Source organism: Paenibacillus lactis (assembly GCF_017873605.1).
In the GTDB taxonomy this organism is placed as follows: Bacteria; Bacillota; Bacilli; order Paenibacillales; family Paenibacillaceae; genus Paenibacillus_AQ; species Paenibacillus_AQ lactis.
Genome location: NZ_JAGGKI010000015.1, coordinates 1 through 115,343, shown reverse-complemented (window position 1 = coordinate 115,343; position 115,343 = coordinate 1). Strand labels below are relative to the sequence as shown.

General features: G+C 52.8%; 89 protein-coding genes and 1 pseudogene (1 of these 90 running past the window's edge). 20 read left to right on the top strand and 70 right to left on the bottom strand.

The genetic code is table 11. The annotated features are described in order from the left end of the window. Nucleotides 1–344, bottom strand: the 5' end (the start) of a protein-coding gene (locus J2Z18_RS23255; RefSeq protein WP_210095438.1) for an acyltransferase. 838 nt of this gene lie to the left of the window's left edge; 344 of the gene's 1,182 nt are visible here — the first part of the coding sequence; it begins with the start codon at nt 342–344; its stop codon lies beyond the left edge, outside the window. Nucleotides 345–880: 536 nt separating this feature from the next. Between J2Z18_RS23255 and J2Z18_RS23250 the strand changes: the two genes are divergently transcribed. Beyond that, nucleotides 881–1,630 (top strand): class I SAM-dependent methyltransferase, encoded by a 750-nt coding sequence (locus J2Z18_RS23250; protein ID WP_007131584.1) that lies wholly within the window; start codon nt 881–883, stop codon nt 1,628–1,630. Between the two features lie 187 nt (nt 1,631–1,817). Here J2Z18_RS23250 and J2Z18_RS23245 read toward each other — a convergent pair whose 3' ends face one another. The 12 genes from J2Z18_RS23245 to J2Z18_RS30830 form a co-directional block, all read right to left on the bottom strand. Then, nucleotides 1,818–2,306: a cation:proton antiporter regulatory subunit gene (locus J2Z18_RS23245; protein WP_007131583.1), complete on the bottom strand. Its 489-nt coding sequence runs from the start codon at nt 2,304–2,306 to the stop codon at nt 1,818–1,820. Between the two features lie 84 nt (nt 2,307–2,390). Next, the gene (locus J2Z18_RS23240; protein ID WP_007131582.1) at nt 2,391–3,608 is read right to left on the bottom strand and encodes a cation:proton antiporter; all 1,218 of its coding nucleotides are present in this window, start codon (nt 3,606–3,608) and stop codon (nt 2,391–2,393) included. A 256-nt stretch (nt 3,609–3,864) separates the two neighbouring features. After that, the gene (locus J2Z18_RS23235; RefSeq protein WP_007131581.1) at nt 3,865–4,467 is read right to left on the bottom strand and encodes a response regulator transcription factor; all 603 of its coding nucleotides are present in this window, start codon (nt 4,465–4,467) and stop codon (nt 3,865–3,867) included. After that, nucleotides 4,464–5,597, bottom strand: coding sequence for a sensor histidine kinase (locus J2Z18_RS23230; RefSeq protein ID WP_210095437.1), 1,134 nt, complete (start codon nt 5,595–5,597; stop codon nt 4,464–4,466). The genes J2Z18_RS23235 and J2Z18_RS23230 overlap by 4 nt, the downstream gene beginning before the upstream one ends. A gap of 124 nt (nt 5,598–5,721) precedes the next feature. Next, on the bottom strand, nt 5,722–6,798 hold the full coding sequence (gene desA, locus J2Z18_RS23225; RefSeq protein WP_007131579.1) for a Delta(5) desaturase DesA: 1,077 nt from the start codon (nt 6,796–6,798) through the stop codon (nt 5,722–5,724). A gap of 180 nt (nt 6,799–6,978) precedes the next feature. Beyond that, nucleotides 6,979–7,971, bottom strand: a complete 993-nt coding sequence (locus J2Z18_RS23220; RefSeq protein ID WP_007131578.1) for a Gfo/Idh/MocA family protein — start codon at nt 7,969–7,971, stop codon at nt 6,979–6,981. Between the two features lie 21 nt (nt 7,972–7,992). Beyond that, nucleotides 7,993–8,451 (bottom strand): acyl-CoA thioesterase, encoded by a 459-nt coding sequence (locus J2Z18_RS23215; protein WP_007131577.1) that lies wholly within the window; start codon nt 8,449–8,451, stop codon nt 7,993–7,995. 762 nt (nt 8,452–9,213) lie between these two features. Next, nucleotides 9,214–10,209: an ABC transporter permease gene (locus J2Z18_RS23210; RefSeq protein ID WP_007131576.1), complete on the bottom strand. Its 996-nt coding sequence runs from the start codon at nt 10,207–10,209 to the stop codon at nt 9,214–9,216. Beyond that, entirely contained in the window at nt 10,206–11,696 is a 1,491-nt protein-coding gene (locus tag J2Z18_RS23205; RefSeq protein ID WP_040739782.1) for a sugar ABC transporter ATP-binding protein, read from the bottom strand. Before J2Z18_RS23205 ends, J2Z18_RS23210 begins: the two co-directional genes overlap by 4 nt. A 141-nt stretch (nt 11,697–11,837) precedes the next feature. Next, nucleotides 11,838–12,959, bottom strand: a complete 1,122-nt coding sequence (locus J2Z18_RS23200; RefSeq protein ID WP_007131574.1) for a sugar ABC transporter substrate-binding protein — start codon at nt 12,957–12,959, stop codon at nt 11,838–11,840. A gap of 720 nt (nt 12,960–13,679) precedes the next feature. Further along, a complete protein-coding gene (locus tag J2Z18_RS23195; RefSeq protein ID WP_007131573.1) occupies nt 13,680–14,315 on the bottom strand; it encodes an SGNH/GDSL hydrolase family protein in 636 nt (211 codons plus the stop codon). A 679-nt stretch (nt 14,316–14,994) separates the two neighbouring features. Continuing rightward, on the bottom strand, nt 14,995–16,737 hold the full coding sequence (locus J2Z18_RS30830; protein WP_007131572.1) for an ABC transporter ATP-binding protein: 1,743 nt from the start codon (nt 16,735–16,737) through the stop codon (nt 14,995–14,997). Nucleotides 16,738–16,871: 134 nt separating this feature from the next. On the opposite strand from J2Z18_RS30830, the gene J2Z18_RS23185 reads away from it, so the two are divergent. The 3 genes from J2Z18_RS23185 (at nt 16,872) to J2Z18_RS23175 (ending at nt 21,734) form a co-directional block, all read left to right on the top strand. Continuing rightward, nucleotides 16,872–18,314: an ABC transporter permease gene (locus tag J2Z18_RS23185; RefSeq protein ID WP_007131571.1), complete on the top strand. Its 1,443-nt coding sequence runs from the start codon at nt 16,872–16,874 to the stop codon at nt 18,312–18,314. Nucleotides 18,315–18,327: 13 nt separating this feature from the next. Beyond that, nucleotides 18,328–19,836 (top strand): ABC transporter permease, encoded by a 1,509-nt coding sequence (locus tag J2Z18_RS23180; RefSeq protein ID WP_007131570.1) that lies wholly within the window; start codon nt 18,328–18,330, stop codon nt 19,834–19,836. Between the two features lie 74 nt (nt 19,837–19,910). Further along, nucleotides 19,911–21,734 carry an ABC transporter substrate-binding protein gene (locus J2Z18_RS23175; RefSeq protein ID WP_007131569.1) on the top strand — a complete coding sequence of 608 codons (1,824 nt, stop codon included), beginning with the start codon at nt 19,911–19,913 and terminating at the stop codon, nt 21,732–21,734. 1,460 nt (nt 21,735–23,194) lie between these two features. Here J2Z18_RS23175 and J2Z18_RS23170 read toward each other — a convergent pair. The 5 genes from J2Z18_RS23170 to J2Z18_RS23150 all read right to left on the bottom strand — a co-directional run bounded on the left by J2Z18_RS23170 (nt 23,195) and on the right by J2Z18_RS23150 (nt 27,632). Next, nucleotides 23,195–23,620, bottom strand: a complete 426-nt coding sequence (locus J2Z18_RS23170; protein WP_007131568.1) for a DoxX family protein — start codon at nt 23,618–23,620, stop codon at nt 23,195–23,197. Next, nucleotides 23,617–24,102 carry a DUF8821 family protein gene (locus tag J2Z18_RS23165; RefSeq protein WP_007131567.1) on the bottom strand — a complete coding sequence of 162 codons (486 nt, stop codon included), beginning with the start codon at nt 24,100–24,102 and terminating at the stop codon, nt 23,617–23,619. Before J2Z18_RS23165 ends, J2Z18_RS23170 begins: the two co-directional genes overlap by 4 nt. A gap of 262 nt (nt 24,103–24,364) precedes the next feature. Beyond that, nucleotides 24,365–24,844 (bottom strand): GyrI-like domain-containing protein, encoded by a 480-nt coding sequence (locus tag J2Z18_RS23160; protein WP_040739768.1) that lies wholly within the window; start codon nt 24,842–24,844, stop codon nt 24,365–24,367. 219 nt (nt 24,845–25,063) lie between these two features. Next, on the bottom strand, nt 25,064–26,542 hold the full coding sequence (locus J2Z18_RS23155; protein WP_007131565.1) for an Lsa family ABC-F type ribosomal protection protein: 1,479 nt from the start codon (nt 26,540–26,542) through the stop codon (nt 25,064–25,066). 532 nt (nt 26,543–27,074) lie between these two features. Beyond that, a complete protein-coding gene (locus J2Z18_RS23150; RefSeq protein ID WP_210095436.1) occupies nt 27,075–27,632 on the bottom strand; it encodes a protein-tyrosine phosphatase family protein in 558 nt (185 codons plus the stop codon). 376 nt (nt 27,633–28,008) lie between these two features. Between J2Z18_RS23150 and J2Z18_RS30925 the strand changes: the two genes are divergently transcribed. Together J2Z18_RS30925 and J2Z18_RS23140 are read left to right on the top strand one after the other, a co-directional pair. After that, a complete protein-coding gene (locus J2Z18_RS30925) occupies nt 28,009–28,566 on the top strand; it encodes a matrixin family metalloprotease (RefSeq protein ID WP_007131563.1) in 558 nt (185 codons plus the stop codon). Nucleotides 28,567–28,589: 23 nt separating this feature from the next. After that, the gene (locus J2Z18_RS23140) at nt 28,590–29,174 is read left to right on the top strand and encodes a hypothetical protein (protein WP_210095435.1); all 585 of its coding nucleotides are present in this window, start codon (nt 28,590–28,592) and stop codon (nt 29,172–29,174) included. Between the two features lie 221 nt (nt 29,175–29,395). Here the strand turns inward: J2Z18_RS23140 and J2Z18_RS23135 are convergent, their stop codons facing one another. From J2Z18_RS23135 to J2Z18_RS23075, 13 genes are all read right to left on the bottom strand, one after another. After that, the gene (locus J2Z18_RS23135) at nt 29,396–31,957 is read right to left on the bottom strand and encodes a beta-mannosidase (RefSeq protein ID WP_210095434.1); all 2,562 of its coding nucleotides are present in this window, start codon (nt 31,955–31,957) and stop codon (nt 29,396–29,398) included. Between the two features lie 185 nt (nt 31,958–32,142). After that, nucleotides 32,143–33,159, bottom strand: coding sequence for a glycosyl hydrolase (locus J2Z18_RS23130; RefSeq protein ID WP_007131560.1), 1,017 nt, complete (start codon nt 33,157–33,159; stop codon nt 32,143–32,145). Nucleotides 33,160–33,385: 226 nt separating this feature from the next. Further along, nucleotides 33,386–34,381, bottom strand: a complete 996-nt coding sequence (locus J2Z18_RS23125) for a carbohydrate ABC transporter permease (RefSeq protein ID WP_210095433.1) — start codon at nt 34,379–34,381, stop codon at nt 33,386–33,388. Between the two features lie 53 nt (nt 34,382–34,434). Next, nucleotides 34,435–35,334 (bottom strand): carbohydrate ABC transporter permease, encoded by a 900-nt coding sequence (locus tag J2Z18_RS23120; protein ID WP_007131558.1) that lies wholly within the window; start codon nt 35,332–35,334, stop codon nt 34,435–34,437. Then, on the bottom strand, nt 35,331–37,907 hold the full coding sequence (locus tag J2Z18_RS23115; RefSeq protein ID WP_210095432.1) for a DUF5696 domain-containing protein: 2,577 nt from the start codon (nt 37,905–37,907) through the stop codon (nt 35,331–35,333). The genes J2Z18_RS23120 and J2Z18_RS23115 overlap by 4 nt, the downstream gene beginning before the upstream one ends. 15 nt (nt 37,908–37,922) lie before the next feature. Next, entirely contained in the window at nt 37,923–38,543 is a 621-nt protein-coding gene (locus tag J2Z18_RS23110; RefSeq protein ID WP_007131556.1) for a Yip1 family protein, read from the bottom strand. Further along, nucleotides 38,540–39,985 (bottom strand): NHL repeat-containing protein, encoded by a 1,446-nt coding sequence (locus tag J2Z18_RS23105; RefSeq protein ID WP_007131555.1) that lies wholly within the window; start codon nt 39,983–39,985, stop codon nt 38,540–38,542. Before J2Z18_RS23105 ends, J2Z18_RS23110 begins: the two co-directional genes overlap by 4 nt. Nucleotides 39,986–39,995: 10 nt before the next feature. Further along, nucleotides 39,996–40,907 carry a carbohydrate ABC transporter permease gene (locus J2Z18_RS23100; protein ID WP_007131554.1) on the bottom strand — a complete coding sequence of 304 codons (912 nt, stop codon included), beginning with the start codon at nt 40,905–40,907 and terminating at the stop codon, nt 39,996–39,998. A gap of 5 nt (nt 40,908–40,912) precedes the next feature. After that, complete coding sequence (locus tag J2Z18_RS23095) at nt 40,913–41,881, bottom strand: carbohydrate ABC transporter permease (protein ID WP_007131553.1); 969 nt, start codon at nt 41,879–41,881, stop codon at nt 40,913–40,915. Nucleotides 41,882–41,894: 13 nt separating this feature from the next. After that, nucleotides 41,895–44,846, bottom strand: coding sequence for an extracellular solute-binding protein (locus J2Z18_RS23090; protein WP_007131552.1), 2,952 nt, complete (start codon nt 44,844–44,846; stop codon nt 41,895–41,897). A gap of 66 nt (nt 44,847–44,912) precedes the next feature. After that, nucleotides 44,913–46,286 carry an ABC transporter substrate-binding protein gene (locus J2Z18_RS23085; protein ID WP_007131551.1) on the bottom strand — a complete coding sequence of 458 codons (1,374 nt, stop codon included), beginning with the start codon at nt 46,284–46,286 and terminating at the stop codon, nt 44,913–44,915. Nucleotides 46,287–46,713: 427 nt separating this feature from the next. Then, nucleotides 46,714–47,754 (bottom strand): LacI family DNA-binding transcriptional regulator, encoded by a 1,041-nt coding sequence (locus J2Z18_RS23080; protein WP_007131550.1) that lies wholly within the window; start codon nt 47,752–47,754, stop codon nt 46,714–46,716. A gap of 369 nt (nt 47,755–48,123) precedes the next feature. Beyond that, on the bottom strand, nt 48,124–49,032 hold the full coding sequence (locus J2Z18_RS23075) for a hypothetical protein (protein WP_028405814.1): 909 nt from the start codon (nt 49,030–49,032) through the stop codon (nt 48,124–48,126). Nucleotides 49,033–49,409: 377 nt separating this feature from the next. On the opposite strand from J2Z18_RS23075, the gene J2Z18_RS23070 reads away from it, so the two are divergent. Next, a complete protein-coding gene (locus J2Z18_RS23070) occupies nt 49,410–50,459 on the top strand; it encodes an S-layer homology domain-containing protein (protein WP_210095431.1) in 1,050 nt (349 codons plus the stop codon). 98 nt (nt 50,460–50,557) lie between these two features. Here J2Z18_RS23070 and J2Z18_RS23065 read toward each other — a convergent pair whose 3' ends face one another. Both J2Z18_RS23065 and J2Z18_RS23060 read right to left on the bottom strand, forming a co-directional pair. Further along, a complete protein-coding gene (locus J2Z18_RS23065) occupies nt 50,558–50,977 on the bottom strand; it encodes a VOC family protein (protein WP_210095430.1) in 420 nt (139 codons plus the stop codon). 113 nt (nt 50,978–51,090) lie between these two features. Next, nucleotides 51,091–52,014: a putative RNA methyltransferase gene (locus J2Z18_RS23060; RefSeq protein WP_210095429.1), complete on the bottom strand. Its 924-nt coding sequence runs from the start codon at nt 52,012–52,014 to the stop codon at nt 51,091–51,093. A 450-nt stretch (nt 52,015–52,464) separates the two neighbouring features. On the opposite strand from J2Z18_RS23060, the gene J2Z18_RS23055 reads away from it, so the two are divergent. The 3 genes from J2Z18_RS23055 (at nt 52,465) to J2Z18_RS23045 (ending at nt 54,802) form a co-directional block, all read left to right on the top strand. Continuing rightward, the gene (locus tag J2Z18_RS23055) at nt 52,465–52,974 is read left to right on the top strand and encodes a DUF6773 family protein (RefSeq protein ID WP_007131545.1); all 510 of its coding nucleotides are present in this window, start codon (nt 52,465–52,467) and stop codon (nt 52,972–52,974) included. A gap of 23 nt (nt 52,975–52,997) precedes the next feature. Then, nucleotides 52,998–53,192 (top strand): helix-turn-helix transcriptional regulator, encoded by a 195-nt coding sequence (locus J2Z18_RS23050; protein WP_007131544.1) that lies wholly within the window; start codon nt 52,998–53,000, stop codon nt 53,190–53,192. 161 nt (nt 53,193–53,353) lie between these two features. Continuing rightward, the gene (locus tag J2Z18_RS23045) at nt 53,354–54,802 is read left to right on the top strand and encodes an erythromycin esterase family protein (RefSeq protein WP_007131543.1); all 1,449 of its coding nucleotides are present in this window, start codon (nt 53,354–53,356) and stop codon (nt 54,800–54,802) included. Nucleotides 54,803–54,984: 182 nt separating this feature from the next. Here the strand turns inward: J2Z18_RS23045 and J2Z18_RS23040 are convergent, their stop codons facing one another. Further along, complete coding sequence (locus J2Z18_RS23040; protein ID WP_007131542.1) at nt 54,985–55,473, bottom strand: DinB family protein; 489 nt, start codon at nt 55,471–55,473, stop codon at nt 54,985–54,987. A 242-nt stretch (nt 55,474–55,715) separates the two neighbouring features. On the opposite strand from J2Z18_RS23040, the gene J2Z18_RS23035 reads away from it, so the two are divergent. Then, nucleotides 55,716–56,672: a helix-turn-helix transcriptional regulator gene (locus J2Z18_RS23035; RefSeq protein ID WP_007131541.1), complete on the top strand. Its 957-nt coding sequence runs from the start codon at nt 55,716–55,718 to the stop codon at nt 56,670–56,672. Nucleotides 56,673–56,805: 133 nt separating this feature from the next. After that, nucleotides 56,806–57,495, top strand: a complete 690-nt coding sequence (locus J2Z18_RS23030) for a hypothetical protein (protein WP_138919351.1) — start codon at nt 56,806–56,808, stop codon at nt 57,493–57,495. Nucleotides 57,496–57,587: 92 nt separating this feature from the next. Here J2Z18_RS23030 and J2Z18_RS23025 read toward each other — a convergent pair whose 3' ends face one another. The 8 genes from J2Z18_RS23025 to J2Z18_RS22990 form a co-directional block, all read right to left on the bottom strand. Then, nucleotides 57,588–58,880, bottom strand: coding sequence for an N-acetylglucosamine-6-phosphate deacetylase (locus tag J2Z18_RS23025; RefSeq protein WP_050954067.1), 1,293 nt, complete (start codon nt 58,878–58,880; stop codon nt 57,588–57,590). Continuing rightward, nucleotides 58,873–59,661 (bottom strand): glucosamine-6-phosphate deaminase, encoded by a 789-nt coding sequence (locus J2Z18_RS23020; RefSeq protein ID WP_007131538.1) that lies wholly within the window; start codon nt 59,659–59,661, stop codon nt 58,873–58,875. The genes J2Z18_RS23025 and J2Z18_RS23020 overlap by 8 nt, the downstream gene beginning before the upstream one ends. A gap of 150 nt (nt 59,662–59,811) precedes the next feature. Continuing rightward, nucleotides 59,812–60,834, bottom strand: coding sequence for a Gfo/Idh/MocA family protein (locus J2Z18_RS23015; protein ID WP_007131537.1), 1,023 nt, complete (start codon nt 60,832–60,834; stop codon nt 59,812–59,814). Nucleotides 60,835–60,850: 16 nt separating this feature from the next. Beyond that, nucleotides 60,851–61,888 carry a Gfo/Idh/MocA family protein gene (locus J2Z18_RS23010; RefSeq protein ID WP_007131536.1) on the bottom strand — a complete coding sequence of 346 codons (1,038 nt, stop codon included), beginning with the start codon at nt 61,886–61,888 and terminating at the stop codon, nt 60,851–60,853. A 3-nt stretch (nt 61,889–61,891) separates the two neighbouring features. Next, the gene (locus tag J2Z18_RS23005) at nt 61,892–62,749 is read right to left on the bottom strand and encodes a sugar phosphate isomerase/epimerase family protein (RefSeq protein WP_007131535.1); all 858 of its coding nucleotides are present in this window, start codon (nt 62,747–62,749) and stop codon (nt 61,892–61,894) included. A 56-nt stretch (nt 62,750–62,805) separates the two neighbouring features. Beyond that, nucleotides 62,806–63,630, bottom strand: a complete 825-nt coding sequence (locus J2Z18_RS23000) for a carbohydrate ABC transporter permease (protein ID WP_007131534.1) — start codon at nt 63,628–63,630, stop codon at nt 62,806–62,808. A gap of 178 nt (nt 63,631–63,808) precedes the next feature. Beyond that, on the bottom strand, nt 63,809–64,774 hold the full coding sequence (locus J2Z18_RS22995) for a carbohydrate ABC transporter permease (protein WP_007131533.1): 966 nt from the start codon (nt 64,772–64,774) through the stop codon (nt 63,809–63,811). A gap of 33 nt (nt 64,775–64,807) precedes the next feature. After that, the gene (locus J2Z18_RS22990; protein WP_007131532.1) at nt 64,808–66,169 is read right to left on the bottom strand and encodes an ABC transporter substrate-binding protein; all 1,362 of its coding nucleotides are present in this window, start codon (nt 66,167–66,169) and stop codon (nt 64,808–64,810) included. 199 nt (nt 66,170–66,368) lie between these two features. Here J2Z18_RS22990 and J2Z18_RS22985 point away from each other — a divergent pair, with 199 nt between their 5' ends. Together J2Z18_RS22985 and J2Z18_RS22980 are read left to right on the top strand one after the other, a co-directional pair. Beyond that, complete coding sequence (locus tag J2Z18_RS22985; RefSeq protein WP_007131531.1) at nt 66,369–68,234, top strand: sensor histidine kinase; 1,866 nt, start codon at nt 66,369–66,371, stop codon at nt 68,232–68,234. Then, a complete protein-coding gene (locus tag J2Z18_RS22980) occupies nt 68,222–69,310 on the top strand; it encodes a response regulator transcription factor (RefSeq protein WP_210095428.1) in 1,089 nt (362 codons plus the stop codon). The genes J2Z18_RS22985 and J2Z18_RS22980 overlap by 13 nt, the downstream gene beginning before the upstream one ends. Before the next feature lie 20 nt (nt 69,311–69,330). On the opposite strand, the gene J2Z18_RS22975 is transcribed toward J2Z18_RS22980, so the two are convergent. The 11 genes from J2Z18_RS22975 to J2Z18_RS22925 form a co-directional block, all read right to left on the bottom strand. Continuing rightward, nucleotides 69,331–69,939 carry a GrpB family protein gene (locus J2Z18_RS22975; RefSeq protein ID WP_007131529.1) on the bottom strand — a complete coding sequence of 203 codons (609 nt, stop codon included), beginning with the start codon at nt 69,937–69,939 and terminating at the stop codon, nt 69,331–69,333. Between the two features lie 64 nt (nt 69,940–70,003). After that, nucleotides 70,004–70,543 carry an NAD(P)H-dependent oxidoreductase gene (locus J2Z18_RS22970; RefSeq protein ID WP_210095427.1) on the bottom strand — a complete coding sequence of 180 codons (540 nt, stop codon included), beginning with the start codon at nt 70,541–70,543 and terminating at the stop codon, nt 70,004–70,006. A 314-nt stretch (nt 70,544–70,857) separates the two neighbouring features. Next, nucleotides 70,858–75,213 (bottom strand): S-layer homology domain-containing protein, encoded by a 4,356-nt coding sequence (locus J2Z18_RS22965; RefSeq protein WP_210095426.1) that lies wholly within the window; start codon nt 75,211–75,213, stop codon nt 70,858–70,860. A gap of 33 nt (nt 75,214–75,246) precedes the next feature. Continuing rightward, the gene (locus J2Z18_RS22960; protein WP_210095425.1) at nt 75,247–76,296 is read right to left on the bottom strand and encodes a peptidylprolyl isomerase; all 1,050 of its coding nucleotides are present in this window, start codon (nt 76,294–76,296) and stop codon (nt 75,247–75,249) included. Nucleotides 76,297–76,502: 206 nt separating this feature from the next. Next, nucleotides 76,503–77,627: a glycoside hydrolase family 88 protein gene (locus tag J2Z18_RS22955; RefSeq protein ID WP_007131523.1), complete on the bottom strand. Its 1,125-nt coding sequence runs from the start codon at nt 77,625–77,627 to the stop codon at nt 76,503–76,505. Between the two features lie 20 nt (nt 77,628–77,647). After that, a complete protein-coding gene (locus tag J2Z18_RS22950) occupies nt 77,648–79,513 on the bottom strand; it encodes a DUF2264 domain-containing protein (RefSeq protein ID WP_245256154.1) in 1,866 nt (621 codons plus the stop codon). A 33-nt stretch (nt 79,514–79,546) separates the two neighbouring features. Then, nucleotides 79,547–81,148: a response regulator transcription factor gene (locus J2Z18_RS22945; RefSeq protein WP_210095424.1), complete on the bottom strand. Its 1,602-nt coding sequence runs from the start codon at nt 81,146–81,148 to the stop codon at nt 79,547–79,549. Further along, entirely contained in the window at nt 81,123–82,928 is a 1,806-nt protein-coding gene (locus tag J2Z18_RS22940) for a sensor histidine kinase (protein ID WP_245256155.1), read from the bottom strand. The genes J2Z18_RS22945 and J2Z18_RS22940 overlap by 26 nt, the downstream gene beginning before the upstream one ends. Nucleotides 82,929–83,049: 121 nt before the next feature. Next, nucleotides 83,050–84,411 carry an ABC transporter substrate-binding protein gene (locus tag J2Z18_RS22935; protein WP_210095422.1) on the bottom strand — a complete coding sequence of 454 codons (1,362 nt, stop codon included), beginning with the start codon at nt 84,409–84,411 and terminating at the stop codon, nt 83,050–83,052. Between the two features lie 137 nt (nt 84,412–84,548). Then, nucleotides 84,549–85,370, bottom strand: coding sequence for a carbohydrate ABC transporter permease (locus J2Z18_RS22930; protein WP_210095421.1), 822 nt, complete (start codon nt 85,368–85,370; stop codon nt 84,549–84,551). 27 nt (nt 85,371–85,397) lie between these two features. After that, nucleotides 85,398–86,306 carry a carbohydrate ABC transporter permease gene (locus J2Z18_RS22925; protein ID WP_210095420.1) on the bottom strand — a complete coding sequence of 303 codons (909 nt, stop codon included), beginning with the start codon at nt 86,304–86,306 and terminating at the stop codon, nt 85,398–85,400. A gap of 465 nt (nt 86,307–86,771) precedes the next feature. On the opposite strand from J2Z18_RS22925, the gene J2Z18_RS22920 reads away from it, so the two are divergent. From J2Z18_RS22920 to J2Z18_RS22910, 3 genes and pseudogenes are all read left to right on the top strand, one after another. Next, the gene (locus tag J2Z18_RS22920) at nt 86,772–87,158 is read left to right on the top strand and encodes a winged helix-turn-helix transcriptional regulator (RefSeq protein WP_007131516.1); all 387 of its coding nucleotides are present in this window, start codon (nt 86,772–86,774) and stop codon (nt 87,156–87,158) included. A gap of 264 nt (nt 87,159–87,422) precedes the next feature. Further along, nucleotides 87,423–87,968, top strand: coding sequence for a PadR family transcriptional regulator (locus J2Z18_RS22915; RefSeq protein ID WP_210095419.1), 546 nt, complete (start codon nt 87,423–87,425; stop codon nt 87,966–87,968). Between the two features lie 37 nt (nt 87,969–88,005). Then, nucleotides 88,006–89,186: pseudogene (locus J2Z18_RS22910) on the top strand (MFS transporter). A 174-nt stretch (nt 89,187–89,360) separates the two neighbouring features. On the opposite strand, the gene htpG reads toward J2Z18_RS22910, so the two are convergent. The 12 genes from htpG to J2Z18_RS22850 form a co-directional block, all read right to left on the bottom strand. Beyond that, nucleotides 89,361–91,238, bottom strand: a complete 1,878-nt coding sequence (gene htpG / locus J2Z18_RS22905) for a molecular chaperone HtpG (protein ID WP_210095418.1) — start codon at nt 91,236–91,238, stop codon at nt 89,361–89,363. A 327-nt stretch (nt 91,239–91,565) separates the two neighbouring features. Continuing rightward, nucleotides 91,566–92,807: an MFS transporter gene (locus tag J2Z18_RS22900; protein ID WP_210095417.1), complete on the bottom strand. Its 1,242-nt coding sequence runs from the start codon at nt 92,805–92,807 to the stop codon at nt 91,566–91,568. A 57-nt stretch (nt 92,808–92,864) separates the two neighbouring features. Continuing rightward, entirely contained in the window at nt 92,865–95,963 is a 3,099-nt protein-coding gene (gene lacZ / locus J2Z18_RS22895) for a beta-galactosidase, LacZ type (RefSeq protein WP_210095416.1), read from the bottom strand. A gap of 50 nt (nt 95,964–96,013) precedes the next feature. After that, nucleotides 96,014–96,826: a carbohydrate ABC transporter permease gene (locus J2Z18_RS22890; RefSeq protein ID WP_007131510.1), complete on the bottom strand. Its 813-nt coding sequence runs from the start codon at nt 96,824–96,826 to the stop codon at nt 96,014–96,016. A 3-nt stretch (nt 96,827–96,829) separates the two neighbouring features. Continuing rightward, nucleotides 96,830–97,822 (bottom strand): carbohydrate ABC transporter permease, encoded by a 993-nt coding sequence (locus J2Z18_RS22885; RefSeq protein WP_007131509.1) that lies wholly within the window; start codon nt 97,820–97,822, stop codon nt 96,830–96,832. A 24-nt stretch (nt 97,823–97,846) separates the two neighbouring features. Further along, nucleotides 97,847–99,121 carry an ABC transporter substrate-binding protein gene (locus tag J2Z18_RS22880; RefSeq protein ID WP_210095415.1) on the bottom strand — a complete coding sequence of 425 codons (1,275 nt, stop codon included), beginning with the start codon at nt 99,119–99,121 and terminating at the stop codon, nt 97,847–97,849. A gap of 139 nt (nt 99,122–99,260) precedes the next feature. After that, nucleotides 99,261–100,436, bottom strand: coding sequence for a response regulator transcription factor (locus tag J2Z18_RS22875; RefSeq protein ID WP_210095414.1), 1,176 nt, complete (start codon nt 100,434–100,436; stop codon nt 99,261–99,263). Beyond that, nucleotides 100,396–102,159 carry a cache domain-containing sensor histidine kinase gene (locus J2Z18_RS22870; RefSeq protein ID WP_210095413.1) on the bottom strand — a complete coding sequence of 588 codons (1,764 nt, stop codon included), beginning with the start codon at nt 102,157–102,159 and terminating at the stop codon, nt 100,396–100,398. The genes J2Z18_RS22875 and J2Z18_RS22870 overlap by 41 nt, the downstream gene beginning before the upstream one ends. 213 nt (nt 102,160–102,372) lie before the next feature. After that, nucleotides 102,373–104,079 carry an amylo-alpha-1,6-glucosidase gene (locus J2Z18_RS22865; protein WP_210095412.1) on the bottom strand — a complete coding sequence of 569 codons (1,707 nt, stop codon included), beginning with the start codon at nt 104,077–104,079 and terminating at the stop codon, nt 102,373–102,375. A gap of 207 nt (nt 104,080–104,286) precedes the next feature. Next, complete coding sequence (locus J2Z18_RS22860; protein WP_210095411.1) at nt 104,287–104,979, bottom strand: YqeB family protein; 693 nt, start codon at nt 104,977–104,979, stop codon at nt 104,287–104,289. Next, on the bottom strand, nt 104,972–105,571 hold the full coding sequence (locus J2Z18_RS22855) for a TetR/AcrR family transcriptional regulator (protein WP_210095410.1): 600 nt from the start codon (nt 105,569–105,571) through the stop codon (nt 104,972–104,974). Before J2Z18_RS22855 ends, J2Z18_RS22860 begins: the two co-directional genes overlap by 8 nt. 257 nt (nt 105,572–105,828) lie before the next feature. Continuing rightward, entirely contained in the window at nt 105,829–106,566 is a 738-nt protein-coding gene (locus J2Z18_RS22850; RefSeq protein ID WP_210095409.1) for a FadR/GntR family transcriptional regulator, read from the bottom strand. A gap of 108 nt (nt 106,567–106,674) precedes the next feature. Between J2Z18_RS22850 and J2Z18_RS22845 the strand changes: the two genes are divergently transcribed. Next, nucleotides 106,675–108,090: an FAD-binding oxidoreductase gene (locus J2Z18_RS22845; protein WP_144871215.1), complete on the top strand. Its 1,416-nt coding sequence runs from the start codon at nt 106,675–106,677 to the stop codon at nt 108,088–108,090. After that, complete coding sequence (locus tag J2Z18_RS22840) at nt 108,083–109,450, top strand: (Fe-S)-binding protein (protein ID WP_007131500.1); 1,368 nt, start codon at nt 108,083–108,085, stop codon at nt 109,448–109,450. Before J2Z18_RS22845 ends, J2Z18_RS22840 begins: the two co-directional genes overlap by 8 nt. Before the next feature lie 184 nt (nt 109,451–109,634). Here the strand turns inward: J2Z18_RS22840 and J2Z18_RS22835 are convergent, their stop codons facing one another. The 5 genes from J2Z18_RS22835 to J2Z18_RS22815 all read right to left on the bottom strand — a co-directional run bounded on the left by J2Z18_RS22835 (nt 109,635) and on the right by J2Z18_RS22815 (nt 114,123). After that, the gene (locus tag J2Z18_RS22835; protein WP_007131499.1) at nt 109,635–109,832 is read right to left on the bottom strand and encodes a hypothetical protein; all 198 of its coding nucleotides are present in this window, start codon (nt 109,830–109,832) and stop codon (nt 109,635–109,637) included. A 19-nt stretch (nt 109,833–109,851) separates the two neighbouring features. After that, nucleotides 109,852–111,057, bottom strand: a complete 1,206-nt coding sequence (locus J2Z18_RS22830; protein WP_007131498.1) for a hypothetical protein — start codon at nt 111,055–111,057, stop codon at nt 109,852–109,854. After that, nucleotides 111,054–111,521 (bottom strand): RNA polymerase sigma factor, encoded by a 468-nt coding sequence (locus J2Z18_RS22825; RefSeq protein ID WP_007131497.1) that lies wholly within the window; start codon nt 111,519–111,521, stop codon nt 111,054–111,056. The genes J2Z18_RS22830 and J2Z18_RS22825 overlap by 4 nt, the downstream gene beginning before the upstream one ends. 576 nt (nt 111,522–112,097) lie before the next feature. Then, nucleotides 112,098–113,060: an NAD-dependent epimerase/dehydratase family protein gene (locus tag J2Z18_RS22820; RefSeq protein WP_007131494.1), complete on the bottom strand. Its 963-nt coding sequence runs from the start codon at nt 113,058–113,060 to the stop codon at nt 112,098–112,100. A 547-nt stretch (nt 113,061–113,607) separates the two neighbouring features. Further along, a complete protein-coding gene (locus tag J2Z18_RS22815) occupies nt 113,608–114,123 on the bottom strand; it encodes a TetR/AcrR family transcriptional regulator (protein ID WP_007131493.1) in 516 nt (171 codons plus the stop codon). Nucleotides 114,124–114,481: 358 nt separating this feature from the next. Here J2Z18_RS22815 and J2Z18_RS22810 point away from each other — a divergent pair, with 358 nt between their 5' ends. Next, complete coding sequence (locus J2Z18_RS22810; protein WP_144871204.1) at nt 114,482–114,952, top strand: DinB family protein; 471 nt, start codon at nt 114,482–114,484, stop codon at nt 114,950–114,952. The last annotated feature ends 391 nt before the right edge of the window (nt 114,953–115,343 follow it).

Below are 115,343 nucleotides of genomic sequence, written 5' to 3'. Positions count from 1 at the left end.
TAGTACAGGAAGTGCAGCAGACCGAAATAGAAGATGGAGAACAGCGTGTACGGGATGATGATATACAGCAGTCTTTTCTTATAAAACCCGCCGATCCGCTGCCTGGTCATCGGCTGGCTGTAGTAGTTGTAGAATAGGACCAGGCTGCTCAAAAAGATAAATGTCGGTGTCCCGTATTTCATGAAGATATTCATGAAATTGTAGAGAAAAAAGTACTGGGATTCCTTCATGGCCGATACCGCATACGACGTCGAGTGGACGGACAGCACGCCGATAATCGCGAATGCGCGCACGAGCTGCAGTTCAGGCAGGCGCTCCCTTTGGGTTGCAATGCTTTTGTTCATAACTATACCTCTCATTTTCATCCGGATTTTTCTCTGTGGCCGATTCGGATTCACACAGTATACATGACAGTTCTTAACGCGAGGCTTCCAAGTTCTTAACAATTACTTAAGATTTTGGGTTCGCACCTCTTATGTATTTCGGCTTGTTCCCGGCAAATTCCTTGGCGTACAATGAATATAACCTTTTTTAAAAATCGGGGTGAATGGAATGTCGATCCCAAACGTTCGAAGTAGACGGCATGGGCAGGAGTAGAACCGGGCTTGGCAGCCAAGGGCTGGTCAAGGGTATCTGCCTAATTAAGGCTAAAACAGCTATGCTGGCCTTGCAAGCATATCTTCGCCTATTTCTTATATAGCCGGATGACCCGACTGGTGGATATGCCCTTATTCACTGCTAAAAAAGAAGTCTTCCGCATGCACCCGCCTGCCGGACGATAACAATCCGGGCACGCCATGACCCGGTATCCGCTCCTCCTAAGGCGAATGTGACCAACAGCAAGCGTCCAATATTCTCCTGACGAAAGGTGGAGCTAACCATGAATTCACAATCTTACGAGCATTTTTATGATGCGATCGGGGCCATCAACGGCTGGGACTTCAGCCAAGTCCGATGCATAAGCGAAGGCGCGGCATGGGATTTCTACGATACGGTGCGGCAAGCGTGCCGGAAAACCGATTGTCTGCTGGATATCGGAACCGGGGGCGGGGAGAATGCATTGTCTATCGCGTCCTCCCTCGCCTTCCTGATCGGGATCGATCTTTCCCGCCCCATGATCGAGGCGGCGAGCCGGAACCAGCGCCGGGCTTCGGTGACGAACGCGCGCTTTATCCCGATGAACGCCGATCGGCTGGAATTCCCGGCAGGGCTGTTCAATCTGGTCTCCTGCAGGCATGCACCATTCTCTGCCGCGGAAGCGGCCAGGGTATTAACCGATGACGGCGTACTCATCACCCAGCAAGTGAGAGAATCCGATAAGTCGAACCTGAAGAAGGCCTTCGGCAGAGGGCAAGCCTTAGACCAGGAAGACGGCGCCTTAAGGGATCGCTATATCGCAGAGTTACGGGAAGCAGGCTTTCGCGATGTACAATATGCCGAGTACGATGCTGCCGAATATTATGAACGCGACGAGGATCTGCTCTTTCTGCTGAAGCATACGCCGATCATTCCGGGCTTCGGGGAGGATGAGCAGGATTACCGCATTTTGCAGCAGTTCATCGATGAGTTCCGCGAAGCGCGCGGCATTCGGACGAACGCCGCCCGGTTTATGATCATTGCCAGGAAGTGAGGTGCGGCTCTGGGCAGCATGTCTACTACGGAAGCGCGGTAGATTTGAATTCGAGCATTACGCCAAATTCGCTCCTCGCTTGGTTCACGCCTCTATTTAATAGACGACTTATAACAAAAAAAGTCTGCCTCAAGGTCCATTGCCCTGGGACAGACTTTTTCATAAATAGCAGCACGTATGCTTCTAACTAGCCGTTCACGAGCAGCTCCTTCAGCTGCTTGATCTGCTTCCGCTCGCCGGCCAGAACCAGCGTTGAGCCAGCCGTCAAAATATCGCTCGGCCCCGGATTGATCTTCTGTTCATTCCGCTTCACAATCGCCAGCACGTTGGCGCCGGTTCTCTGGCGAACCTCCAGCTCGGCGATCGTCTTATCGACGCATTTGTAATGCGGCTCGATACGCGCCCACTCGATGATCAGATCCTCGAGCGTAACCTCGATCGTCTCCAGCGCCTTCGGCTTGTAAGTCATGCCGCCGATAATGCCGGCGATTTGACGGGCCTCATCGTCCTCCAGCGTGATTTGGGAAATCGTCTCATCGGGGTTGTCATCTTCAAAATGGTACATTTCTCTGCGGCCGTCATCGTGGATAACGACAACCAATTTATCCCCTGATCTCGCCTGGATCACAAACTTCTTCCCGATACCCGGCAGGTCCGATTCGCGAATAATACTCATCTGTAAATCCTCCGTTCTGGGTTCATTCAATCTCTTGATTATATAGACTCCTTGTCAGAAAGTAAATCGGCTTGGTTCATCTTCTTAGACATTCTTCTTCTCTTTCTTTACGGGGTCGGTCCATTTGAATATTTTATTCATTCCATGGTACATAAGCTTCGATTCTTTTGCAAACAGCGGACCCAGAATCGCCAGAATCAGGACATACAGCGCGGAGAAAGGCTTAAGCACCGCCGCCAAGCCTCCAGCCAGGCCCAGGTTGGCCACGATAATGGTAAACTCCCCGCGGGCCATAATGGTAAGGCCTATGTTCAGAGACGACTTATGCTGCAATCCGGCCTTTCGTCCGGCAATCATGCCGGCCACGATATTGCTGACGATTGTCAAAATCACCGCTCCAAGCGCCAGCCAGATCGCATCTCCCAGTGTGGTCGGATCAATGCTGAGGCCAAAGCTGAAGAAGAAGATTGCTCCAAAGAAATCACGAAACGGAATCACCAGATGCTCAATGCGTTCACTATGCTCCGTCTCCGATAAGGCAAGCCCGAACAGCAAAGCGCCGATCGCTTCGGCCACATGCAGCGTTTCGGAAAATCCGGCAATAAAGAACATCGCCGAGAACACGACGATAATAAAAATCTCACTCGACGTAATATTAAGCAGCCGATTAAGAATCGGAGGCCCTTTTCTCGCGATAACAAAAAACAGCAGCATGTACGCGATGGATATGAGGACCGAAAGGACCGTCCCGCCAACCGTCGTGGATCCGCCAAGCAGCAGCCCGGACATAATCGATAAGAACACCGCCAGGAAAATATCATCAAACAGGATAATCCCGAGAATCAGCTCGGTTTCCGCATTCCCGGTCCGGCGCAAATCCACCAGCACCTTGGCGACGATCGCACTGGAGGACACCGACAGCATCCCTGCAATAATGAGCGTCTCATAGAAAGACATTTGAACCAGAAAGCCGTAAGCCAGGCCCAGAACAAAGTTCAACAGCACATAGATGGAGCCGCCGACGACGATATTGCGGCCGGATTTGATTAGTTTCTGAACGGAAAACTCGAGACCCAAATAAAATAGCAAAAACAATATCCCCATCTGTCCCAGAAAATGAATGATTTCCTGGCTTTCGATAAACCGGAAGTCCAGAATCCCGAGCTTAGGCGCATGCGGTCCGACCAGCATTCCAAGCACAATCAGAAACGGGATGATGGAAAACCTCAGTTTACCTGCAATGATGGAAGCAATCGCTACCAGCAGCAGCGCTGTTCCGACTTCAAATACGATATGGTCCATAGCTGTAGTTCCTTCCTTCTGCCCAATCATAATAACGGATCGAACATCCATTTCAGCTGCTTTCGGCAGATCGTCATTAGCATCTACATTATTTCCAACTAACGAAGCAATATCCAAAATGGTATGGGGAGGCAAACCGAGCAACAGGAATCTGTATGGATCGAGCCTGACCAGACAAGCATCTAGGTTTCATATGCAAAAAAAAAGATGCCCCCCGGCTGTCCGGAAGCGCATCGCTTGAATATCGTTATGTTGTTTATTTGAACCAGCCTTTTTCTTTGAACCGCGTAATGGCTTCGATCCGGTTGCTAACGCCGAGCTTATCCAGAATGACCGAAATATAATTTCGGACGGTGCCCGTCGTAATAAACAGCTGGCTTGCAATCTCCTTCGTGTTCTTGCCGTCGGCGATCAGGCCTAGCACTTCCTTCTCGCGCTCGGTGAGCGGGTTCTCCTCACCGCTATAGGCTTCATCCACAAGCTCCGAAGCATAAATCCGCCTTCCGGCCATAATGCTTCGAATCGACGTGGCCAGCTCCCCGCTTGGCGTATCCTTCAGCAAGTAGGCATTGGCTCCCGCCTTTAATGCCCGTTCGAAATATCCGGGTCTCGCAAAAGTCGTAAGGATCATGATTTTGCAGCCGCTATCCTTGATCGCCTCCGCCGCTTCAAGGCCGTTCATGAGCGGCATTTCGATATCCATAATGCATATATCCGGCTTATGGATCCGGACAAGCTCTACCGCTTCCTTCCCCGTTCCTGCCGTTCCGACCACCTGCATATCCGGTTCAAGATCAAGCAGCGAGGCTAGCGCGCCAAGCAGCAGCCGTTGATCCTCGGCGATGACGATTCGGATCATATCCCCGTCCCCCTTTCCGACATTCTGTGAACGCTCGGGACCCGAATAATGAGCGTTGTCCCTTCGCCCGACACAATCTCCAGGCTTCCATTGACGAATTCCAGACGTTCTCTCATTCCACGAAGCCCGTTGCCGGGATGGACAGCATGCCCCATAATGCCCGTTCCATTATCCTTTACCCTGACGATAAGCTCCGTCTCGGTCTGCTCCATCGAAATGGTGCAGACCGTTGCATTGCTGTGCTTTACAATATTGTTGACCGCCTCTTTCAGGCACATGCTGATGACGTTCTCATTCATTAACGAGATATTGTCCGGCGTGGTTGTACCTTCTAGTGTCAGTTCAATCTGCGCTGCCTTCAATATCTGCTGAATCCGGAACATCTCATCCGCAATTCGGGTGCCTCTCATCCTGGTCACCATCTCGCGGACCTCCGTTAAGGCGGTTCGGGCAGTCTGCTGCACATCGTCGATTTCGGCCTTTGCCCTTTCCGGATCCTGTGCGATCAGCCTGCCCGCCAGATCGCTCTTCAAGCCGATTAACGACAGCTTCTGCCCCAGCGTATCATGCAGATCCCTTGCAATCCGCTGCCGTTCCTCCAGCTTCACCAGCTCCGAAATCCGTTTGTTCGCATCTTCCAGCTGCCCCTGCAGACGGTCGTTCTTGTTGCGGTTATAGTTGGTGACCGGAAGCAGGATGACCCCGACAACGCTGACGAGCACGAACGGCAATTGCGTAATGAAGAGCGGGTTTCTTGTCAGCAGGCCGTAGTTGACAGTAATGAGCGTCGTCAGCAGATGAATGGAATACAGCGTAATGAACCCGACTTTATGTTTAATATTCCCGATAAAAAATGCGAGAAACAGCGAGAAATACACGTAACCGAACAGAAGGGACATCGTGATCGATATGAGAATCTGCAAACTTGTCCAGAAATATACGAGCCAGCCCTTCGACAAGAAGGACAGCACGTAGAATAGAAAGAACATGCCGATCATCAAGATGCCCATAACGATCTGGTAGGTGGAGGTTGACCGGAAGATGAAATAGAACGGCAGAATATAAAAGACGACCCATACATAAGGGCTCAGCCCCGTGCTTCTATGAAAAATCTGATACCATTTTTGCATGAAGTCCCACCTTTTAGTAACCGCCGATTAGGTCAATTTCATCTTCCGTATACCTTTCCCTTGCCTGAGCGGGGCGTCGTGCCCCCGTAACATCCTCTATCCTTATTCTTACCCTGAATCCAAGCTAAGATTTACTCTGCACGACCGTTCTACCCTTGATCGCGCTGACCTCCGGAACGGAAGCCGATCCTTGCGGCTTGCGCAGCAGCGCCTTGGCCTCCTTGAAGGTAACAAACACTTTCCGCTCTTCATCCCATAATCGGAAGCTGATCGATTTGAAGCTCGTTTTTAATGTGATGGTCGTTGCCTTCTGAAGAGGCGGAGAAGCTTCATGCGCTTTTTCCAGATTGTAATTCGGAACCTTGGGACTTAGATGATGGACGTGGTGAAATCCGATATTACCGGTAATCCATTGCAGCGGGCGCGGCAGCTTGTAATACGAGCTTCCCTCCACCGCCGCATTGACGAAGCTCCATTCTTCATCATGCTCATAATAGGTGTCCTCGAATTGATGCTGAACGTAGAACAGCCAAATGCCCAGCATGCCCGAAAGAAGGAAAATCGGTGCCTGGATCAGAAGGAATGCCTGCCATCCGGTCGCCCAGCATAGCAGAGCGTATAGCACGAGAATCGATCCGTTCGTAATGTACGTGTTCAGCTTCTCCTTGCGCCCGGCTGCCTTTCGGTTGAAGCGGTAAGAGACGAGGAATACCCAGATCGGCCCGAGACCGAACATCACAAGCGGATTCCGGTAAATTCTGTAGGACAGCCTTTGCCACAGCGATGCATTGCGGTATTCTTCCACCGTCAGCACCCACATATCCCCGATTCCCCGTTTATCGAGATTGCTGCTCGTTGCATGATGGATCGAGTGGGTACTCTTCCATTGCTCATACGGGCACAGCGTCAGAATGCCGGTAATCGTGCCGAGAATCCGGTTGGCGCGGCGGCTCTTAAAGAACGATTGATGACAGCAGTCATGAAATATAATAAACGTCCGGACCACAAAGCCGGAAGCGATCAGCGTAATCGGAAGCGTCAGCCAATATGATACCGAAAGGCTCAGGTAAGCTGCATACCAGAGCAGTATCAATGGAATCAGTGTATTCAACAGCTGGCGAATGCTCGCTTTGGTATCAATTACTTCGAAAGGAGTCATGTTTTTTTTCAAGCTGGACAATCTGTTATCGGGCTTAGCCATCGTTGTCTTCCCCCTCGTTTTAAGGCGCAAGGACGTTAGAAATGAATCGGTCACGCACTTGTCTTCTTTAATTATAGACAGTGGGAGGTGTGCACCGTAGTCATAAACGTCATTTCGAGGGGATGACAAATATCATATACCGCTTGGTTTTTGACTCGTTAGGCTAAGTTCGAGTCCCGCTCAACTCCGTGTATCCGCCGGGAACACGAGTCCGATCTGCCTTCTGGCCTCCTCCATGATTTCTGCAGTAATCAGAGAATTCGCCAGGGTGTTGACTGCGCTCTCCCTTTCCCCGCATTTTAGGAGATCGATGAATTCCCGCACTTCGTAATACATGGATTCGTGGGTCTGCAATTGGGTCACGTTCTCGATCGTCCCGTCCCGGTAATGAATCTTCACGTCATACGGCTGGTTGATCTTATCGATGATCATCGTCCCGATCTCGCCCTGGATTTCAGCCGGCGCGTAGGAATCACTGATTTTGGAGTGCATAATGACAGCGTCCATCTCAGGGTATGACAGAATCAAGCTTCCTTCCCCGTCCACCCCGGAGGAGAGCATATAGCCCGAAGCCTTCACGGTATCCGGCTTGCCGAACAGGGTAACCATCGGATAGAGACAGTAGATTCCCAGATCCATCAGCGATCCGTTGGAAAACTCGGGATTGAAGGCGTTCAATACAGTCCCCTGCTTAAAAGCATCATATCTCGAAGAATATTGGCAGTAGCTTGCAAAATAGCGCCGGATCGGGCCAAGCTTGTACAGATTGTCCCGCACCGTTTGAAAATTCGGCATCAAAGTGGACTTAAGCGCCTCCATCAGCAGAACGTTATTTCTTTTGGCGGCGTCGATCATGGCTTGAACCTCGCTTGCATTCGAGGCCATCGGCTTCTCGCACAGCACATGCTTGCCGTGATTCATGCACCGGATCGCCTGCTCCGCATGGTATGAATTCGGGCTTGCAATATATACGGCGTCGATTTCCGCCTCTTGCAGCATTTGATCCAGATCGGTGTACACATCGGGGTCTGCATATTTAGCCGCAAACGCCCGTCCCTTCTCCTCCGTGCGCGAATAAACCGCTGCGAGCAGAAACTCCTCCGCCTCCAGGGCTGCTTGAAGAAAACGCTCCGTTATCCAGTTTGTGCCGATGACGGCAAATCGGGTAGTCATCCTTATATCCCTTCCCTTCCTCTAGGTTCTTGTTCCTTCAAAAGCGAGAATCCGTTCCTTGGCCGCATCCGGTATCGGCGTACTCTTGCCGGTAGCCGTATCGATGAGCACGATCGTCCCCCGCCCGGCGGCTTTCAGCTCGCCGCGCACGACTACGGCGTAGTGCACATCCATGGAGGAGCGTCCGATCTCAGCCACTTTGACGCGCAGCTTAAGCGGATCCTTCAAATACAGCTGCGCCAGGTACTGGCATTCCAGATCAGCCACAACCGATACATGCTTCTCGCTGAATAAATCCTCGGTTAAGCCCAAATGCTCGAAGTATTCAATCCGTCCCTGTTCAAAATACATGAAGTAGCTGACATTATTGACATGACCCAGCATGTCCGTCTCGCAATAACGAATTTTGATTGGAATCTCGAAATGGAATGAATCGATCCAGGTTTGCGGATCAGGTTGTACAAAGGTTGGTTTTTTCATGATGAGTCCCCCTTCTATGTAATAAAGAAGCCGCGGGTGCATTTGAACCGGATGTGGGCAAGACCATAATGTATGCCGCTTGAATCGCCGTGCTCCGCGATATTTTGATCTGATGATTCGGGAAGAAAATCCGTTTACAAAGGCGATCTCTGCCTTTTCTACGGATCATTTTACTCCCTTGCCTGCATCTCATTCTATTGTTCATCCGATCTGTCAGCCTTCTACAAGGATAATGAATCCGCGCCGGACCCGTCAACTGCCTTGTGGCTGCGAAAGCCGGAAGGTCCGCCAACCTACCGGCTTTTTCTCCACGTCGGCAAGCCTCTCTCCAGAACAAGCAAAGAGGCAGCACGGGTTATGCCGTACTGCCTCTATCGTTATTTCCTTGATATATAACTGTGGATGCTTTGTTGCCTGTTGCTCTATTGCTTTGTTGCTCTGTTGCTCTGTTGCTCTGGTGCTCTATTGCTCTGGTGCTGGTGCTATTGTTCTCTGATACTCTGGTGCTCTGCTCACTCTGTTTTGCTATGCTCACTCTGTTGCTATGGTGCATTTGTTGTTGCCTTGGTGCTCTGTTGCTCTGGTGCCGTGTTACGCCGGCTGCCATTTTGATTATTCTGAGGTTGTAATCGATGTTCTGTGAACTTTCTTTATAGCTCCGGGCTTAAATGGGTTCCTTTTCGAACATCGGAATGTTCGTCTTGATGATCTCCTCACATGCTGCAACGGGCCGCTCAAGGAAAGGAGCTGCCGCCTCGGACGTCACTTTCTCTTTCTGTAATAGGTTAGGGCCAGCGCAAGCGCCAGTACGGAGCCCTTCACGATGTCCATGGCATAGTACGGCACGGACAGCATGATCAGCCCGTTTTGCAAAATTCCGATCAGCACCGCGCCGACGAATGTTCCAAGCGCATTCGGTTTTCCTGCCCCGAAGACGGAATAGCCGATAAATGCGGCTGCCACCGCGTCCATTAAGTACGGGCCTCCTGAATTCACCTCTGCGGTCATGACGCGCGCGCCCAGAATAATGCCGCCGATGGTCGCGAACAGGGCGGATACGAGGTATGCGATCAGCCGATATCGGCTCACCGGTATGCCGGATAACGCCGCCGCCTCGCGATTGCCGCCGATCATGTACATATATCGTCCATGCTTGGTGTAGGTCAAGAACAGGTGGACGATCAGAACCACAAGCACCATAATGACGATGATCCATGGCACCTGTCCGATTTTTTCGAATGCCGTCGGGATTTTTCCGGTTGCAAAGTCGCCGCTCGGCATGATCATGTTTTGCGATATCGTTGCCCCCCGGGTATAGGTCATGGCCACTCCCTGGAAGATAAACATCGTAGCAAGGGTCATCAGCATATCGTCGATCTTGAAATTGATGACCAGGAAGGCATTGATTAAGCCAACCGCCAAGCAGATTAGCAGCGTAAGGCCGATACCGATGCCGATTTGCTGCCCGTGCCAGACGAACATGGAGATGACCAATGCATTGGCAAGGGTGGCCGTCGAGCCGACGGACAGGTCAAAGCCGCCAACCGATAAAGATACCGTTAATCCGACCGCAATGATCGTTACAATCGAAATCGAGCGGAGGATGTTAATGATATTGCTGGTGCTTAGGAAACTGTCGGCAACCGTGCCGAACACGAGAATGAGCACCGCGACCGTGATCAGCGTGCCGTATTTGTATAGAAAGTCAAACGCGAAACTCGCCGCCGGCTTCTCCTTCAAAGGTTTTGCTGTATTCATGTCAACCCGCCTCCTGTGCAATAAAGCAAAATTTCCTCTTCCGTGGATGCCCGCGTATCCAGCTCTTTCGTAATCGCGCCGTCATACATGATGTACACCCGATCGGTAATGCCGACGATTTCCGACAGCTCGCTCGAGGCATACAGCACGGATTTGCCGCGCTTCGCAAGCTCGGCCACCAGCTGAAAAATGTCCCGCTTCGCGCCTACGTCAACGCCCTTCGTCGGCTCGTCAAATATATACACATCCGCATCCGCCAGCAGCCACTTGCCGATCGCCACCTTCTGCTGGTTGCCGCCGGACAGGTTTTTCACCCTTGCCTTTTCATTCGGTGTCTTAATGCCAAGCTGGTCGATCATGTCCCTGGCGGCCTGTTTCTCTTTGCCGAAGCTGAGCCACGAGCCCCATTTGGTAAAGCGCGACAGTACAGAAGCCGTTAAATTGGCGGATACCGACTCCTCCACGAACACGCCTTCCCGGCGCCGTTCCTCGGGAACAAGCGCAATACCCTGACGCACGGCGTCGTGCGGAGAAGAGATGCGCAGCCGCTTGCCGTTCAGGGATATCTCACCCGTGGATGTGCTCGAAGCGCCAAACACCGCTCGGCACAGCTCGGTTTTTCCGGCGCCGACGAGGCCTGCCAGGCCTACGATCTCCCCTTTGCGGATATGGAAATCGACATGCTGGACTTTCCCCGGGTCATGGAGGCTGCGTGCCTCGAACGCTACCTGGCCGATCTCCCGTTCGATATGCGGAAACTGCTGCTCCATTTTGGCGCCAAGCATGTGCTCCACCACCTTCGGCTGAGCGATGTCCGCAATCCGCTGGCTTACGACATGCCGGCCGTCCCGCATGATGGTGATATCATCACAAATTTCATACAGCTCCGGAAGCCGGTGCGATATGAAAATGATGGCTACCCCGTCTTCCTTCAATTTTCGGACCAGCTTGAACAGCTGCTCGGTTTCGCTGTGGCTGAGCGGCGCCGTCGGCTCGTCCAGCACCAGAATCCGGCACTGCTTGGACACGGCTCTGGCGATCAGCACCATTTGCTTCTCCGCCAAGGTCAGCTCTGACACGAGCTTACGGCTCGGAACGCGGATGTTCATGCGTGCCAGCACAGCCTCTGCCTCTTGATGCAGCCCGTTCCAGCGAATAACCTGCCGGCCTCCCATATCATGGACCATCCGGTCGAGCATGATGTTCTCGCCGACCGACAGGTTCGGAATGAGCGCCGTATCCACCTCTTGATAGACGATCTGGATGCCCAGATCCTTCGCTTCCTTCGGGGACCTGATATTCACCTGGCGGCCATCCAGCCATATCTCCCCCTCATAATGGCTGTACGCGCCAGATAGAACCTTCATAAGCGTCGATTTACCGGCTCCGTTCGCACCGATCAGCGCATGCGCCGCTCCGGCGGCCGCCTGAAAATCAACAGCGTCAAGCGCCTTAACGCCCGGAAATGAAATTGATATTCGCTTCATTTGAAGTAAAGGCGCCGCCCCAGGCTCCGTAGCCGGGCGTGTTCTAGTTGCCTCCAAACCGCTTCGCACATGTCCTCTTCCCTTCAAATAGGATAGAGCGCCCTTATCGAATGACCGATAAGAGCGCCTGTATGCCGTAGCTTATTTTCCGTTTGCTTCTTTAAGGGCCTTCATCCAATCTTCCTCGAACTCGGTGCTGGTGCCCCAGTCAGGAATAATATTGGCCAGGTTCACCATATTGACCGCCTCGGAAGCTCCCTCCAGGCTGGAACGTTCAATCAGCACAGGCTCGAGGTTGTGGGTTTCCGGCGTTTCCTCGCCGGCAATCTTCTTGGCCAGCAGTCTGACGTTAACGGCGCCGATCATTTTCGGATCCACCGCCGCCGTCGCTACCCATGGGCTGTTCTCTTTTTGGATCAGCTCCAGGTCCGCGTTCGAAACGTCAATGCCGTAAATTTTGATCTCCGTGCGTCCCGCTTCCTCAAGCGCTCTCGCGGCGCCGATCGCGAAGGCATCCCAGGTCGCGAAGATCGCGTCGATCTCGCCCTTCGGATATTTCGTCAGGATGGCGGATACGGCATTCTGCGTGTCGAGCGAGGTTTGGTTGCTTGCAACACCGAAGCGCTCCACCTCTTTGATGCCCGGATTATTCTTCAACGTTTCTTGATAAACCGCATTTCGGCGTACCATCGGCGGAAAACCGTCGACCCATAGGTACACAATGTTAGCGTCCGGCCCCTGCTCTTCCACCAGCTTGTCCAGCGCCAGCTTCGCCAGCTGCTCGTCGTCCTGCGAGGTCTGGGTCACGCCTTCAATTTCGCTAAGTTCCGGAAGGGAGTCAAAGGTAACGACCGGAATGCCCTTCGCGGTAATTTTCTTCACGTCTTCAACGGTTGCCGGATCGTCGCCGTGCGAAATGATGAAGCCGTCGTAATCGCTATCAATCGCCTGAGCGATCGCATCATGAAACTTCGCGGAGTCTCCGTTGGCGGAGAAGGTATCGACCTTGAATCCCAGCGCCTCCCCCTCCTGCTTCGCACCTGCCAAAAATTGCGCCGTGTGGTCATCGCCGCCGATTTTGCGGACGACCATCAGCTTGACCGGATCCTTCTCGGCGATGCCTGCCGGCAGATTCTCCACCTTGTCCGAAAGCTTGCCGGCATTGCTGCCTCCGCCGCTGCCCGATTCGGCACAGCCTGTCAAGACGATGACGAATGCGAGCACGAGCGCCGTAAAACTGCGTACATGTTTACTTCCTCTCATGTTCTCTCTCCCCCTGTTTCCCCTAAAAAAGACTTTAATACAAGTAATCCTATAGGATTTAATGAGGAGCGTCAACACTTATTTTTTCGCGTTAATGCTTTACAAGGGATAGGTGGCAATAAGATGGCGTGAGAAAGGACAATTTACCTCCTTCTCCCGCCGCAAGTACCTAAAAGGAACTTGCTCCGCCCATCTACCACCATTCTCTCGCCACAGGTACCTAAAAGGGACTTGTTCCGCACAATTCACCTCCTTCTCCCGCCACAAGTGCCTAAAAAGGACTTGTTTCGCCCATTTACCGCCGTTTCCCCACCACAGGTACTTAAAAGGGACTTGTTCCGTCTATTTACCTCCATCCTCCCACCACAGGTACCTAAAAGGGACTTGTTCCGTCTATTTACCACCGTTCTCTCACCACAGGTACTTAAAAGGGACTTGTTCCGCTAATTTACCTCCATTCTCCCACCACAGGTACCTAAAAGGGACTTGTTCCGCCTACTTACCGCCTTTCTCCCGCTACAGGTACTTAAAAGGGACTTGTTCCGCTAAAGTTACCTAATAAATAGCCAACCAGAAATTCTGGCTTGCCTAAAATACAAAAGGCTCCGGACGATACACAACCGCCCGCAGCCTTGTCACACCCCGAAAGTAAAAGCCAGCGCCAGCCAAATAAGGCGCCCGCCATACTCCCGCACCTCAAAGTTCTACGCTCATTCTAAATTAGCTAAGACGCACACCCATCGTTTCAAGCCACGCCTTCGCGATCAGGCCATGGCCCGCAGGAGACGGATGCACGCCGTCCGGCGCCCAGAAGGAAGCTTCGCGCCGCACCGCAGCGGCAGCAAACAACCCGTCCAGCGGCACCAGCAGTGCGCCGTATTCAGCAGCCAAGTCCCGCACCGCATGGATCTTCGGATCGAGGTCCTCGCGCCATGCTCTCCGATCCTCCGGATGCGGAAGCACGAACGGCTCGACCATAATGAGCTTCGCGTCCAGGGCCGACTTCGTCCGTTCGATCAGCTTCCGATATCCGTCCTTGAAGTCCTGCGTGCTGGTCGGATCCCCGCTATCATAACGGCGCCAGCAATCATTGATGCCTATGTAAATCGATACCCAATTCGGCTTCAAATCCAGGCAGTCCTCTTCCCAACGCGCATTCAAATCGACCACGCGGTTCCCGCTGATCCCTCTATTCAGAAAAGTCACGTTCATTTCAGGAAAGTTCATGCCAAACCACGAGTCGACGAGCAGCGGATACCCGTTACCCAGACTGTTCGGATTATTGCGGTCACGTCCGCAATCCGTAATGCTGTCTCCTTGGAAAAGTACAATATCTCCTTGCTGCAAACGATTCATTTCATGTTCCTCCTTCATAAGTGCGAAGCTGTTGTACGTACAATGGGAAATCTAGCAGGCTGTCACAGCCGGTGAGAACGCTTTACGTTTTATATATTTGTCATGCGGTCCGCAAACTCCTCTATTTTATGGCCCTCCTCAGGAGTTTTTTTCCACATCCCCAGCAGCTCTAGACCACCTTCATGTGATACCGAGCAACGATCGACGAAGGCCTTCCGCGGTCGCCGTTAAAGATACAATCTCAATACACCAAATCCCAAAGAATGCAATCAGGCATCACAAGAAATCGAGGGAAAGGCCGCGAAAATGCCACACCGGCGCTTCTCCCGATTACCAAATTCCCCACCAGCCCTAGATAGCCGCACAGCAACGCCGAGCCCTCGTAAGCAACTCTAATATAACGCAGGACAGACTGGCCACGCCGGGGCCCTCCTTAACCGCTTATTTAAGAGATTCACTTAACCGTTTATTCAAGAAATTCATCGGAGAAGCCTGCTCAATGAGCAGCTGCAGCACTTCATTATTAGTATTAAAAGATACGTAGCGTATATCAAAAAAGCCTCTCCCAGCAAAACCCGCCGGAAGAGGCTGTTCACGATTTATATGTTCACAAAATGCTGTTCACAAAAGCTGTTCACAAGAGCAATGCGCTCGAATGCCTCAGGAAACCCGCAAACCGTCAAGCCCCGGTCGGCATAGCCACCCAGTGGCCTTCCGAAACCTCCACCAGCTCCGAATGCTCCAGATTGTACTTATCCTCGCCGGTCCGCTCTTCGAGCATTACCCGCTTTTTCTTCGATTCGATCTTCGGATCAGGCACCGGAATCGCCGCCAGCAATGACTTCGTATACTCATGCTGCGGGTTGGAGTACAGCTCCTCGCTCTCCGCAAGCTCCACGATTTTCCCCATATACATCACCGCGACGCGGTCGCTGATATGCTTCACCATGGACAGGTCATGGGCAATGAACAGGTATGTCAGGCCCAATCGATGCTGGAGTTCCTCCAGCAGCTTCACGATCTGGGATTGAATCGACACATCCAGCGCCGACAAGGGCTCATCGCAGACGATGAATTTCGGCTCTACCGCCAGCGCCCGGGCAATGCCGATCCGCTGACGCTGCCCGCCGGAAAACTCATGCGGATACCGCGTCGCGAACGCAGGATCCAGACCAACCATATCGAGCAGCTCCTCGACCCGCTTCTTGCGTTCCTGCTTGCTGCCGCTCAGCTTGTGGACATCCAGCGCTTCGCCGATAATATCAAGAACCTTAAGCCGTGGGTTCAGCGACGCATACGGATCCTGGAAGATCATCTGCATATGGCGCCGCATCGCCTTCATCTCCGAAGCCGACAGCCGGTTCACCGACATGCCCTGATATAGCACTTCGCCCCCCGTCGGCTGATGAAGACGCAGGATGGCTCGTCCCGTCGTCGATTTGCCGCTGCCGGACTCCCCGACAACGCCGAGCGTTTCACCCGCCTGGATATGGAAGCTGATATCGTTCACGGCCTTTAAAACCTTGCCTTTTCCCATGTCAAAATACTGCTTCAGCGACTTCACCTCAAGCAGCGGTCCCTTGTAATCCGTGCCGGGAACGATCAGAGGGGCCGGTTTCGGCTTCTTCTTCTCGTCCAGTCGAGGCAGCGCGTTGAGCAGCTTCAGGGTGTAGGGATGCTGAGGATTCTCGAAAATCTCCTCCGTCGTTCCCGTCTCGACAATAACGCCGTCCTTCATGACAACCACGCGGTCGCACATCCCGGCAACGACGCCGAGATCATGTGTAATTAAAATAATCGAGGAGCCGAAACGCTCCTGCATATTTTTCATCAAATTCAGGATCTGCGCCTGAATGGTTACATCGAGCGCCGTTGTCGGCTCATCGGCGATCAGCAGCGCCGGATGGCACGCCAGGGCGATGGCGATCATGACCCGCTGGCGCATGCCGCCGGAAAATTCGTGCGGGTACTGATTATACCGGGCTTCGCTGTTCGGGATGCCGACGAGCTTCAGCATCTCCAGCGCTTGCTGCTTCGCTTCCTGCTTGGACAGCTTCAGATGCTTCACCAAGCCTTCGGAGATTTGCTCGCCGATTCGAATGGTCGGATTGAGCGAGGTCATCGGATCCTGAAAAATCATGCCGATATCGCGCCCGCGGATACTCTCCATTTCCTTCTCCGTCTTCTCTGCCAGGTTTTGGCCGAGAAACAGGATTTCCCCATCCTTCATATAAGAAGGCGGGGATGGCAGAAGACGCATGATCGAGCGAGCGGTCACGCTTTTGCCGCTTCCGGACTCCCCAACGATGCCGAGCGTCTCTCCTTTACGCACCTCGAAGCTGACGCCGCGCACCGCATGGAATTCGGTATCCCGGGATTGAAAGGCGACGCTCAAATTTTTAACCTGTAAGATCGGTTCCAACTTCCTCACCTGCCATATGCATTATGTCATCGCGTAAGACGCTAATAATCTATTGACTTTTAATATATCTCAAAATAAAATATACTATATCGCTCGGAATAATGCAATTTAGAAACAAGGAGGAAAGACACCTTATGGGGGGGACGGAAGCAGCTAGAAGAGGCGGACTCATAGGTTCGATAAGCACCACTTATCATAAGATCCTTCTGAATCCTTCTTATAAATACTTACTATTATTATTGGGAGCACCCGTTAATCTCGTGGTCTTCCTCTTTTATTTGGTCCAGCGAAGGAAGGACGACTATACAGCCGCCGAGAACCGCATTCGCAGCGCGATGCTTGCATCCGGGTATTTGGAAGCCCTCCAGGCCGAGATTGCCCAGCAGCAGAAGCGCAAGCACGAGTTCTTCAAGCAGAAGATCAGCGAGCAGCAGCTCCAGCAGGAAGTTGAACGAATCGCACAGGCCCGGTTTAAGGAGGAGCTACGTGACCGGACGACCAAGGAGCTTCTATTAAATAATAAGAAGCGTTTGACCATGGCCGATACGTTCGACCGACTGATCGCCAATCCGTTATTCTTCATTATATCACTGATCCCGGGTCTGCTGATGTATATTCTTATATTTTTATATCGCAGTCCCTATCTGAAATATATTGTGGAACGGCTTGCGATGACGATTCTCGTCATCTTCGGGGTAGCGGTTCTCGTATTTACCATCCTGTACTTGTCGCCGTTCAATCCTGCAGCCAATATTTTAGGAGAGACGGCAACGCCGGAGCAGATCGCGGCCTTCAATAAAATGCACGGTCTCGATCAAGGCTATCTGACGCAGCTGTGGAACAACATCAAGGGCATTGCCTACTTCGATCTTGGCAAATCGTTCTCGGGCAACGAGGATATTACGAACAGCATCGCCCGAAAATTCCCGATCACGCTGACGCTGACCGTCATCTCGCTCATTATTGCGATTGCGATCGCGCTGCCGATCGGCATTATTTCGGCAACCAGACCGAACTCGTTCTTCGATTATACGTTCATGTTCGTTGCGCTGATCGGATTGTCTATCCCGAACTTTTGGCAAGGATTAATCCTTATCCTGAATTTCTCGATTAAGCTGCAGTGGCTGCCGGCAACCTTCAATCCGGAGAATTGGCTGTCCATCGTGATGCCGGTTATTGTGCTCGGTACGGGACTTACCGCTTCCGTTGCCAGAATGACGCGCTCCTCGACGCTTGAGGTCATCCATGAAGATTATATGATCACGGCCAGAGCGAAGGGACTCGGAAAACAGACGATTCTCATGAAGCATGCGGTCCGCAATGCCATTATTCCGATCATCACCGTCATTGGTCTTCAATTCGGGGGTATGATGGGCGGCTCGGCCGTTACGGAAAAAGTGTTCAACATTAGCGGTATCGGGAGCTACATCGTGGACAAGCAATTCATCCCTGATATACCGGCCATCATGGGCGGCGTCGTTTATACCGCCATCACCATATCGCTGGTGAACGTCATTATCGATATCTTGTACGCGTTCTTCGATCCACGGATCCGATCCAAGATGAAACAATACTAAAGCAGGTGTACTCATGATCAAGAAGCTACAATCTAAGCAAGGCACTGCACACCAGCTGAAATCATCACCGGAGTACCGTCAAGCCAGCTTCACATGGGTTATATCATTGACTCTGTCCGTGATCCTGCTGCTGAACAGCTTTGATTTCGCTGGAGGCGCCTTGAAGCCTTGGGTATTTACCGCCTTTGCTGCGTATGCCCTATTTACGATCGTTCAGATGATTATTACGCTCCTGATCCGGCGGGACCTTCTTCGGACCGGGGACATCAGGCGATCAACCCGATTGCTCGGATACATCCAGCTGCTAAGCATCATAACCGGGAATCTGTTTACCGTTACGTTCGGTTTTAACCTCGTCAAACAGCAGAAGCCTCCCGAGTACACCATTGCGGTGTACATGCTGCTAACCCAGCTCTATGTCATCGCTATCTCGGCGCTCAATTTGTTCAAGCCTTATGTATCGAACACTTTTCTACCGGCGATGTTCATCCTCGTCGTGGTTGCAATCCTTCAACTGATCGCACTGCTTTTGGTTGCTAAGTTCGTTACGAGCCACTATGCGCATCCGAAGCTTGTGTGGCTCGCGCTGCCGATTATTGTTACAGCGGCAACCGGCAACATTTTTGCACTGGTGCTCGGGATTAACCTGCTGGCAAAAATCCGCAAGAATGGCAATCCGGCGATGACGCGCTGGAGCGACGTATGGATCAAGCTGACTGCCAACTCGACGGCGATGGCCGGTTTGTTCTTTGTCATCTTTCTGTTCTGCCTGTCGGTATGCAGCGTATTCACCTTTGATTACAGCGTCGCGATCGACAACAATTACAGCGCGATCCTGCTGCCGCCTAGTCTGGAGTATCCGTTCGGCACCGACAATTTCGGGCGGGACTTATTCTCCCGGATCGTGTTCGGCGCACGAATCTCGCTGATCGTCGGATTCGCATCCACCCTCATCCCGGTGATTATCGGCGGGATCCTTGGAGCCATATCCGGCTATTACGGCCGTCAGACGGACAACATCATCATGCGGCTGCTTGACGTGCTGTATGCGATACCGGGCATCCTGCTCGCCATCGCGATCATCGCGGCATTCGGCGCGAATACGGTCAACCTTATTCTTGCGCTTAGCGTAGGGGCCATCCCGACGTATGCCCGAACGATGCGGGCGAATGTCATGCTTGTTTCCACATACGAATACGTGGATGCGGCCAGAGCCTTCGGCTCCAGCAATTTTTCGATTATTTTCAAGCATATCGTTCCGAATTCCCTTGCGCCTATGATCGTCAAATCGACGTTGACCATCGGTGCGGCGGTCATCTCGACAAGCAGTTTGAGTTACCTGGGCCTTGGGGTAGAGCCTCATATTCCGGAATGGGGAAATATCCTCAAAATCGGAAGCACGTATCTGGAGACCAACTCCTACCTGGCGATTTATCCGGGTCTTGCCATCATTGCCCTCGTGCTGTCCTTCAACTTTTTGGGGGACGGACTGCGGGATGCGCTCGATCCGAAGCTGGACTAGCCTGACGGCCTTAGCAGTACCCAATTAACGGTTTCAAACAAATTTATATATACATCACTCAGGAGGGAATCACCATGAAAAAGAGTTCCTTGCTGTTGCTGTTCCTCTCGCTCGTCATCGTACTGGCAGGATGCAACGTAAAAACCAAAGAGGACGCACAGCAGCAAAACCAACAAGAACCAACGGATTCGTCCACGGACGCTTCGGCGGTGACGATTGAGCTGCTCGGTATGAGCTCTAACGAATCCGATGTCAATATCATCCGTGACCAGCTGACCAAAAACGGCTTCAACGTGAAGCTGAATCTTCAGCCTGATTACGGCAGCTTCAAAGCCCAGCAGGATGCCGGCAACTACGATGTCGCGCTGTCCAGCTGGACGACGGTTACCGGTAACCCGGACTATGCCGTTCGTTCCTTGTTCAAAACCGGCGGCGACTACAGCATTATGTCCGATGAAGAAGTGGACAAGCTGATTGACGAAGCCGCTACCCAAACGCCGGAAGAGGCTGTTGCCACTTATAAAAAGCTCGAGGATCGCCTCGTGACGGAAAAAGCCTACATTGCGCCGCTTTACATCTCTCTGAAGAGCCAGGCGTTCAACAAGGACGTTCTTGACGAGAACTCCGTCCGTCTGTCGAAATCCCGCTCCCTGCCATGGGAAGCCGTTGATTTCAAAGACCAGTCGAAGCGCGCAACGCAGCCGCTTATTTTGTCCCAATCGATTTCCGAATTGACTTCCCTTGACCCGATCAAAGGAAACGACGGTTCCATCAACATCATCAACACCAACATGAACGTCCGTCTGATCAACCTGACCGATGACGACAAAATCACGTCCGAAGGCTCTCTGTCTTATAATCATGCCATTGCGGAAGGCAACTCGGAGTACTATTTCATTCTTCGCGACGATATCAACTTCGCCAAAATCACGGATAAAAAAGCCGTTGACTCCGGCGAGCGCGTTGGTGCAGACGATGTCATCTTCTCGATGAATCGTGCGAAGGACAAAAACTCCGTGCCGGATCACCGTACCTACACCCTTCACGAGCACATCAATACCGTTGAAGCGGTCACGGATCTGAGCGTACTGGAGAACACGAAGGTGTCCGGTGGCGGCGAAAGCGTGAAAGAAGCGCTGGAGAAAGGCCTCGACACCAAAATCACTTCCCTGGTCAGCGACAAAAACCAGGCCAGCACCAAGGACGGTAAATACCAGGTCATCAAATTGACGACCACTGAGCCGTTCCCGCAAGTTCTGAACTACCTGGCTCACCAATCCGCAGGGATCGTGTCAAAGAAACAAGTTGAATCCATCAACACCTATGATGTCGAGAAATTCGATGTGAACAAAGACATTCCTTACGGTGACCAAAACACGGTAACGGAAGGCGACAAATACAACAATACGCTGTTTGCAAGCGGTCCTTACATCTTGTCCTACAAGAACGATTACGAGGCCATCTTCTACAAAAACCCTGGTTACATGAAGGGTACGGAGCATGAGCCGAAAATCGAGCAAGTGAAAGTCCGCTTCATCAAGGACGCCGACAGCACGCTCTCCGCGCTGCGCAGCGGCGAGATTCACCTCTACTACGGCGTGCCTGAAACGAAGTACGACGTTGTGAAGGGCGACAGCAAGCTGAAGCTGCAAACCATTGAGAGCAACGCGGTATCTTACCTGCTCTTCAATACGAAGAATCGCGATGTGGCAAGCAGCGAAGATCTGAGAAGAGCGGTGCTCTACTCGATCAACCAGGATGAAATCCTTGCTTACTACAACAATAACAAAATCAAAGCCTACTCCACCGTGAGCCCGATCGTCAAAACCGGCAACGAGCTCGTAGCGGACCCGGCGAAGGTGAAGGAATACTTGGCTGCTTATAAGGCGAGCAAGTAATTTTAAAGTGGGAAGGACGACACTAGCTGTTGCTGGTGTCGTCTTTTTTGTGCTGGGGGTTAGGAGGGGGATTGTTGTTAGCATTGCTTCGCATGCTTTTACCTTGCAGGCATCGCTCTGCACGACTGCACCGTTACTAATGCGGATGTTTCTCAAAGTATTGCATCGCTCCGCATGCGGATGTTCCCTCCGATCCCTCTTGTCCCCAGATTTCCTTGAACTAGTTATAGCCATCGTAGAAATCCGGAGACAAAGGGGCACGCTGCGCTTCTCCTGGAACATTCCGCCTGCTCCGCTGAAGCTTCTCCTGCAACTTTCCGCCTGCTGCGCCGAGGCTATTCAGGGATCCCGAGAGAGCACTGCTGCGTTGCTCTGCCCGCAGAAGGTGCTAATCCCTTTCCCCACTTCCAGCAATGGATCGTAAGAACGCAAAGGCTACTCTCCCCCTTCCTATAGGGGAAGAGGAATAAAATCGTTGAGAAGTTAGTCATCTCAATAATTAGTAGGCACTTTTTTCAGCAAGGATGTTTGTGGGACCTTCTCCATGTGTAAATACAGGTTAGCCTCGCATATAGCGAGACGACTCTGTCAGAAGATAGCCGGCTCCATGGTAGCTCATTTCCATGAGGGCTGTTCCATTGGAGTTTGCTGAAATGCTCTGTAAATACTGCACTGATTCCTTCCCTAGCTCTCGATAAAAGTGCGAGAGTAGGCAATATTGTGGAGGCATCAGCTCGGCCAGTCTCTTTTTATTAATACCTGCCAAGGAGAATCCCCTATGAAAAAATCAACCCTGATCGTTATCTGCATCATTATTGCATTGTACCTGCTGAGTATAATCAGTTACTTCTTCGTAGAATCATATTGACCCTGAAGCATGGAGCTTCACAAACGTTGGTTGCAGACAAAAATGCAGCACTAGAAGTCTTTTGCCCTTCCCCTAACCCATCACTTTTTCGACATGAACCGGCAGTCCGACTCGAAGATTGTGATCTTCTTCCTCAATTTCCCGGGTAATGGTATAAAAACAGACCGATTCAAATTTGATATCGCTCTGTTTTTGCACAGGAAAGCAAAACGTTTATACCTTCTTAAAAGACTACTCCAATCCATTAGCACTTAGGCTATTACTGAAGACAACTTGAAAGTGGCCACTCGAACATTGATGGCCTAACCTTTGACGTCCTTAGCGAACAGGTCCAAGACCCATGACGGAAAGTTAGTCTCCGACTAGGAGATGTCCGTTACCGGATTAAATGAATATACCTACCCGCTGGCTAATGAGTTCGATCAAAAACTTGGCTGCTTAAACCCATAAAAGCCGCAGTTATGCGGCTCTGCTGTCATATCTTATTGTCGTAGTTTTGTTCTGATATCCCCCCCTTCACCAATAGATTTTCTTGGATTTGAAAATCTATTGGTGATACGAAGGGGTAGCCGTCCGTGATATTTACCATCCTTTAAGATAAGCGGCTCTTCGATGGCTGCAGCGCCCACGAGCAGATATTTAATGCAGCATAGGCAAGGGGGAGGATAAAATTAAACCCGTAATCCCCATAGTCGTTGGCAAATGCATGCGATAATGCCGCACCCGTCATTAAAAAGAAGATACCGGCATGAGCCCATTCTTTAAGTCGCGGTAAACCTGGCACGACGAGCGCAATCGCTCCAAGCACTTTCCAAATCCCGAGAATGGTCATTACGTATAATGGGTACCCCAGCTTCGTCACTAATTCGACATTTCCTCCTAATTGCATCAGCTGGCCGATACCACTTAACGTAATAGCTGCTGCGAGTAGGATGGTGACCGACCAATAAGCAACCTTCCTTCCACGGGGTTGGGTATTACCTTTCATTGTTGTTTCCGCACTGATCAGCTTACTCATTTCGATTCCTCCTCATAGCTATATTCTCTCTTGATTACAAAAAACGAGCCACGAATCGTACCAGCTAATTTTGATTTTTGCCTTGCAAATTTAAACTTCCCTTCCAGCTCCTCGGGTACCTCCATCCCCTCAGAAAGCTTAAAACCAACGGCACGCTTCTTAGGATCATCAACCGTATACATGACATTGAGCGCAAGCCCATCCTCATAAAAAACATAGGTAAATTGGATATTTTCCACTTGGAACCGCGATGTTTCCAATGGTTTGGCCGCAATCTCTATATCACGTTCCTTTTTCAAAATGCGGTTCACGTAATCCAGGGCCTCTTGGCTCTCGCTGGCGGGTACAACCGTAAATTCATGCTTATATTTGTTCATAAAATAACGGGCTTCATTGGCTCGTAAACCAGCGAGTGCTTCGGCTACGGGTGAAGATTCTAAACCGGCGGTGGATACATTTTTGAAATCAACGATATGGGACATGTTCATCTCTCCTCAAAGTTTTGTGAGTGTTACTACTTCGAACTACTTCGAGCAAAACTCGCATCGAAAGCGTAGACTTAGTTTTGTGTGAGGTACTTCTTGAATCGACTTCGAGCAAAACTCGCATCGAAAGCGTAAACTTAGTTTTGTGAGCGTTACTACTTCGAACTACTTCGAGCAAAACTCGCATCGAAAGCGTAGACTTAGTTTTGTGTGAGGCACTTCTTTGAACCGACTTCGAGCAAAACTCGCATCGAAAGCATTACTTCCTAACAACAGGAATCCACATTTCACCAAATACCAATCCGTTTCGCTCCCCCATCTCAACCGTGGCGTTCGGTCCGCCAACATAGGCGATATCCTTTGCCTCCGGCAAGACTTGCCCGAAAGCAATGCCAGTTAGCATATGATTCAACTCATCTGCCGTCTTCCCTTCCCCTTTTACAACGAGATATTCCCCTTTAGGAAATTGAATGACCCGGGTTGCTTCGGGTAGAGCTTCATCGGTCATGACGCCAGCATAATACATCATCTTGTTATTCACCGCTTCGTTCACGGCAAACAAGTATTCATTCGCGGCTGCCGCCTTTAATGCATCCAGCCTTCCGTCCTGCTGTACTTCCTCCCAGAAATCTGCCTTTTCCTTGTTGATACCGGCATAATCCGTATAATCGCTTTGAAGCTCGGTTCCGATCCCTACTACGATAAAGCTGTCCTTTTCCGCAATACTGTAGTTTGCCATTTTTAATCCCTTCCTTTTCTTTAGCTTCGCTTGAATTGTCTTATCGCTTTTGTTGACTTTATAATAACTTTTAATCATGTCAAAAAGTGATACTGTTTAGGGGGCCGATGGAAAAAGTTGTGGGTGGAATGATTCCCCCGCCTGGAACATTGAAAAACGAAAAAGGACATTACATAGTTGTCGCTAAACATGTAATGTCCTTCCATTCTTCGTATTCAACTACACAGATATCATTTTGGTTGCAACTGATTGTTGAAATGCCTGATCATGCTCCACCATAATCATGGTGGGATTAAATTGTTGAATTAGTTCTTCAAGCTGCATGCGCGAATACAGATCAATAAAATTTAACGGTTCATCCCAAATGTAGACATGAGCCCGTTCACACAAACTTTTGGCTATAAGAAGCTTTTTCTTCTGCCCGCCGGAATAATGGGAGATATCCTTCTCAAATTGGATTCGGTCAAAGTCCATCTTGCGTAAGATGGATTTAAACAAGGATTCATCAATCTCATGTTCTTCTATAAAGTCCGATAACTGCCCCTTTAGATGAGAAGTATCCTGTTCGACATAGGAAATGATAAGTCCAGACCCCCGTTTGATTGAGCCTGTATGCTGTATCTCATTCCCCAATATTAGTTTGAGGATACTGCTTTTGCCGCTTCCATTCTTTCCATCAAGTATGATGCGATCACCTTGTTCAACCGTGAAGCTAACGGGTTTATTGACGATTTGATCATCGTACATCACTGACAAGTCAGCCAAAACGATCAATTCTTTTGACTGAAATTCCAATGGTTCTAATTTTAACGGCTCGGTTTTCTCCACATTTTTTAGCAGCTTGGACTTTTCCTCAATCGCCTTTTGCTGCCTTGACTCAATGCTCTTTGCCCTCTTCATCATCTTCGCCGCTTTATGGCCTACAAAACCCTTGTCGAGTTTAGAACCCGAATTCGTTGTCCCGTTTTTGGAGGCTTCCACTTGGTTAGACCAATTTGCTGAACGCTTCGAAGACTCCTTTAACCGCCCGATGTCCTTTTGCAGACGCTGATTGATTACCTCTTCGTGTTCCTGCTGCCTATCAAAATTTAACTTCCATGAAGAATAGTTGCCGCTTTGAACCTCGATATTCGCTCGATTGATCGACAAGATGTGGTCAACGCATCCGTCTAAGAAGCTTCGATCGTGCGAGATTAGAATAAACCCTTTTTTCTTCCTTAAATAATCAGAGACAACCTTTCGTCCATCGGTGTCTAAATGATTCGTTGGCTCATCAATCAATAAAAATTGGCCTTCATTCAAAAATAGTCCCGCCAGCAATACCTTGGTTTGTTCTCCATTGGATAAGGTTTTGAACGGTCGGTACATGACCTCGGCATCCACTTTCAGATAGGATATTTCACGAAGAAACTCCCAATCCTCTGCTTGGGGACAAATTTCTTCAAGAACTTCATAAGTTAACTTGTTAGGATCCGAAACGGGATAAGGAAAATAATTAAATTCGACCGAAGAAAGGATGTTCCCGCTATACTCATACTTCCCTAATAACAGCTGAAAGAACGTTGTTTTGCCCCGCCCATTTCTTCCAATAAAGCCAAGCTTCCAATTGGTATCGATTTGAAAGTTTACCCCTTCGAAAATATGGTCAAAGCTGCCTGGATAAGAAAACGTTAAGTCTTGAACTTTTATCATTGACATGAAAAATTCCTCCTTTGTATATCGCACTTCTTTCTGTATACAAAGTCGGTAAATCCATCTATTTTCATACTCCGCATAAGTTTGATGGATATTAACGACTTATACGGAGTATTACATGCGTAACGATCGTGTCCGAACTACTCATTTCTCTCTCCCCTTTATATTTAGATTTTAAAAACATCACAGCTCACCCTATGAGAGAATAAAAAATCCTCCCAAATGGATATGGAAGGATTAGCCGTTAATTTTCATAAATAAGTTTGTAGTTTGCCATTACATTCATGACATGTACACTGATTTATAGAAATGGATAGACTAACCCTATATTTTGTATTTGGAAGTTATTCAACTCAAATAAAAATATAGATTAGTTAACCATCGTCCATCCATCAGTCCTCTCATCATTATGTTCTTATATTAACAATTATTTTTGAGGAATACAATCATCCTTTCCCCTCAATAAATGTATGGTTGTCACCTTACATCTTTTCAACGATTGTATGGTGATGTTTTTAAGTTTCGTTTACCCTCGTTAGGAAAAGGCATCCCTGCATCGATTAAGCAGCTCATCCAACCTTTTGTCTCTTGATTCACGTGCATTTCTGCCTTGTCTTTTTACTGCCGTAATCGCCTCCTCGTTGGACATTCCTCGACAGCTTACGAGCCAGGCAGCAAGAACATGACCTGTCCGGCCTACTCCACCTGAGCAGTGAACGACCGTTTTCGCTTGCAGCCGCTCTGACTCCGCTAAAAATGGTAAAATACGATAAATAAGTTGGTCCTCTTCTACCAGCTGGAAATCTTCAACGGGAACCCAAAGCACATTATCTTTACCAAACTCCTGGTGGTAACTTCGAAGCAGATCCTCATAAGCGGCTAATTGACGTGGGGGTAATAAACAAATGACGCGTATTATGCCTTGTATCCGCATAAATGCAATCCACCTTTGCAATAGCACGGAGGAAACACGCGCGAAGGGAAATCCAGGGCGGCGCGCTCCAAAAACGAAATGTTCCCCTTCATAAGCAGCGGTGAACCCATGTTTAGGATTACTTATCCACTCCGCAAGCTTCATCATGAATTTATTCATATGAACGCCATCTCCTTTTTTTGTTTTAGAAGTTGGACAGTCATATATCATATTCGAGCTCTAAGACAAAGACCCCTTTTCGGGGTCTTTGTCATTTTGATGTTCAGAACACATGCATTTACCTGATCCCAATGCTTCTATGAGCATCTCCTGGCTCAGGTCCATTGGTTTTTCCCATTTTTTAGAGAAATATTACCGTAACCTTTTTCCAAAGAAAGCGTTTTATATTGCACGGGGAAATAGCATAACCCAGAAACATTTGGTTCTGCTGTTTTCATTAAGCGGATTCTTCAGTGATACGCTGGGTTAAGAAAGGAGGATAACAAAAGCATCAGCCCTAGAATCCGCAAAAATTAAACAGATGGGAGGAAATCCGGTGAATACTAAATCAAAAGTAATGCACGCCTTAGTTTTCCTAATCGTTCTATCTTTTACGTTAGGTTCTTATGCTTTTGCTTACAACAACAAAGACAACATGTGCGGCAAATGGAGTTCTCCCGGAAGCATTAAATATAAATTTATCGGGGACACGCCAAGTGATTACAGAAACATTTTTGCCACTGCTGTCGTTGGGTGGAATGATACACCAACCAAAGTTGGTCTGTCACATGATTATTCTTTACTTACTGCAAATATTTTCGGCATATATAACGAAGAAGGATCGAATATGGGTAGAGCCCATCTATACTGTAAACCTTTTACCTCAGAAGCTAGCAGCGGCGATGCAGGTCTAAACAACTTGTGGTTCTATAATTACTCCGGACCGCTAAACAAAACGAATTTGCAGATTAATACCGCACTGCATGAAATCGGACACTTTATCGGTCTAGGGCACTCTACGGTTTCCCCAACAGTGATGTGGGCAACAGGACTTTATACCGATACTAAACCACTACAAGATGACATTAACGGTGCTAATGCCATGTATCCTTAATCAATGGAAGGGAGGGAATATAATTGGTTAATAGAATAAAGAGTTACGCTCTAACGATTTTGGCGGCTTTTGTAGCTGCTACTCTGGTTTACTTTGTTTATGCACAGGTTAGCGGATCGTCGAATGGAGAAGTAAGAAGAGCCACGGCAAATAACATCGATCTAGCAATTGAAACCTCCCCGGTTGTAGTTATTGGGAAGATTATCGATGATAAGAGAACAACCCGAAACCTTAGACGGGATTCGGTCGATCCGACGAAAGAAGACCAGAACGTCAGTGTTCCAGGAACGGATTATGCTGTTGAGGTAACCAAAGTTTTAAAGGGGGATGTCACACCGAATAGCAAAATTCATGTCGCTGTTCCTGGAGGAAACTACAAAGGAGAATCCACTCCCTTACAGGCTACTTTAACAAAGAATGGTGAGTATATCTTTGCATTAGCTCCTTCACCGTCAGGTCCTTCAAGTTATTACGGTATGATTGAACCATATATTTTTCAATTGAAAAACAATAGGGTTGTCGCAATTACCAATGACGATACTATCAAAGCGGATTTTCAGGAAGTGAACCTGACTGAAGCAGAGCTCACTCAGAAATTCAATAAATAAACTTACACCCACCAATCTCTCCGTCACGGTAATTACCAAAAGAAGTTCTGTATAAAAACAAAACCGCTCCTCTCGCCTATATGGCTGGAGAAGCGGTTATCCCTCACCCTAACTGTTGATCGCTGTCAACTAATATGCACTACGAACGAGGCTGCTAATGAATCATCCGTATAATCCGTGCGAATGAATTTAATTCTGGTAGCGGTAAAGAAGGTAGCTGACTATACCGACACGACCGCCGCCGGATCGATGCAGTCCGCCATTGATCGGACCTCGACCTGCCCCGGGCGGCCCGTGACGAACGGCGTTTCGCCGGCAGCATTTCTGCGGTTAAAGGATACCGTCACCGGAATGCCCGGAATCAGGTCGAAGAAGTTGTCGCTGTAGAAGCCTTCCTCCTCCTGGGACAGCCACACATGACGGGCCAGCACGTCACTCTCCAGCACGAACGCGGTACCCCCGCTGCCATCAACCTCGCTTACGCGAATGTTCGGGCGTTGAAGGCGGAGCGCCTTGTCATTCACGAAGTAATGGGTTTTGCTGTCGAGCACGTCATCCTCCTGAAGCAGCTGCGCCAGCAGCACTACCCGGGACGGGTCATGGCCTTGCAGAAGCCCGTCTTCTGCCGCCCGGAACGCCACAAAGGATGCCTGCGCCTCCGCATCGACCGGATGTTCGGAAGCGTACAGCTCCTTACCGTCAAAATCGAACAGCTGGACGCGCAGCGTTCCGCGAACCGGTTCGTTCACGTCGGAGACGAGATGAACGCGGACCTCCTGTTCCCTGGAATCAACCGACAGGCTGACGTCCCGGAAGCTGCGCTTAGCCACGTACTGCAGCGCCTTCCATCTTCCGAGGTAGTCCATGCCTGCCCAGGAAGCGACCGGCCAGCAGTCGTTCATCTGCCAATACAGGGTACCCATGCAGTACGGTTTGTTGCGGCGATGGGCCTCGATTGCCATTTTCATTGCTTCGCCCTGTTGAATCTGGCTCATATGCAGGAATGCTTCAAAATCCTTCGGCTCATGATAATACTGCTCCATGTAGCTCTTGATGAGCCTGTTGCCCGCCCCATTCTTCTGGTGCGCCAGCATGACCTTCGATTCCAGCTCCATGTCGCTTTCCTCTGCATAGGTGCGGACCGTCTTCGGCTCCGGGAACGACTGGAAGCCGTACTCGCTCATAAAGCGTCCTACATACACGTTGTAATTATCGAACGGTTCAGTGTTATGCCAAACGCCCCAGTAGTGAATGTCACCGCTTGTCGTGGATGGATTGGCATGCTGATCCTTGTCACCGCTCAGCGATACGAGCGGCGACGACGGCCAATATTCCGCGCCGGGCGCATAGCTTGCGACCGCTTCCGGCAAAATCCGGTGGAAAATGGCCTCATAGTCGGCCCAAATCCGCTCTCGCTGCTCATGCGTATAATCCTTCTTCCATCCCCATCCGGCGTTCTCGTCATAGTGGGCCCAAGCAGAGTCAATTTCATTATTGCCGCACCAGAGCACGATGCTCGGATGATTCCGCAGCCGGACGATATTCTCCTCCGCTTCCAGCCGTACGTTTTCCAAAAACGCCTCATCCCCGGGATACATGCTGCAAGCAAACATGAAATCCTGCCATACCATCAAGCCGTACTCATCGCACAGGTCATAGAATACCTTCTCTTCATAAATGCCGCCGCCCCAAATGCGCAGCATATTCATATTGGACTCCGCAGCGGACGCAATCTCGTGACGATAACGCTCAGCGGTCACTTCCGTAATAAAGCTGTCGTTCGGGATATGGTTTGCACCCTTGGCGAAAACCGGCGTGCCGTTCAGCTCAATATAGAACGATGTGCCTCTCTCGTCCTTGTCCCGTACGAGCCGGACGCTGCGCAGTCCGGTTCTCACCCGGTACGACGCTGCAGTGTGCTGATCCCGGACGAGCTCCACTTGAAAATCATACAGATGCGCTTCGCCCAATCCCCGGCACCACCACAGCTTTGGCTCGGCAATGGCCAATTCCAGCTCGACGGTGTTGCTGCCCTCCGCCAATTGGACCTCCTTCTCCCATACCTGTCCGGCTGCCGACACGCGCAGCTTGCCCTGCCACGCCTGCTCGGCCTCAATGGATGCCACAGCCGTCAATTGTGCCGATACGGCCGTAATTTCATCCTGGCGGATGAACACATCATCCAGACGCACCTCCGACCAGGCTTCGATGCGGGCCTCCCGCCAGATTCCGCTCGTGACGAACCGTGGACCCCAATCCCAGCCGTAATGGTACGGCGCCTTCCGCGCAAAGATGCTGACCTTCCGGTCGCCCAGTCCCCCAAGCTCGGACTGATCATTGCTCGCCGGCAGCGGGTATCCCAGCTTCTCCAGCTTCGGCAAATCCTCCTGGATCGGCGAGCGGAACCGGATGCGGATGGCGTTGCCGTCCGCCTTGACGAGTGATTTTACGTCGACGCGCCATGAGCGGAACATATTATCCGCTTCCAGCACCTTCACCCCGTTGAAGTACACATCCGCATATGTATCCAAGCCCTCGAATACCAGCTCAACCTTGGCTTGAGACTGTAGCTGCGGATCGATTTCAACCACCGTTTCGTACTCCCAATCCTTCTTGTCAATCCACTGCAGATCATGCTCATTCGTTCCGTAGAACGGATCCGGGATCTTGCCGTTTCTCAGCAGATCTGTGTGAACGCAGCCCGGCACTTGGGCTGGAAGCCACTCCGTCTCGTCGCTAGCCTTAAAATTCCACTTCGTTAATGTCAGAATGTTTTTATTCATGGTAGTCACCTTGCCCTATTTTTATATTTTGTATGGAACTCATCGTTTAGCATGCGGCATGGCTTCGATCCAGCATCGTTTTCTCCACTCCGAAAAGACATTGCTGCACCATAACACACATAGATTCAAAATCCTTTTTTAGCATTCGATGGGCAGCGCCAAAATCGCCTCCGCCCAATCTTTCCCTAGTCCTTCAAATTCGGAAGCTCATCCAGCGTAACCGTAAAGGGATGCGCATAGGTCTTCACGAGCTGCTCCGCATCCGTATATTCTTCGGAATAGACACGCTCGTCTCCTTCCCCGGTGAAAACAAAACTTCCGTACCAGGTGCAGTTCCATGCCCAAGGGCAGTCATCCGCAAGCATCCGGTCTGGATCGGGGACGACCCCGTTCTCGGTCAACGCGATAATCTTCCTCGCAGCTGTATACGACTCCGCCATGCGGAATCGCTCCGCTTGGGAGCCGTAATCCTGAGCGGGCGGATAAATATCTTCGCCGATGATATCGACGTACGCATCCCCGGGATACCAGTCCTTATGCTGGCCGTTCCATACCCAGATCAGGTTGTTCAGCCCGTGAACATGGGTCATCCGCTCGTACATCAGCTTCCATAAAGCGATGCAGGGCTCCGGCCCTTTCGCTCCCCACCAGAACCATCCGCCCGACGCCTCATGCAGCGGCCTCCACAGCACCGGCACCCCTTCGTCCTGCAGCCGTTTCAGCTGATCGGAGATTGCATCGATATCGCGGATAAGCAGGCGGTATTCCTCCGAGTCCTGATCCGACATCGCCCGCTGAACGTCGAAGGTTGTGGCTTTCGTATAAAACCCGCTCCCCCATGTGCGGTCCGGCGGCAGATCAATCAGATCCTTCGGGGCATTCCAATGCCAGCAGAAGGTGACGATCCCGCCGCGGTTCCACCAATCGATTGCAAGATCGGTGTCGCGGCATTCAGCACCGCGTTCCACCCTGGACGGCGAGTAATTCATGAAGTCGAAGCCGCCAACCGCAGGGTACTTTCCCGTTACCCTGTGAATCATCTCGAATTCAGGCGTCGATACGACGCCGATCTGCTGTCCGGTCAGCATCCGCTTTCCGTAAATGCTGCACAAATAACGCATCAATCGCTTCGCGCCCTCGGAGGCCCTTGGATTAATCAACTCGGGCGCAACCTCGAATCGGGAAGTATTAGCTTTCGCCATTGTCTTCTCTCCTGACCTGTCGTTATGGGACAATTCTTGGCAGTAGCTACCGGCCCTCAATTATCCGCTTTCCGCGCACACCCTTAATTTCATGCCACTCTTTGCACAACATCACGCTTAGTCCACAAAGCCCATACCCCATGCTTTTCATGGGCAGCCTACTACTCCGGACGCTCCATCTTGCCGCGCTTAGCCTACGACCCGCATATGCTCCATCTTTCCTCGCCTAGCCTACAACCCCCGTACGCTCTACGCTCTCCACGAAATGGCGCTGCACGAACAGATACAGGGCGATGAGCGGCAAAATCGCCAGCAAAATGCCGGTATCCACCACCAAGGCCACATAGTTCGGATCCGCCTTGGCCGACGAGCCGAGCCCCATGATGGACGGCAGGAACTGATTCGCATCAGCGGGCAGCGAAGCGATCTTCAGCGGCATAAGCGCCCCTTCGCTCATGAAGAGCGAGGTATAGAACGTGTCGTTATACTGCCATACGAACGAAAACAGCGTGACGGTAATGAGCGGCGGAATCGCATTCGGCAGCATAATCGCGAAAAAGGTCTTGATCCCGCCCGCTCCGTCGATCAGCGCCGCCTCCTCGATCTCCTTCGGCAAGCCGCGGAAGAACTGGCGGAAAATATATACGAACAGCCCGGCTTTCAGCCCGGTCGCCGTAGCCGACGTAATGATGGACGGCCAGTAGCTGTTGAGCAGATTGATTCCTTCCTGGCCGCTGAACAGCCGGACCAGCCCGAGCACGTCAAAGCTTCGGAAGTGCAAATACATCGGCACCATCAGCGTGCTCATCGGTATCAGGATCGTCAGAACGACCAGCGCGAACAACAGATTGCTCCCCGGAAAGGTGAACCGTGCAAATCCATAGCCCGCAAGCGCCGTCGACATTGTCGTAAGCAGCATCGTAATAAACACATAGATCATCGTATTGAGCAGCAGCGGCCAATAATCAAGCAGGTCCAGCACGATTTTGAAATTATCCAGCGTGAAGTGTACCGGAATCATGTAAATCGTCGGGTTATAAATGTCCTGCTTATCCTTGAACGCAACCGAGAATTTGGAAATGATCGGATAAATAATGATAAAGGTGATGCCGATGATCAGCAGATAACGGAATACCGACCATAGGATCGGCAGCGTCTTGTTCCTGATCCGGTTCATGCGTGCCTGAACCGATTCTTTCGACGGGTCCCGAATAATTGCCATGCGTTGCTCCTCCCTTCCTCCTGTTCCTTGTTCCGATCGTAAATGTGACAGCCTTAGTTTTGGTAAAAGGTTCTTCTGGACACGATGATGCCCATGATGACCAGAAGCAGGCTCACCACGATCGTGTACAGCCAGGCCATCGCCGCGCTGAGTCCGAAATTTTGCGTCTTGAAGGCCGTCTCATAGATCGTTCGGGTTACCGTGCTGTCCGTAAACGAGTCGATGATGGTGTAGATCATGTTGGTCAGGATAAGCGGGCTCACCATCGGGAACGTAATTTTCCAGAATGATTCATAAGCGGTTGCGCCTTCGATCTTGGCCACTTCGTACATCGAGCTCGGCACGGCCTGCAGCGCGGCCAGGAAGATAAGAATCTGAACGCCGGAGCTGCTGATGATGTCGTAGATCCGCATGACGGCCTCGACGATGTAATCGGTGATCGTGATCGGGAATCCGGCTTCCGTCAAGATCCGCACCATGGAGAGCACGTTAAACTGTCCGGATGCCGTGCCGAGCTCCTCCGCCACGGACGCGTTTCCGACCAGGTTGATGAGCCCTGATGTTTCGGCAGCAGAAATCGCTCCGGAGGCCAGAATGACCGGCAGGAAGAAGATCGCCCTTGCCAGCGCCCGGCCCCTGAATTTCTGATTGAGCAGGACTGCGGAGAACAGGCTGAAGAACAGGATTAAAGGCACATCCACGACCGTCCCCAGAATGGATTCCGTCAAAATCCGGTTGAAGTTAGCGTCCACGAACAGCGCATCCTTGAAGTTCTGCCAGCCGACAGCCTCCAGCTCATACCCTCCCGGGGAAATGACCAGCTTGCTGAAGCTGAATAGAATGGACTGAAGCAGCGGCCCGGCGAACAGAAAGACAAAGCCGATGAGCCATGGTGCAATGAACAGCAGGCCGAGCATGGATCTTTTTTGCGTTAAGGACAGTCTTAATTTCATGCCCGGTCACCACCTACTGCATAGGATTGCGGCTCCACCGTAATGCCGCGAACCGAGGCCGGCTTGTCGGTATAATTGATCAGAATCGACATGCCGCTCTCATACTTCACTTCGACCACGCCATCCGCATGCTGCGTGTGCTCGACCATCCGCTCGGTTCGGACCGGAGCGAGCACCTCGTTCAGCTCGTTGTACAGGGCAACGGCCTCCTCGTACCAATCCCGGTAATCGGCTGCATACATCTCGTCGAACCGCGTGTATTTCAGCTCCGAGCTCTGCTCGTAGGACCACAGATAGCGAGGAGCCGAGCCCATCTCCAGCGACTGGAGCAGCTGCTTGCGGGGATTCTGCTCGTTGCCGATATTGAACGCGCCCGCCGCATAATCGATGTAGCCGTGAATGACCATCTGGTAAAAGGGCACCTCGGCATCGGTAAGGCCAAATTTGCTGCTTGCCGCCGGAACATCGATCAGATGCTTCGCGTACGGCCAGCTGTATGCATTGCCGCCCGATACCATCAGATCCGGGCTCGCCTCCCGCAGCCGCTCCAGCTGATCTTGGGCGATCAGCTTGGCCGTCTCCCGGAATACGACCCGCTGTACCCGGTAGTCGGAGCTCAGAACATCGCCCAGATCCCGCAAGGATAATGAAGCGATGCCGTAACGGCCGTAGGAATCCGCAAACCGGCTCACGTAATGCGGAAGCTTCGCCGGGGACATAAGATAGTAGGTGCCGTAATACGAATCCATCCGGTTCATGTTGCGGTCGTAAGGATGCAGCTCCGCCGTTTCCCTGGTGACGAACCTGGCGGCATCCGATGCCGGCGTAAAGGAACCATCGTCCCGGTAAACATGCTGGAACGCAACATCCGGGTACAATCCGCCGCCTGCGGCCTGCAGCTCCGCCGCCAGCTCCTTCAGCTCCGAGACGCTGCCGACGGCCCCGTCCGTCTTGGCGTTGACCGGCGGCTTATGATGAACGCCTTTGCCGAACCAGCCGAGATAGCGCATGCGCAAATTCGATACCCCATCCTTCATAAGCTTACCGGCAATTTCCCCTGCCTGGTCAAATGTCGTCATGGAGACGACGGCATGATACGGCACGCCGAGGAAGGATCGCTGCTTATCCACGCTGCCGAGCATGTCGAGATAGAACGGAAGCGAATCGCTTTCCGCCAGCGGCGTCAGTTTGTTTTCCTTAACCAGCCGCTGCTGGTATAAGCGAGCCATTCCCGAGTAAGTCGCATCCCCGCCGGATAAGAAGCTGTACCTGACGGAGAGATGGCCGTCGTACATTTTGTCGCTCAGCAGCTGGATTTCCTGAACCGTGCTTCCGGTGTACAGCTCCAGCATATCCTCGCCCCGGACGGCAAAGCTGCTGAACACATGATTGTACGAGTTCTGCTTGCCGCTGATATCGGCCGACACGCTCGCGACGGCATCCCCTTCCTCAATGATGGCAAGCCATGCGCCGTCTCCGCTCTTCATTCCGAATACGGGCATGCGGGCCGGATCGGCAACCTGTCCCCGGCTTTCGCTGTTATGGTTCGGATCGGTGCCGTATATCCGCTGCACGTATTGCTCTTCCTTCACCTTGCCGTTATTCAGCATAATCAGGCTGCCGCTGCCGTCCGGAACGAGCATATACCCCTGCTCCTTCGTACCAGCCGCCCCGAAATAGCGGAGGAGCTCCAGGCTGCGCAGCCGGTAGGTCTCGCTTTCGGTTACCTGGCCAAGCGGCACCGACACCATCAGGGAATCCTCGTCGAGGCGATATTCGATCGGAATGGTGAACCGCGGCTTTGAATCTGCGCTTGCCGCCTCCCCACCCCCGGACGCATTGTCGATGGCCAGATCATCTGCGGTGTATCCGGCCTGCTCGAACGCCCCCAGCATTTTTTTCAGGACCAGCTCTTTCTTGATCTGTTCGTCCAGGCGCTCCAGCACGGCGGGGTTATCCTTCATCGGGTAGTAGCGGGCCTGCACGTATTTAGCCAACGTGGCATCCAGCTTGCTGAGCACTTTCTCCTGCAGCCGATCGGGCGTAATATATTTCGGCAGGGCATCGATGCCCAGCGACACATCGCCCAGAGTGTATGTAACCCTGATGCCGTTCTCAATGCTTTCGGCTTGGAAATTCCCGTTCGTTACGCTCCATGTGTAGTTCGGATACGTTTCGAGCGTGCCGATCGAATCGCGGAACGTCACCGTCAGCTGCGAGGACAGAGCCTCCTTCTCGAACGGCGATGCGATCGGATCCTCCGCCCGGTCCGCCGGGTTGCTGTACCATATGCGGCCGCTTCGTTTGTCCCGAATCGCGATTTCGGTCGTCTCCGGATGGTAGTACAGGCCAAGCCCGGCCGTCTCTGCGACCAGGCTCATGCCTGGTACGCCCTCGGTCCGGTCCGGCAGAACGGTAAGCTCCTTCCCCGGCGCCGGCTCCGAGGCTCCTGCAGCATAAGCAGCAACGTCCACCGCCGGCGCGCCCCGGTTCGCGCCGATCAGAAAGCCCGTTGCAATGCCGGCGATGACGACACATGCAAGCACCGTGTAGAGCCATTTTCTTGATTTCACGGCTTAAGGCCTCCTTTACTGTCTAAATATGATCTCGCGGTAGACGTTCACGAGGAACGTGTAGATCTGCTGCATCATGCTGAAGACAAGCGTTCCAAGAAACACGATGATAAGCATCACGATGACGCTGAGGAACATCGTCAGAACGGTCTTGCCCGCCGAGTATTGATGGATCGTCATGGATCCGACGAAGAGCAGCCCGATGAACCAGATCGTCGCGACCATGGTGAGGAGATAATAGAACACGGTCTCCTCCTGAACCATGAACCGGCTTGCAAGCGTCATCGGCGGGTTAATCAGCACCATCGGAATGAGCGCATAGGCGCTGGCGAGCACGATTTCCTTGAACTTTCCCTCCCCGCCCATCAGCGTGGTCACCGACCAATTTGACACGCACCATAGAAAGAACGGGAGCACGATATACAGCAGCTCATCGAAGCTGTTGAGCCTCCGGGGATCGTTGAAGTTTACGAGGAACCCGGCATACTGCCGCTGCACGATGCTCGCGATGACGACAAGGGCCAGCACGGAGAACGCCACGCCGAGTCGTCCGCGGTTCTCATACTTCAGATCCCAGTATCCGTCAAAGGGATGAACGATCAAATGCAGAGGGAATTTAAAATACTCCTGCCTCATGCCTCCTTCACCCTCCTCTTGTTTCGATGTCGAACCGTCCGATATACGGCATACAGCAGCACGGCGCCTGTCGCTGCCGACAAGAAGGTGCCGAAATGCTCCTTCATTACTTCACGGCGGTATCGTTTGAAGGCGACGGAGTAATTTTTGCGGTCCATCCCCATCTCGAAGTAATGCAGGGCTTCCTTGTTCTCCCCCTTCATAAGCTTCGCTTTCCCGATCCCGATGTACGCGATGTCGTAATTGGCGTTAAGCTGGAGCACCCGCTCCCAATAAGCCTGCGCTTCCACATCGTCCCCGCGGTAATGATGGCGAACCGCTTGATTGACGTTCTGTCCGAATGCCGTCGGCTCAAACACCACGATGCTTCCCTTGCCTCGATCGAGCACCAGCTGATGCTCCCCGAGCATTTCGACTGCCGCGGGCGTCTTGAATACTCCTAACTGGTTGCCGATTCCGCCATACACATAGAGCAAATTGCCCGTATCATCGTATGTGAAAATACGTCCCTGCGTGGAATCCAGCGCGCTGTACATCCCGTCGCCCAGCACCTTGATATCCACGAATTTCGACGGGCCGACGGCTCGCCGGTAGTAAATATCGCCGGCCACCGGGAAATAACCGAACCGCTTAAGCACATCTTCCCCTGAAGGATTCAGGCGCTTGATCGGCTCCTTCGATCCGACGTCGATGTTCGTGGCGTAGACGAATCCTTTACGGTCAATATCCAGATTGGAGAATTCCGTCGGTATAAACAGCCGCATCTGCGCTTTCTGCGCATCGGTCGAAATGAGCCTCCAGAAATAATCCCCGTAATCGCGCTTCACTTTGATCGTGCCGACATAGCCGAGGAACGTCCCATCCTCCTCGAATTGCATGATGCCTTCGTAAACCCCGCGGGCAACAACGAACACTCGGTTCGCCTGGTCCACGGTCACCTTCAGCGGAATAAATTGAAAGCCTTGCGGCAGAACGTCGGACTGCGGCTGCTCAATTACCCGGATCAGCTTGCCTTCAGCGCTTAGCACCACGATCCGCTGGTTATCCGTATCCGCAACATAAATCTGTTCCTTATCGTCCGTAAAAATGCCGGATGGATTCGCGAAGGTCTCCTCCTTCCCTTCCCGGATGAAGGAATCGATCACGCGGACCACCTTCCAGCTGTCGTCCAGGCAGACGATCCGCCCGTTGCCGCTGTCCAGCACATAAACATGGCCGGAGCCGGACACGTGCATATCGCCGGGATCCGCGAATTCGCCGATCCCAAGCTCCGTTCCCGTAACCGAGCGAACCGGAAGATACGGTGCCGGAGCCGGCGTTGCTTCCTCCCAATAATTGTAGTTATAGCTCTCGTATGGAGCGCTGGCGGCGGCTGTTCCCGGAATCAGGACGGTCAGCAGGGAGACCGCCGCAAGCGAAATGAGCCATCGTTTCGCTGACATGTTATCCCCCCTAATCCTTCATCCCGGAGGTAGCCATCGTCTCGATAATCCGGCTCTGCGAGAACAGGAAGAGCACGATCGGCACGCTCATCAGGATGACCGCCACGGCGGCGCCTGCGCCGGCCCGGGAAATGCCGCCGAGAATAATCTGATTGGACGCGTAATGCAGCGTCTTCAGCTGCTCGCTGTAAATGAAGCCGTTGCCGTCGGTCCCCCACAAAATTTGAAAAAGCAGGATAATGAGCGTCAGCCAGGCAGGCTTCACGTTCGGCATGACGATCGACCAGAATATCCGGTACTCGCTGGCCCCGTCGATCTTCGCGGCTTCCAGCAGGGCATCGGGAATCTGCTCCATAAACTGCTTCATTAGATACAGGCCGAGCGAATAAGCGAATGCCGGAATAATGACCGCCCAATACGTATCGATCATGCCAAGCCACGACAGAATCATGTAGTTCGGCGTCGCCGTCACCACCGGCGTGAACATGAGGGACAGTACGACGACCTGAAACAGAAACGTCTTCCCGGGGAATCGATGCTTCGCGAGCGGATAAGCCGCAGCCGAGGCCAGAATGACATGCCCGACGATGCCGATCCCGGTGATGAACACGGTATTGAAGATATATCGGGAGAAAGGCACCCACGATTGTCCGAGCAGATTGATCAGATCGGAGAAGTTGTTCCATGTCGGGTTGCGGACAAACAGCGTGGGCGGGAACATGAAGATCTCGTCCAGCGGCTTGAACGCATTGTTGATCGCGTACACGAGCGGCAGCGCCATGAAGGCGCCGAACACCGCCAAGAGCGCAAACAGGGAGAAGGTGCCCATGAAAGAACGGTTTACCCGCTTCCTGCGCCGCTTGAGCGATAGGCTTAGAAGGCGGCCGCTTCGTTTCTTCGGCAGTTCATATACAGCTTTCACGAGTGCTACTCACCTACCTTGCGCAGCAGTTTTTGAACGATCAGATTGGTGCCGACCATCAGGATGAACAGCACCGTGGCAATCGCGGAAGCAAACCCCATCTCGAACCGGGTCGTGCCGAAATCGATCAGATGCGTGACGATCGTCTCCGCCGCATAGTTCACGCTCGGGAATCCGGCAAGCGCAATGGAGACGTCGGCGACGGCAAAAGAGGTCGTAAGCTGAATCACCGCGCCGAACATTAGCTGCGGCCGCATCGACGGCAGCGTAATATACCACAGCTCCTGCCACCGGTTGCGGACCCCGTCAACCGCGCCGGCCTCGTACAAGGTCTTGTCAACGGTTTGCAGGCCGGCAATGAAGGCCAGGAATCCGGTTCCCAGGCTTAGCCACAGCTGCACGAGAATGATGATCGGCATGATGAAGGCTTCCGTCTTCAGCCATTGAATCGGCTCCAGGATGATCCCGAGCTTGATCAGCATCCCGTTCATGATGCCGTAGCGGTCTCCCGAGAAAATCATAAGCCAGATGAAGTAGACGTTCCCCGAGATGGAAGGCGCATAGAAGATCAGCGTCATGAAGGCCCGCATCCTCGGTCCGAGCTCATTGATGACCCAAGCGAACAGGAAGCATGCCAAATAGCTGATCGGCCCGGTGATCGCAGCGAATAGAAGCGTATTTTTAAGTGCGATCAGAAAAATATCGTCTTCGAGAAACAGCCGTGTGTAATTATCCCATCCGACGAACCGCGGAAACTCCAGCATGTTAAAGTACGTGAAGCTGAGGATCATGGAAATGACGACCGGAAGCACGGTAAACAACGTAAACAGGATCATGTATGGTGCAAGCAAAATATACGAATGCTTGCTGGCCTTGATTTCCGCCAGCTTCCGGCTCCGCCAGGTTTGCGGCTTGACGGGGCGAACCGCGGCGGGCATCGCCGTCTCAGGGTCTTGAAGCCCGGCATTATGCATTTTGGATTCCCCCCTATCCCTCCGGCACGCCGAATTCTTCTTGCTTGGTTCGAATTTCATCATGAATATACTGAACAGAATCCATCAGAGCCTCCCGCGGCTCGACACCGCTGATCACCGCACGGTAGAACGCGTTGAACAGATGTCTTCCCGTGGAGTAGCCTCCCGGCACCTCCGGAATTCCCCGAACCCATTCAAACTGGGCTTTTAAATTTTCATAATCGGCCACGGGCCAAGGCAGGCTGTCCAGCGCCTTGATATTTGCTGTCGGATAACGCGCGGCGGCCCCCATCAATCCTTCCATCTCCCGCCCGAAGTTCGTCTGCGTCATGTCGCTGGTCCACCATTTGAGGAATTCCCAGGCGGCCTCCTTATCCTTCGCATCTTCGAGCATCAGGACTGCGCTGCCTCCGCTCGGTACGGTCCGGTCAATCGTTCCATCCTCTCGTACGGTTCCGGGAATCGGGGCAAATCCCCATACGCCGCGAATCTCCGGTGCAAAGACGGACAGCTGATTATACGTCGTGTAATCGGAAATGCCGATCGGCATCTGACCGGTACGGAAGCGGTTCGCAAAATCATACTCCCGCTCAAGCTTGTAGTCGGTGTAGTACTCGGTCCATCGCTTAAAGGCTTCGAGCGCGGGTTTCGAATCCAGATCCGACTCCCGGTCATGGTTGCGGTAGAACTGTCCCCCCGATTGCATGAGCAGGGCCGCAAACATGGAGTTTGGCGGCAGCGTGGTCCACTGGTCGGGCGCCTGCGCAACGACGGGAAGCCCGAACTGCATATGGTTCTTGTTCAGCACGGCCAGCATGCTTGCCACTTCGTCCCACGTTTCCGGCACCTCCAGCCCAAGCTCCTCGAGCACATCCTTCCGGTAGAACATCATGTTGAACGTCTGCGTCTCCGGCAGGGCGTATACGCCCCCGCGGTATTGATACGGTACCAGCGCGCTGTCCCGGAACCGGCCCGCAACGGCATCGAAATCTGCAAACTGCGTCAGATCCGCCGCCGAATTGCGCATCGCGAAGTTCACCGGCAGGTCGTTGCCGATTTGCATGGCAACATCCGGTCCTTGACCGGACAGCGTTGCGGGCAGGAGCGTACCCATGTTGACCAGCTTCAGATTGACGCTGATCCCTGTCTCGGGCGTAAAGGTCTCGTCAATCATGGCCTTTACCGTATTCGCCTGATCCCGGCCGCTGCCGATCCATACGGTAATCGAATGCTGATTCTTCCCATCCGTCACATTGCCGATGTTGTTGTAATCGATGAAGAAGGAGCTGGCAAAGGTATTCAGCTCGTGCTTTACTTTATCTCCTGCCCCCATTCCGCTCTTCGGCAGCTTGACGTCAGGAGAAGCGACATATAAGGCATCGAGCTCAAGCGGCTGCTCCCTGGCCTGCTGCAGCCATGTACCGAGGCCTCCGGTGTTGGTCTTGTATGCCTCCAGCCGGCGCGGAATCGTGTCGGGCTTGGCAATCATCTCATCGAGCTGCAGCACCATGGTCTTCAGCAGCGCCTCCTGATCGCCGGACTGTCCCGACAGCTCTACCAAACGGGCGGCGATCGCTTTCAATCTGTCGCTTTCAAACTGCAAAGTCTCAATCAGCTCAGGAATGCGCTGCTCCACCCGATAATCCCGGAACTCATCCGGATTGGTGCCGGTGATCATTAAAATTTTGCGGTACATCGCATTCAGATTCAGCAAGCTGTCCTCCACTTCGTGAATCAGCGGAGCGAATTCGCCGAGGCTCACTTCAAGGCGCAGCACATGCTTCCCGCGCGTCAAGTGGAACAGGTACGGCTCCTCGCCGCCAAGCACATCCATTCGGTACCCGTTCTTGAAGCGGAACGGAATACGATTCATCTCGTCAAATGGCACTTTCCCGTCAATCGTCAGCTTCCGCGTGGAATATATCCCTCTTACGAAATTTTGCTGGGATTTGAAGGCGATTTTGTACAGCCCCGTTTCCGGCACGTCCAGCTCCCACTCGATCCACTGACCCGGCAGTCGCCAGTTAAAGCCGCCGATCGTATTGATCCGTACCTCGGATGCGCTGTACGGGCGCACGCTCGGACTTGCACGCTCGCTCAGCGGATACAGCGTCGGGGAGGATTTGGCCGTTGACGCTTCCGCTTGGATCTCAAGCAGGATTCCCTCGGTTTGCGGTGTTCCCTCGGCTTCGTATTTGGCTCTCGCTTCGGAGTAAGGAAGCGGTTCCGGCTGCTGAAGCAGCCTCAGCTCCCGGATCACCATCGGCTCCCTGGCGGCGGTAAGCGAGATCGTATGCTCGCCCTCCGTGAAGTAGAATAGAAACGGCTCGGTTTCATAGCCGTCCGCATCTTTCAATACCGCCTCGATCCACGCGGGGTGCTCTATTTGCCTTGGCCTAAGGTCATTGCCCTGATTGTCCCGGTCCACACTGTCTTTCGCATTGCCCCAAATCCGGTCGAACTGTAAATAAGCGGCTTCCTGAAAAGGAATGCTGCCATCGATCCGAAGCGAGCGCTCGATCGAGGAGCTTTTTCCCTCTACTGGGTAATACAGCACGGACAGATTGTATAGTCCCTCTTCCTGCACTCGGAGCTTCCACTCCACCTCGCCCTTCTCGCCGGTGTAGAGCGATGTGCCGGGCCTGCCTTCATAATGGTCGAGCTTCCGGAATTCTCCGCCTTCTGCACGGCTGTACTCGGAAGCGGGGATGATGATTTCTTGTCCCGGTCGACCGCTACCTTCATATTTCGACAAATACTGAACGTAGGGCATCGCTTTGCCGGCCTGAGCACCGGTCTGTATCAAAGAGGCCGGACGTTCAAGCTTCCATTCCGCCGGAGCACCGATCAGCATTTCGCCGGGATCATCCTTGCCCCGGTTGAAGAACAGCATCAGGGCCGCGACGATCAACAAAAGGATCAGGAGTCTGCCCATCCATTTTTTCAGCTGCAATTGGCGTGTCAATGTTCATCCCCCTTATCAGGAGAAGGGAGGCTTAGGCTGCCGCTCTTCGCCCCCCGTCCATCCGTCTTATTTGCCCATTTTGTCGACGGCGGCCTGCGCCTGCTGCTTGTATTTTTCAGCCGTCGCCGTCACGGATTGGTTGTTTACGATAATGTCCTCGATGAATGCACCCGTCGGATAATCCGTATACGCTTCGTCAACCGTAATTACGCCGGTTCCCGCAATATGCTCGCGGATCATGTCGATATCTTCCTGATTGGTGTAAATGCCCTCCAGGTAGTCCTGTCCCGGATATTCCTCCGTCGATTGGATGTCGAACGTTTCTTCATAGATTTGATAGACGATGGCCGGATCTTCGACGCCCTTCGGAATGAACTTCGCGGAAGCGGCCGTATTCGCGTAGGTCGCCTCCGGCGAGCCTTGCGGTCCGTTCGGAATCGGTACGATGCCGACTTCGAAGGTCACGTCGCCCAGCATCCATTCCGCAGCCGGGAACATGGCGACATCTCCGTCCTTGAACGTGTTCGTTTCTTCCCAGTTCGTCTTGTTGCCGCTCTTCACCTTGACCACCTTCTCGACGTTATAGAGACGGTTAACGAATTCGGCGGCCTCCAGCGTTTTCGGATCGGACAAGCCTTCTTTGCCGTTCGCATCGTCGACGATTTTCCCGCCGTTGGCTGCGGTGAAATGCTTCACGGCGTCGATTGCCCAGCCCGAGAAGCCCCACACGTCCGTCTTGCCGTCATTGTTCGTATCCTTCGTTGCCTGTTTGGCAATCTCCATGAACTTATCCCAGTTCCATTCGCCCTTGGCATGCAGCTCCTGAAGATCCGGAAGACCGTGCTTCTTGAACAGCTCGCGGTTATAATGCAGCCCAAGCCCGAGGGAGATCGGGTTGTCGAACCCGTATTCGCCGCCGCCGATGGCAGGGTATTTCATCTGCAGATTCGCCTCATTGTTTATGTTGTTCTGATCGGTCGTAAACTCGCTGATCGGCAGGAGCTGACCTTTCATGATCGCAGGCAAAGCCGACTTGTACTCCAGCTGCACGATATCGGCAAACGGCTCGCCGGCCAGCACGCTCGTCGTAAACTTGTTCATATATTCCTCGAAGGGCACGTTAACGAACTCGATTTTGACATTGTACTTCTTCTCGACCTCGGCGATCTTCTCTAGGCGCGCCTTCTCGTCGGCCGTATTGCCCGCCGGCGTCAGGTCCCACCAGGCGGCAACCTTGATCACTCGGCCGCCCAGGTCAACCGGCTCGGCCGCCGGCTGTGCCGGCTCTTCTTCCTTCGGCGTTTCGCTTCCCGCCTGTTCCGCAGCCGGTGCGGGCTCGGTCTTGGGAGCTTCCGTCTGGGCGCCGCCTCCGCCGCTGCAGGCAGTGATGACAAACATCAAGCAGATAAGCAATAAAGAAAGCCCTTTCATTTTTCTCACTTTAAAAACCTCCCTTATTTGTAAAAGCACGATTTAACTTGATGTCGTTCCCGGATGCGATGGTTTTGGATAAACGGAACATCTTGAACCTCGGTATGCCCCCTCCATTCCGTTATCTATGTTTGCCAAAAAATATAACATCAGTTTTTCTAGTCGTCAATATTTATTATTTTTTAAATAACAACAAACCTAATATTTTTCGATTATAATCCATTCTAGTTATTAATAATCAACTCATTTTGTATGTTGAAATATGTCGTCATCGCCTTAAAACCCCTTTAAACACAAGGAATCGACATCTTTTCCGCCTACTTGATTTCCCACCATCCATTCCCCTAAAATGTTATTTGTTTGTTATGAATATAAAAAGGCCCCGATGCTTCAATCCGCATCGGAGCCATGCGTATACACCCCATGGAGCTATAATCTAATCGGTCTCTCCCCGGGAAGGCTGCTGAAGATCCCTGACGATGACGTCAGCCTGGATCAGGATCCTCTCGTAACCGGAATCCGGGTTCGTAATCCGCCACAACAATTGATCTACAGCCCTCATTCCGAGCAATTCCTTGTCGATATTGACCGTAGCCAGAATGGGCAGCTGATCATAAGTATTGTCGAATCCGGTGAATTGTACATCCCCCGGAACCTCGATTCCTCGCTGCTTCAAAATATCCATCGCAAACATTGCCGTGATGTCGTTATTGCATACGAACACCTCCGGCAGCTCTTGACCTGCTAAAGCCTTGCTCAACGTTGCTGCCAGATCCTGGTCAATCTCGGGACTGATCAGCTCGGGGATTTGACGATGCTCGATTTTGTAATCGGCCAGCACGGATGTGAACCCAAGATACCGCTCATAAAAACTCGGCGCATCGCTTATGTTGCCAATGAACTGGTACTTCTTGTATCCCCGGCTCACCAGCTTGGTCATCATTTGCCGCATGCCGTACAAATTGTCGGTGAACACCGTATCCGACTGAAATGCCGGGTCCATATGATCCACCATAACGACGGGAATGTTCAATTTTTTGATATCCATCAAATTTTGCGTCGACACGGAGCCTACGGTGACAATCCCGAGCAGGCCCTGCGGGTTCAACAGCGAGAACATATGGTCATTAGACGGCTCGGTCAGTGTCAGAATGTCAAGGCCCCGTTGATTTAAACGGGTAGAGATCCCGTCGAAGACAGGCCCCCAGTACAGAGACTCCCGATTTTGGTACCGCACGTTAGGGAAGAGGACGAGAACAGCCCCTGCCCATTTACGGTTTTCCGGATCCTGAAGCTCGGAACGACCGGCCGTATGTCCGGGCTGATCCTTGAAATACCCCAGCTGCCCGGCAGCCTTCAGTATCATTTCCCTTGTCTGCGGGCTGACGCCCGACTTGCCGGATAGCGCACGGGACACCGCAAATTTGGACACGCCCGTAAAATCCGCAATTTCTTGAATGGTTACTTTTGATTTCATCGTATCAACCTACTTAAGCATATTTGTAGAACCGTACCAACCCATGTGTGTTATGCGTGTTATTTGTGTTAGTTTTTGTTAGGTTACATTCATAATACTATTCGAGAAATGCTTGCAAGTCAAAGTATATCCTGCATTTTCTTGTTTTCATTTTCATAAAAAATATGACTTGGGACGTATGAGGGGGGAGGACTAAAGGCCATCACCAGCATTCATCCGGCCCCATGAATGAACGTGTGGTTTCGCCTATAAGCGGCCCTTTTGATAAATCGATAAAAAATAAAATAAAGCCGCTCCGGAAGGACTGTCTAACAGTCTCGCCGGAAGCGGCTATACGTTTACTATAGAATGATCATGTTTCGACGCTTGTTATTCTTTAATCAGCAGCGGCTCCCAAGTAAAGCCCTCACCCGTAATTTCGGCACGGAGCTTCGAAATTCGGCTCAGCGTCTCTTCCCGCTGAGCTTCCAAGGATTTCACCGAATCCGCATACAGCTCGCCGAGCTTCTTCTCCGTGCCGCTTGCCATAGCCGTAATCTGCTGCTTCAGAGCTGCGTTGCTCTTGGACAGGGCAGCAGTCTGTGTCTTAAACAGCTTGCTGTACTGGCTCTTGGCGGCTGACTTGCTGATCTGTCCTTTTTTATACTTCCATATCGGGCTATTCAGATAATGCGCGTTGGAGCCGTTTTTCAGCTTCCACATCGGACTATTCAAATAATTTTCATTGACATTTTTCGACATTTTCCATGCCGCGCTGTTCAAATAGGTCGGAGTAATCGTTTTTTTGTAGGTCCACATCATGCTGTTCAGATAAGTATCGCTCATTTCCTTATCCAGCTTCCACAATGTGCTGCTCATATAATGTCGTTTCGCCTCCGAGACATACTTCCACATCGAACTTCTCATCGAGGTGGGATTGATCTCCCGGGCATACTCACGAAGCTTATCCTGGATATCCCGATTTCCCTCATACTTCGCCTTTAACTGCTCGAGATCCGCCTCCAGCTTCTCGTTCCATAGCTTCTGATCGTCCAGCAGCGTCTTTTCCAATTGATCCAAGGACGCATGGGAAGCATCATAGAACTGCTTATATTGCTTATCAATTTGCTTTTGGTAATTGTTATAAGCATTTACGGTTTTCTTATTGTACGCTTTGTAATCATTCCATACCTGATTAATCCATTTCTGGTCCGCCGCATGCGCCGTCAGCGGCATCATGCTGGAGACTGCAAGCAAAAGGCCGCAGACCATGAGCAGCCATTTCCGCATGAATCTCATCACAATCGCCTCTTTTCCTAATATATACCAAAGGCTATTGTACCTTAATCGAAAGTTGCCTTCCAATAGGCATGACGACCCACTGACTTTCAGACTAGGATGCATGGAAACCGCTTTCTCGGACAAGGACATATCGAGCTGTCTATTTTCCTCATCAGGACACAGCTTCTCCCTTTCGTTCGGCACGGTCTTCCCTTCATTTAAGATCCCATCATCCCGATCCTTCGTCCTATGGTCCTTTAGTAATGAATCGGAAGCAAGCTAGTTACAACTAACCATCTTTGATTAGCAGCAGCCTGAATCGCTTGACCGGTCGAAAAATAGGCCTATACAATGGAATCTGTAGCAATTTAGCAAATAATGATGGAGGTTGACAGATGTTGAAGTTACGGGCATTATGTGTGCCAATACTCCTGGTTGTTTCGTTAATCGCTGGTGCTGGCAGCGCTTTCGCAGGAGTAACCTTCCGTGATATCGATAACCACTGGGCGAAAACGACCATTGAGTGGGGCGTCAATAAGGGCATTGTGAACGGGTATGCGAACGGCATGTTCATGCCGAACCAAAACGTAACCGAAGCGGAGTTTATCCGGATGCTCGTCGTCGGCATTACGGGAAAAGATCTGCAGGAGACCTATTTAACCGAGCTGTGGTCGGATAAATACTATAATTATCTGCACTTTAAGAACTATCCGGTGCATGGCTTTGCTGACAAAAGCCTGCGAGGCAAATACATAACGCGCGCCCATGTGGCCGAGCTGATCGCAAGCGCCGACGGCGTCAATTATTCAGGCAATCAGGCCATTCAATACGTTCTGGGGAAAAAGTACGCCCAAGGCCGGATTAAAGGAGAAAATACGATTGAGGGATATGTCGGCAGCGGTACGATTACCCGTGCGGAGGTTCTGCAGCTGATTCGTAATTTGTCGGAACGCGGCATGTCCAATCTATATGACCGGCCGGCTGCACCAAGCGCCGAAGCGATGCTTCCCGCGCTCCCGACGCCTTGGGATCTGTTCCGCGATGAAATGTATCTCGTCATTCGCCAAAAAGTATTCGGAAACTACAGCGGTTACCGAATCTATGATGACGGCCAGAACAAAATCGTCATGACCAGTACGAAACAAAGCGGAGAGACGGACTATGCCGTATCCGTGCAGTTCGAGCCTCAAATTATGGGCTTCAGCGGTATCGAGCTGTCGAGTGCAGCCGACAAGACCCAGCGCAGCATGCTGCTTGACCTGCTTCGCCTATACGGCTTCGAGGCGGATTCACCCTTCCTGGCCAAGGTGGATGCAGCCGAGAAAAATAAAAAGGCGCTTGAGCTGAAAGTCAGCGGCAAGACTCTGGTCATCGATCCGCTCGTCGCGAGCCCGGCCGGTCATGTGCTTATTTATTACAAATGGTGGGACGGGTCGCGTGCGTAAAGCACCTTCTGTCTAACTTGATTCCCAATTGATATGAAAAACGAACGAAGACCCCTTGGCTTACCGCCAGGGGGTCTTCGTCATGCTTGTTGCGGAAATCAGGATTCCGTGGAAATATTCCATGTCACCCCGTACTTGTCCGTCAATATGCCATATGCCGGGCTCCAGAACGTTTCCTGCAGCGGCATGCCAATCTTCCCGCCTTCCTGCAAAGCTTCAAAAATTCGCTTCGAATGATCTGCCGATTGCGAGATGATGCAAATCTGAACCTGATTGCTCGATTGTACGGGCTGGCCCGGGAACGTGTCCGAGAACATGAGCTCGCTGCCGCCCACCTTCAGCAGTGCATGGGATATGCGGTCCTTGGCGCTTTCAGGCAGCGGAAAATCAGGGTTTGCCGGCATTTCGCCAAATGTCTGAATCATCACGGTCTCGGCTCCCAGTACCTGCTCATAAAAACGGATCGCTTCCTTCGCATTTCCATCCAGGATAATGTATGGATTCAAACGCAGTGTCATGGTGGACCCACCTACCTTTTTTCAATGTACGTATCGACTTTCATTATCGCCAAATCCTTGCCGTTTTAGCAACGGGGGCAAAACTGGTTTATATTCCCTACAATGTGCTTGGTTCAAATGCTCTCTTCAGCAGCGGGAACAGGCTTTGGTTTGCCGTAGAGCACGGTGAAATCCACCGTGACTTCCAGTTCCCTCGGAAGGTTATCCGACATTTTCAACTCCGGGGAAGCACCCCATGCCAATGGCGTCATCTGTACCAGAAGAGAGCTCTCCTCGGGGCTCAGTCTCTTGCGGTATCGAATTTCTTTGGTTTCGATGAGCTCAAAGTAACGGCTGAACAGCCCGATCGTATGGCCGCTCGAATCGCGCTCCCTGCTCTTCCTGCCATATAACAGCTCACGAAGCTCCTGCAAATACGACTTCCCTGGAATGACCTTAATCAGCACGCCATCTTCCTTCAGCAATCTTCCGAACTCAGCATAGTTGGAAGGCGACAATATATTCACGATAGCATCAAACTGACGGTCAGCAAACGGGCTGTTCGCCAGATCGGCTACGCACCATACCAGGTCCGGCGAAGCCTTGGAAGCCAGCAGGATCCCTTCTTTGGCAATATCGATACCGGTTCCTAAATAGCGCTTGCGGCCAGGCCTTTCCTCCAAATTGCTAATAATTGACCGAAGGTGGGAGCCTTCGCCGCACCCGGCATCCAGTAAAGTCTGAATCTCGGAATGCGATTCCCGCCTGCGGATCAATAGATCACATACATATTCGATCAGCGGATCGAAGAAACCGCTGTTACTGATCATGCTGCGCGAAACAAACAATGATTTATCATACTTGCTCTTCGAAGGACGCGGCAGCAAATTGACATATCCATGCTTCGAAATATCGAAGCAATGGCCGTTGCTGCAGTCCAGGCTGGACAGCCGGTTGACGCGCATCGAACTTTTGCAGATCGGACAGCGAAACAGCTGCTCTTGGGAAGCAACCAAACTTGCTTTGGTTAATGCCTCCTCTGAATTATAACGGGACATTTCGTTTCCACCCTTTCCATTCGATTAGTCGATGAATAAAGGTGCAGCAAAATAAACCCTTGTCCCATAATTTTCAAAAAATTGGACCGGGCCTATCTCTAAATCTGCACCTCTGATTATCGCAACCGAATGTAATAGATCATAACGAAGCCTCCCTTAATTTAAAGAGGACAAAATTGCCCTATAGCCAATTCTATCACAATTGGAGAGCGGATAGAATCTAAACAACAAATTAGCAAAACGGATCAAAAAATGAGGGCTCCGCTTCTGCTATCATGATGAAATCGTTATATAACGAATTGGCAGTTACGTGGATGGACAAGCTCATGCATGATTATTATTTTTAACAAAATGACATATATATATTGCATAATGACATCTATAGCTGTAGAATACGGATAAGTAATAAACGCACGAACTTGTCTTTTACTAGAAAGGAGCCGTACACAAATGAATTGGTTTAAAAAGAAAGCAGTCGATGACGAACGTATCGTCAACCTGAAAAACAGCATTTATAAAGAGGCCTATATTCTGATCATGCTGATCTGCAGCGTTTCGGCCGTAATCAAAACCTGGTTTTTACCGGACCGCGGATCCGTTCTGACCGAAATGCTGGTCATCCTGGGAGGCAGCTTGTACTTTAGCATCCGAAGCGTGGCGATGGGGATATACTCCGATGAGGTGGAGGTACATGACCAGCGCAACAAAATGTCGTTTAGCCGGCGCACGGCGATTTCCGGACTGGCCATCGGCTTGATCCTCGCCCTCATCTTAGGGATACGAAGCGCCGTCGTATATGGGGATGGCAGCAGTCAGACCGCTTGGAAGTATTTCCTTTCCGTATTCCTGTTTTCGCTAATCTTCTACATCCCGCTATTTGCTGGAACGATGACGGCCATTCACCATTTCGCGAATCGAGTGAGCCGAAAAATATCGCAAAATGACCAACTGGACTCATAAGAAGGGAGACAAGGTGATTTTGCATGAAAAATATCAAGCTGAAAATGGCCCGGGTGGAAAAGGATCTCTCGCAGGAAGAATTGGCCCGGATCGTCGGGGTATCGAGACAAACGATCGGATTGATCGAGCTCGGCAAATACAACCCTTCACTCAGCCTCTGCATTGCCATATGCAAGGCGCTGTCCCGTACGCTGGACGACCTGTTCTGGGATGAATGAGTTATGGGGAAACCCGTACATTCGTCAAGACATTCATGACTTTTGAAAGGAGGGGATGCCGCGACTATTAAAGCCGTAAACTGCCGTGCTTCGGCCCTTTGAACCGTCGATCGAATGAACGACTTGAATAAACCAAAGACCAAGGAGTGAACTCTTTCGAAATGACACTACATAAGACAAGAAAAGCTTTTACCGCGCTAATGCTGGCGACTGTCCTGCTTGGAGGCACAGCGTCTTATGCGGGGAGCGCTCAAGCAGCCGCCCCTGACACCATTCAGGGGAAGGTGACGGAAATCCGGCCAGCCCGAACCCATGAAGAGAAAATTGCCGAATGGGAGGCCTGGGCTGCGGATCATGCTTATAAGCTTGATACGATTCAGCCGGTTGGCCCGGACGGCAAGCCGGACTCGTTTCAAGATCTGGAAATGCTGAAGCCGCTCCTGCATGACAAACGTTTCGTGTTCCTTGGTGAGAGCTCCCACGGCGTAGCCGAATTCAATCTCGCCAAGACGCGCTTGATCCAATTCCTCCATCAGGAGATGGGATACAACGTATTGGCATTCGAGAGCGGGCTGGCTCCTGCCTCCATCGCATACGGAAAAGTCAGCGGCCGCAGCGCTGAGCAGACGATGAAAGATTCGATTTTCGGCGTCTGGTGGTCCAAAGAAACGCTGCCGTTGTTCGATTACATCAAAGCGTCGCATAACAGCGAACAACCGCTTGTACTGACCGGGTTCGACATGCAGCTCCAGTTCCCCCTCCTTGACGGAGGATGGCTGAAGGATAAAGCTCTCGCGAAGCGGCTTGCGGATGCCGACAAAAAGCTGTCCGACTATTCGGTAGCTACGGACGCAGCCGCATACCGCAAAGAGAAAAAACATCTGATCAGCGTGTACAAGGAAGCTCAGGAAGCATTGAAAACCGAGGCGAATCAGGCCCATATCAAGCAGCTCTACCCTGACAATCCGAAGCTTTCCCTCCTTCTGGAGAGAGCTCTAGGCGACCGAATCCGGGTAGCGGAGGAATATGTGGAGCTGTCCATCGAATCCACTGCTGCCTTGGAAAAAGGGGACTATATGCCGTTCCTGGAAACGATGGAATGGCGGGATCAGGCAATGCACGATAATCTCATGTGGCTTGCCACCGAGGCATATCCTACGGAAAAATTCATCGTCTGGGGACATAACGATCACATCCGCAAGGCCCAGACCGAAGTGATGGGCTCCCCGTACCCGGTTAAACTGATGGGCGAGATGCTGTCGGACGAGGTGAAAAAATACAGCTATGTAATCGGTCTTTATCCGGCCAGCGGCAAAACCGCCGACAATACGGGTGCCGTCCATGACGTGCTGCCGCCGGAGCCGGGATCGGTCGAATCGATTCTAGCGGCATCGGGAGCTCCATATACCTTCATGGATCTTCGCTATCGCAGCCATGAATCCGGAAACTCCTGGATGTTTGAACCCCGCTTCGCGTACAGCTGGGGCATGATTCCCGAGAGCCTGATCGCCCGGGATCAATACGACGGCATATTGTTGATCGATGACGTGAATCCGCCCCAATATCTGAGATCGACCGCTTCATCCAAAGCTTCAACACAGGACGAGTAAAAGAAATCGGCATTTTTGTATAATCTTATTCCAACACGACATCCCTTAGAGTCTGGTTTAAAGCATGACGCATGCCGGATTCTGAGGGATTTTTGTTACCTCCCCGGTCTGAACCAATGCAAAAGAACACCGCCCGAACCTATGGACGGTGTCCCAAGATCATCTTCACAGCTGCTGTGTAATTAATACAAATCAAACATGCTCACTTCATAGCCTTGGGCTTTGAGGTAATTGAACATTTGAGCCCGGTGATGCTGGGCATGCGTCACGACCTCGATCAGCCATTTGGCTTGTGCCGAGCCATGCTCCAAGTAGAATGGCGTCGTCTTTTTATGCAAAAAGTCATCATCCGACAGGCCGTCCATATACGATTTCAAGTCGGCCAGCCCCTTGTTCATCCATGCGATCAGCTTGTCCTTGTCGCCGCCGTCTGCAGCGATGGCCCCTTCAAGCTGGCGCACCTCTTCTTCAGGCTTCTCCCGCATGATCAACAGATCGGCTCCGGGAACCGACACCAGATGATGGACGAGCTCCAGGAGCGATCGCATATTGGAGGCAGGACGGTAATCCCAATCCTTGTCCGAAATTTTCATGATGAGATTGGAGGAGGTTTTCACGATATGCTCCAGCTCCTCAAACAGCAATTGCTTCATTTCAACCAGTTGACTCATGGGCGTTCACTCCTGCTTTTTAGTTTGAATGATAATGGAAAGAGATTCAGCGACAGGAAGGCGCAGCCGTGGCATCGCTTTTTCCGGCAACCGCAGGCCGTTATGGTTATCATTACTCAGTAGCGTCCTGCGCGCTATGTTGTATCATTTTCCATTCTGCTCTCTCTAGGGTTATGATACAAGTATAGGCTATAATAGTGACAACTATTGTCATAGTCATTCAAAAAAACGGAGCTGATCCCATGTCGAAATCCAAGCGGCTGATCGAACTGATGATGACCGTCAATCGGATGCGAAAGTTTACGGTGAAGGAGCTGGCCGACCAATTCGGTGTTTCGGCCCGTACGATCCTGCGGGACCTGCAAGAGCTTAGCGAGCTTGGCGTCCCGCTATACTCGGAGGTAGGTCCGCATGGCGGCTACCAAGTGCTAAGAGAACGCATCCTTCCGCCGATCGCGTTTAGCGAGGAGGAAGCGGTCGCGATGTTTTTTGCCAGCCACGCCCTTCGCCATTATTTGTTCCTTCCCTTCGAAGCCGAGTCGTCCGCAGCGCTCCAGAAATTTTATTATTACATGCCGGGCGATGTGCGTGACCGGATTGACGAGATGAAGAACCGGGTCGATTTTCTAACCCATACCCGGAAGCAGAAGGCGGCATTCCTGGGGGTATTGCTGGATGCAGCCGTGGAGCAGCGGGTCGTCAGCATCCAATATGAGACCAAGCAGGGCCTGTCGGAGCGAAGCATCCAGCCTGTCGGCATTTATGCCAGCAACGGCTTCTGGTACTGTCCCGCTTACTGCTTTATGCGCGGGGACTTTCGGTTGTTCCGCTGCGACCGCATGCATTCCGCCGCCTTCGACGAGAGCGGGGTAGAACCGCTGGATCACCGCTATATTCATCTGGGAAACTGGAGAGAATTCGCGGCGGAAAAAGCCGTCTATGTCCGAATGATTGCCGAACTGACGAGAGAGGGCGTACAGCGGTGTGAGGCTGAATTATGCCCCGTCCCCCGGATCGACGTGAAGCCCGATGGAAGCGGCCGGCTCGATCAGGAAGTGCCTACAAGTGAAATGCGCTATTTCGCGAAGTTTTTCCTCGGGCTGGGTAACGAGGCTGTCGTGCTGGAGCCCAAGGAGCTCGTGGACAGCATAAGAGATATTCTGAGAGAGCTTACGGAGAAGTATGGGCAGGGTGTATAAGTGTAAAAGTTCGTTTATTTATGATATTTTCCGTTGATTGCTGTAATTGTTTTTCATTAAGGATGCTTATATATTTAAGCTTAGCAAAGGAAATATCCAGTAACCGCGCTGAACCCTAAGGAGCGTATTGCCTTTGAGCAGATCCAGTCGAAGGAAGACGATGTTTGCACTTCTTATCGCTGCCATTTCCGTTTCTCTACTAGTAACCTTGGTTTTTGTTAGCAAGCCCGCCAATGAACCGCAAACCTTTGAGGTTCATGTAGAAAGCGACTATGCGGTCAATGGGAATATTCCCGGCATCGTTGAGCGTTCCGAGTACATTGTACGGGGGCGATATATAAAGCCGGTCGAGACATGGGAAATGGCTCCCGGATACGTAAGCGAGATTTATACTTTTGACGTAGAGGAGCAGCTGCTGGGCGATTTGGACGGACAGATTCAAATTGCGATTCCAAAGTATGAGGTGGTTCAATATCCGCTGGAGGAGCAGGTAATTGAAGCTAAAATTCAGCTGCCCTATTTCGATGCCATCCGATTAGAGGAAAATTATGTGCTGTTCCTGACAAAATCGCAGCTTAGGGACGTGCTGTTCCCTGCAAGCGTTCCGTTCCAAGTACGCCTGGATACCGAGGGGAAAAGCCATCTTGACTATAATGCTCTAGCCGTGGAGGAAACGATGAGCGCTAATGGAGACCGGATTACATTCCGGCGTGATTTCACAGATATACAAGCCATTGATGAAATCTCGGGACTACCCGCCGAAGATTTATATGAGCAGATCGGCACGGCAGTCAAGCAAGCTGAAAGTGACCCCAAGCGTTAATCAGGCAAGGAGCCCTTCCATCCCGGAAGGGCTCCCCTGTATTAGAATATCAGCCATTCATGCTTGGAACCGCGGCTGCCGCCAGCGGGATTTCAGGAGCTCGCCTGATACACCGGCACGCCTCCAAGTACGGTCTCGACAATACGGATCTTTCCTCCATTCCGCTCGAACATGACGAAATCCGCCCGCGCTCCTTTAGTAAGCCCGTACAGCTTCTCCCGTCCGATTGCTCTGGCCGGCGCGCTGGAAGCCATGTCCCAGGCCTCGGCAAATGAGCATAGACCCGATGCAGCAAGCCGCTGAACGGCATCGGCCAGCATCATTGCTGATCCAGCGAGCAGCTCAGGCTTTCGTGCCAGATGGAGCCTTCCTTCGGGGGTCAGCACCACCTCGCCGCCGATATGCGTTCGGTAGCTTCCCGGTGCCATGCCGCTTAAATAGACGGCATCGCTGACCAGCAGCGCTTTCCCCGCTTTGGCCCGGAGAAGCACCTTAATGACCGAATCGGGCACATGATAACCGTCGGCGATGAAGCCGCACCACAGCTCATCCAATGCCAGCTGCTCCCACAGATAATTCGGGTGCCGCGGCAGCGTCAGATGCGCGCCGTTGCCAAAGTGGGTGGACATGCTTGCTCCGGCCAGTGCGGCCTGGCGAATCTGCTCCGGCGTAGCCGCCGTATGCCCGATGGAAACGATGATGCCGCTCTGCACGCAGCGGCGGATCATCTCCGGTGCTTCCGGCCACTCCGGCGACAGGGTCAGGATGCGAATCCGGGAGCCGGAGGCATCCTGCCACCGCTGCAGCAGTTCCCAATCGGGCGGCCTGATATACCGTTCATCATGGGCTCCGCGCGGCCCTTCCTCCGGCGAAAGGAAAGGGCCCTCCAGATGAATTCCGCCGATGCTCTTCCCTGTCAGCGCTTCCTCCCGGCAGGCTTGATCGATGGCGCTTACAAGCTCTTCGATCTCCCGGTCGCCGTTCGTAATGACGGTCGGGTAATACGTCGTTACCCCCGTCTCCCACAAACGGCGCGTCAGCCGAATGACGGATTCGCTTGTCAGCGGGAGCGAGTTAAGGTCAATCCCGTACCCGCCGTTCAACTGAAGGTCGATCAGTCCCGGCGCGATCCAAACCTCTCCGTCGCCGCCGCGAACCGAATGCTCGCCGTAGGTGGCCAAAGCCTCGCCGCCATCGCTGCCAGCTTCAGCTGACGCCGCCCCTGAAATTTTGCTGTCTATGCCGTCTGCAGACATCTCTTCTATTCGGCCAACGCCATCTTCTGTAAATATCTCTGTAATGCGACCTTCGCTACTTATGGTAATTCGAATCCGTTCGCCGGTTGCGTAATGAAGGCCGTCGCGGACAAGCGCCTTACTAGTCATGGAGACCTTCCCCATAGGCGTCCCGGTCAAGATACAGCGTGCAGTCCGGATGACGCCTTAGAATACTGGCCGGGCAAGCCTCGCTAATATCACCGGTTAACGTTCTCCCCACGGCGTGCCGCTTTCTTGCTCCAGGAACGATGCAAAACAGCTGCGTCCCCGACATAAGCGCCGGTATCGTCAGCGTAAGCGCCCGCTTGGGGACATCATCCAGGCTGGCAAAGCAGCCGTCATTCACCTGCTGCAGGCGGCATGTTTCGTCCAGCTCGACAGGCTTCACGAGCGCCGGATCGTCAAAATCGGCAACCGGCGGATCATTAAAGGCAATATGCCCATTCTCGCCGATGCCGAGAACCACGATATCGATCGGCGCTTCAGCCAGGAGGCGGCCATACCGCTGACACTCCGTATCCGGATCATTCAAGCCGTCGAGCAGATGCACGGCTCCGGGGGAAACCCGGTCAAACAGCTTCTCGGACAAAAAGGTGCCGAACCGCTGCGGTGCAGCTTGCGGAAGCCCGATATATTCATCCATATGAAAGGCCGTCACCCGGCTCCAGTCCAGCCCCTCGGAACGGACCAGCTCCTCCAGGCATTCATTCTGGGAAGGAGCCGCGGCGAACACCATCCGGATACGTTCCTTTGCGGCCAGCAATTCCTGCATCGCAGCGCGGATATCGGCCGCCGCCGCCATTCCCATCGCTTCGCGGCTGTCATAGATGCGGACCTTGAGCCGGTCCTTCACCTGCGTATTCACGAGCCCGAAAGATTGATCGTGCATATCCCCACCTCCTTCATCTGTGCACTTCCCTAGCTTGGAAGACTTCTCCCATTATGGCTAATTCCCCTGCATGCAAGAACCTGCTCAGAACATGCATTTCCCGGCATGCTGAGTCTTCCCCTATACTCCAGCTGATCCGGTTCGTTCCTTCTATATTGCAGGTGCCTTCTCTCCGATGCTGATGTCTTTACGCTGTCGCGATGCCTCATAGGTGCCAAGGATGATCTCCAGCGAATGGATGCCCTCCGTTCCCGGCACGATCGGCTGCCGCCCTTCGCGGATCGCTCTCGCCAGATCTTCGATCTGCATGCGGTGCCCGTCCGGGATGATGCGGAAAGCCTCAAATTCAGGCAGCGTCACGTCCTCGCCATCGATTTGCAGAGACACGATATCGTCTTCTTCAATCACCAGTTCACCCCGCTCGCCGCGAATCGCCAGCCGCTGTCCCTTGGCGTTCCTGGCCGTCGTCGTAATCTCAAGAATGCCCAGGGCTCCGCTGGCAAATTCCAGCGCCGCCGTCACCGTATCCTCCACCTCGATGCTGCGCAGCACCGCCTTGGCTTTGGCCGATAGGGAAGTCACCGGGCCGGCAAGCCACTGCAGCAGATCCACCGTGTGAATGCCCTGATTCATCATCGCACCGCCGCCGTCCATCGCCCAGGTTCCGCGCCAACCAGCGCTGTCATAATAAGCCTGGTCCCGATACAGCATCACATAGGCCGAGCACAGGCTGAGCTTGCCAAGACGTCCCTCCTGGATCAGCTGCCGGGCGTAATTCGCCTGCGGGGACATCCTTCTTGGAAAAACCGTCGCAAGCCGCACCCCGGCCTCATGGCAAGCCTCAATCATACGCTCGGCATCCTCCAGCCGGATTGCCATCGGCTTCTCCACCAGCACGTGCTTGCCCGCCTTCGCGGCGAGCACCGTCTGGTCCGCATGCAGTCCGCTCGGCGTGCAGATACATACCGCTTCCACGTCGGGGCGGGCCAGCAGCTCCTCTAAGCTCCCGCAGACGTCCCCTCCGTACTTCTCCACGAATGCTGCAGCCGACTCAGGCTTCGTATCGAACACGGCTGCCAGCTCCGCTTCATCCGTGCTTTCGATGCACTGTGCATGAATATCCGCAATAATTCCACAGCCAATGATGCCGAATCGTATCGGTCTTTGTTCCATTCGAATACACCCCGCTCTATCGATATTGGTTGTGCCCGGTTTCCAGCGTGCTTCGGACGATGACACGGGCGGCTTCGTCTGCTTCAATCGTGCCCTCCGAGGCTTTATAAATATCACGGTGGGAGATCTGTCCAGATCCTCCCCGTATGCGGTCCAGGAAATCCTGTGCCAGCAGCTTCGGCGGAGCCTCCAGCTCGAGCGGCCGAAGCTGTTCCGCATCCGTTAAGAGCACCGTTTCCCGGCTCTGCAGCAGCGGATCGCCCTCCAGCCGGATCTCTGCCGTGCCGATCGTGCCGGTGATGAAGATCCGGCCGTCCCCCCAGGTCCAGCTGCCCGCCGGCGTGTGCCAATCGGCATACAGCTCTGCGGTGATGCCGCCCTCCATGACCGCATGGACGGCTGCCGTGTCGTAGAAGCTCGGGTGCTCCGGCAGAATGCTTTTGGCCATATAACCGGATACCGCCTCCACTTCCCTGCCGGTCAGCCAGCGCAGCAGATCAAAATCGTGAACGAGGAGGTCGTTGATGATGCCGCCCGATTTCTGCTTGTCAAAATGCCATGCCGGACGGTTAGCGGGGTTCAGCCGGTGCGGCTTCCGCATCGAGATGTGGACAATCTCCCCCAGCTCCCCGGCCATAACCAGTTTCCGTGCCGTATGCAGCGAAGGGCGAAAGCGTTCGGTGAGCATCATGCCGATCTCAATCCTTCCCCGCCCCATCACCGCCTGCAGACGGCGGAGACCCTCGCGGCTCGTTACCGCCGGCTTGTCGATCATTACATGCTTCCCGTAGCTCTCACACAGCTCGATCACATCGATCTTCTCGTTGTTGACCGCCGCACAGCCGATGATGCCAACATCGTCATCTTCCAGCAGAGACCTCCGATCCAACGAGATCGCAAGGCCGAACCTTTCTGCCATCTCGCGGGCAAGTTTCGTGTTATCCGGTTCGTAAACACCGGCACATGGATACCCGAGCCGCTGCATCTCTTCGATAAACATGCCGATGTGGGCGTGCTGACATCCGATAATGCCATATTTGATTCGATCCGTCATTCCTTACACCTCCACAGCCCGAAGCCATGTTCGCAGCATCTTCATATCCCAGGCCAGCCGCTCGATCGGCGGGTACGGAGCCGCGCATTCCAGCGTAAGCCAGCCGTCATAGCCGCTTTCCTTAAGCCCGCGGAGCAAACCGCCGTGGTCGACCTCGCCTTCGCCGAGACGGCACTGCAGAAAGCTTTCCTCTCCGTGCCGGGTCAAATTTTTAAACGTTCCCGGAGCCCCGGCGCTCGCGATCCGCTTCTCATCCTTGATATGGACGTGGAACAGCCGGCTTCCGAGCCGCCTGACCGATTCCTCGCCGTACCCGGTATCCGTAATGTACATATTGCCGGCATCGTGAATGAATCCGACATTGTCCCGGCCGACCAGATCCGACAGGTGAAGCGCACCGGCGACTGTCTCCACCAGCGAGAGATTGTGGATTTCCAGCGCGATCCGCTTCCCCGCCTTCCTCGCTTCGTCCGCGCAGCGCCGGATCCAATAGGCCGCCTTCTCATAGTGCTCCGGCTCGGCCAGAAAAGCGTTCGGCCCCCCGGGGAACACCCGGATCATATCCGACTCCAGCAGCACGGAGCACTCCAGCAGCTCCATGAAGCGGTCGTATTCCGCTGCGCAAGCCTCAGCTTGAGCTGTTGAGAAATGACCCATGTAGCCTGCCAAGGCGGGGATCGCAAGGCCGTGATCCTCGGCGGCGCTCTTGATTTCCCGGACCTGCATAAGCGGCATGTCCGGATGCAGATGCGGCTCCCGGCAGGCAATTTCGATGCCGTCAAAACCAAGCGAAGCACTGACCGCCATCGCTTCCTTCAAATCGTAATCGATCAGCGAACCGCTGAACGCAGCTATCCTCATTGTAGATCCTTCCCTTCCGGCGGCCGCCGCCAAAGGCAATGCCTCTGGCGGGACCGTTATTTGATTCCGGCCATATTGTGATTCTGCACGAAATATTTTTCCGCGAACAGGAACACCAGCAGAATCGGCACCAGACTGACCAGCGCCGCGGCAATCATCAGCTGCTCATTTCCCGTCCATTGTCCGGACAGCGACAGAATCCCGATCGGCAGCGTGTATTTCTCATTGGATGTCAAGTAAATGACCGGCGTCAAAATTTCATTCCACTTGCCCATGAAGGTGAAGATCGCCAGCGTCGCCAGCGTAGGCCTGGCCATCGGGATAAAGATCCGCCAGTAAATCTGAAACGGATTGCAGCCCTCCATCTTCGCCGCTTCCTCGTACTCTTTAGGTATATTCATGAAAGCTTGCCGCATGAGAAATATTCCGAACGGCTGTGCCAGCCACTCAATCACCCACAAGGGAGTCAGCGTATCCAGCATGTTCAGCTCATTAAAAATCATAAAGTGCGGAATGATGATCACGACCGCGGGAATCATCATCGTGCCGAGCACCATGACGAACAGCGCGCTTTTCAGCGGAAAACGGAGCCGGGCGAACGCATACCCTACCATCGAGCACGACAGCAGCGCCCCCGCAACCGACAAGCCCGCCACGATCACGCTGTTCATCGTATAGCCGCCGATATTTCCGAGCTTAAATACAGCCGCATAGTTCGACCATTGGAATACTTCGGGGATCCATCGGGGCGGAACGGTCGTGTATTCCCGATAGGTCTTGAGCGAGTTCATCAATGCCGTCGCGAACGGCACCAGCATCACAAGCGAGCTTATCCCGATCAACAGGTAAGCAATGCTTCGTCCTAGCAGCTTATACTTCATGCGAGCCCCTCCTTCCTGCACCAGCTGACTGCCTGACGATCCTCGCCGAGGAGGCCGAACCAAGGAACTCCACGGCTCGAAGCCCCATAACCCTTTTCTTTCCCTCCGTAAAATATACCCTTCCACCGCAAACCAATCGCCGAAGCATCTTCCGTATTGACACACAAGATTTCCTTTGTCATTCGTAATGCACCCACTTCTTCTGGCCCCGCAGCTGGATCAGCGTCAGCAGGAACAGGATCATGAACAGCACCCACGCAATCGCGGAAGCATAGCCCATCCGCATAAACGTGAAGCCTTCGCGGTACAGATACAGCATGAGCACCAGACTGGAATGGTTCGGTCCTCCGGCCGCGCTGATATCCCCTCTTCCCGTCAGGACGTAGATCTGCTCAAATGCCTGGAAGGTAGAGATCGTGCTCATGATCAAGACAAGGAAGGTGGTTGGCGAGATCAAAGGAATCGTAATGTACCGGAATTTGCGGAGCGCCCCCGCCCCGTCGATCTCGGACGCCTCATACAAGTCGCCTGGAACGCTCTGTAAGCCGGCCAAATAAATGACCATGATGTAGCCGATCCCCTTCCATACCGCGATCATCACGAGGAGCGGGATTGTCAGCTTCGGGTCCTGCAGCCAGCCTTGACCGGCGAGGCCCAGCTTCTGCAGCAGCATGTTCGCCAGACCGAAGCGCGGATTGAATACCGCGTCCGCGACATACAGAATGACGGTCCAGGAAGAGATGACCGGTATAAAATGCGCCATGCGGAACCATTTCAGCCCCTTCAGGCGCTGATTCAGAGCAACCGCCAGCACCAGGGCCAGGAAGGTCTGGAGCGGCACGAACAGCACGGTGAAATAGAGCGTGTTCCACAGCGAACGCCAGAACATCGGATCGTCCGCCATCCGGCGGAAATTATCGAGCCCCGTCCACTCAGGCGGGTTCAGCATGTCGTAATCGGAGAAGCTGAAGTACAGCGATGCCGCGAGCGGCCCCGCCACAAACACGATGAAGTGGAGAATATAGGGGGATGCCATCAGCAGCCCCCATCGTCCTTCATGATCCCAGGTCCGTTTTCGGGCGGGTTTGCCGTGCGGTAGAAGCTCGGCTTTTGGCTTTGTCTTATCGATCAGCGTGTTGTCCATAGTCGCTCCCGCCTTTCTTGAGCAGATCTTGCATTATTTTTTATAAAAATCGTCCAGCACCGCTTGAACCGCCGCATCGGCATCGCTCAATGCCTGATCAATCGTCGCGTCTCCCAGGAATGCCCGCTCCGCGTTCTCGTTGAATTTGCCGACCCATTCCTCCCATACGGCGTTATTGTCCAGCGTCTGCGCGAATTCAAGGCTGTCGAGGAACGCCTTGCGGTTCGCCGGCTGCTCGCCCGCTTTCAGGAACACATCCGACTGCGCAACGGATTTCTTGACCGGCACCGCTTCGCCAAGCTCCGTCCACTGCTTCTGCACCTCGTCCTCGGTCGCCCAGTATTTGATCCATTCCCAGGCGGCTTCCGCTTTCTCGTCACTCGACTTCTGGTTGATGACCCAGGAGTTCGCGATCACCGGAGATACCCGTTTACCGTCGGGACCCTTCGGCAGCAGGGTCACGTCATAGTTCAGCCCAGCCTCGTTCGCCGCCTGCACCCTTGCGTAAATGCCGATCCGCATCGCTGCCGATCCGCTCGGGAATACGGCCGTATTGCTCTGGAAGCTCTTCAAATCCACCGGGTCCGTAATAATCCCGCGCTGCATGCCGTCTACCATCCATTCAAAAGCCTGTTTGTTCTCCGGCGTGTTGACGATCGAATTCTCGGCCTTCTCGTCGAGAACTCCGCCGCCATACGACTTCATTACCGAGAACCAGCCCTCGGTAATACTGAAGAACGTCAGGCCGAATTGATTGACGCTTGCCGGATCGAAGCCGGCATCCTCGGCCGTTTTCCCTGCAGCATCGACCGTCAGCTTGGCTGCCGTCGCCTTCAGATCCTCCCAGGTCCAATCCTCGGAAGGATAATCGACGCCTGCCTTATCGAACAGATCCTTGTTGTAGAACAGCACGCCGACCTGGATGCCCTGGGGCACGCCCCAATAACGGCCCTCGGCGTCCTTGTTGAAATCCAGACCGTAATATTCCTCGGCCTTCAGATCGCGGACGATCCAGTCCGTCAGATCTTTAGCCGCGCCGCGCTGCGCGTATTTCATCACATAGACGCCGTCCGAGAGCCATACGTCCGGTGCCTGACCGGCCGCAATCTGGGTGTCGAGCTTCTGATAGAACTGGCCGTACGGCGCGCTCTGCGTCTTCACCTTAATATTCGGATGCTGCTCCTCGAACCGGTCGATCAGCTCCTTCATCTTGGTGTCGGAGCTGTCGCTGGAGTAGTAGCCCAGCAAAATCTCTACCTGCTTCCCGCCATCTTCTTCCTTGGGAGGAGAGGCTGCTCCGCCATCCTGTTGACCGCCTCCGCTGCAACCGCTTGCAAACACGGTTACAAGCAGCAAAGCGGCAAGCCAGCTGTACAAGCCTTTTCTTTTTTTCACGATCGATTAACCCCCTGTCTTCATATTCGTATGGATTACTAGCATTGTAATGAATATCCCGGCGGCGGCCCATGTGCTTTCTTGACTGACTTGTGTATTCTTGCTCCCGACTGCTGTTCTTTTATTTACAACTTGTGTTTTTTTGCTACAATGTTCCTTACAATCCACACTCCATAACTGAAGGAAGGCGGATCCATAGATGAACAAGCAGCGGATGTCCTTTGGCAATCTGACCATCAACCAGCGACTGTTCGTATTGATTATTGTATTCATCGGTCTTCCATTCTTTCTGCTTGGCAGCTTCTGGTACCAGTCCTCCACCGAAGCCATCGAGAAGTTTGCCGTCGACACGAATAAACGCATCATCGAGCAGACCAACGTGTCGCTAGATTCTTATATCAACAATCTGGAGAATTCTACGTATCCTTTCATCCATAATCCGCAGATTCAACAATTTCTGTCGGCCCAGCCCTTAACTCCCTACCAGTACTTCCAGCTCGCCAAGAAGGTCGAAGACGATCTGTTCGCCCAGATGATCTACGGCCGATCCGATATCATCGGCATCTCGCTGGTTGCCAGCAACAAACGGCAGATCACCGATTACGAACAGGCTCCCGGACTGCTCAATATGACGGATATCCGCAAACGCAACTTGTCCTATCTCTCCCGGATGGATCAGCTGAGCGACTTTCAGATCCTAGGGCTAAGCAAGGTTGGACCCACACCGTCCCTGACGATTGCCCGGAAGCTCTATGACAACTCGTCCTTTCTGTACAAGGGCCTGCTGGTCGTTGATCTCAATCTGCAGCAGATCGGAGCGATCTGCACCAATGATTCCCTGGGCAGCTTCAACGTCTGGATTATGGGAAGCGAAGGGCAAATCATCTATCATCCCGATTCCAGCCTCATCGGAACCGAGGTCGAAGAAAGTCTGCTGAGACGCTTGGAGAGCCGCAGCAGCTCCTCCTTCTTTCGCCACCAGGATCCGGCCTCTCCGGCAGAAAAGATGGTGATCCATGAGCAATCGCGGATGGCCGGCTGGACCGTCGTTGCCGATCTTCCGCTGAGCAGCCTGATCGGCAATCTGATCACGCAGCGAAATTATTCTTTGGCGGCAGCGGCCGTACTCATCGGCATCTCGCTGGCTCTTGTTGGGGGCTTTTCCTTGTCGTTGACACGGCCGCTTGTGATGCTGCAGAAGCTGATGGCCCGTGTGGAGAAGGGTGACTTTGTTCTGCCTGCCAAGACGCATTCATTCCGGAACAATGAAATGCGCGCCGTTTTCCATAGCTTTTACCGAATGACGGATGAGCTCAAGCGTCTGATCCGGGAGGTTCATACCTCGCAGCTTAAGGAGCGCGAGCTGATCATCAAACAGAAGGAATCGGCGCTGCGGTCGATGCAATCCCACATCAACCCGCATTTTCTGTACAATTCCTTGGAAATCATCAACTCTTACGCCATCGCGGACAATCATATGGAGATCAGCCGCATGACGCGCGCGCTTGCCCATATGTTCCGTTACAATATTAGCCACGCCGGATCCATCGTCCTGCTCCGGGATGAAATTGCCCATATCCAGGCCTATCTGGAGCTTCAGCAAGCCCGCTTCCGCAAGCTTGAAGTCGAGCTGGATGTCGATGAACGCTTTGTCACCCGGGTCCAGGCCGTCAGGCTGACGCTGCAGCCGATCGTCGAGAATGTGTTCATTCACGGATATCGCGGCAGGAAGCCTCGGTATATCGGCATCAGCGCGCGGGCCGAGAGCAGCTGCTTCGTCATCGTCATCCGCGATGAAGGCAACGGCATGCCGCCGGAGAAGCTGGCCCGGATTCAGCGGGCACTGCAATCGGCGGTGTATCCGGGAGGAGATCTGCATGCCGAGGAACCACAAGGGGAAGCTACGAGCGGCATCGGCCTCATGAACGTTCATGAGCGGCTCGCGCTTACCTTCGGCTCCGGATATGGGCTGCAGCTGATCCATTCGGCGCCGGACGAAGGAACCATCTTCGAAATCCGTCTTCCCTATACTGCTGACGAGGAGGCTTCGGCATGTACAAATTGATGATCATCGATGACGAATATGCGATTCATTTGAGCCTAAGAAAACTGACAGAGATGTCGGGTCTTGGGATTGAAGTGGTGGCTGAAGCGGAGGATGGCGCCGAAGCGCTGAAATTGATGGATGAGACCTCGCCCGATATTATCGTGACGGATATTTGCATGCCCGAAATGGATGGACTGGAGTTCATCCGCAGGGTTAGAGAGAGCCGCAAGCATACGTTTATCCTGATTCTGTCGGGTCACGACAATTTCGAGTATGCCCGGCAGGCGATGCGCTGCGGGGTATCCGATTTTCTGCTGAAGCCGATCGATCCTGCCCAGTTCCATGCGGCGCTGGTGAAGGCCTGCGAAGAGCTGGATCGCCGGGTGGAGCGCTTCTCCCGTCAGACCGCTTGGACGCTTGCCCAGCAGCGGTCGAAGGCACAGCTCGTCGACCTGCTCTGGTCGGCGCAGGAGCGCGAAGCCTTGGCGCTCGCCGGCGACATGATCGCCCATTTCGAAACAGGCGGACCGGCAGATGTCAGTTTGCCGCGCTATGTTCGAATGCTTATGCAGGAATTGCTGCTAATGCTGGAGGAGCGTGGATTAAAGCTGCCGGACGGGGAGCTTAGGAACGGCATGCACACCCCGGACATCGCTCAGGACGTTGACAAGGAAGCCTGTCGACAGCGTCTTCTTAAGAGCATAAGCGAGACCATCTGTTGGATAAAAGGCATGCGGAATCTCGGCGCGCATCACAATATCGTGAAAGCCAAGCGTTATATCGAGGAGAATTATGCGGCGGAGGATCTGTCCTTGCAGGAGGTGGCCGACTCGCTCGGGATGTCGGTGACCTACTTAAGCCGGACCTTCAAGAACGAGACCAGTATGAATTTCGTCAAGTATGTAACGCAGGTACGGATGGAGAAAGCGAAGGAGCTACTCGCACAAGGCGGCTTGTCTGCGCAGGAGGCCGCATATCGCGTCGGGTACTCGGACTATGTCCACTTCAGCAAAACGTTTAAAAAGGTGCATGGCCTTACCCCGTCGGAATTCCGAAAGCAGAGCAAGACCATGACGCAGGGCCCGGCCCGATAAAGCAGGGATAAATATTTTCGCTAAGCTCCGGCCCATGCTGCTGCCCGCTCCAGCAGTCCGCTCACAAATGCATGCTTCTGATCCGAGTAGGATAACAAGGTCTGCGCATCGCGTTCAAGAATGTGCTCCTTCATGTCGCTGTAGCGCTGCGCTTCCTCGGGATGCTCCCTCAAATAATCGCGGAGCAGCAGGTTGTTGTTCCAAAGCTCCCCTCGATATTGAACGACGTGCACATTGTAATCATGGAGGCCTCTTTGGCGAAAATATCGCCTTCCGGGAATACCGGCTTCGCCCAGATGCTCGTATCCGATGCCGTTCAGACGCCGGATGATCTCATCCGCTGCAGCGGACGGGTCCTCTACACCCACCAATATATCGATGATCGGCTTGGCGGTCATTCCCGGCACGGATGTGCTTCCGAAATGCTCGATGGCCTTCGTTAACTCGCCGACGGAACGCAGCAGGCGCTCACGCTCCGACAGGTACAATTCCCTCCAGCTCTCGTCATAAGGTTCAAGGTGGACCGGTTCATCGATCTGCATCGTCATTCCCCCAATCAGGCGCTTCGTCCCCTTTCGCTCGTGCGGCGCGGGCACGAAGCGGGAAATGTCGGCGGGTAAGCAGTCCAAGAAGCTGCCCGCCGACACATTACCATATCATGCCTCATTGGCGTTGCGGCGGGCAAGTGAATGTTTAGCGCGCCAGCTGCTTGACCCCGGCCTGGATATGCTCTGCATAACGTTCTGCCTGCTCCCGGAACTGATGAGGCGTTAACCGGTCCGCATCATACATGGCATAGGGCGGAAGGAACTCCCCCTTGCAGTGCGTCAACGTGGCCTGAATCGGCCGCAGCAGCTCACTAATCGTAAACCGATTGTCACCGCCTGCACGGAACCCGTTCTCCGAGCCGCCTGCCGTTATTGCAACCATAAACTCCTTATCCTTCAGATGATTGCCGTCCGGCCCGTATGCCCAGCCGCGTACCAATACATCATCGAACCATTTTTTCAAAAGCGGCGGGCAGCTGTACCAATAGAACGGAAACTGGAATACGATCCGCTCGTATCCGAGCAGGCGCTCCTGCTCCCGCTTTACATCAATATGCCAATTCGGATATTCCTTATACAGATCGTGGACATGCACATTTTCGATTCCTTGGATTGCATCAAGCAGTGCCCGGTTCGCGCGGGAATTCTCCAATTTCGGGTGAGCAGCAACAACCAATATATTCATGCGTTCTCTCTCCATTCGGTTTGATGTTGTAGACACCCTCATTATCGTTCCGACCGGGATGTTTGAAAAGTACGCTCTTTTTTCGTACATGGTCAGGTTTTTCGTACCTTGCGGGGTGCTCCGCATGATCGATAAACAAAAGATGGCGGCTCACGGATAACATCCGAAGCAGCACCATCTCTTGTTTTGATATGCTTTTTGATTGTGGGGCTGTCATCAAGCAGCGGATTTACTTATGGGCCAGCCCCTTTACAATGCAAAATTTAAAGTTTTAGCCGTTAGCCCTTTCAAAATACATTCAGGCATCCCCTCTATTACTCGCTCAGCATAGCAACGATCAAGTGAACGGATTCAGCCCGGGTCGCAGGCTGGTGCGGGGCAAACATGCCGCCTCCTCTTCCTTGAATCAGCTTCGCGTCGTAAGCTGCAGCCAAATACGGCTTAGCCCAAGCAGGGATTAACTCTGCATCGGCAAAGGGAACGCTCGCCGTGGAATCCAATGGCACCCCCTTCGCTCTTGCGATCATGACAGCCATCTCGAGTCGGGTAATTTCCTGCGACGGCCGGAAGGTATGATCCCTATACCCTTGAATGATTCCGGCCTTGACGGCCCCGGCCACATACGGTCTGGCCCAGACAGGTATCCGGTCCATATCCTCGAGGTCTGCTGCTGCCTCCTGCTGATCCAAATCCAAGGCCCTGCCCAACAACACGGCAAACTCCGCACGAGTAATGTTGGCGTTCGGCCGGAAGGTCTTATCCGCATATCCCCGAATCCATCCTAGCTCAACAGCTTTCCGGATCGCAGACTCGGCCCAGTGTCCATGAAGATCGGTAAGGCTTACCAATGGCTTCGGAGGGGAAGGTTTCACAACCTCTTCCTCGTCATTTCCCTCCGCATCCTTGTCGTCTTCCTGTCCCCCCGTATTCGGCACAGACGGGCCTGGAACAGGCGCCGATGGACCGCCAGAGCCGCCGCCAGAGCCCGGATCGACGACGGCCTTCGCTGTCGTTACGGATACTGCAGGACCGTCGGTGCTCCATTGTCCATTCGAATCGCCGGCTTCAATCTTGAATGTGTATGGCGTATTCGGTCTTAATCCGGCAGCCTCGTACCGGTATACGGATCCGGTCACGGTCACTCGTTCTGCACCATTTTGATAGATTATAAACTTATCCACCTGATCGGCTTTAATGGTACCGGACCAATGCAGGGTGACGCTCGATGGCGATACTTTCTCCGCTACGAGTCTCCCTTCCGTCCAGCTAGGCGGCGCTTCACTGCCTGGAATAACGCTTGCCTTGAATTCGGCGACAGCCGCAATTAAAGCCGTAACGGCTGCTTGAATTTCTCCTTGCGTGACATCCTCGCGTTCCATGACGGCTTCAGCAGCCTCAATGGCTAAATAAAGCTTCTGCTTTGCTCCCAGCGGATATTCCCCCGGCGCACTTCCTTCCACAGCCTCGGCGTAGACCGCTCTCGCAACCGTAATGGCTTCATTCAATTCACGCTTATCCGCCGGTACGGACGGATCGACGATCACCGAGGATTGGAATGCCTTTACCGCCTCCTGAAGTGCGATCACAGCCGCGTCGATCTCCGATTGCGTTACATCCGCTTTACTCAGCGCCTGTTCGGCAGCTTCGATCGCCTCATACAAGCGAAGCTTCGAGCCTTCAGGATACTGGCCCGGTCCATCTCCTTCTACTGCAGAGTCATAGACGCTCTGCGCAACGGTGATGGCCTGCTCTAATGCCGCCTTATCCGCTTTAGGCTTCACGGACAAAGTAAGCGGAGCCGCAGACTTGGTGATCTTCTCATCGGTTAGAGCGTACTTGATGTTATCGAAAGCGAAGATGCGGCCATTCGCCGAATCCCACAAAAAGCCGAGTACGATCCGGTCAAAATCTTTTATGGCACTCGTCGTTTTTACCAATTGCCCGTCAATGTACATCTTTAAATCTGTGCCTGAAGTGTAGTCCCATTTCAACTCATGCCAGCCCTTGCTGCGTTTCACTTGGGTTGCCTCCCAAGCGGTTGAGGAGCTGCTTGCCCGTACGGAATAATAATCCTGCGACCCATAGCTACTGCCATCGTAAAGCACGCCCATTCCTGCGAGCAAAGTGGTTCTCGCGTTGCCGACATGGGCTACAACCCGCGTGTTTCCGGATTTGGAGCCGTCATCGTACATCATGATCGTTACAATTCCTTGCTGCTTGGTCCCGAACAGCTTCTGGATCGCATTGCTGCCGTTCCCGGTAACAAACAGCGCACTGCGCTCGCCTTGATAGGCGACTTTATCGGAGATCGCTCCTGTCGTAATCTCGGTTCCGGTCTCCGGTATGAAGTCCCCCCACCCGGCTTCAAAGCTCTGGGAGTATTGAAGATCCTGATATTCCTGTACCTCGGCCTTAACCTCGACGGAATCCATGCCGGAAAGGTCGCCGATTGCAGTCAAAATGCCGGTGTCCGGATCAATGTTGAACGATTTCGGATCCGCCTCATATCGAACGCGATAATAAGGCGCATGCTCCATCACAACTCCGTCCTCGGTTATGCCGTCCATTCGCAGCTGAACGGATGGATTGGATTCGGATAACTCGAGTGAATCCGCAGCGACCTGATATGATTCAATGCTTGATGCAGCATGCACGGTTACATGGGCCTCGGCATAGATAGCCGGATGAACCGTGCTTTCAGCCCGGATGATGGCTTCACCGGGACGAACGGGGGTAATAAACCCATTCGGACTTACCGCTGCGACCTGGCTGTCGCTGCTTGACCACTTGACTCCTTTGAACCAGGTGTCCTTCGGTTCGAACTGGGCGGTTAACGTTTTGCCTGCCTGCTGCGCGTACAGGTCCAGTTTCTCATGATTTAAACTCATCGATACGGGCAAGACCTCGGGAACCTGATGATCCGGTTCGTCGTTCGAATATTCGTGAGCGCCGATATCAATGGAGCCATCCGTTATCGGGTTGTTGAAGAAATCCTTATCTGCCGGAGCCCACACAGAAGGAGTGAGATTCCGAATATCCGTCCCTGCATTAATAGCCGGCGATCCCGGTAATAGCTTATATCCATTCAATTGCTCAACATCGAAAAAACCGGCTCCTGCATCAATAATATCCTTCGGCTCTTCGCCGGGTCTGGCCAATTTCGGGCTTTCGAAGATATTATCTTCTACAGCTGCACCAGGAAAGTCGGTATCTTTGATATTCGTCCCGGGATAGAACACATTATGCTTGATCTCACCGCCGGAAAACGTGCTTGCCCCCATCGGCGTATCCGCTTTCGTATAAAAAATATTATTATACAATTTGGCGTATTTACCGGAGGCATTAAAGATTTTGGTCGAAATATTCGCATCCGTGAAGAACGTATTGTTATGAATAAGCGGCGCGTACGCTTCCCTTGTCGGCAAATAATGCAGCAAATATCTGCCGTCGCCATCGTTTACGCTGATATTATACCGGGCGACGGAATTGGTGGAGCCGTCCATAAAAAGAATAAAGCCGCCTCGATTACTGTGACTGTAGTTGTATTGATACAACGTCCCCTCACAGAACATATCGACGTCAAAGGCTTGACCGTCATTGTACCCGTAGATGCCGCCATATACTTCGTTGAATTGCATCACCATATCCTTGACGCCGATGACCCAAAGACCGGCATAATTGACATTCCCCACGTTCTTTGCGGAATGCTTGACTACGGTGTTGTACTCCATTCTTCCATTCGTGCCGACATTGCTCATGACAAAGCCATCGCCTTGAACCTCTTCCACGTAGTTATTTCTGAAAATAATATTTTCAAAAACCCTTGGGAAGTTGGCTTTGACATCGCCTTCCTTATACAGCCCGGCGTTACGGATGCCTTCGATATCCACCCGCTTTACAATATTGCCTTCAACCAGAACATCCGAAATATTGCCAAGGATCAGGATGCCTCCGCTGCCGATCTTCCACCCCTTCGGATTCCCGTCCACATCATGGATATAGTTATTCTTGATGACGATTCCCTTATGGGGGTTCGCCTCCCATTCCGTTACCGTGGTGGAAGCCGTACGAATATTGATGCCTGCGCGCTGGGAAACGACGTTCGGGTTGTAGTTGGTCAGCTCAAAGTTGGAAAACTCGAGATAGCTTCCGTCCACGACATCGATGGTGGCTGACATCGTCTTGTCGGCTACCCCTTTATAATTAAGTATGATCTTTGAAATTTCCGTTGTGGTTGTTCCATTTCCGTTAATTACAGGACGGCCGAGTTGCTCGATATCACCATAGCTGCTGAATACGATTGGAGCATCTTCGGTACCCGAGATACCCCGAAGCTTAAGCGAGCCATTCCATACGTCCCCTGCTTTGAATAAGACACGGTCACCCGGAGCAAATTTCATGCTGTTTACTTTCTCAAGGCTTGCCCACGCATGATCTTCCGACCTTCCGTCATTCGCATCATTCCCGTCTACACTGACATAATAGGTTGTGCCGACAGCTGCTTGAGGTACCGCAGCATCCGTTAGGGCATGAACCGCTTCATCATTATAGTTAGCGGCTGCATTGGCCTGCCCCCCTGTTAAACCGGTTGTTGCCAGGGAGAACCCTAACAGCATGCTGAGACAAACGGCAAACAGCCTTCGAATCGGCTTTATTTTACCAAGCTTCATTTTTTAACACCCTCCTGTTCCTGTTCTAATGATCTAGTTCGAGAACGAAATCCGCTTAAGCACCTCCTCGTCGATCTCCATCGTTGCTTGACGCAGTTGGTCTTCAACGAGCTGCTCCAGCTGCCTCTCCATATATAGCTGAACCAAGGAAGTTCTCGCTTGCTCATAAGGCACGTAGCCCTTGTCCTCGGTTTCGAGAAGCCTTAGCATCATCGGGCCGTTATGATCACGTAGAATGCCGGTAAACTCCCCGGGCTGCATGGTCATGAAAATCTCCTGCAGCTCTTGTGCCCCATCATCGTCTTTGGACTTTGTATCCATGTCCAGCGTGTCCCGCCGAACGGCGATATCCTTCGAAAACCCTAATGGAACGATAGATTCCTGGACACTGCCAGGCCGCGATAAGAGTTGATCCCGCAGCTGCTCCAACGGTCGCGGGCTTTCCGCCGAGATGATTTCGTAATCAAAAGAATAGCCTAGATGAAAATCGTCCGATTTAATCTCGTCATACAATGGCTTCAGCTCTGCATCCGTAAGCGCAGCCTTATTCTTCTTGACCAGGTCATCGATTAGAGCTTGATAGTTCATGCTGTGGAGATACGAATAAAATGGCTCGGCCCCATACTTCTGAAGACCGTAAATCGGCTGCTTATTGCGAATATTCTGCTGCCTGTCCTTATTCTCCGCTTCGAGCTGCTTCAAAAAGGAGACAAAGGACGAATCTTCGATGATCCCGTACCGTTTCATCAGCATTTGCTCGATCTTTATTTTTTTCAAATCCTCGATCGTTTTCTGTTTGGCGTAGTCCAGTGGATTCTGTCCTTGGTAGGAGGAGGTCCAGAAATCCGCATGGTAATCCGCACGATATTTGCGTTTGAAATCACTGACGGTTAAAGCTTTGTTCTGCTGCAAAAAAAATCGAAACTCTTCAGCCGTCACGGGTTCATCATTAATCGTAAATACAACAGGATCCTCTGATGACTGAGCCGCATGGCTCCAGATCACGGTGACGGAAAGTCCGGTGACCACAACCAGCAGGAAGACGAGCAGCATTACCGTCCTGGCAGGCCTCTTTATTACCAACAGAATCTCCTCCTTAAATTTAAATCGCTTTCATTTTATTGCCACCCTTATTATAGTCGGGCTTCAAGCGTGGATATAATGAACATATTTGACGGATACCGTACGATTTTTACTTGTTGGTTCATCCCTTTGCCTTGCCCTCGCATATCGTAAAAAAACCTCTGCAGCTAAAAGCTGTCAGAGGTTTAGAACCTTATAACGCCATCTTATGTTTCATACCAATAGCCTTTGATTCCACGCTCAAGCCGGACAAGGGCTTCCAGATAATAATAATCGCCCCAAATCATATAATCGTCCGGGGCCCGGTCCCCCCTTACGTGATAGGAGCCATGCTTCAGCAGCCCTTCCGCGTCCGGCAAATCGGTCGTGGCATAGCGCTCAACGAGTGATTTCATGCTGCGATTCAGCGCATCTTCAAACAGAGCCCGATCCGGATCGCTGTTTCCTATCAGCTCCAGCAGCTCAAGCAGTCCGCACGCCGTAATCGCCGAGGCCGAGCTGTCGCGCGGTGTGCCATCCTCGACCGGAACATCGAAATCCCAGTAAACGACCGCATCCTCCGGCAGACGATCGATAAAATAACGGGCCATGCGCTTTGACGTTGACAAGAAATCGGCATGCTTCGTATATCTGTATGCAAGGGCAAAACCGTAAATCCCCCATGCCTGGCCCCGGGTCCACGTCGATCCGTCCCGGTAGCCCTGGTGGGTGCCTCCACGGAGCGCATTTCCATTGTCGGTGTCGAAGTAGAAGGTATGATAGGAAGAACCGTCCCCCCGTACCAGAAACTTCTGGCTCTTAAGAGCATGCTTCATTGCTACATCATAATACTTAGCATCACCTGTCTGCTCATGCGCCCAGAACAGAAGCGGGAGATTCAGCAGACAGTCGATAATGATCCGCCCCCCATTTTCGGGATCGTCCTCTTTCCCCCATGCCTGAATAACCCCGATCTTAGGCCTCCACCGCGCTAATAAGGCATCGGCTGCTTGGAGCGCAAGCTCGCGCGCAGCTGTATTCCCGGTTACACGCCACTGTGCAACCGCGGACAGTGAGTATAAAAATCCGATATCATGGTGGTCCAGCTCGATATGATGGTCCAGACGATGCTTGAAGTTGGCTAAATAGGACTCGGCTGCTTCTTTATAGAACGGATCCTGACCAAATTCATAGGCGAGCCACATCATGCCGGTATAGAAGCCCTCGATCCAGTCGTTGTTCTCACCCCAATCATAGCGCTGTCCTTCGATGATGTGTGGTAATTTTCCAGGGTGTTTTTGAATATTCTGTTTGATTTTGACGAGGGCGTCCTCAATCGCAAACTTCCACATTTTACTCTCCCCTTTGCCGATTATTCTGTCTTGATTTCAACAATAACGCTCCTGGAGAGAGCTTCGGTGATCTTAATCGTTCCTCCAGGGGTCAACTCTGCCATTGGTGGATGGTTAAAACCGCTTTCGTTTCTTTCAGAGCTCGAAGCTCCGAATACCGCAGAAATCAGGAAGCTCTCCCCCGGTTCAAGCTCCGCGCTAAGCGTAGGTATCATCGTTCGCGGCTTCAGCAAATTCGTATTGGCTTCCGGATAGACCATCATGGCGCCGGCATATCCTTGCAAATTGACGATGCCGCTAATGCCTCCAGGCATAATCGCTGCAATTCGATCCGCTGCCGTCCGGATGGCATCCGGTTCGCTTCCGGTCAAGCCGGTCATCCTCCCCACTGCGAATCCGCCTTCGGCCGCCGTCAGTCTGCGGCCCGTATGAATGCGGTGAATCCGCACATGCCACAGCCCTGCAGGAATAAGCCATGTCCGTACCTCGACGTCGTGCCAAGGCAGCCATCTCGAATACACAAACTGTTGTTCAACCTGAAACTCCTCGCAGTAACGCCGCACACGATAATGCTCATCCCGCTCACTCAGGGCAAGCATGGAATCGAAGGCCCCTTCCGTCAAGCCGTAATAGCCTTTGGGAACGCTGAAGCCAAAGCGCGTGGAGTAAGCAAATTTTGAGTATTTGGCTGCGCTGTGTGCCATAGTGAAATTCGCCATTTGCCCGGATGCCAGAGCAACAGCATGTCCATCATCCTCCGGACGGCAAATCATCATGCGAGCGTGTGGCTGAACGGAGATCGGCTCCAAGCTGGGGAGGGGTTCCTCCTCCACCGACCAGAATGGATGGTCATCCGGCAAATCCAGAATGAGAAAGGTTTTAAACGCCCAGTAAGGAGATCCGGGAGCATTATAGCTCTCCGCCATGATCAGATTAGGGTAAGCGTAGCCTATGCTAAGCAAACCGTCCGTCGTAAAGATCGGCTGGGCGAGCCACCACCGCAAATGGCGCATAATAATCCCTTTCATGACCCCCAGCGAAAACGGCTCGACGCCGGCATATACGAGCGCGCACCAGAAGGAGACTTGAGCGAAGCGGTAGGTCTGACTGCGTCCAAAAGGAATGCTGCTTCCATTCTCAGCAAACCAATAGATGAACTGCTCGGCAAATATCTTCGCCCGCTCCCGGTAAACCTTGGCGCGCACCGGATCATCATCTTCCATCAGTTTGGCGTAGATCAGCGTGTAGAAATGCATGGCAAAAGGAATGTAATAATCCCGCTGATCCGTCTTGCCGTCGGAATACCAGCCATCCCCCAGATAATAGGACTCTATCGTATCCAGGTACTCATCCATGATGGCCTGGTTATATGGCATTCCTACCTTCTTGAACCCGATATTCACAAGAACCGTGAACATCAGCCAATTATTCGGATTCGAACGATCCACCAAGTTAATTTGATTCAACCAACCATACAGGTTTTCCTGCTCGCGCTCGTTCAGCGGGTGCCAAAGTTTATGCGGCGCAAGTGCCAGCCCAAGCCCCAGCACGGCCTGCTCGACCATTCGCTGGTCCTTGGTTGCAAAGGCCCCCCAGTATTCCTCGTGTTCCGGGTCGGTTCCGTTAACGATCCCCTTCAGGTAGAGAGGCCATAGATCTGATTCGCCTCCCCCGCCGGCATGGGGAACCAGCCCCCATAACGGCCTTGCGAAAGCCTCCATGAGAGCAATCGCCTCATTGTATTCGGCAGCCGTATCTCCAAGCTGAAGACCGGCGCATCCCGGCGTGAATCGCCGTTTCAACGGCTCCAGCATATCTGTAACCGCCTGCCTCACATCGGCTTTCGTACGAAATGCGTTATATGCTGCACTACCATTCTGCCGCAAGCTATCGCTTCCTCTCTGACTCATGGACCAGGATTAGTTCCATGACATATATTCGCTGGGTGTCTTTCCGTATTCCCGTTTGAACAATTTGATAAAATAGCTCTTATTCGCATAGCCCAAATAATCCGATATTTCTTCAATTGATTTATTGGATTTCTGTAATAATTGTTTAGCCTTCTCCAGCTTGACCATATTGACATATTCGATGAAATTCTGGTTGGTTTCACGCTTGAACAGGCGGCTGAAATAGCTGGCATTCAGATTCAAGTATCCCGCGATTTCCTCAAGGGTCACTTTCTCGGTCACATGCTGTATGACATACTGCTGTGCCCGGATCACTTCGGGCCGTTTCGATTGAATTGACAATACGCTTAATTTGCGGGAGAGCTCCTTTAAATAATGCCTGATCCAGCTGAGCAAATGCTCCATCGTATGAATGCCGTTCACGGCGTCATACAGCTTCTCTTCGGAAATGCTCTGCTGGACCTGCAGCGTGACCTTCGTCTTCATTTGCAAATCCATGAGAAGCTGAAGCACCCATTCTTTGACGTCTGCGGGATGAAACCGGCTCTTCTTCACCCATTTCGCCCATTCGTTAAGCATTCCTTCCAAGCTTTCCGAGCGGTTCAGCGCCAGAGCGTCATTCATTCTCGAGAAAAATGCAGCATACTCCGCGTACATATCTCCATCCGCAAAGGAGGATTTCTCGAAACGATGGACTCTCGCTTCCTCTAAATAAAACCGATGGTTCAGCTCCTTCATCATAGGCATCAGCACTGCCCGCAGCTCGGTAGGCCCGGACGCTTCCCTCCCCAGCAGACAGGTGATCGATATTTTCAGATATTGTTGGACGGCGCTTATGGCATTCTGCAAAGAGTAATGCAGCAGCTGCTGTTCCTTGACAGGGTCCTCGCAGCAGATCCACACCACCAGTTCGCAATTATTGTGATGAAAAATAACGCTCCGGTGCATGGTGTCCAGCACTTCCTGCAGGATATTTTCGACGGCAAAAGCGATGGTGTAATCATACATATTGCGAGCCCGGGACACTTCCGATATCCGGTCGATAGATACGATCACAGGCAAGTAATATCTGGCATCCAGGACAATTCCGTTCAACCGGGCGTGCTTGAGCCATGCCTCCTTCGTCCAAGACGGCTGGTACAGCGTATCCTTCAGCAGCTTTTCTTTGAGCGCCGACCGGTTCAGCGCATCCTTCTGCATATACTTTATGACTTCCGACGCCTGTTTCTTCTCCTCGTTCAGATCAACGGACAGGTTGTGAAGCACATCCTGCAGCTGCTCAACCTTCAAGCTTTCTTTAAGAATATAATCGCTTACCTTTAATTTCATGGCTTGCTGTGCGTAATGAAACTCATTGTGGCAGGATAGGATAACGGCTCTAAACCGGGGATTGATCTTGCTGAATTTCTCCAGCATCTCCAAGCCATTCATTTTGGGCATTCCGATATCCGTTATGACGATGTCGGGCAGGCGCTGCTGCGCATCCTCCCATGCCTCCAAGCCATTCGAATAACAGCCGATCAATTCGATACCAAGATCCTTCCATGAAATACTTTGAGACAAGTAACGTACTACCGGATAATCATCATCCACCAGTATTGCTGTCAGCACCCTGTTCACCTCGCTCCATCTCGAATGGAAATATTAACGTGATGGTTGTTCCTAAGTCCTGCTCGCTGTCGATCTCCAGCTGAATGTCCGCTCCGTAGATTAGGCGCAGCCGCTGAAACACATTGTGCACGCCGATTCCGGAAAACCCTTTCCTGGCAGATGCTGCAGGCTCCTGTGTGCTCATCACCTTGGCGCGCAGCTCATGCAGCTTGGATTCATTCATGCCTACCCCGTTGTCCCGTACAGATATGCGCAATTGATTCGAAGAATTGTCACGGGCCTGTGCCGCCGTAATAAAGATTTCTCCGGCATACTGCTCAAATCCATGAATAATCGCGTTTTCAATGAACGGCTGAATCATGAACCGTGGAACAAGGGCCCCCTCACAGCCCGGCTCGTAATCAATACGCAGCCGAACCTGATTCGCATGGCGAAAATTCATGAGCCGGATATAATGCTGGACGGTCTCCACCTCTTCGCGAAGCGGAATGAACTCATTATCGCGGTTAATGGTCATCCTGAGCAGTGAAGACAGCGAAGCGATTAGTTCGGCATTTTCCTGATCGCCCCGAATCAGAATGTTAAGCCTGATCGAATTCAGGAGGTTAAACATAAAGTGCGGATTAATTTGTGCCTGCAGCATTTCCAGCTCCGCCTTGCGCTTCTTGGATTGTTCAATCGTAATCTGCTCGATCATGGATTCGATCCGATCCAGCATATGATCAATCGTCCGTGCCAGGAGGGACACCTCATGATTGCCTCTAATACCCGATCGCATATCCAGCCTTCCCCGGCCGATATGGGTAATAAAGCGGCTTAAATCCCGGATAGGCTTCGTGAATGTCGCAATCAGCACGGTTAGCAGCACACAAAATAATGTAAAGAAAAACACCTGTAATCCAAAACTGATTAATAGAATCTGTTTGTGCTTCGATACGGCCGAGGATAACGGGATTAAACTAACCAGACGCCAGGAATTCGCGCGGATCGGCTGCTCGGCATACACATATTCCTGACCGTTCATTTCGACTGTCGATGACTGTTCGTCCCTGTTCCACCATGCTACTTGACTTCCGATCAAGGAAGGGTCTGAATGGGAAATGACCATCCCCTCCTCGCTTAGCAGCATCATCTCCTGATCCGAATTTGCCCGCTGGATTAGGTGGCTTCGAATTTTGCGCTCATTCACGCTGATAATGACATAACCAATGACACTGCCGGCCGACGTCCGAATCGGGCGCCCTATGGTTATGATGTGGGAGCTTTGTTTTTGCAGGGGATTGAAGCTGTTCTCCTGCAGCCCGACCCAATAGGTTGAGAAGGACGGAAGTTGATTCAGCTGTTCAAACCACGGCTGCTTATACAGCTGCTTGGGATCGAAATCGCTGTGAGAGTAATTGGTATATGTAACATCGTTTTTTCCTAATATGGTGACATAGTATTCGTCATGCTGCCGGAACAGCTCATCAAGCAGCCGAACGAGCCTGCTGTAATTCACCAGGTTCTCTTCCTTAAGCTTGCGATTCTGCCTGGCTGTGATCTGCTGCCTGATTTCAGTATTCGTGAGGACGATGTTCGACAGCTCCAGCGTCTGATCGAGCACGCCGTTCACATCCGACTGGACTGCTCGCAGCGCATCCTCAGAGCTGACGACCGCCCGTTCGAGCAGCAGATCCTTAGTTAAATAGTTTGTCAGTAAGTAGATTCCGCCAAGCGGAAGGAGAAAGCATACCAATGCCGACCAAATCAGCTTTTTGCGTAACGAGAACTTCGGTATCATCACAAAAACGACGCCTCAAATCGGATTGAATTGGAATAGGGAAAAACCTGAAGTTTTCCCCTGCCCATGATCTATATTTCTAGTAAATGAAGCATCCATCTTCCGTACGTTTATGAACGGATTAGTTTTGATTATTGTTTACGACCTCGGTAATTTTCTGATCGATGCTGTCAATCGTCTGATCGAGGTCCTGATTATTGAGAATGTACAGCTCCGCCTCCGGAATCACGACGTTCTTCGCCTCATCGGCATATTTAACAGGTACCGGGGCGGATCCCGGTATAGTGTTGTTGATGGTGTATTTCAACGATTCTATATCGATCTTCGAAGGATCGATCGAGGAGTTGACAATGGTGTCCACAAGTTTATCCGTATCGGATTTAGCCCAGCCGGAGAATACTCTGCCTCCGATTTCGAGCCCTTCGGATGTATACCATCTGACGAACTGGTAAGCTGCTTCCTTATTCTTGGACTTTGCAGCCACTGCCATATATGTCGGCTGAACCGGGGAGTAATGCTTGCTTTCCCCTTCGAGTTTAGGAAGCGGTGCAAAGGCTGTCACGAATGTTGCCGGAATCGCTTCGGTTCCGCCGGATTCCGCAACCATCCAGTCTCCCATAGGAAGCATTGCCGCAAGTCCGTTGAAGTATTGATTACGATAGGCAAGCTTTTGGGAAATGATATCTTCGTACGGGTTGACGCTCTTATCCTCATACATCATTCGTTTCATCATTTCCAGATTCGCCTTCAGCAGGGGATCCTTCGCATTGGATGTGCCGTCGCTCTTGAGGAAGGTATTATCAGAAGGCTTACTCATGAGCTGCAGCTGGAAGTAATCCGGCCAATTATGCAGATAAGCGCCATAGCGTTTCTCCGCGCCGTCCCCCTTGGTCAGCTTCTTCGCATATTCCTCGAATTCCGCCCAAGTCCAATCGGTAGGGACCGGTAATCCGGCTTCCTCCAGCATGGCCTTGTTCATAATCACGAACCACCGCTGCATGGAAGAAGGAAGCGCGTAAATTTTGCCGTTTACCTTGGTATCTACCAGATATTCATCCTCGTATTTATAGCCGTCCTTCTCAATGTAGCTATCTAGCGGCTCGAACAGTCCGATATCCGCCCTTTGCGAATAATTCGTATATGGAAGCTCCACGATGTCCAGCTGGTCGTTTGAGGCCGCCATCAGATCAAGCTTCTGCATGGCAGCAACCGAGTCTCCTTTCTCGTTCAGAAGATCCAGCTCCACCTTAATGTTCGGATGCTTCTTCTCGAATTCCGGTATGATCTTGCTCCACTGCGCTTTTGCGTCTGTCTGCCACGTGCTTAATTTGAGTACGATCTGTTCGGGCGCAGCCTCCTTGCCCGATTCGTTCTTGGCTTGGCCAGACTCTGAAGTGCTGCCCCCGCCTCCGCCTCCGCAAGCTGTAACCGCCAAGGCAAGAGACAGACTTAGCAATAGCGATGGTATTTTTTTGATTTTCATATAGACCCTCCTCTAATAGTAACAGGTTTTTTCAGGTTGTCATCAACATTTGTAAGTGCTTACAGGATCCATCCTATCATGCGTAAGCTTCTGGCGTAGGCGCCATTTTTTACGGAAGCCAAACGATTTTGACTTTATCATCCTTTCACTCCCCCAAGGGAGATGCCCTCAATAACCTGCTTCTGGCCAATGGCGAAAATGATCAGCAGCGGGAGTATGGCGGATACGGCACCGGCCATCATCAAGGAATAGACATCGCCGTATTGATCCCCGAACAGCCGAATGCCGAGCTGAATCGTAAACAGCTCTTTGGACTTTAGGAAGATCAGCGGATACTGGTAATCGTTCCACGTCCAGATAAACCGGAGAATGGCGTACGTCGCGACGCCGGGACGGATCAGCGGGAGGGCAATTTGCCAAAAAGTTCGAAAGTACCCCGCCCCGTCCATTTTTCCGGATTCGATGTATTCATCATGCACGCCCATGAAAAATTGCTTTAACATGAAGGCCCCGATAATGCTGAAGCTGTTCAGCAGGATGAGGCCGGCATGGGTATCAATCAGCTGCATCCAGTTGAACAACAAAAACTGCGGTACCAGGGAGGCCTGCGGCGGCACCATGTACAAGGCCAGGACCAGAACGAACATCGCGTCCCTGCCCCAGAATCGGAGCTTCGAGAAGCCATAGGCTGCCAGCGCGCATACGAAGACATTAATGACCGTCGTTGCGATCGTGATATAGATGGAGTTCCAATAGTAACGGACAAATTGGCCGCTCCATACGGTCCGGAAATTCTCGATTGCATTCCAGTGCTTCGGAATCCATTCGATCGGAAATTTGAATACGTCCGCCTCCGACTTGAAGGAAGTGGACAGCATCCACACAAACGGAAGAATGAACAGAATGCCGATTAAGGCCATGATGACGGTCCAGAAGGCTTTTGAAATACTGATTCTCATGTCAATCTCCTTTCTTGCCAAGTCGTCTTAATAGTTGACCCATTTCTTCTGAGCCAGCATCTGCGCGCCGGTAATAAGCAGACAGATCAGGAATAAAATCATCGCCATGCTTGAAGCGTAGCCTGTCTTCAGCTGGTTGAAGGCCGTGTCATACAATTCATACACAATGACGGTTGTGGAATTAGCCGGACCTCCCTGGGTAAGCACCTGAATCAGGTCGAAAATTTTGAAGGTTCCGATGATCCCGGTCACCAGCAGGAAAAAGGTGGTTGGCGATATGCACGGCAGCGTGATGCTGCGGAATTTCACCCATGCATTTGCCCCATCGATCTCAGCCGCTTCGTATAGGTCCTTCGGAATCGATTGCAAGCCAGCGATGTAAATAATGATGTTGTATCCGAGAAGAATCCACACCTGAATCATCATCAAGGACGGCAGTGCAAAGTCGATGTCCGCAAGCCATTTCGGGGGATTGTCGATCCCTAGTGACATGAGCGTCTTGTTTACCGGCCCGAGCGAAGGGTGGAATAAGACCTGCCAGACCATAGCCACAGCAACGATACTCGAAATATAAGGAAGAAAATAAATGACCTTGAAGGCATCCTTCATGTATACATGCTTATCAATGAGTACAGCAAGCACTAATGCAATGATCATGGTAATCGGTACCGTAATGATAAAAATAAGATTGTTGACCAAGCTCTTCACGAATGCGCTGTCATGAACCAATCTGACAAAATTATCAAAGCCGGCGAATTTCATGGCACCCATGCCGGCAACAAAGTTCCAATTCGTAAAGCTGAGCAGCAAAGACCCGATTACGGGAATGAGCGTCAGAACCAGCAGTCCCAACATTAAAGGAGCCACAAATAAATAACCGGCGATTCGCTCCCTCGCAACCATGCTGAGCCTCACGGAATTCTTTGTTCGTTTCATATTTCTCTCCTCCTGGCGTTAATGCTTGGCAAAGCGTAATTCGAAAAAGCCCTTTTCGAATATGGCGATAGAAATGTCGTATCTTCATTGTAAAAAAGCCGTCTGCAGCATATAAGAAATAGAAATGAGTATTTTGGAACGAATTTTACTTTTTTGCGCACAACAAAAAGACGAGCCCTCGGCGGGCCGTCCTTTCTCTTGTCCTATCCATATGATTCGCGGCTTCCCTTCCCACCTCATGGTACGATAAACCGTACTAAGTACATTTTAGAATCGTACTGGGTCTAAAACGGATATTGTGCTACATTACAATCATCGAGATTTCTAAAACGAACGGCGATGCCGGGAGGGATCTAAACAGTCAGCATGCGTTGCCACTCAGCTGGCTTAACCGGTATTCCATCGTTCAACCTATAGATCGCGGAATGATTCAATGGGGTTAACAAATGGGGGGAGTGAAGGGATATGAACAGATTTGAGCATCAACCGCATGAAACGGCCGGGATATTGACAACCCTGCAGTTGATCGGCGGAAAGTGGAAGCCGCTGATCCTGTTTATTCTGCTTCAAGACGGAACCAAGCGCTTCGGAGAGCTGCGGCGGCTGCTTCCGGGTGTCACCCAGGGCATGCTGACCAACCAGCTGCGGGAGTTGGAGCAGGATGGGCTCGTTGTGCGAACGGTCTATCCCGAGATTCCGCCTAAAGTGGAATACTCGATCTCGGAGCATGGAAAGACGCTGGGAACGGTGCTTACCGATATGTGCAGTTGGGGATTTCAGCATCTGGAGTATACCGGGCGCATGAACAGCCGCGAAGAGGAGCCGGTGAGGAAGAACACGGGCAGCTCGTAACGCAATTCAAGCGGCTCTAGTCAGCGCTTTGAAATGGAGAGGCATCCAGAGCTTAATGCCTCTAGTTAAGCGCTGCGAAATGAAGAGGCATGCAGCTAAATGGCTGGAACATGGCGGTCCAGGGGTTCCCTGTGCCGCCATGTTCCGTTTCGTTATAGGAGCCTTGTCTTGTCTATAATTTAGAAACGTGAGCCGCTTTTCGGCTTGATTAATATGTCGTATCGATATATATTTATATCGATACGACATATTTAGGAGGTGCTCATGTACGAACTATTTGTGTTAGGCGAATTGATGACGGGTGAGAAGCATGGCTACATGCTTCAGGAAATCCTTAAAAATGCCGGCGGCCCCTATCGGCAGATCAGTTCCGGTACGCTGTACCCGCTGCTATCCCGAATGGTGGAGAACGGCTGGATCCACCTTACCATGGATGAAGTCCCAACAGGTAAACGCCCTCGCAAAATATATCAAATCACCGACGCGGGAAGAAGTCGGTTTTTAGAGCTGATGGAAAAGCCGCTGGAATACGGAGCGGATACAACAGAGCTGCTCCTTTACAAGATGGTGTACTTCCGTTATGTCCCGAAATCGGTCCGGCTCGAATGTCTTAACCAGTATTTGAAGTACCTTGAAACAAATCTCAAGCATGTCAGCGATTTCGAGGCAGAGCTGATGTTCTATAAACCGGAGCCCGAGAAACAGCGGACGCAGCTCCTGCGCGTGCTGGATCACCGGAAACGGATCGGATCAGCCGATATCGAATGGGTAAGAGCTGAAATCGAGCGTCTCGCGTCGGAACCGGAATAAGCTTACCTAATCAAGGATGATAAAGGAGGAATTGAGAGTGGAGCGTTTATGGACCAAGCCGTTTATTCAAATGACGGTTGGCATGCTGTTTCTGTTTACGGGCTTTTACCTGCTGCTTCCCACGATGCCGCTGTATATCAAGCATTTGGGGGGCAGCGAATCCCAGGTAGGCCTTGCTGCAGGGCTGTTCACCTTGTCGGCGGTCGTCTTCCGCCCGTTCGTGGGAGCTCTCGTCGACCGTCACGGTAGAAGGCCCTTTTATGTGTGGGGACTGTTATTGTTCGTCATTTCCATGGTCTCGTATGACTGGGTCGGCGGCATTCTGCTGCTGCTCGCCCTCCGGATGGTACATGGTGTAAGCTGGGCATTTGCCACGACGTCCGTGGGGACCGCCATCACGGATTTGATTCCTGCCTCGCGACGGGGCGAGGGAATGGGCTGGTACGGCATGGCCATGACGGTTGCGATGGCGATCGGTCCGATGCTCGGCACCGCGCTTGCCTCCGGCGACTCTTTCCACACCCTGTTCCTTGTTGCCGCCGGACTTTCCTTAGCTGCATGGGTGCTCGCGTTTATGACCAAGGTCCCCTTTCAACCGAAGCCCTCGGCCGGGCGGATTCGGCTGATCGAACCGTCGGTTCTGCCGGTAACGGCCGCTATCTTTTTTCTCGCCGTGGCTTATGGAGGAATTACGACCTTCCTTCCACTATTCGCTGCATCCATCAGCGTCAATCCGGGAACCTTCTTTCTGGTTTATGCCATTGCGCTGACCTTAATCCGTCCACTGGCCGGCAAGCTGTCGGACCGCTTCGGCGAAGCCGCCGTCATCATACCATCCCTCATTATAACGGCGCTGTCGCTGCTTCTCCTCAGCCTTTCCGATAGCCTCGTCGGTCTGATCGCCGCCGCCATCCTCACGGGATCGGATTCGGCTCGGCGCAGCCTGCACTGCAAGCGGCAACCCTGCGAATCGCTCCCGAGGACCGGCGGGGCGCTGCCAACGCTTCCTTTATGACTGCGTTTGATCTCGGCATCGGCCTTGGGGCCATTATCCTCGGCTGGATATCGGAGCAAACCGGGTATCCGCTGCTATTCGCGATCGCCTCTGTCTCCGTCGTGGTGTCGCTTGTCATATTTGCGCTGTTTGTGAAAAGATTGCTCAGAACCGATGCTGTCTTAGTAAGCGCAGCCGGAACACCGGTAGAGCGCGCGGAATAAGCAGGAGAGGCGAATATGGACCCGCGATCAGCAAAGCTGCGCTTGCTCTAGCATCTCGCCTAAGGAAATTTATCCGTAACGAAAAAGACCCGGCCAGCCCGGCGGTTATCGCCAGCTGATCGGGTCTTCCGTTTTTATTTTGTTAGCTTCCCCCATGAACGGAGATCGCCGCTGTTACACCATAATTTTGCAGATGTCGTTCGTAAACTCTACCGGATCGGCAATCGGCAGCCCTTCGATGAGCAGCGCCTGGTTGTACAGCAGATTGGTGTAGAGCGCCAGCTTATCCTGATCATCCTTATGCGCCTTCAAGGCTTGGAACACCTCGTGGCCCGTGTTGATTTCAAGGACTTTGTCGGCCTTCACATCCTGCCCGTTCGGCATCGCCTTGAGGATTTTCTCCATCTCGATGGACACTTCGCCCTCCGCCGACAAGCAGACCGGATGGGATTTCAGGCGCTTGGAAGCCTTGACGGATTTCACTTTACCCGCCAGGATGCCTTCCATCGCGGTGAACAGCTCCTTGTTGTCGTTCTCCTCCGCTTCGGTCTCCTTCTTGTCCGCATCGGATTCAATTCCGAGATCACCGCTCGACACGGATTTGAATTCCTTCTCCTTATACTTCATCAGCATCTTGATGGCGAACTCATCCACATCGTCGGTGAAGTACAGAATTTCATAGCCCTTATCCAGCACCATCTCCGTCTGCGGCAGCTTCTCGAGGCGGTCAATCGAATCGCCTGCGGCATAATAAATATACTTCTGATCCTCCGGCATTCTGGATACATACTCATCCAGGGTAACCAGCTTCTTCTCCTTCGAGGAGGTGAACAGCAGCAGGTCCTGCAGATCGTCCTTGTGCATGCCGTACTCGTTATAGACGCCAAATTTCAGACCGCGCCCGAATGACTGATAGAATTTCTCGTATTTCTCGCGCTCATCCTTGAGCATGCTCTGCAGCGCGCTCTTGATCTTATTCTTGATGTTCTTCGCAATGAGCGTCAGCTGACGGTCATGCTGCAGCATTTCGCGGGAGATGTTGAGCGAGAGGTCCTCCGAATCGACCATCCCCTTCACGAAGCTGAAGTAATCCGGCAGCAGATCGCCGCATTTTTCCATAATAAGCACGCCGTTCGAGTACAGCTCCAGCCCTTTCTCATATTCCTTCGTGTAATAATCAAACGGCGTATGCTCAGGGATGAACAGAATCGCGTTGTACACGACCGCGCCGTCCGCCTTCACATGGATATGCTTCAGCGGCTTGTCGAAGCCGTAGCGCTTCTCGTTATAGAAGTTCTCGTAGTCCGCGTCGGTCAGCTCGCCCTTGTTCTTGCGCCAGATCGGCACCATGCTGTTGAGGGTCTGCTCCTCCTGAACCTCCACGAATTCGTTGTCCGCGCCTTCCTTTGGCCGCTGCGTCTTGACGTCCATCTTGATCGGATAACGGATGAAGTCGGAGTATTTCTTGATGATCGCCCGCAGGCGGTACTCTTCCAGAAACTCGTCATATTGATCTTCTTCGGTGTTCGGTTTAATCTTGAGCACAATCTCCGTACCAACTGTATCTTTCTCGGCCGGAGTAATCGTATAGCCGTCCGCGCCTTTGGATTCCCACTGATAGGCCTCGTCGCTGCCAAGCGCCCGGCTGGTTACCGTTACGACGTCGGCGACCATGAATGCCGAATAGAAACCGACACCGAACTGGCCGATGATGTTATGGCCGTCCTTCGCTTCAATTTCGTTCTTGAACGCGAGCGATCCGCTCTTCGCGATGACGCCGAGGTTGTTCTCCAGCTCTTCCTTCGTCATGCCGATCCCCGTATCGGTAATGGTCAGCGTACGGTCCGCTTTGTTCGGCGTAATCTTAATGAAATAATCGTCTTTATTGAACACCAGCTGATCGTCCGTCAGCGCCTTGTAGTAGATTTTATCGATAGCGTCGCTTGCATTCGAGATCAGCTCGCGCAGGAATATTTCGCGCTGCGTATAGATGGAATTGATCATCATCTCAAGCAGACGCTTGGATTCCGCTTTAAACTGTTTTTTCGCCATGAGAAGAGGTCCCCTTTCCGTTATGAATCAGGATTTTAGCACTCCATCGCATAGAGTGCTAACACTTCTTCTATTTAAACATGTTCCAATTTTTCATGTCAACCTATTTGAGGACTTTTCGGTACGAAAATAAAAGCGCTGTCTTTATCGTTGTATTCTGGTGTAATTCTGGTGTAATTCTGCCGTTATACTGCGGATTCCCTGCTGATACTCTGCGGATACTCTGTCTAGGCTCCGCGGACACTCTGTTAATGCTCCACCGGAAATCTCCGCATAAAACTTCACCCCGGTCGCGCTGAAATCCAGCCAGCAACCGGGGTTACATTTTTACGTTTCTATGCTGCCGCCCAATCGCCTCGACAAGACCGGACGTATCCACAACACATAATACAGACCGCATATCAGCAGCGCCCCGGCCGTGGCAAGGAAGGGAAGCTGATAATCTTGCCTGGCCAGAATCAATCCCGAGACAAAGGTTGCCCCGGAAGATCCCAAGCTCCGAAATACCGACCGCATGCCGGCATATAGATTCCGTTCCTGTTCGTTAAACGCGGACATCAGCAGGCTGTCAAGCAGATTGGACAGCATCGTTACGCCGCCGCCCCGCAGCAGGAACAGGACGACGAACAGCCATACGGGAAGTACCGTATACAAAGCCGCGAACAGCAGAATATTGACGATAAATACGGAAACGATCGCCGTATGATAACCGAACCGCTCCATGACGTAAGGCGTCATTAGAGAGCAGATAAAGAGCAGAATGGCACCGACGGCCAAGATGAGCGATACTTGATCATCCATCCAGTCCAGCCGGAATTTCACGATCACATTCAGGAAGGAGCCCGTCATCGCGATACACCCTCCCAAGAGGGCCATGAACACGGCAAACAGCCATAAGGTCCCGGAAAGAATAGGCGCCGTTAGCTTGGATGCCCCTTCGGAAAGCGGACGGCCCGGCGCTTCCTCCTCCCTGCCCACACGCTCGACCGGCAGCCAGAACGCCCGAACGGCTCCATGAATCACGAGAACCAGCCCGGTGAGGAGAAGGGAGGCTTCATAGCCTCGACTTCCTTCTGCCCCCTCCGCGATATATCCGGCCACCAGCGTGCCGAGACCCGTAAAGGCCGTAAACACGGCAAACATCAGGGAGAAGGCGCGGGCTTCCTCCCTGCGGGAACGGCAATAATGGAAGAGAAGCTGAATCTCCGTGGTTTCGACGAGCGTCAGCCCGGTCGACACGAGAATCTGGGCGGCATAGAACCAGAGCAATTGATCGCTGACGGCAAACAGCACATTTCCTGCGGCGATAAAGAACACGCCGGTAACCAGCAGTTTTTTTCTTCCCGTCCGATTCGCGAGCAGAGAGACCGGAATGGCGAGGATCCCCATGATCAGAATGCCCATCGATACCAGCGCGCCGATCTGATCCTCCCTCAGCCCCCGGAAGAGCAAATGCAAATTCAGAACCAGCGTGTAAAGACCGATGCCTATGCCGTACAAGGCTTCGCTTATAAGGAACCGGCGTACGCCGGTAGACAGCTGCAGCAGGTCTTTGATGTAAAAGGACATGTGATTCCCCTTCTGTCGGAATATCCGAAACGATAAGAATATGAGCAAAAACCAGGATCAGCTGTAAAGCTTTGCTTCCGAACGCATCCGCCGGGAGAGCGTCCCCGGATCGGTATCCTCCGAGGCGTATGCCTGCAGCAGAATTCGGAACTCGAACGGTTCCGGCTTAACCGTATGCTCCGGAGCCTGCGCCGGACCGCAGCTGTTGCTTCCGAGCCCGTTCTGGCGGTAATCCAGGTTGAACGTAATATATTCGCTCGGCATCAGGTCGCTGGCATGTTTGGCATATTCCACATCAGAGTCGGAATACCGGCTCGCGCTGAAATTCAGGGCAGACTCGGAAGCGGCAAGCAGGCCAAGGCCTGCGCCATCCGCGATGGAAATCCAGCGGACATCCGTGCGGTTCCCGTTCTCTTGCGGATAAATGTACGGCGTAAACAAGCCTTCCACCGTGCTGCGGTACGTACCGAAACGCCCTGCCTCCTTGCTGTCCGGATAGCTTTCGCCCGGACCCCGTCCATACCAGCGGACATGCTCCATATCTGCCGCAAGCTTCATTTGCAGCCCGATCTTCGGCAGCATGGATGGCGGCGTACCGATCGGCTCGCCCTTGATATTCATGATGATCAAGCCGCCTGAGGTGATCGTATAGACGGTTTCGCAACGGAACCCCCAATCGTACACCGGCGGCGCGATTCGGGAGACCCAGCGGGCTTGAATCGAAGCAGAATCCGGTCGCTTCCATTCGAAATGGTCGACCCGCTCGGTGAGCCGGTCCAGATGGGCCTTCCGCCAATCCGCCAGCACGTACATGTCGTTGTCGATCGGCGGCCGCCAGAAATTCAGCCGCGGACCGTCAAGCGTAAGCAGCTTGCCGCTCACGGACAAGCTTTCAAACCCCGGCCGGGAGGAATTCAGCGACAGCTCGATGCCGTCCATCGCCGCCTTGAGCTTGCGCTTCTCTTCAATGATCCGCAGCTCCCCCCGTCCAGCCGTATCCGTAGGCCGGAATTCGGGTACCGTTGCTGCCCGCAGCTGGAATTGGGACCAAGCCACCTCGTGCCCGCGCTCCGCCCAGCGGCAGTCCGCAGCCAGATGGAAGGATACCTCAAGCCACAGCTCCGCATAAGGATTCACCACGGCCGCCGCTTCCTCGAGGCTCACGGGAAGACGCAGCTCCGCGCTCTCGCCCGCTTCGATAAGCGGCAGCTCCAGCACCCCGCTGCGGACAAGCTCGCCATCGGCCAAGATCCGGTAATGGGCCTGCAGATGCTCCAGCGTAATGAAATCGTACCGGTTCATGACGAGCAGCGTACCGGCTTGCGGCATGGTAACGCGAACCGGTTCAATCACCTTCTTATACTCGAGAAGTCCCGGCGAAGGCGTTCGGTCCGGACGCACCAATCCGTCGATGACAAAGTTGCCGTTATTCGGCACGTCGCCGTAATCTCCGCCGTACGCATAATCCTTCCTGCCGTCTTCCGTCGTTCTCGTCAACCCATGGTCGATCCACTCCCACACGAACCCTCCCGCAAGACGGGGATACCTTTCAAAGGTGTCAAAATAAGGGCGCAGTCCGCCGGGTCCGTTGCCCATGGCGTGGGCATATTCGCACAGAATATGCGGCTTGGGATGCCCCTCCAGTTGACCGAACCCCTCCATCTTCTCAACGGAGGAATACATCGTGCTCACCACATCGCACACCTCGGCTTCCCGGTCCTCCTCATAATGGATCAGCCTCGTGGTGTCATGCTCCCGGCACCAGTCCGCCATCGCGCGGAAATTGCAGCCGAAGCCGGATTCGTTGCCGAGGGACCAGAACAGCACGCAAGGATGGTTCTTATCCCGCTCCACCATCCGGCGGACACGGTCCACATAAGCCTCCTTCCACGCCGGATCATCGCTTAGACGCGAAATATTGCCGAGCAGCTCGAAGCCGTGGGTCTCCAGATCAGCCTCTTCCATGACGTACAGCCCGTACTCGTCGCACAGATCGTAGAACCGCGGGTCATTCGGGTAATGCGCCGTCCGCACGGCATTGATGTTGTGCTGCTTCATCATCTGAATGTCCTCGAGCATCGTTGACATCGTCACGGTCCGGCCGGTATCCGGGTGATGATCATGGCGGTTGACTCCTTTGAGCAGGATCGGCCGGCCATTCACCATGAGCTGGCCGTCCTTGACTTCAACGGTCCTGAAGCCGACGCGCTGCGCAATGGTCTCCAGAGACTGCCCTTTCGAATCCTTCAAGGTCATGACCAGATGATATAAAGCCGGGGACTCCGCACTCCACAGGGCCGGGTTGATCACCTCGATTTCAAGCTCCGCCGAGGAGGAGCGGGCGATTTCCTTCCCGATTGCGCCGACCTCGGTGCCGTTCCCGTTCAACAGCTGCAGCTGGACCGAGCCGTCCTCCGTCCCCTCCAGCTCCAGGAGGACGTTCAGCTTGGCTTGCCGGTACTCCGCATCAAGCTCGGTGATCACGCGGAAATCGGCGATGCGAAGAGCTGCAGGCTCCGCGACCAGGTACACATCCCTGAAAATGCCGCTCATCCACCACATATCCTGATCCTCCAGATAGCTTCCATCGGACCACTGATATACGCGGACGGCCATCCGGTTCACCCCGGTCGTCACATAGGGCGTCAGATCGAACTCGGAGGTCAGCCGGCTTCCTTGGCTGTAGCCGATAAACGACCCGTTGAGCCATACATGAAACGCACTGTCCACGCCGTCGAACTTGACGCTGATCCTCCTGCCGTCCCAATCGCCGGGGATCTCAAATTCCCGGACATAACTGCCGGTCGGGTTCGCATCCGGCACATGCGGCGGATCCACCGGGAACGGATAATACAGATCCGTATAATGCGGATGGCCGTAGCCCTGCAGCTGCCAATGTCCCGGTACGGCAATATCGTCCCAATCCGTAACGTCATACTCGGTTAAATAAAAATCTTCAGGAGCCGCCTCCGGCTCCTCCGCATAATGAAATTTCCACATGCCGTTCAGCGACTTGTACCATGCCGAGCAGCCCCTGTCATAGCGGAGCGCTTCCTCGGCATCCGTAAACGGGATGAAATAGGCCCGGCTCTTGGAGCGGTTTCGCTCCAGCACGCCAAGATTATCCCAATCCCGGTCAATCGGTCTGACTTTCATGCTATTCTCTCCATCCTTTCCATATTGCTTTATCGTTGCTGTCATCTGATCTAGCCTTTGATCCCCGTCGTCGCGATTCCGCCGACGATATACCGCTGGGCGAAGAAAAATACGGCAAGCGGCGGAATGGAGATCAGGCATGTAATGGCCATGATGGACTGCATGTCGACGCCATGCATGCCCCTGAACTGGGACAGGCCCAGCGTCAACGTATATTTGGTCTGATCATTCAGGAAGATGAGCGGGCCCAGGTAATCATTCCAGCAGCTCATCATATGAAACACCGCAACTAAGATCAGCGACGGTCCCATGAGCGGCACGATGATCCTCGCCAGAACCGTCATTTTTCCCGCACCGTCAATCGTGGCCGCCTCGTCAAGCTCTCTTGGCAAGGTCATGATGAACTGCCGCAGCAGGAAGATGAAATACGCGGAGCCGAACCAGGACGGGACGATCAGCGGCTTAAGCGTATTGATCCACCCCAGGTAGTTGAACTCCATATACTGCGGGATCATGGTCACTTCCCAGGGGATCATCATGGTTGCAAGCACGATCAGGAACAGCGCATCACGTCCCTTGAATTGGAACCGGGCGAACCCGTACGCCACCAGCGTGCAGGAGATGAGCTGCCCGAGCGTGGACAGCAGCGTCACGATCACCGTATTTTTCAAAAACAGGTTAAACGGCTGGATGCTCCAGGCCTCCGCGAAATTGCTGAACCGCCAAACGGACGGCAGCCATTTCGGTGGAAACAGATACAGCTCCTGCGGGGACTTTAGCGCGGTCGTTACGGCCCAGAACAGGGGCGCAATGAACAGCAGGGAGCAGAATACAAGCAGCGTGTACGTGATTACTTTTCTCATGCGTCAATGCCCCTCTCTGCCGGCAGCCCGGCGTTTGACATGCTTCGGTTTTGCCTTCTTCATCTCGCCCTCATAGAACACCCAAGCCTCCGAGGACTTGAACACAAGGAACGTAAGCGTCAGGACGATCAGGAACATGAACCACGCATTCGCTGCGGAGTAGCCCATCTTGAAGTATTTGAACGCATTCTCGTACATGTACATCGCATAGAAAAAGGTGGATTTCAGCGGCCCCCCGCCCGTTAACAAGAGCGCCAGCGTCAGCTGCTGGAAGGCGGCGATGATCGACGTGATCAGGTTGAACAGCAGCGTCGGCGTAATCATCGGAACGGTCACATTGAAAAACTGTCTGATCTTGCCGGCTCCATCAATGGAAGCCGACTCGTACAAGTCCTTCGGGATGCCTTTGAGCCCCGCGAGAAAAATAAGCATCATCGAGCCCTGGCCCCACAGGCTTGCGATCACCATCGCGACCAGGGACCATTTCGTATCGTTCAGCCAGTCCGGACCCTCAATGCCGAATACCGACAAGAAGTAATTCAGGATCCCGTAATCCCCGCTGTAAACCCATGACCAGATCATGGCGAGGGCCACGCCGGAAATGACCGACGGCAGGTAGAAGGCGGTTCGGAAGAAGGCGCTGCCTTTTACCTTCTGGTTCAGCAGCATCGCCAGTCCCAAGGCGACGATAATGTTCAGCGGCACGAATAAAGCCGCAAATTTCAACGTAATCATCAGGGATTTCCAGAACAGCGGATCATCCGAGAACATCTCCACGTAATTGTCGAAGCCGACGAAGGTGACTTGACCGACGATCGGCCAGTCAAAAAAGGATATAACAAGAGAGAACAACAGCGGGCCCAGCGTGAAGACCAGGAAGCCGAATATCCATGGAAAAATGAAGAGGTAGGGCGCTGCCCCACCCCATCGTTTTCGTCCAAGCCGCTTCGGGGCCGCTGTCTGTCGTTGCGGGTTAAGCACATTGATCCGGGCCATAGTAGCGAGCCTTCTTTCTATCGTTTATTTCAAATAGCGTTCGCTGTCCTTCACCGCTTGGTTCAGGGCCTCTTGCGCATCGCTGCCGAACATGACGGACTCCACGGCTGCCGACAGCTGGCGGTTGACTTCGTTCCATTTCGGGTTGAGCAGGAAGGCCGGCGTATTGTCCGAACGCTCCAGCATCGTGTAATACGGCTTGTAGAGCGGATCCTGATCCTTCTTCAGCTCATTGACGACGCTTGCCCGGACCGGAAGGTCGGCCACGCGCATTTTGATCGCCTCATCGGATACATAGAACTTGATGAACTCCCAGGCCAGATCCTTATGCTTGGAGTCCTTCGCAATCGACAGCGCTGATTCGGCAAGAACCCCCTTGACCGGCTTGCCCGGGAAGGCCGGCATCTCGACGGTGCCCACATCGATACCGGCTTCCCTGAACGATTCGAGCGGCCATATTCCGCTCTCCCACATCGCGATCTTTCCGGCCTTGAAGATGTCCTCCCCGCTCTGCTGTCCCTTGCCACCAGCAAGCACGGCGGTACCGTTCTTCAGCATATCACCCAGCATCTGAATGGCTTCCGCCGTCTCTTTGCTGTTCATATAGCCTTCAATCGTCGTGCCGTCCTCCGATATGAATGAACCTCCGTTGCTCCATACCAGGCCTTGCAGGTCATACGTGTCGTTCTCCGCGCGTACGCCGAAGCCGTACTGCTTCTTGGACGGGTCCGTCAGCCTCTTGGCAATGTCCTGGAAGTCAGTCCAGGTCCATCCGTCGTTTGGATATGCGATTCCCGCCTCATCGAACAGCTTCTTGTTGTAATACACGACCCGCGTCGTGAATCCGGCCGGGATCCCGTACAGCTTATCCCCGATCTTGCCGTAGTTGAACAGGCCTTGGTAAAAATCGTCAATGTTCAAATCCTTGTCCTTGGACGCGTAATCGTCCAGCGGCTCCAGCGACTGATGATACGTCGGGAAATCCCACATATACATTACGTCCGGCGGGTTTGCAGCGCCGAAGCCGGCTGCCAGCTTTTGATCGAACCCGTCTGCATAGGCCTCTACCTGGACCTTCGTGCCGGGATGCGATTCCTCGAATTTTTTGGCGATATCCTGTTCAATCTTCAGCGCATCGCCGGTATCCCAAGTTGCGAACCGAAGCGTTGTAACCCCGGCTTGCGAGCCATTGTCCGGCTCCTGCGCCGTACCGGTGCCTCCGCCGCCGCATCCGGCCAGCATGGATGCCGTTAACGCCATCACGGATACGATAACCATCCATGACCTTCTTTTCATCATGTCGATTCCCCCTAAAGAGTTGAGGTAATTTGAATTAAACCGCTTTCATCATAACTCCTATGAAAGCGGTTCAAAACGTGCGCTGATTCGCAGTTTATCGTGTTTTTGTTCGAAATGGTCATTCTCGGTGTTCGTTTGTTTACGATGATTCCCCTTTTTGTTCGGTACGGTATTGGCTTGGCGTCTTCCCGGTGCAGCGCTTGAACCATTTGCTGAAATATTTGCTGTCCCCAAGACCTGTCCGCTCGGCGATTTCCTGCATGGTTAAGGAGGTTTCGCGCAGCAATCCGTAAGCGAGACGAAGCTTGCGCTTATATTGGAAAGCGATGAAGCTGTCGCCAACCGTTTTTTTGAACAAAATCGAAAAATGGCTGCGGCTTAATCCCACCTTCTGGGCCAGCTCCGCCGCCGACCATTCGGCCGACGGAAACGCATGCAGCAGATGAACGGCTTGCAGAATCGGTTCGGGCCAATGCTCCGCGCTCAGTCCGTACACCCGCTCCAATTCGGCTTCCTTATGCAGCGATTGAAAGGCATCCTGTACATCCTCCAGGTCCTCAAGGCCTCGCCGCGAATCCCACGTCAGCTTGCCGCACCGGCTCTTCATCTCGATCAGCAGGCTCTCTATACCGTCCTTTAGCCCATCCGGAACGACCCAATAACAGCTGTCCGACCCGTAGGGAATCCGCTTGCCGCTGTGCAGACCCTCCTCATCGGCTTCATGCTCCTGGAGAAGGCCCTCCCATGAGCTGCCACAGCCGGCCGTCTTGACCAAGTACAGCGCAGCAGGCTGTCCTTTCCTGCGCCAACTGCCGCTCCAAAGCTTCCGCAGCACCTCCAGGAATTTGTCGTTATGCCCATTAAGCCAAGCATACAGATGCGTGGACAGCTGATCGTCCTGATCCTGCGAAGAGCTTGCCGTCTCAGACAGCTCCCGCTGAAATTTGCCCAGCAGGGCCTCGAGCTCTTCATCCTCGAAGGCGGTCTTCAACAAATAGGCCGAGGCTCCGAGCCGCATCCCCTCTTGGGCATATTCGAAGTCCCGATGGCAGCTGAGCAGAATGATTCTGGTCTCCGGCGCTGCTTCCTTGACCCTGCGGGACAGCTCGATCCCGTCCATCTCCGGCATGACGATATCCGTGATGACGACCTGGGGACGATGCTCCATAAAAGCTTCCCAGGCTGCCTGGCCGTTAGGGCTGTCCGCCACAACCTCCATCCCGAAGCGGTCCCAAGCCACCGTTGTGCGGAGTCCCTTGCGCACGATACTCTCGTCATCGGCAATCAGCACCTTGATTTTCCCTGTTTCCAACATCGTCAGACTCCTCCTTTTTCGGCCAGCGTATGGTGATTGTCGTTCCTTCTCCCTTCACGGAATACACCGTGAGCCCGTACAGCGGGCCAAAATGCAGCTTGAATTTTTGATCGGCGTTGCGTACGCCAAGCCCGCCCCGTCCCTTGCGTTTTACTTCAGGCGAGAATAGCCTCGCCAGCTGCTCCTCCTTCATGCCTGCCCCGTTATCCCGGAGCATTAGCACCAGATCGTCGCCGTCCATCCTGATCGACATATCGATCTCTCCTTCGCCGTCCGTGAAGGCGTGGAAGAAAATATTTTCAAATAACGGCTGAAGCGTCATCCGCGGAATCAAATACGGAAGCAGTGAATCGTCACATTCCAGGCGATAACGAAATACTTCCCCGTACCGGATTTCCTGGACCTTAAGAAAATGCTCGATCATGCGCAGCTCCCTGCGAAGCGTGACCAGCTCCTGGGAGATATCAAGATTTCCCTCGAGCACCATCGTCAGATGATACAGCATCAGGCGGATGTCCTCGGCGCCCTCGAGCCTGGCTTTCCACTGAATGGAGTTGAGCGTGTTGAACAGCAGATGGGGATTGATCTGATAGTGAAATGCCCGCAGCTCCGCCTCCTTCTTCAGCCGCTCGCTTCTTTCCACTTCGCCGATCAATTCCTGAATCCCCGTAACCATCCGGTTGAAGCTCATATCCAGGCTGCCCAGCTCGTCTCGGCCATCGATCGGCGTGCGGGTGTCCAGCTTGCCGAAGCTGACTTTCTGCATCGAATCCTTCAATGTCCTGATCCTTGAGGTGAAGCGCGAAGAGAACAGGTAGGCGATGCCGAAAGCGAGCAGGCAGGACAAGATGGCAACCGTCATCGTGTTCGCCCGGATGATGCCTGAGGATCGATAGAAGGCTTTCGCCGGAATCCGGGCCTCAAGCGTCCATTGATTGACGGCAAGCGTCCGGGACCAGGTTACATCGCTGTCTTTGGGCGAGTAAGCTGCATCCGTCTCGTAGATGACCGTGCCGTCCGGCGAGCTGATCTGCAGGTGAGCATGGGTATCCTGCTCGAATTGGCGGAACATCTGCAGCAGCTCTTCCGCATACTCTTCGATGAGAATGATGCTGCCGTCCTGGGACTTGTCCGGATGGTGAATCGGAACCGCCAGGCCGATGACGCTTCGGTTGCCGCTGTCGCTGCTCTTGATGAAATGATCCTGCGGATAGAAGCCAAGCCAATAGGTTCCTGCATAGGCCTTCGGCTTCGACCTCCACAAGGGGATACGGTCAAGCTTGGCGACATCCAGGTTGTTCTCCCCGTAGTAATAACCCGAGGTCGTAATAATGTAGATGCCGGCCGTCAGCTGTGTCCGAAGGGATTTCAGCAAGGATTCAAAATCATTCTTCTCCAAAATGTCGCGGTAGGTGGTGGGGGCCTGGTTTCCAATCCCCATGCGGCTCGGATCCAGCAGATAGGAATAAATCGTTTCGGCCGTCTGCTTCATCCGACTCAGGGTTGAGCTGGTTTGCTGCTCCAGCTGGGCGACGGCATTATCTCCGTATTTCCCGAATTGGGAGTTGATGATCCGGGCCGACTGGTAGTAGGACAGCGCGCCAAGCGAAAACAGAGGGATCAGGGTTACGATTAAAAACCAGGAGAGCAGCTTGGTTCGGATGCTACGATAGGCGCCGGCGAACATGCGGCCGGCTACCTTTTGGGTCCGCTGAAAGCTCATGATAATCTCCCCGCTGTCTTTTCGTCTTTTTTTCAAAAACAAGCTTTAAGCCTGAAGGCATTCACAGCCCCGGCGGCATTGATACCGCTTTCATTATAAACCTCAACCTATGGCTTGTAATTAGGCGCCAACTGGAAAACACAGGGGAAACGGAAAAAGCACCTCCCCCCAAGGCAAAAAAATGCCCGGGAAGAAGTGTTTCTCTAAGGTCGGTTAATGCGTGTATTCATGTCCGAGTATCAAAAATACGCTGGAGGTCCAGGTAAACGCCCGGTCTCTAAGCCCCGCTCCGGTCAGGGCGTCAAAGTTCTCAGCCATGCCACTGCTGCTAAGCATCCGGCAGAACCGCTGCGCCACCTCCATGGCCAGCTCTCGGTCACCGGCTGCCGCAACGCCTTCGACGAGCAGCATCGTCGAGGGAGCCCAGATCGGCCCGCGCCAGTATCCGTCCGGCTTATAATAGCGGCTGCTGACGCTCTCTGTGGCCCAGCCGTTCCAGGTCAGGAATCGGGTCTCATCCCGAAGTCCCGCAAGCAGCGCGGCACGGATATGCTCCGGCAGCCGCTTGCCCAGCAGGATCGGGACGAACAGCAGCAGGCTGTCGCCTTCCGACACCTCATGCGTGCCTGAACGGCAGGCCGTGAACCTTCCATCCCTCCAAAAATGACAGAGCATGCGCTCAAGCGTATCGTCCGCTTTCTGCTTCCATGCGGCAGCTTCCTCCGGCAACCCGAGAAGGCCGGCGATTTCGGACAGCACCTCCATCTGAATAATCAGATAGGACGAGAGGTCGGGGCTTTCCACAGGGATCCCGTTATTGAACGCCGTGCTGTTATCCCAGCCCGAATCGTTGCCGTGGTTGTACTGGGGAATGCCGTCGCCGTCATGATCCCGGTACGTGAACCACCACTGCGTCCATTTGGAGAGCGGTCCGTACACCTCGCGCAGCTGCTCCTCTTGTATGAAATCGGTGCGCCGCATCATCCAAGACAGCGTCCATCCGTGAATCGGCGGCTTGTTGCAGTTCCAGAGCTCGTATTTATCATTCACGAAGTCCGGAATCAGCCCGCTCTCATCCTGCCGGTCGAAAAAGATCATAAACTGGTCCCACGCCAGCTTCGGGTTATGCCGCACCAAGGCCATTGCATTAAAGCAGTTGTCCCAGCTCCAAATGTTGGTCATCCAGTTCTTCGACATATACATGGCCGGACGGGTCAGGCAGCCTTCGGCGGGAACCAGGCAGGACCAGGTGATATAGGCGGCGAGCTCTCTGGCTTCCTGCCAACGCTCCGGCACCGTTAAGGTGCGGTTTAACCAGCTGCCGTAATCCTCCTGAACGAGCCGCACCGCCTCCTTAAAGCTCTCCCATTCGGAGCGCGGCGTCATTACCGTCATGAACTCTTCCACGGCAAATTCCGCCGTGTCGGTCTCCTCGTCCGCTGAAAATACGGCGGTTACCCGCGAGCTCTTGATCTCATCCCATGCAACCTCCATGCTCATGCGTCCCGCAAGCCTTGTCAGCATAAAGCGGCAGCCATGGGTAAAGCTGTTCACTTCCCAGCGGTCCGGATCCGTCTCATAAGCATAATCATATGCGGCGGGAAAAAAGGTGAGGCGTATGCCGCATCCTTTCGACCGGAACCTGACGGTCCGGGAGTCGGATATGCAAATATCTGCGTGGCCAGCCCAATGCGTGGTCTCCAGCCTGAGTTTTTCGGGTGATGCAATAGGGTCAAAAGAAACCGGCTCGTTGTTCCGGTCCAGCAGCTCAATCAGAAAGGCCTCGCCAAACTTGTCGTCTCCTCCGCGGACTGTACGCAGGTAAAGCCCCTTTCTCCGCTCCTTAGCCTCGGGCAGGAGGGAGATCGCCAAGAAGGACTCTCTTCGGCTGAAAGGCACGATATTCAGATCAAAATTCATAAGACATCTCCTTCGAGTGAGGTATCGCTTTCGAGGTATCGCTTTCATTGTAAAGCTTCTCTTTGAAGGAAAGGACCGCCGGATGTCTTATCTCAAGAGGGAAAATTGTTTGCGAGAGCGGTGTAGGGTGTCTTTTTGTCAGATGGAAGGGGTTCATTTGTTTGAGAGTGGAAGAGCAGGTTGCTGCCATTACGGTCGCTACAGTCGTTAAAGCCGCGATCCATGCAGACGCCAGTACTGCCGCTTTCCTTCGTCACGGACCGTTACCCCGAGCTTTGAGAGCTCCCGACGCAGATCGTCTGCATCATCCTTGTCATCCTCTCGCAGTGCCTTCTCCCTCGCCTCGAACAGGGCGTTCATGGCTGCGGTCAATTCCGGGGAATTTGCGACCCACCTGCGGTATTCATCCGCATACGGATCTCCTTCCCGCCACGGGTAGCCGTGCCTTAGAAACTCCTCCGTGAACAGCCGGGCTTTCCCTTCAATCTTCTGTCTATACAGCTCCTGACCCTGCTGACCGACAAGGACGAGCTCCTTGCCATCCAGGAAGGCGGCGAATATGTCTTCTCTCGTGTAAACAGCCTCGGCGCCATTCACGGATAGCTGCAGTTCCCGGTCGGATAATCGTACGTGGAGGCTCTCTCGTATGGCCGCATGGGAAAGCCACATGCCCGCAAGGAGCCCGAGCAGTGCCGTAATCAGCGCAACCCACGGTCCATGCAGCGAAGCAACCAGCTCCAGCGGCCCCTGGAATGGCACCCATGGCAGGCTGGACGCCCATTCCGCGATGACGGGAAGGAACCAGCCGAGCACGCCCCCAAGCACCGGCGGAATCGCCCATATCAGCATTTTATCCACTGTCGATAATCCAAGCTCCGTCCATTCCGTTCGTTTATCCAATATGATCCTCCCCTTTCCGGAAGACGCTGTTGACGGCTTCCTTCCATAACTCCTGATACGGCAGCTTCATGCCCATCATCATGTAGCTGGTGATATTGTCAATGAGAAGTGCCAGCAAATGGGCCTTAACCGTCACGTTCTCGGGTTCGATTACGCCTAACTCGGCTCCCCGCTGCATGACCTTCTCGAATCCGTCCAGAAATTCCCGCTGCATGGCGATGACTCGCTCGCCATAGTGTCCGTTTCGGCCGGCAGTCAGCATGAATTCGTTCAACAATCGGAAGACCGGGGCAAAATGCTCCTCATCCTCTGGAAACATACGCAGCCCGCCCTCGTACAGCTTCAAGACGAAATTCTCCGCAGTCAGCTCTGAAACCGAGAAGTAATGGTCGAAATGGTAGTCACTGAACATGTATTCGAAGACCCGCTCGATGAGTTCATCCTTCGAAGCAAAATGATAATAAATCGAAGGCTTCGTCATGCCTACCGCCGCTGCGATCATTGCAAGGCTGGTCTTCTCGATGCCGTGCTGCGCAAATAAATGCAGGGCCGCTTCAATCAACTGCTGTGAAGTCATATCACGTTTCTTCATTGGTCGCCCACCTTTTTTTAACTATCGTTAGGTAAAATAATAGCGAACAACTCTCCGTTAAGTCAATATTTTTTAACGATAGGTAGAAAAACGGAATGCAATAAACCGGACTGCACAATAAAATGAAATAAGCCAGTGCCAAGCGGCACTGACCCGAAGTAAAGTGTAAGGCTCATCCTTAAGTCGATTGCGGGTTACCTTGGGTACAAGGGCAGCGAAAAAATCGAGTTCTTCCCCCTCCCTCAGCCATGTACGCGTTAATCCGGCAGTCTGCCGCTTTCCGACTCCAGCCCTGATCGAAGCACCTGCTCCACCTTGGTCAGATGTGCTGCGATTCTCGCACCGGCCTGCTCCTGATCCTGCCGCTCAATCGCATCAAATATCATTTGATGCTCCGTCAGCAACCGGGCGGCGGTTGATTGTTCCTTGTAGAACCACAGCTCCCTGGACTTCTGTATGGTATCCGTTAAACGGTCGGATAGCGACTCCATCAGCTGAATCAGCAGCGAGTTGCCGGACGCAGCCGCAATTGCCATATGAAAGGCGACATCCGCGCGCTCGCCTTCCCCCGTATCGTTCACCTTCAGCCCATGCTCCATCTGCGAAAGGGCGTCGCGCATTCGGTCAAGATCCTGCTCCGTCCTTCGTTCCGCAGCCAAAGAGGCGGTACCGGACTCCAGCACCTTGCGGACTTCAAGCAGCTCGATAAGAGATTCAGCCCCTTGGAACAATAAATCGGCGCCGCTTCGGGGCTCGCTCGGAAGAACCGTCTTCACATACGTTCCGCCTCCCTGACGCACATCGACCCATCCCATGGCCTTGAGGGCGCTGACCGCCTCACGGATCGTGGATCTTCCTACGCCATATGCGGCCGCTAATTCAACGACGGAGGGGAGCTTCTGGCCCGGCTTGAGATGCCCCTCCCGGATCTGCTGAAGCAGATGCTCCCCCACAATTTCATGCCCCTTCTGGTTCTCCACTTTGATCGTTCGCATGGTCCGTTTGCCTCCTGCTCATTTTTTGTACTATTCATTACTATAATCATGTCATATAATAAAACAAAAGTCATCAGATGACCTGATCAATTAGGAGGGAACTCGTTTATGTTAGACCCGTCTCTCGCCGCACAGCTTCGTGCCATCGTTGGCGATGCCCACTTCCGGGATGATCAAGAGGCGCTTATCGCGCATTCCTATGACGGCACTCCGATGCTGCAGGCTTTGCCTGACGCTGTAATCTATCCTGCCAACACGGAGCAGGTTTCCGCCATTATGAAGGCGTTATCAGCCTATAAAGTCCCGCTCGTGTCCAGAGGCTCAGGCTCCAATCTCTGCGGAGGAACCGTTCCGATTCAAGGCGGCGTCGTAATGGTGATGCACCGGATGAACCGAATTCTGGAGCTGGATCTGGAAAATTTGACGGCCACCGTTCAGCCCGGGATCATTACGGCCGACTTCATTCAACATATTGAATCCTTGGGCTTGTTCTATCCCCCGGACCCAAGCAGCATGCGCATCTCGACGATCGGCGGCAATATCGCCGAATGCTCGGGCGGTCTGCGCGGTTTGAAATACGGCACGACGAAGGATTATGTGATCGGGCTCGAGGCCGTGCTCGCCAGCGGCGAAATCATTCGTACCGGCGGAAAGCTGATGAAGGATGTAGCGGGATATGATTTGACCAAGCTGCTGGTCGGCTCGGAAGGCACGCTTGCGATTATTACCGAAGCGACCTTGAAGCTGATTCCCCCGCCGAAGAGCAAAATGACGATGCTCGCCATGTACCGCGATCTATACGGAGCGGCCCGGACGGTTTCCGCCATTATCGAATCCAAGATTATTCCGGCGACGCTGGAATTCATGGATAATCCGACGATCCGCGTCGTCGATGATTTTGCCAAGCTTGGCCTTCCGCTGGACATGGAGGCGATCCTGTTGATCGAGCAGGACGGTTGCCCCGAGACTGTAACCAGGGACATTGAGCAGATCCGCCAAATTTGCATGCGCGAGCAAGCCGACAGCATTCAGGTGGCTGCTACCCGGGAAGAGGCGGAGCGGCTGTTGACAGCGCGAAGAAGCGCCTTTACGGCGCTGGCGCGGCTTCGTCCGACCACGATTCTGGAGGACGCGACTGTTCCCCGGTCCAAAATCGCCGATATGGTCCGCCGGATCAATGACATTTCAGCCAAGTATAATGTGACGATTGCCACCTTCGGCCATGCCGGCGACGGCAACCTGCATCCTACGGCAACGACCGATGCCCGGGATGCGGAGGAAATTCACCGGGTGGAGCAAGCCTTTGAAGAGATTTTCGCAGCGGCCCTTGAGCTTGGCGGCACCATTACCGGCGAGCACGGCGTGGGCATGGTGAAGGCGCCATTCCTTGAGTGGAAGATCGGCGCTTCCGGCGTCTCGCTCATGAAAGGGATCAAGCAGGTATTCGATCCCGATAATTTGTTGAATCCAGGCAAGGTGTTTGCCAAAGAATCACGAAAAAGGGTGGTAATTCATCATGACTAGCCAAGCGAATATCGGGAAAAAGCCCCAGATCAACCATACCAATCCCCTGGCCCGTACCTTGCTCGAAAAGCTCGATTACGATCAATTGACCAACTGCATGCGCTGCGGGTTTTGCCTCCCGGCCTGCCCTACATTCAGGGAAACGGGCGTAGAGCCCGAATCTCCCCGCGGGCGCATTGCCTTAATGAAGGCCGTGGCCGACGGGCTGATGGAGCCGGATGATCGCTTCCGCGATCAGATGAACCATTGCCTGGGCTGCCGAGCCTGCGAGCCGGTATGTCCGGCAGATGTGAAATACGGTCAGCTCATTGAGCAGGCCCGAGACGCCATTGAGGATCATCCGGTGCATTCCATTCCTGTGAAGGGAATGCGCAAGCTGTTCTTCAAGGGCGTCTTCCCGCACCGCAAACGTCTGAAGACGCTGGGAAGAACGCTGAAATTTTACCAAAAATCCGGCTTGCAGCGCGTGGCGAGAGGAACCGGCGTCATGCGCCTCTTCCCCAAGCATCTGCGGGACATGGAGCGGATTCTGCCGGACGCCACCGCGGATGGCGTCGTCGAACAGCTGGGAACGGTGTATCCGGCTAAAGGCACTCCGATCGCTCGCGTCGCTTTATTCAGAGGCTGCATCATGGATGTCATGTTCGCCGGCACCAACGTCAATACCGTAAAGCTGCTGTCGAAGGCGGGCTTCGAGGTTGTTATACCGCCTGAGCAGGTTTGCTGCGGCGCACTCCATGCCCACAGCGGCGAGCTGGAGCTGGCAAGAGATATGGCGAGGATCAACGTGAGGGTGTTCAAGGAGCTGGATGTGGATTATATCGTATCCAATGCCGGCGGCTGCGGTGCCCTGTTGGTGGAGTATGACCATCTGCTTCATGAGGATGAGACTTGGAAGGAACAAGCCGCCTGGTTCGCCAGCCGGGTCGTGGACATCAGCAAGCTGCTCGTGGAGCATGGCAGACTGCCTGCATTCAGTGAATCCACGACGTCCACCGAGCCTGTCGTTGTGACCTATCAGGACTCCTGCCATTTGCGGAATGTGATGCGCAGCGGGGCGGCACCAAGGCAGCTCATAAGCCAGGTGCCCAACGTCAGCTTCCAAGAGATGAGGGAAGCGGACCGCTGCTGCGGCTCGGCAGGCATATACAATGTGACGCAGCCGGAAATGGCGGGTCAAATCCTGGAGCATAAGATGGAGAACGTCAACGCCACCGGAGCCAGATACCTGCTGACCAGCAATCCGGGTTGTCTGCTGCAGATGAAGCTGGGCGTGGAACAGCACGGCTGCAGCGAAACGATGGAAGTCAAGCATGTGGTTGATTTTCTGTATGAGCGAATGAATGAACGCAACGCTTGATTCTGCATGACTGAGGTTCCGCATGACTGGCCTGAATTCCGCATGATTTGGCTTGATTGGGCTTGTCTCGGGTTGATTCGGGCTGAGCAGGTTGCGCGGGTTGAGCGAGTTGACTTGCCCCATTAAAAATCGCCGGGCCACTTTCTTGGCACCGGCGATCTATACAATGGATCACATATTGAAATTACAGCAATCGTCTTCCCATCATCATGATGGTATCCAGCAAAGCCTTCCATTTGCCTGCAGTCTTCGCGCCGCCTGCGACAGCACCTGCAGCTTCATTACGGGTGGCTTTCGTTTGTTGAGCCAACCTGCATCGTTCGAGTTCCTGGCGGAGATCGTTCACATGCTGGTTGGCAATATCTTCATTATTGATATTCATTTTACCTTCCTCTTTTCTTTTATAGCGACAACATTCCGACATTACCGATACCTGCAAACTTCTCCTCCGTCCCCTTCACTATAATACTGCCGCTCATGCTCCGAAGGTAAGGGTATAAAACACCTTTAATTCTTTTTTCCGCGATCATCACTTTCCCGAACAGATCCAAGGAACGCAGTTTGGCCTCCAATACATCCTCCGTAACGTCTTCTTCGAGGATCAATGTTCCGTCTACAATGAAGCTGGCCGGTTCCTTTAAAGCAAGCAACTGGTCCTTCGACCATGCTTCCTCGCCTTCCACGAATACGAATGCCTGCTCATAGCTGACGATTTCCGTATTCACGTCCGGACAGCGTTCCCAGACCAGATCCTCGATATCTTCGCTGCAGATCACGATCGAGGACGATTGAATTCCGGCGATGGCGCGGCTGAACGCCTCCCTTGTCACGTCAGCATCAAGCACAATGGGGTGCTTGGTATATAATTTACGGTCGGCGAATCGGCGAATCGTTCGGGCGTTCAGTCTCAGCGTTTTCGTTACATGCTCGAACCCTGCAGGAATTACTTTTACCTGACCGTTGATCGACTGCATTTTGTCATAAAAATAGGGGCTCTGCTCCTCATGGATCATCGCGATGCCGTTCACATGGATCTTTTCAAGCCGGTCGGCGAATTGTTCCATGTCCAGGTCCTTCTCCACTTCAAGGACCCCATTCACGACCAAGTACCGGGGCTCCTTGAGCGAAGACAAATACGCGTTGGTCAGACGGAATTTCCCGGACTCAAACCGAAGCTCGGATTGATAGGCTTGGATGCTCGCTTCCGCTCCCTCCATTTTAAGCAGCGATGCGGTGACGGCTCCCTCCAAATGCTTCGGAACATACACCTCGCCCCTCACTGCCATGTGCGGCCCGCTATGCTCAAAAGCTTCAAGGCTGACATCCCGATCGATGACCACCGTGCCATACGTAAATACATTCTCCGGCTGCTTGTGCTTAAAATACTCGGCGTTCAATCTCAAAGTGCCTTTAAAAAAGCGGTAGCCTCTGGGGATTTCCAGCGTTTTGCCGATGTTGCCGGCGTTCGTGAGCAGCGCCAGCAGATGGGCGGTCTCCGCCCGGTACAGCACCATGCCCACATTGTCGATCCGTTCAATGTTTTTCACGCTTTCCTCCGTTGCCTCCGTAAGATCCAGCATCCCCACATTGCCAATGATTCTGCTCATTTCATATCTTCCTCCCAATAGGTTCTTAATTTCTTGATGGCGGCCTGCAGCTTGTAACGGATCGTCGCGGCTGGCAATCCAAGCTGGTCCCCGATCTCCTGACTGGACATGCCAAGCCAGTAGCGCTTAAACACAATATCGCTTTGGGACTGCGGCAGGCGGCCCAGCCATTCCGTGGTCTCCATATCGAGGTTTGGCACGGACAGCAATGTGGCATCCAGATCATCATCCCAGGGAAGCAGCCGTTTTTCCCGGCGGGTAATGTCGATCAGACGATTCTTGATGACCCTGAAAAACCAAGCCTTTTGCTTGTGGAGCGGCCACTGTGCCAGCTGCGGCTCCTTCATCGCCTTGATGAAGGCATCCTGCACCAGATCGTCGGCTTCGTACGCGTGCTTTGCGACCGACCGGGCGTAGCGCTGGACATCCACCTTCAAATTTTCGTACAGATCATTTACGTCCATAGCCGACCTCGTATCTTCCGTTTTCGTCTTTCTTGTTAATATAACGTTTGAACGACTGCAACTGATGGATGGAATATAAATATTTTTGAAAAAAAAAAAACGCCAGCCCTTTCGGCCAGCGTGCAAGCATTTTTCGCTAATCCCATATGGAGAACAGTACCAACAAGACCGCGGCAATTCCGAGCCAAAGCGTATGCTTCGATGCCCAGGCCGAACGTAAACCTTCATTCATAGATCCAAACCTCCCTAACAATGATTTGTTGCACACTGCGACCTTTAAAGCTTGTTTGCTAATCCCACCAGCTAAGCATTGATACCAGAATGATGGCGGCTAGTACGCCGTCCACAAACTTCAATTGAAGTTTTGCCATTGAAATCACCTCCTTATTAGATTGGTAGTAAGTGAATAAGTGAATAAGTGAATAGGTAAACAGGCGAATAAGCGCATAAAGTTTATAAGTCCATAAGTGCATTAATGCATTATTCTCAATATTATTGATTGACCAATTACTATTAGTGGAAAATAATGGGCACTCGTTGCGTGTATCTTATACGAGTGCTATTCGTACAATCCGTTCACACGCCCTGCTTCTCCATCAGCCCCTCAATGGTCTCCTTTATCGCTTCTTCATGCGGCGTCCAAGATAACGGTCCGATGAGGCGCTCGTATTTTTCCCCGCTCAGCACGAGAGGCTCTTCGGTAAGATACAGCATCTCCACGACCTCCTTCATCACGGGATTGAACAGGCCGATCAGGGATAAACCGATGCGTCCCAGCGGTATGACGGCTTTGCGGCTCCCGCTCGCCTCCTGAGCGATGCGTACCAAGTCACGACCTGAGATGACGCCAGGACCGGGAATGTGCCAGTTTTGCCCGTAAGCTTCCTCCTGAACGGCGATATCCAAAATCATCCGCGCTGCATCCGGTAAGTAGACATATTCGCGGGGAACCGTCATATTTCCGATGAAGGCCGTAGGCTTACCTGCAGCTATAGCCTCCATCGTCACGGATAGATAAGATGCTTGAGCCGAGGGGCCGTAATAATCCGGTAACCGGGCGATCAAAGGGCGGGTGCGGGGTTTCCAGCGTGCCGAAAACAGAAGCTCCTCATAGGCAAGCCTGGTTTTGCCTTTTCGGGTATGAGGCCGCTTCGGGTGCTCCTCTGTAGCTTTCTCCATTCTGCGTCGCCCGTAGGGATATATGCCGTCCACGACAACTACTCTTGCGTTCAGCCGCTGAGCGGCCTGCATCACGGATTTCCCGAGTGGAAGCAGCCGTGATTCCATCTCGTTATACGGAATATTCGCGCTGTGAAAAATGACATCCGCCCCTTCGGCCGCCTGAATGATGTCCTCCGGTTTAAAGGCATCCCCGGTCCGGAGCTTCAACAATGGGGAGCTGCCAATCTCCTCGGCCAGCGAATTTAACTTGGTCATCGATCTGCCGAAGGCAATCGTTTCGATCCCTCTTTTGACCAATTCGGCTGTCAGCGGATTTCCTACTCCGCCCGTAGCACCCAGAACAATCGCTTTTTTCATAATCAAACATCTCCTTTGTTGTATTGTTATTGATTGACCAATTACTAATGTTCAAAAAAATAATGCCTAACTCCAAATGACTGGAAAATCAGAGCTCTTACACTACAGTGGGGCAGACGTGACCTGCCGTTAGCTGTGCTCTCCGATAAGCTGTTGCGGCAATCCGGGGGCGCCCCTCCCGGTAAGGGGCAGGCAGTCGCGGCGAGGCAAGATTGGTGCTCTCACTGTACAGGGTGTGCATTCCCGGTGGACGTAGCTTGGTGCTCTCACTGTTCGGGGCACGCATCCCCGTGAATGTAGCTTGGTGCTCCCACTGTACAGGGTGTGCATTCCCGGCGAATGTAGCTTGGTGCTCCCACTGTACAGGGTGTGCATTCCCGGCGAACGTAGCTTGGTGCTCTCACTGTACGGGGCGCGCATTCACGGTGAATGTAGCTTGCTCTCAAGCAACTATGGCAGACCTTACGGCTCGATGCTTTGATGCCTCCATGGTGTAAAGTGCTGGGCTGCACTCACCTTTACCATCTCCCGCTGCCATCGGCAACCCCTAACGCTTCGGCATGATGCTCGGCATGTCCATGGCCATTGCGGCATTACAGAGCATTCCCCTTGCAAGGAAATTGGAGACTCTTACATCCGCATCCTGAAATCCGGCATGGATGAAGGCATTCTCCACCAGCTCCTTTACCTCTCCCATTCCCTGCTGCATCGCTGCTCGAACAGGTGCATCCGAGATCGTCTGTGCCTGCATCTGCAGTAAGATTTCACTACGATGAGCAAGCATGATCTCCTCGTAAGCACGGATCAATCCCTCTTCGAGCTCCTGGGACGGTGCCGAATCAATCACCTGACGGAAGGCATGAACAATCCGCTTCCAAGATACGGCCAGCGCTTCAACCAGCAGCGATTCCTTGGTAAAAAAACGGTACACGTAAGGCTGCGATATGGCTGCACGTTCGGCAACCTGTGCGGTTGTCGCACGATAATAGCCGATCTCTGCAAACACCTCGATTGCTGCTGCAACAATATCCTGACGTCGGTTCGCGGAGGCTTCGCGCGGCATACGGAATCACTCCTTTCAGAAGTTAATTTTTAATTTTTATTATTGATTGACCAATTACTAACTGAAATCAGTATATGCGAAAGAATGTCCGATTGCAACAGTTATTTTTCATGATTTTCCATTCGGCTAAGTTGAACTAGAAAACGAGATCCAGGCAAGGATGGGGAATCATCCTTTCAAACATTTCACTTTTATATGCTTATTAAGCATGCCTAGATAAAGGATATTCATGCATGCTATCGAATTTACTTACTATTGCTCCACTACACCCATGCGCCATAGTCAGGCCATATGACAAACAAGGTTAATACCAGAAGCAGTTCGAATCTACTGTGACGATTATGAGGAGGGACTTTTTATGTACATGGAAACTGAACAACAGTTAAAGCGATGGCTCCGCCATCGGGGTGTGCTGCAGCAGCTGCTTGAAGAAATACGGGACGAGCATCTGGAATATAAGCCTTGGCCGAATGCTATGACATTAGGGAAATTGATAGTCCACATGGCTGCATCTTCCGATATGTTTTTGCAATCGATCAAGCATGGGGCCTTCTCCCCGCCAACGTTCCCGACAAGCTTCGAATCGATCAGCGATATCCGGGAGATCGTTCAAGCCTCAACCAATGCTACGGAAAAAGGCTTTGCTGAACTGACGGAAGCCCAATTGGAGCAACCGCTGGATTTTAACGGCTTTGTGGCCCCGGGCTCCGTCTGGCTAGGCAACATGGTCGACCATGAGATCCACCACAAGGGACAATTGTTTACATACGCGAGATCGGTCGGCATTGAAAAGTTACCGTTTTTCATTGTTCAACCGCCTAAAGCATAAGGGGCGAATCTAGACAAGCGGGCCAGGGCTGGCAAGGTGTGTCCCGGGTTGATGTGCAAGTCCCTTTTCGGGCTTGTTTGGCCCGCATGCGCGCTTTTCCTGGCTACAAGTCCCTTTTGAGGACTTGTTTCGCCCGCATGCGCACTTTTCCTTGCTGCAAGTCCCTTTTCGGGACTTGTTTGGCCCGCGGGCGCGCTTTTCCTGGCTACAAGTCCCTTTTGAGGACTTGTTTCGCCCGCACGCGAGCTTTTCCTGGCTACAAGTCCCTTTTGAGGACTTGTTTCGCCCGCACGCGAGCTTTTCCTGGCTACAGGTCCCTTTTTGGGACTTGTCGGCCTCGCGGGCGCGCTTTTCCTGGCTACAGGTCCCTTTTCGGGACTTGTTGGCCTCG

Excerpts from the sequence above, each read along its gene's own strand:
- J2Z18_RS23250 (WP_007131584.1), top strand. The coding sequence starts at position 881 with ATGAATTCACAATCTTACGAGCATTTTTATGATGCGATCGGGGCCATC.
- J2Z18_RS23245 (WP_007131583.1), bottom strand. The coding sequence starts at position 2,306 with ATGAGTATTATTCGCGAATCGGACCTGCCGGGTATCGGGAAGAAGTTT.
- J2Z18_RS23240 (WP_007131582.1), bottom strand. The coding sequence starts at position 3,608 with ATGGACCATATCGTATTTGAAGTCGGAACAGCGCTGCTGCTGGTAGCG.
- J2Z18_RS23235 (WP_007131581.1), bottom strand. The coding sequence starts at position 4,467 with ATGATCCGAATCGTCATCGCCGAGGATCAACGGCTGCTGCTTGGCGCG.
- J2Z18_RS23230 (WP_210095437.1), bottom strand. The coding sequence starts at position 5,597 with ATGCAAAAATGGTATCAGATTTTTCATAGAAGCACGGGGCTGAGCCCT.
- desA (WP_007131579.1), bottom strand. The coding sequence starts at position 6,798 with ATGGCTAAGCCCGATAACAGATTGTCCAGCTTGAAAAAAAACATGACT.
- J2Z18_RS23220 (WP_007131578.1), bottom strand. The coding sequence starts at position 7,971 with ATGACTACCCGATTTGCCGTCATCGGCACAAACTGGATAACGGAGCGT.
- J2Z18_RS23215 (WP_007131577.1), bottom strand. The coding sequence starts at position 8,451 with ATGAAAAAACCAACCTTTGTACAACCTGATCCGCAAACCTGGATCGAT.
- J2Z18_RS23210 (WP_007131576.1), bottom strand. The coding sequence starts at position 10,209 with ATGAATACAGCAAAACCTTTGAAGGAGAAGCCGGCGGCGAGTTTCGCG.
- J2Z18_RS23205 (WP_040739782.1), bottom strand. The coding sequence starts at position 11,696 with ATGAAGCGAATATCAATTTCATTTCCGGGCGTTAAGGCGCTTGACGCT.
- J2Z18_RS23200 (WP_007131574.1), bottom strand. The coding sequence starts at position 12,959 with ATGAGAGGAAGTAAACATGTACGCAGTTTTACGGCGCTCGTGCTCGCA.
- J2Z18_RS23195 (WP_007131573.1), bottom strand. The coding sequence starts at position 14,315 with ATGAATCGTTTGCAGCAAGGAGATATTGTACTTTTCCAAGGAGACAGC.
- J2Z18_RS23185 (WP_007131571.1), top strand. The coding sequence starts at position 16,872 with ATGGGGGGGACGGAAGCAGCTAGAAGAGGCGGACTCATAGGTTCGATA.
- J2Z18_RS23180 (WP_007131570.1), top strand. The coding sequence starts at position 18,328 with ATGATCAAGAAGCTACAATCTAAGCAAGGCACTGCACACCAGCTGAAA.
- J2Z18_RS23175 (WP_007131569.1), top strand. The coding sequence starts at position 19,911 with ATGAAAAAGAGTTCCTTGCTGTTGCTGTTCCTCTCGCTCGTCATCGTA.
- J2Z18_RS23170 (WP_007131568.1), bottom strand. The coding sequence starts at position 23,620 with ATGAGTAAGCTGATCAGTGCGGAAACAACAATGAAAGGTAATACCCAA.
- J2Z18_RS23165 (WP_007131567.1), bottom strand. The coding sequence starts at position 24,102 with ATGTCCCATATCGTTGATTTCAAAAATGTATCCACCGCCGGTTTAGAA.
- J2Z18_RS23160 (WP_040739768.1), bottom strand. The coding sequence starts at position 24,844 with ATGGCAAACTACAGTATTGCGGAAAAGGACAGCTTTATCGTAGTAGGG.
- J2Z18_RS23155 (WP_007131565.1), bottom strand. The coding sequence starts at position 26,542 with ATGTCAATGATAAAAGTTCAAGACTTAACGTTTTCTTATCCAGGCAGC.
- J2Z18_RS23150 (WP_210095436.1), bottom strand. The coding sequence starts at position 27,632 with ATGAATAAATTCATGATGAAGCTTGCGGAGTGGATAAGTAATCCTAAA.
- J2Z18_RS23135 (WP_210095434.1), bottom strand. The coding sequence starts at position 31,957 with ATGAATAAAAACATTCTGACATTAACGAAGTGGAATTTTAAGGCTAGC.
- J2Z18_RS23130 (WP_007131560.1), bottom strand. The coding sequence starts at position 33,159 with ATGGCGAAAGCTAATACTTCCCGATTCGAGGTTGCGCCCGAGTTGATT.
- J2Z18_RS23125 (WP_210095433.1), bottom strand. The coding sequence starts at position 34,381 with ATGGCAATTATTCGGGACCCGTCGAAAGAATCGGTTCAGGCACGCATG.
- J2Z18_RS23120 (WP_007131558.1), bottom strand. The coding sequence starts at position 35,334 with ATGAAATTAAGACTGTCCTTAACGCAAAAAAGATCCATGCTCGGCCTG.
- J2Z18_RS23110 (WP_007131556.1), bottom strand. The coding sequence starts at position 38,543 with ATGAGGCAGGAGTATTTTAAATTCCCTCTGCATTTGATCGTTCATCCC.
- J2Z18_RS23105 (WP_007131555.1), bottom strand. The coding sequence starts at position 39,985 with ATGTCAGCGAAACGATGGCTCATTTCGCTTGCGGCGGTCTCCCTGCTG.
- J2Z18_RS23095 (WP_007131553.1), bottom strand. The coding sequence starts at position 41,881 with ATGCATAATGCCGGGCTTCAAGACCCTGAGACGGCGATGCCCGCCGCG.
- J2Z18_RS23080 (WP_007131550.1), bottom strand. The coding sequence starts at position 47,754 with ATGAAATCAAAAGTAACCATTCAAGAAATTGCGGATTTTACGGGCGTG.
- J2Z18_RS23075 (WP_028405814.1), bottom strand. The coding sequence starts at position 49,032 with ATGAGATTCATGCGGAAATGGCTGCTCATGGTCTGCGGCCTTTTGCTT.
- J2Z18_RS23070 (WP_210095431.1), top strand. The coding sequence starts at position 49,410 with ATGTTGAAGTTACGGGCATTATGTGTGCCAATACTCCTGGTTGTTTCG.
- J2Z18_RS23065 (WP_210095430.1), bottom strand. The coding sequence starts at position 50,977 with ATGACACTGCGTTTGAATCCATACATTATCCTGGATGGAAATGCGAAG.
- J2Z18_RS23060 (WP_210095429.1), bottom strand. The coding sequence starts at position 52,014 with ATGTCCCGTTATAATTCAGAGGAGGCATTAACCAAAGCAAGTTTGGTT.
- J2Z18_RS23055 (WP_007131545.1), top strand. The coding sequence starts at position 52,465 with ATGAATTGGTTTAAAAAGAAAGCAGTCGATGACGAACGTATCGTCAAC.
- J2Z18_RS23050 (WP_007131544.1), top strand. The coding sequence starts at position 52,998 with ATGAAAAATATCAAGCTGAAAATGGCCCGGGTGGAAAAGGATCTCTCG.
- J2Z18_RS23045 (WP_007131543.1), top strand. The coding sequence starts at position 53,354 with ATGACACTACATAAGACAAGAAAAGCTTTTACCGCGCTAATGCTGGCG.
- J2Z18_RS23040 (WP_007131542.1), bottom strand. The coding sequence starts at position 55,473 with ATGAGTCAACTGGTTGAAATGAAGCAATTGCTGTTTGAGGAGCTGGAG.
- J2Z18_RS23035 (WP_007131541.1), top strand. The coding sequence starts at position 55,716 with ATGTCGAAATCCAAGCGGCTGATCGAACTGATGATGACCGTCAATCGG.
- J2Z18_RS23025 (WP_050954067.1), bottom strand. The coding sequence starts at position 58,880 with ATGACTAGTAAGGCGCTTGTCCGCGACGGCCTTCATTACGCAACCGGC.
- J2Z18_RS23020 (WP_007131538.1), bottom strand. The coding sequence starts at position 59,661 with ATGCACGATCAATCTTTCGGGCTCGTGAATACGCAGGTGAAGGACCGG.
- J2Z18_RS23015 (WP_007131537.1), bottom strand. The coding sequence starts at position 60,834 with ATGGAACAAAGACCGATACGATTCGGCATCATTGGCTGTGGAATTATT.
- J2Z18_RS23010 (WP_007131536.1), bottom strand. The coding sequence starts at position 61,888 with ATGACGGATCGAATCAAATATGGCATTATCGGATGTCAGCACGCCCAC.
- J2Z18_RS23005 (WP_007131535.1), bottom strand. The coding sequence starts at position 62,749 with ATGAGGATAGCTGCGTTCAGCGGTTCGCTGATCGATTACGATTTGAAG.
- J2Z18_RS23000 (WP_007131534.1), bottom strand. The coding sequence starts at position 63,630 with ATGAAGTATAAGCTGCTAGGACGAAGCATTGCTTACCTGTTGATCGGG.
- J2Z18_RS22995 (WP_007131533.1), bottom strand. The coding sequence starts at position 64,774 with ATGGACAACACGCTGATCGATAAGACAAAGCCAAAAGCCGAGCTTCTA.
- J2Z18_RS22985 (WP_007131531.1), top strand. The coding sequence starts at position 66,369 with ATGAACAAGCAGCGGATGTCCTTTGGCAATCTGACCATCAACCAGCGA.
- J2Z18_RS22980 (WP_210095428.1), top strand. The coding sequence starts at position 68,222 with ATGTACAAATTGATGATCATCGATGACGAATATGCGATTCATTTGAGC.
- J2Z18_RS22970 (WP_210095427.1), bottom strand. The coding sequence starts at position 70,543 with ATGAATATATTGGTTGTTGCTGCTCACCCGAAATTGGAGAATTCCCGC.
- J2Z18_RS22965 (WP_210095426.1), bottom strand. The coding sequence starts at position 75,213 with ATGAAGCTTGGTAAAATAAAGCCGATTCGAAGGCTGTTTGCCGTTTGT.
- J2Z18_RS22955 (WP_007131523.1), bottom strand. The coding sequence starts at position 77,627 with ATGTGGAAGTTTGCGATTGAGGACGCCCTCGTCAAAATCAAACAGAAT.
- J2Z18_RS22940 (WP_245256155.1), bottom strand. The coding sequence starts at position 82,928 with ATGATACCGAAGTTCTCGTTACGCAAAAAGCTGATTTGGTCGGCATTG.
- J2Z18_RS22935 (WP_210095422.1), bottom strand. The coding sequence starts at position 84,411 with ATGAAAATCAAAAAAATACCATCGCTATTGCTAAGTCTGTCTCTTGCC.
- J2Z18_RS22930 (WP_210095421.1), bottom strand. The coding sequence starts at position 85,370 with ATGAGAATCAGTATTTCAAAAGCCTTCTGGACCGTCATCATGGCCTTA.
- J2Z18_RS22925 (WP_210095420.1), bottom strand. The coding sequence starts at position 86,306 with ATGAAACGAACAAAGAATTCCGTGAGGCTCAGCATGGTTGCGAGGGAG.
- J2Z18_RS22920 (WP_007131516.1), top strand. The coding sequence starts at position 86,772 with ATGAACAGATTTGAGCATCAACCGCATGAAACGGCCGGGATATTGACA.
- J2Z18_RS22915 (WP_210095419.1), top strand. The coding sequence starts at position 87,423 with ATGTACGAACTATTTGTGTTAGGCGAATTGATGACGGGTGAGAAGCAT.
- htpG (WP_210095418.1), bottom strand. The coding sequence starts at position 91,238 with ATGGCGAAAAAACAGTTTAAAGCGGAATCCAAGCGTCTGCTTGAGATG.
- J2Z18_RS22900 (WP_210095417.1), bottom strand. The coding sequence starts at position 92,807 with ATGTCCTTTTACATCAAAGACCTGCTGCAGCTGTCTACCGGCGTACGC.
- lacZ (WP_210095416.1), bottom strand. The coding sequence starts at position 95,963 with ATGAAAGTCAGACCGATTGACCGGGATTGGGATAATCTTGGCGTGCTG.
- J2Z18_RS22890 (WP_007131510.1), bottom strand. The coding sequence starts at position 96,826 with ATGAGAAAAGTAATCACGTACACGCTGCTTGTATTCTGCTCCCTGCTG.
- J2Z18_RS22885 (WP_007131509.1), bottom strand. The coding sequence starts at position 97,822 with ATGGCCCGGATCAATGTGCTTAACCCGCAACGACAGACAGCGGCCCCG.
- J2Z18_RS22880 (WP_210095415.1), bottom strand. The coding sequence starts at position 99,121 with ATGATGAAAAGAAGGTCATGGATGGTTATCGTATCCGTGATGGCGTTA.
- J2Z18_RS22875 (WP_210095414.1), bottom strand. The coding sequence starts at position 100,436 with ATGTTGGAAACAGGGAAAATCAAGGTGCTGATTGCCGATGACGAGAGT.
- J2Z18_RS22870 (WP_210095413.1), bottom strand. The coding sequence starts at position 102,159 with ATGAGCTTTCAGCGGACCCAAAAGGTAGCCGGCCGCATGTTCGCCGGC.
- J2Z18_RS22865 (WP_210095412.1), bottom strand. The coding sequence starts at position 104,079 with ATGAATTTTGATCTGAATATCGTGCCTTTCAGCCGAAGAGAGTCCTTC.
- J2Z18_RS22855 (WP_210095410.1), bottom strand. The coding sequence starts at position 105,571 with ATGAAGAAACGTGATATGACTTCACAGCAGTTGATTGAAGCGGCCCTG.
- J2Z18_RS22850 (WP_210095409.1), bottom strand. The coding sequence starts at position 106,566 with ATGCGAACGATCAAAGTGGAGAACCAGAAGGGGCATGAAATTGTGGGG.
- J2Z18_RS22845 (WP_144871215.1), top strand. The coding sequence starts at position 106,675 with ATGTTAGACCCGTCTCTCGCCGCACAGCTTCGTGCCATCGTTGGCGAT.
- J2Z18_RS22840 (WP_007131500.1), top strand. The coding sequence starts at position 108,083 with ATGACTAGCCAAGCGAATATCGGGAAAAAGCCCCAGATCAACCATACC.
- J2Z18_RS22835 (WP_007131499.1), bottom strand. The coding sequence starts at position 109,832 with ATGAATATCAATAATGAAGATATTGCCAACCAGCATGTGAACGATCTC.
- J2Z18_RS22830 (WP_007131498.1), bottom strand. The coding sequence starts at position 111,057 with ATGAGCAGAATCATTGGCAATGTGGGGATGCTGGATCTTACGGAGGCA.
- J2Z18_RS22825 (WP_007131497.1), bottom strand. The coding sequence starts at position 111,521 with ATGGACGTAAATGATCTGTACGAAAATTTGAAGGTGGATGTCCAGCGC.
- J2Z18_RS22820 (WP_007131494.1), bottom strand. The coding sequence starts at position 113,060 with ATGAAAAAAGCGATTGTTCTGGGTGCTACGGGCGGAGTAGGAAATCCG.
- J2Z18_RS22815 (WP_007131493.1), bottom strand. The coding sequence starts at position 114,123 with ATGCCGCGCGAAGCCTCCGCGAACCGACGTCAGGATATTGTTGCAGCA.
- J2Z18_RS22810 (WP_144871204.1), top strand. The coding sequence starts at position 114,482 with ATGTACATGGAAACTGAACAACAGTTAAAGCGATGGCTCCGCCATCGG.